The organism is Amycolatopsis sp. NPDC051373 (genome assembly GCF_040689465.1).
In the GTDB taxonomy this organism is placed as follows: Bacteria; Actinomycetota; Actinomycetes; order Mycobacteriales; family Pseudonocardiaceae; genus Amycolatopsis.
Window position 1 is genome coordinate 56,001 of the sequence record NZ_JBFBAE010000025.1, and the last position, 106,589, is coordinate 162,589.

93 protein-coding genes and 2 pseudogenes (1 of these 95 only partly in view) are annotated in these 106,589 nt (G+C 70.4%); 32 read left to right on the plus strand and 63 right to left on the minus strand.

Going from position 1 to position 106,589, the window contains the following annotated elements; all coding sequences use genetic code 11:
- Positions 1–572 carry the 3' end of an acyl-CoA dehydrogenase family protein gene (locus AB0383_RS36865; RefSeq protein ID WP_364179001.1) on the plus strand. Its footprint begins 619 nt before the window's first position, so 572 of the gene's 1,191 nt are visible here — the last part of the coding sequence; the start codon falls outside the window, past its left edge; the stop codon is at positions 570–572.
- 20 nt (positions 573–592) lie between these two features.
- On the opposite strand, the gene AB0383_RS36870 is transcribed toward AB0383_RS36865, so the two are convergent.
- Both AB0383_RS36870 and AB0383_RS36875 read right to left on the minus strand, forming a co-directional pair.
- Positions 593–1,831, minus strand: coding sequence for an LCP family protein (locus AB0383_RS36870; protein WP_364179003.1), 1,239 nt, complete (start codon positions 1,829–1,831; stop codon positions 593–595).
- Between the two features lie 196 nt (positions 1,832–2,027).
- Positions 2,028–2,771 carry an SDR family NAD(P)-dependent oxidoreductase gene (locus AB0383_RS36875; RefSeq protein WP_364179005.1) on the minus strand — a complete coding sequence of 248 codons (744 nt, stop codon included), beginning with the start codon at positions 2,769–2,771 and terminating at the stop codon, positions 2,028–2,030.
- Positions 2,772–2,872: 101 nt separating this feature from the next.
- On the opposite strand from AB0383_RS36875, the gene AB0383_RS36880 reads away from it, so the two are divergent.
- The 3 genes and pseudogenes from AB0383_RS36880 to AB0383_RS36890 all read left to right on the plus strand — a co-directional run bounded on the left by AB0383_RS36880 (position 2,873) and on the right by AB0383_RS36890 (position 6,462).
- Positions 2,873–3,481, plus strand: coding sequence for a TetR/AcrR family transcriptional regulator (locus tag AB0383_RS36880; protein ID WP_220242338.1), 609 nt, complete (start codon positions 2,873–2,875; stop codon positions 3,479–3,481).
- Positions 3,482–3,899: 418 nt separating this feature from the next.
- Positions 3,900–5,448: pseudogene (locus AB0383_RS36885) on the plus strand (MDR family MFS transporter).
- A 15-nt stretch (positions 5,449–5,463) separates the two neighbouring features.
- Positions 5,464–6,462: an RNA polymerase subunit sigma-70 gene (locus AB0383_RS36890; protein ID WP_364179007.1), complete on the plus strand. Its 999-nt coding sequence runs from the start codon at positions 5,464–5,466 to the stop codon at positions 6,460–6,462.
- Positions 6,463–6,590: 128 nt separating this feature from the next.
- On the opposite strand, the gene AB0383_RS36895 is transcribed toward AB0383_RS36890, so the two are convergent.
- The gene (locus tag AB0383_RS36895; RefSeq protein WP_285974314.1) at positions 6,591–6,860 is read right to left on the minus strand and encodes a WhiB family transcriptional regulator; all 270 of its coding nucleotides are present in this window, start codon (positions 6,858–6,860) and stop codon (positions 6,591–6,593) included.
- Between the two features lie 538 nt (positions 6,861–7,398).
- Here AB0383_RS36895 and AB0383_RS36900 point away from each other — a divergent pair.
- Together AB0383_RS36900 and shbA are read left to right on the plus strand one after the other, a co-directional pair.
- Positions 7,399–7,608, plus strand: a pseudogene (locus AB0383_RS36900) (sigma factor-like helix-turn-helix DNA-binding protein); the annotation flags it as partial.
- A 162-nt stretch (positions 7,609–7,770) separates the two neighbouring features.
- Positions 7,771–8,364 (plus strand): RNA polymerase sigma factor ShbA, encoded by a 594-nt coding sequence (gene shbA / locus AB0383_RS36905; RefSeq protein ID WP_364179282.1) that lies wholly within the window; start codon positions 7,771–7,773, stop codon positions 8,362–8,364.
- Between the two features lie 34 nt (positions 8,365–8,398).
- Here shbA and AB0383_RS36910 read toward each other — a convergent pair whose 3' ends face one another.
- Both AB0383_RS36910 and AB0383_RS36915 read right to left on the minus strand, forming a co-directional pair.
- Positions 8,399–9,769, minus strand: coding sequence for an SdrD B-like domain-containing protein (locus tag AB0383_RS36910; RefSeq protein ID WP_364179009.1), 1,371 nt, complete (start codon positions 9,767–9,769; stop codon positions 8,399–8,401).
- Between the two features lie 181 nt (positions 9,770–9,950).
- Positions 9,951–10,799 (minus strand): LysR substrate-binding domain-containing protein, encoded by an 849-nt coding sequence (locus tag AB0383_RS36915; RefSeq protein WP_364179011.1) that lies wholly within the window; start codon positions 10,797–10,799, stop codon positions 9,951–9,953.
- A gap of 98 nt (positions 10,800–10,897) precedes the next feature.
- Between AB0383_RS36915 and AB0383_RS36920 the strand changes: the two genes are divergently transcribed.
- Together AB0383_RS36920 and AB0383_RS36925 are read left to right on the plus strand one after the other, a co-directional pair.
- Positions 10,898–11,932: a bile acid:sodium symporter family protein gene (locus tag AB0383_RS36920; protein WP_364179013.1), complete on the plus strand. Its 1,035-nt coding sequence runs from the start codon at positions 10,898–10,900 to the stop codon at positions 11,930–11,932.
- 134 nt (positions 11,933–12,066) lie between these two features.
- Entirely contained in the window at positions 12,067–17,649 is a 5,583-nt protein-coding gene (locus AB0383_RS36925; protein ID WP_366189744.1) for an RHS repeat-associated core domain-containing protein, read from the plus strand.
- Positions 17,650–17,721: 72 nt separating this feature from the next.
- Here the strand turns inward: AB0383_RS36925 and AB0383_RS36930 are convergent, their stop codons facing one another.
- The 3 genes from AB0383_RS36930 to AB0383_RS36940 are packed head-to-tail and all read right to left on the minus strand — an operon-like array spanning position 17,722 to position 18,970.
- Positions 17,722–18,048, minus strand: coding sequence for an FAD-dependent oxidoreductase (locus tag AB0383_RS36930; protein WP_366189745.1), 327 nt, complete (start codon positions 18,046–18,048; stop codon positions 17,722–17,724).
- Entirely contained in the window at positions 17,967–18,689 is a 723-nt protein-coding gene (locus AB0383_RS36935) for an HMA2 domain-containing protein (protein WP_366189746.1), read from the minus strand. The genes AB0383_RS36930 and AB0383_RS36935 overlap by 82 nt, the downstream gene beginning before the upstream one ends.
- 5 nt (positions 18,690–18,694) lie before the next feature.
- Positions 18,695–18,970, minus strand: a complete 276-nt coding sequence (locus AB0383_RS36940) for a DUF1490 family protein (RefSeq protein WP_366189747.1) — start codon at positions 18,968–18,970, stop codon at positions 18,695–18,697.
- A gap of 320 nt (positions 18,971–19,290) precedes the next feature.
- Between AB0383_RS36940 and AB0383_RS36945 the strand changes: the two genes are divergently transcribed.
- Genes AB0383_RS36945 through AB0383_RS36965 form a run of 5 tightly spaced genes read left to right on the plus strand, consistent with a single transcriptional unit; the run spans position 19,291 to position 24,029 of the window.
- The gene (locus AB0383_RS36945; RefSeq protein ID WP_366189748.1) at positions 19,291–20,643 is read left to right on the plus strand and encodes an MFS transporter; all 1,353 of its coding nucleotides are present in this window, start codon (positions 19,291–19,293) and stop codon (positions 20,641–20,643) included.
- Positions 20,643–21,662, plus strand: coding sequence for an alcohol dehydrogenase catalytic domain-containing protein (locus tag AB0383_RS36950; protein ID WP_366189786.1), 1,020 nt, complete (start codon positions 20,643–20,645; stop codon positions 21,660–21,662). Before AB0383_RS36945 ends, AB0383_RS36950 begins: the two co-directional genes overlap by 1 nt.
- Positions 21,659–22,627, plus strand: coding sequence for a CoA transferase (locus AB0383_RS36955; protein ID WP_366189749.1), 969 nt, complete (start codon positions 21,659–21,661; stop codon positions 22,625–22,627). Before AB0383_RS36950 ends, AB0383_RS36955 begins: the two co-directional genes overlap by 4 nt.
- Position 22,628: 1 nt before the next feature.
- Positions 22,629–23,156 carry a type II 3-dehydroquinate dehydratase gene (locus tag AB0383_RS36960; protein ID WP_366189750.1) on the plus strand — a complete coding sequence of 176 codons (528 nt, stop codon included), beginning with the start codon at positions 22,629–22,631 and terminating at the stop codon, positions 23,154–23,156.
- 57 nt (positions 23,157–23,213) lie between these two features.
- The gene (locus AB0383_RS36965) at positions 23,214–24,029 is read left to right on the plus strand and encodes an IclR family transcriptional regulator (protein WP_366189751.1); all 816 of its coding nucleotides are present in this window, start codon (positions 23,214–23,216) and stop codon (positions 24,027–24,029) included.
- A 7-nt stretch (positions 24,030–24,036) separates the two neighbouring features.
- On the opposite strand, the gene AB0383_RS36970 is transcribed toward AB0383_RS36965, so the two are convergent.
- Positions 24,037–24,471 carry a VOC family protein gene (locus AB0383_RS36970; protein ID WP_364179028.1) on the minus strand — a complete coding sequence of 145 codons (435 nt, stop codon included), beginning with the start codon at positions 24,469–24,471 and terminating at the stop codon, positions 24,037–24,039.
- A 230-nt stretch (positions 24,472–24,701) separates the two neighbouring features.
- Between AB0383_RS36970 and AB0383_RS36975 the strand changes: the two genes are divergently transcribed.
- A complete protein-coding gene (locus tag AB0383_RS36975) occupies positions 24,702–25,235 on the plus strand; it encodes a DUF1062 domain-containing protein (protein ID WP_366189752.1) in 534 nt (177 codons plus the stop codon).
- Positions 25,236–25,269: 34 nt separating this feature from the next.
- Here AB0383_RS36975 and AB0383_RS36980 read toward each other — a convergent pair whose 3' ends face one another.
- From AB0383_RS36980 to AB0383_RS37015, 8 genes are all read right to left on the minus strand, one after another.
- A complete protein-coding gene (locus AB0383_RS36980; RefSeq protein WP_366189753.1) occupies positions 25,270–26,397 on the minus strand; it encodes a hypothetical protein in 1,128 nt (375 codons plus the stop codon).
- A gap of 10 nt (positions 26,398–26,407) precedes the next feature.
- Positions 26,408–26,806, minus strand: a complete 399-nt coding sequence (locus AB0383_RS36985; RefSeq protein ID WP_366189754.1) for a hypothetical protein — start codon at positions 26,804–26,806, stop codon at positions 26,408–26,410.
- Between the two features lies 1 nt (position 26,807).
- Positions 26,808–27,791 carry a phosphotransferase family protein gene (locus AB0383_RS36990; RefSeq protein WP_366189755.1) on the minus strand — a complete coding sequence of 328 codons (984 nt, stop codon included), beginning with the start codon at positions 27,789–27,791 and terminating at the stop codon, positions 26,808–26,810.
- Positions 27,788–29,002 carry an acetyl-CoA hydrolase/transferase C-terminal domain-containing protein gene (locus AB0383_RS36995; protein ID WP_366189756.1) on the minus strand — a complete coding sequence of 405 codons (1,215 nt, stop codon included), beginning with the start codon at positions 29,000–29,002 and terminating at the stop codon, positions 27,788–27,790. The genes AB0383_RS36990 and AB0383_RS36995 overlap by 4 nt, the downstream gene beginning before the upstream one ends.
- Positions 28,999–29,874, minus strand: a complete 876-nt coding sequence (locus AB0383_RS37000) for a cyclase family protein (protein ID WP_366189757.1) — start codon at positions 29,872–29,874, stop codon at positions 28,999–29,001. Before AB0383_RS37000 ends, AB0383_RS36995 begins: the two co-directional genes overlap by 4 nt.
- Positions 29,871–31,466 (minus strand): class I adenylate-forming enzyme family protein, encoded by a 1,596-nt coding sequence (locus tag AB0383_RS37005; RefSeq protein WP_366189758.1) that lies wholly within the window; start codon positions 31,464–31,466, stop codon positions 29,871–29,873. The genes AB0383_RS37000 and AB0383_RS37005 overlap by 4 nt, the downstream gene beginning before the upstream one ends.
- Before the next feature lie 198 nt (positions 31,467–31,664).
- Complete coding sequence (locus AB0383_RS37010; RefSeq protein WP_366189759.1) at positions 31,665–32,843, minus strand: CaiB/BaiF CoA-transferase family protein; 1,179 nt, start codon at positions 32,841–32,843, stop codon at positions 31,665–31,667.
- Positions 32,840–34,018, minus strand: a complete 1,179-nt coding sequence (locus tag AB0383_RS37015; protein WP_364179044.1) for an acyl-CoA dehydrogenase family protein — start codon at positions 34,016–34,018, stop codon at positions 32,840–32,842. The genes AB0383_RS37010 and AB0383_RS37015 overlap by 4 nt, the downstream gene beginning before the upstream one ends.
- A gap of 128 nt (positions 34,019–34,146) precedes the next feature.
- Here AB0383_RS37015 and AB0383_RS37020 point away from each other — a divergent pair, with 128 nt between their 5' ends.
- Positions 34,147–34,944, plus strand: coding sequence for a methyltransferase domain-containing protein (locus AB0383_RS37020; RefSeq protein WP_366189760.1), 798 nt, complete (start codon positions 34,147–34,149; stop codon positions 34,942–34,944).
- Positions 34,945–34,959: 15 nt separating this feature from the next.
- Here AB0383_RS37020 and AB0383_RS37025 read toward each other — a convergent pair whose 3' ends face one another.
- Together AB0383_RS37025 and AB0383_RS37030 are read right to left on the minus strand one after the other, a co-directional pair.
- Positions 34,960–35,289 (minus strand): hypothetical protein, encoded by a 330-nt coding sequence (locus AB0383_RS37025; RefSeq protein WP_366189761.1) that lies wholly within the window; start codon positions 35,287–35,289, stop codon positions 34,960–34,962.
- Positions 35,290–35,501: 212 nt separating this feature from the next.
- Entirely contained in the window at positions 35,502–35,894 is a 393-nt protein-coding gene (locus AB0383_RS37030; RefSeq protein WP_366189762.1) for a MerR family transcriptional regulator, read from the minus strand.
- 88 nt (positions 35,895–35,982) lie between these two features.
- Between AB0383_RS37030 and AB0383_RS37035 the strand changes: the two genes are divergently transcribed.
- Positions 35,983–36,915 carry an LLM class F420-dependent oxidoreductase gene (locus tag AB0383_RS37035; RefSeq protein ID WP_364179050.1) on the plus strand — a complete coding sequence of 311 codons (933 nt, stop codon included), beginning with the start codon at positions 35,983–35,985 and terminating at the stop codon, positions 36,913–36,915.
- A gap of 72 nt (positions 36,916–36,987) precedes the next feature.
- Here the strand turns inward: AB0383_RS37035 and AB0383_RS37040 are convergent, their stop codons facing one another.
- Genes AB0383_RS37040 through AB0383_RS37060 form a run of 5 tightly spaced genes read right to left on the minus strand, consistent with a single transcriptional unit; the run spans position 36,988 to position 42,122 of the window.
- Entirely contained in the window at positions 36,988–37,845 is an 858-nt protein-coding gene (locus tag AB0383_RS37040) for an NAD(P)-dependent oxidoreductase (protein WP_366189763.1), read from the minus strand.
- The gene (locus tag AB0383_RS37045; protein ID WP_366189764.1) at positions 37,842–38,894 is read right to left on the minus strand and encodes an alcohol dehydrogenase catalytic domain-containing protein; all 1,053 of its coding nucleotides are present in this window, start codon (positions 38,892–38,894) and stop codon (positions 37,842–37,844) included. Before AB0383_RS37045 ends, AB0383_RS37040 begins: the two co-directional genes overlap by 4 nt.
- An 8-nt stretch (positions 38,895–38,902) precedes the next feature.
- Positions 38,903–39,883: a zinc-binding dehydrogenase gene (locus tag AB0383_RS37050; RefSeq protein WP_366189765.1), complete on the minus strand. Its 981-nt coding sequence runs from the start codon at positions 39,881–39,883 to the stop codon at positions 38,903–38,905.
- 14 nt (positions 39,884–39,897) lie between these two features.
- Complete coding sequence (locus AB0383_RS37055) at positions 39,898–41,283, minus strand: Xaa-Pro peptidase family protein (protein WP_364179058.1); 1,386 nt, start codon at positions 41,281–41,283, stop codon at positions 39,898–39,900.
- Between the two features lie 59 nt (positions 41,284–41,342).
- Positions 41,343–42,122 (minus strand): glucose 1-dehydrogenase, encoded by a 780-nt coding sequence (locus AB0383_RS37060; protein ID WP_364179060.1) that lies wholly within the window; start codon positions 42,120–42,122, stop codon positions 41,343–41,345.
- A gap of 170 nt (positions 42,123–42,292) precedes the next feature.
- On the opposite strand from AB0383_RS37060, the gene AB0383_RS37065 reads away from it, so the two are divergent.
- Positions 42,293–42,991: a cupin domain-containing protein gene (locus AB0383_RS37065; protein WP_366189766.1), complete on the plus strand. Its 699-nt coding sequence runs from the start codon at positions 42,293–42,295 to the stop codon at positions 42,989–42,991.
- A gap of 55 nt (positions 42,992–43,046) precedes the next feature.
- On the opposite strand, the gene AB0383_RS37070 is transcribed toward AB0383_RS37065, so the two are convergent.
- From AB0383_RS37070 to AB0383_RS37090, 5 genes are all read right to left on the minus strand, one after another.
- Positions 43,047–44,171: an SDR family oxidoreductase gene (locus AB0383_RS37070; protein ID WP_366189767.1), complete on the minus strand. Its 1,125-nt coding sequence runs from the start codon at positions 44,169–44,171 to the stop codon at positions 43,047–43,049.
- A 32-nt stretch (positions 44,172–44,203) separates the two neighbouring features.
- The gene (locus tag AB0383_RS37075; protein WP_366189768.1) at positions 44,204–46,717 is read right to left on the minus strand and encodes an ATP-binding cassette domain-containing protein; all 2,514 of its coding nucleotides are present in this window, start codon (positions 46,715–46,717) and stop codon (positions 44,204–44,206) included.
- Positions 46,718–46,727: 10 nt separating this feature from the next.
- Positions 46,728–47,837, minus strand: coding sequence for a substrate-binding domain-containing protein (locus AB0383_RS37080; RefSeq protein WP_364179068.1), 1,110 nt, complete (start codon positions 47,835–47,837; stop codon positions 46,728–46,730).
- Positions 47,838–47,849: 12 nt separating this feature from the next.
- Positions 47,850–48,935, minus strand: a complete 1,086-nt coding sequence (locus AB0383_RS37085) for an ABC transporter permease (RefSeq protein ID WP_364179070.1) — start codon at positions 48,933–48,935, stop codon at positions 47,850–47,852.
- Between the two features lie 107 nt (positions 48,936–49,042).
- Entirely contained in the window at positions 49,043–50,104 is a 1,062-nt protein-coding gene (locus tag AB0383_RS37090) for a 2,3-butanediol dehydrogenase (RefSeq protein ID WP_366189769.1), read from the minus strand.
- Positions 50,105–50,396: 292 nt separating this feature from the next.
- Here AB0383_RS37090 and eboE point away from each other — a divergent pair, with 292 nt between their 5' ends.
- Together eboE and AB0383_RS37100 are read left to right on the plus strand one after the other, a co-directional pair.
- Positions 50,397–51,599 (plus strand): metabolite traffic protein EboE, encoded by a 1,203-nt coding sequence (gene eboE, locus AB0383_RS37095; protein WP_366189770.1) that lies wholly within the window; start codon positions 50,397–50,399, stop codon positions 51,597–51,599.
- A gap of 67 nt (positions 51,600–51,666) precedes the next feature.
- Positions 51,667–52,359 carry an XRE family transcriptional regulator gene (locus AB0383_RS37100; RefSeq protein WP_366189771.1) on the plus strand — a complete coding sequence of 231 codons (693 nt, stop codon included), beginning with the start codon at positions 51,667–51,669 and terminating at the stop codon, positions 52,357–52,359.
- Between the two features lie 30 nt (positions 52,360–52,389).
- Here AB0383_RS37100 and AB0383_RS37105 read toward each other — a convergent pair whose 3' ends face one another.
- Together AB0383_RS37105 and AB0383_RS37110 are read right to left on the minus strand one after the other, a co-directional pair.
- The gene (locus AB0383_RS37105) at positions 52,390–53,046 is read right to left on the minus strand and encodes a nuclear transport factor 2 family protein (RefSeq protein WP_366189772.1); all 657 of its coding nucleotides are present in this window, start codon (positions 53,044–53,046) and stop codon (positions 52,390–52,392) included.
- A gap of 71 nt (positions 53,047–53,117) precedes the next feature.
- Positions 53,118–53,876 (minus strand): arylamine N-acetyltransferase, encoded by a 759-nt coding sequence (locus tag AB0383_RS37110; protein ID WP_366189773.1) that lies wholly within the window; start codon positions 53,874–53,876, stop codon positions 53,118–53,120.
- A gap of 107 nt (positions 53,877–53,983) precedes the next feature.
- Here AB0383_RS37110 and AB0383_RS37115 point away from each other — a divergent pair, with 107 nt between their 5' ends.
- Complete coding sequence (locus AB0383_RS37115) at positions 53,984–54,658, plus strand: TetR/AcrR family transcriptional regulator (protein WP_364179081.1); 675 nt, start codon at positions 53,984–53,986, stop codon at positions 54,656–54,658.
- Here AB0383_RS37115 and AB0383_RS37120 read toward each other — a convergent pair.
- Positions 54,649–55,326, minus strand: coding sequence for a TetR/AcrR family transcriptional regulator (locus AB0383_RS37120; RefSeq protein WP_366189774.1), 678 nt, complete (start codon positions 55,324–55,326; stop codon positions 54,649–54,651). The genes AB0383_RS37115 and AB0383_RS37120 overlap by 10 nt on opposite strands.
- Positions 55,327–55,429: 103 nt before the next feature.
- Between AB0383_RS37120 and AB0383_RS37125 the strand changes: the two genes are divergently transcribed.
- Genes AB0383_RS37125 through AB0383_RS37135 form a run of 3 tightly spaced genes read left to right on the plus strand, consistent with a single transcriptional unit; the run spans position 55,430 to position 58,319 of the window.
- The gene (locus AB0383_RS37125; RefSeq protein WP_364179085.1) at positions 55,430–55,993 is read left to right on the plus strand and encodes a DUF4863 family protein; all 564 of its coding nucleotides are present in this window, start codon (positions 55,430–55,432) and stop codon (positions 55,991–55,993) included.
- Between the two features lie 18 nt (positions 55,994–56,011).
- Positions 56,012–56,761: a nitroreductase gene (locus AB0383_RS37130; RefSeq protein ID WP_366189775.1), complete on the plus strand. Its 750-nt coding sequence runs from the start codon at positions 56,012–56,014 to the stop codon at positions 56,759–56,761.
- A gap of 28 nt (positions 56,762–56,789) precedes the next feature.
- Positions 56,790–58,319 (plus strand): MFS transporter, encoded by a 1,530-nt coding sequence (locus AB0383_RS37135; RefSeq protein WP_366189776.1) that lies wholly within the window; start codon positions 56,790–56,792, stop codon positions 58,317–58,319.
- Positions 58,320–58,384: 65 nt separating this feature from the next.
- On the opposite strand, the gene AB0383_RS37140 is transcribed toward AB0383_RS37135, so the two are convergent.
- Together AB0383_RS37140 and wrbA are read right to left on the minus strand one after the other, a co-directional pair.
- Positions 58,385–59,194, minus strand: a complete 810-nt coding sequence (locus tag AB0383_RS37140) for an IclR family transcriptional regulator (protein ID WP_364179091.1) — start codon at positions 59,192–59,194, stop codon at positions 58,385–58,387.
- A gap of 60 nt (positions 59,195–59,254) precedes the next feature.
- Positions 59,255–59,866 carry an NAD(P)H:quinone oxidoreductase gene (wrbA, locus tag AB0383_RS37145; RefSeq protein ID WP_364179093.1) on the minus strand — a complete coding sequence of 204 codons (612 nt, stop codon included), beginning with the start codon at positions 59,864–59,866 and terminating at the stop codon, positions 59,255–59,257.
- A 318-nt stretch (positions 59,867–60,184) separates the two neighbouring features.
- Here wrbA and AB0383_RS37150 point away from each other — a divergent pair, with 318 nt between their 5' ends.
- Positions 60,185–60,910 (plus strand): PIG-L deacetylase family protein, encoded by a 726-nt coding sequence (locus AB0383_RS37150; RefSeq protein WP_364179094.1) that lies wholly within the window; start codon positions 60,185–60,187, stop codon positions 60,908–60,910.
- Positions 60,911–61,065: 155 nt separating this feature from the next.
- Here AB0383_RS37150 and AB0383_RS37155 read toward each other — a convergent pair whose 3' ends face one another.
- Entirely contained in the window at positions 61,066–62,052 is a 987-nt protein-coding gene (locus tag AB0383_RS37155) for a hypothetical protein (RefSeq protein ID WP_364179096.1), read from the minus strand.
- 114 nt (positions 62,053–62,166) lie between these two features.
- On the minus strand, positions 62,167–63,900 hold the full coding sequence (locus AB0383_RS37160) for a GAF domain-containing protein (protein WP_366189777.1): 1,734 nt from the start codon (positions 63,898–63,900) through the stop codon (positions 62,167–62,169).
- Positions 63,901–64,040: 140 nt separating this feature from the next.
- Here AB0383_RS37160 and AB0383_RS37165 point away from each other — a divergent pair, with 140 nt between their 5' ends.
- The gene (locus tag AB0383_RS37165) at positions 64,041–65,036 is read left to right on the plus strand and encodes a nitroreductase family protein (RefSeq protein ID WP_366189778.1); all 996 of its coding nucleotides are present in this window, start codon (positions 64,041–64,043) and stop codon (positions 65,034–65,036) included.
- Between the two features lie 20 nt (positions 65,037–65,056).
- Here AB0383_RS37165 and AB0383_RS37170 read toward each other — a convergent pair whose 3' ends face one another.
- The 12 genes from AB0383_RS37170 to AB0383_RS37225 all read right to left on the minus strand — a co-directional run bounded on the left by AB0383_RS37170 (position 65,057) and on the right by AB0383_RS37225 (position 80,467).
- Entirely contained in the window at positions 65,057–66,766 is a 1,710-nt protein-coding gene (locus tag AB0383_RS37170; RefSeq protein ID WP_366189779.1) for a GAF domain-containing protein, read from the minus strand.
- A 158-nt stretch (positions 66,767–66,924) separates the two neighbouring features.
- Positions 66,925–67,383, minus strand: a complete 459-nt coding sequence (locus tag AB0383_RS37175) for a DUF6292 family protein (RefSeq protein WP_366189780.1) — start codon at positions 67,381–67,383, stop codon at positions 66,925–66,927.
- Between the two features lie 259 nt (positions 67,384–67,642).
- Positions 67,643–68,281, minus strand: coding sequence for a response regulator transcription factor (locus tag AB0383_RS37180; protein WP_366189781.1), 639 nt, complete (start codon positions 68,279–68,281; stop codon positions 67,643–67,645).
- 160 nt (positions 68,282–68,441) lie between these two features.
- Positions 68,442–69,059, minus strand: a complete 618-nt coding sequence (locus AB0383_RS37185; protein ID WP_364179108.1) for a CBS domain-containing protein — start codon at positions 69,057–69,059, stop codon at positions 68,442–68,444.
- A gap of 29 nt (positions 69,060–69,088) precedes the next feature.
- The gene (locus AB0383_RS37190; protein ID WP_366189782.1) at positions 69,089–70,282 is read right to left on the minus strand and encodes a CHAD domain-containing protein; all 1,194 of its coding nucleotides are present in this window, start codon (positions 70,280–70,282) and stop codon (positions 69,089–69,091) included.
- On the minus strand, positions 70,279–71,169 hold the full coding sequence (locus AB0383_RS37195; RefSeq protein WP_364179112.1) for a universal stress protein: 891 nt from the start codon (positions 71,167–71,169) through the stop codon (positions 70,279–70,281). Before AB0383_RS37195 ends, AB0383_RS37190 begins: the two co-directional genes overlap by 4 nt.
- 400 nt (positions 71,170–71,569) lie before the next feature.
- Entirely contained in the window at positions 71,570–72,436 is an 867-nt protein-coding gene (locus tag AB0383_RS37200; RefSeq protein WP_366189787.1) for a universal stress protein, read from the minus strand.
- Positions 72,437–72,441: 5 nt separating this feature from the next.
- Positions 72,442–73,449: a nitroreductase gene (locus AB0383_RS37205; protein ID WP_364179114.1), complete on the minus strand. Its 1,008-nt coding sequence runs from the start codon at positions 73,447–73,449 to the stop codon at positions 72,442–72,444.
- Between the two features lie 253 nt (positions 73,450–73,702).
- On the minus strand, positions 73,703–74,428 hold the full coding sequence (locus AB0383_RS37210) for an alpha/beta hydrolase (protein ID WP_364179116.1): 726 nt from the start codon (positions 74,426–74,428) through the stop codon (positions 73,703–73,705).
- A 183-nt stretch (positions 74,429–74,611) separates the two neighbouring features.
- Entirely contained in the window at positions 74,612–77,461 is a 2,850-nt protein-coding gene (locus AB0383_RS37215; RefSeq protein WP_364179118.1) for an FAD-binding and (Fe-S)-binding domain-containing protein, read from the minus strand.
- A gap of 542 nt (positions 77,462–78,003) precedes the next feature.
- Positions 78,004–78,825: an alpha/beta hydrolase gene (locus AB0383_RS37220; RefSeq protein ID WP_364179120.1), complete on the minus strand. Its 822-nt coding sequence runs from the start codon at positions 78,823–78,825 to the stop codon at positions 78,004–78,006.
- 40 nt (positions 78,826–78,865) lie between these two features.
- On the minus strand, positions 78,866–80,467 hold the full coding sequence (locus tag AB0383_RS37225) for an FAD-dependent monooxygenase (protein ID WP_366189783.1): 1,602 nt from the start codon (positions 80,465–80,467) through the stop codon (positions 78,866–78,868).
- Between the two features lie 187 nt (positions 80,468–80,654).
- On the opposite strand from AB0383_RS37225, the gene AB0383_RS37230 reads away from it, so the two are divergent.
- Entirely contained in the window at positions 80,655–81,254 is a 600-nt protein-coding gene (locus AB0383_RS37230; protein ID WP_364179124.1) for a TetR/AcrR family transcriptional regulator, read from the plus strand.
- A 74-nt stretch (positions 81,255–81,328) separates the two neighbouring features.
- Here the strand turns inward: AB0383_RS37230 and AB0383_RS37235 are convergent, their stop codons facing one another.
- The 7 genes from AB0383_RS37235 to AB0383_RS37265 all read right to left on the minus strand — a co-directional run bounded on the left by AB0383_RS37235 (position 81,329) and on the right by AB0383_RS37265 (position 87,887).
- Positions 81,329–81,676, minus strand: coding sequence for a TraR/DksA C4-type zinc finger protein (locus AB0383_RS37235; protein WP_364179126.1), 348 nt, complete (start codon positions 81,674–81,676; stop codon positions 81,329–81,331).
- Positions 81,677–81,930: 254 nt separating this feature from the next.
- Positions 81,931–83,517, minus strand: a complete 1,587-nt coding sequence (locus AB0383_RS37240) for an MFS transporter (RefSeq protein ID WP_366189784.1) — start codon at positions 83,515–83,517, stop codon at positions 81,931–81,933.
- Between the two features lie 31 nt (positions 83,518–83,548).
- Positions 83,549–84,001 (minus strand): hypothetical protein, encoded by a 453-nt coding sequence (locus AB0383_RS37245; protein ID WP_364179287.1) that lies wholly within the window; start codon positions 83,999–84,001, stop codon positions 83,549–83,551.
- Positions 84,002–84,007: 6 nt separating this feature from the next.
- Positions 84,008–85,000, minus strand: coding sequence for a UbiD family decarboxylase (locus AB0383_RS37250; RefSeq protein WP_366189785.1), 993 nt, complete (start codon positions 84,998–85,000; stop codon positions 84,008–84,010).
- Between the two features lie 195 nt (positions 85,001–85,195).
- Positions 85,196–85,972 (minus strand): maleylpyruvate isomerase family mycothiol-dependent enzyme, encoded by a 777-nt coding sequence (locus AB0383_RS37255; RefSeq protein ID WP_364179131.1) that lies wholly within the window; start codon positions 85,970–85,972, stop codon positions 85,196–85,198.
- Positions 85,969–86,823 carry a fumarylacetoacetate hydrolase family protein gene (locus AB0383_RS37260; RefSeq protein WP_364179133.1) on the minus strand — a complete coding sequence of 285 codons (855 nt, stop codon included), beginning with the start codon at positions 86,821–86,823 and terminating at the stop codon, positions 85,969–85,971. Before AB0383_RS37260 ends, AB0383_RS37255 begins: the two co-directional genes overlap by 4 nt.
- On the minus strand, positions 86,820–87,887 hold the full coding sequence (locus AB0383_RS37265; RefSeq protein ID WP_364179288.1) for a cupin domain-containing protein: 1,068 nt from the start codon (positions 87,885–87,887) through the stop codon (positions 86,820–86,822). Before AB0383_RS37265 ends, AB0383_RS37260 begins: the two co-directional genes overlap by 4 nt.
- A gap of 145 nt (positions 87,888–88,032) precedes the next feature.
- Between AB0383_RS37265 and AB0383_RS37270 the strand changes: the two genes are divergently transcribed.
- A complete protein-coding gene (locus AB0383_RS37270; RefSeq protein WP_364179135.1) occupies positions 88,033–88,797 on the plus strand; it encodes an IclR family transcriptional regulator in 765 nt (254 codons plus the stop codon).
- A 4-nt stretch (positions 88,798–88,801) separates the two neighbouring features.
- On the opposite strand, the gene AB0383_RS37275 is transcribed toward AB0383_RS37270, so the two are convergent.
- The gene (locus AB0383_RS37275; protein ID WP_364179137.1) at positions 88,802–89,554 is read right to left on the minus strand and encodes an IclR family transcriptional regulator; all 753 of its coding nucleotides are present in this window, start codon (positions 89,552–89,554) and stop codon (positions 88,802–88,804) included.
- Positions 89,555–89,637: 83 nt separating this feature from the next.
- On the opposite strand from AB0383_RS37275, the gene AB0383_RS37280 reads away from it, so the two are divergent.
- From AB0383_RS37280 to AB0383_RS37290, 3 genes are all read left to right on the plus strand, one after another.
- Positions 89,638–90,990: an MFS transporter gene (locus AB0383_RS37280; RefSeq protein WP_364179139.1), complete on the plus strand. Its 1,353-nt coding sequence runs from the start codon at positions 89,638–89,640 to the stop codon at positions 90,988–90,990.
- Entirely contained in the window at positions 90,990–92,213 is a 1,224-nt protein-coding gene (locus AB0383_RS37285; protein WP_364179141.1) for a flavin-dependent oxidoreductase, read from the plus strand. The genes AB0383_RS37280 and AB0383_RS37285 overlap by 1 nt, the downstream gene beginning before the upstream one ends.
- Positions 92,214–93,096: 883 nt before the next feature.
- Positions 93,097–96,600, plus strand: a complete 3,504-nt coding sequence (locus tag AB0383_RS37290) for a glycosyl hydrolase (protein ID WP_364179143.1) — start codon at positions 93,097–93,099, stop codon at positions 96,598–96,600.
- A gap of 246 nt (positions 96,601–96,846) precedes the next feature.
- Here the strand turns inward: AB0383_RS37290 and AB0383_RS37295 are convergent, their stop codons facing one another.
- Complete coding sequence (locus tag AB0383_RS37295) at positions 96,847–98,010, minus strand: low temperature requirement protein A (protein WP_364179145.1); 1,164 nt, start codon at positions 98,008–98,010, stop codon at positions 96,847–96,849.
- A 418-nt stretch (positions 98,011–98,428) separates the two neighbouring features.
- Here AB0383_RS37295 and AB0383_RS37300 point away from each other — a divergent pair, with 418 nt between their 5' ends.
- Complete coding sequence (locus AB0383_RS37300) at positions 98,429–99,331, plus strand: LysR family transcriptional regulator (protein ID WP_364179147.1); 903 nt, start codon at positions 98,429–98,431, stop codon at positions 99,329–99,331.
- 30 nt (positions 99,332–99,361) lie between these two features.
- Here AB0383_RS37300 and AB0383_RS37305 read toward each other — a convergent pair whose 3' ends face one another.
- The 3 genes from AB0383_RS37305 to AB0383_RS37315 all read right to left on the minus strand — a co-directional run bounded on the left by AB0383_RS37305 (position 99,362) and on the right by AB0383_RS37315 (position 102,387).
- The gene (locus AB0383_RS37305) at positions 99,362–100,684 is read right to left on the minus strand and encodes an MFS transporter (protein ID WP_364179149.1); all 1,323 of its coding nucleotides are present in this window, start codon (positions 100,682–100,684) and stop codon (positions 99,362–99,364) included.
- 105 nt (positions 100,685–100,789) lie between these two features.
- A complete protein-coding gene (locus AB0383_RS37310) occupies positions 100,790–101,332 on the minus strand; it encodes a flavin reductase family protein (protein ID WP_364179151.1) in 543 nt (180 codons plus the stop codon).
- 128 nt (positions 101,333–101,460) lie between these two features.
- Positions 101,461–102,387: a LysR substrate-binding domain-containing protein gene (locus AB0383_RS37315; RefSeq protein ID WP_364179153.1), complete on the minus strand. Its 927-nt coding sequence runs from the start codon at positions 102,385–102,387 to the stop codon at positions 101,461–101,463.
- Positions 102,388–102,609: 222 nt separating this feature from the next.
- On the opposite strand from AB0383_RS37315, the gene AB0383_RS37320 reads away from it, so the two are divergent.
- The gene (locus AB0383_RS37320) at positions 102,610–103,383 is read left to right on the plus strand and encodes an SDR family oxidoreductase (RefSeq protein ID WP_364179155.1); all 774 of its coding nucleotides are present in this window, start codon (positions 102,610–102,612) and stop codon (positions 103,381–103,383) included.
- 163 nt (positions 103,384–103,546) lie between these two features.
- Here the strand turns inward: AB0383_RS37320 and AB0383_RS37325 are convergent, their stop codons facing one another.
- The 3 genes from AB0383_RS37325 to AB0383_RS37335 form a co-directional block, all read right to left on the minus strand.
- Complete coding sequence (locus AB0383_RS37325) at positions 103,547–104,680, minus strand: beta-propeller fold lactonase family protein (protein ID WP_364179157.1); 1,134 nt, start codon at positions 104,678–104,680, stop codon at positions 103,547–103,549.
- Between the two features lie 369 nt (positions 104,681–105,049).
- Entirely contained in the window at positions 105,050–105,997 is a 948-nt protein-coding gene (locus AB0383_RS37330) for an NADP-dependent oxidoreductase (protein WP_364179159.1), read from the minus strand.
- Positions 105,975–106,121, minus strand: coding sequence for a hypothetical protein (locus AB0383_RS37335; protein WP_364179161.1), 147 nt, complete (start codon positions 106,119–106,121; stop codon positions 105,975–105,977). The genes AB0383_RS37330 and AB0383_RS37335 overlap by 23 nt, the downstream gene beginning before the upstream one ends.
- Positions 106,122–106,589 lie beyond the last annotated feature (468 nt).

The window sequence follows — 106,589 nt, forward strand, 5'->3', positions numbered from 1 at the left end:
CGCCGGTGAAGATCGAGAACAAGATCGCGTTCCGCATCGTCGAGAACGCCGAGATCACCCTCACCGACGTGCGCGTGCCGGAGGCGAACCGCCTGCAGGGCATCGACTCCTTCCGCGACGTCGCGGAGATCCTGCGCGCCACCCGCGGTGGCGTCGCGTGGCAGGCGCTGGGCGTGATGATCGGCGCCTACGAGCTCGCGCTGGACTACGCGAAGGAGCGCAAGCAGTTCGGCCGTCCGATCGCGCGGTTCCAGCTGGTGCAGGACCTGCTGGTGAAGAGCCTCGGCAACATCACCGCGTCGTGGGGCATGCTCGTGCAGCTGGCCCGCCTGCAGGACGCCGGGATCTTCAAGGACGAGCACTCCTCGCTCGCCAAGGCGTTCGTCACCTCGCGGATGCGTGAGGTCGTAGCCTGGGGCCGGGAGATCTTCGGCGGCAACGGCATCGTGCTCGACCACGACATCGCGCGGTTCTTCGCCGACGCGGAGGCCATCTACTCCTTCGAGGGCACCCGCGAGATGAACACGCTCATCGTGGGCAAGGCGATCACGGGGCAGAGCGCCTTTGTCTGATGGCGCAAGGTGATCTCCGGTCAGTTCACGCAGCCGGTGGCGTTCGTCGCCACCGGCTGTTGTGGCGTTCCGCCGGCAGGCGTGTCCGAAGGCGGGTTCACGGACTTCGTGACGGCGATCGGCTTCACCCCGCCGCCGTGCGTGCCAGGCGGTGAGCTGGTCTCGCCGGATCCGCCGGAGGCCGACACCGACGACGAGCTCAGCTGGTGCTGCACGAACGTCTTGACCTGCTGCGGGCTGACCTTCACCGCGTCACCGTCGGCCGGCGTGGCCAGTGACAGGCTCTGCACGGGGATCGTGACGAACGCGATGGCGCCGGAGCTGATGCCGTGCAGCTGCTGCGCGAAGCTCAGCACGTCCCAGCCCTTGTCGAGCACGACCGAACCCTGCAGTGCGTCGATGAGGGCCGACAGCTTGTCCGGGCTGGTCAGCGTGCCCGCGCCGAGCACGTTCTTCGCCATGCCGGCCAGGAACGCCTGCTGGCGCGCGATGCGGTCGAGGTCGCCGTTGGGCAGGCCGTGGCGCTGCCGCACGAACGCGAGTGCCTGAGCACCGGACAGTGTCTGCGGGCCGGCCGGGAAGTTCGCGCCGGAGTAGGAGTCGTGCACCGGGTTGTTCAGGCACACCTGCACGCCGCCGACGGCCTGGCTCAGCGCCGCGAACCCGGCGAGGTTCACCGCCGCGTAGTGGTTGATCGTGAGCCCGGTGAGCTCCTCGACGGTGGCGATCGCGGATTTCGCGCCCTCGGCGTCGGCGGTCACCTCGAGCTGCGGACCGCTGAGGCCCTGACTCGACAGGTGCGAACGCGCGGACGCCCGCGCCCGGCTGTAGGCCGAGTTGATCTTGTGTTTGCCGTACCCCGGGACGTCCACATAGGAGTCACGCGGGATGGAGATCGCCGTGGCGGCCGCGCCGCCCGCCGGCACGTGGACCACGATCATGGTGTCGGTGGTGCTGCCGCCGTCGTCGCCGCTGCCGGCGTGCAACGAGTCGAGCACGTTCTGTGGCAACGGGTTCCCGTTGGCGTCGGTGCGCGAGTCGAGTCCGACCAGGAGGATGTTCTGCGCCACCTGCAGCGGTTGTCCGGTCGGTGTCTCGGGAACCTGCGCGGCAGGCGGGATGACGTCGGCCGTGACGATCCCGGTGTCGAGCCGGTGCAGCTGCGACCACGCGTACCCGGTGGCACCCAGCACCAGCGTCGACACCACCCCCAGCACGAGACGGCCGCCGATCCGGCGGCCCCGGGACGTGAGCAGCACGACAGAATCCCCTTGCTTCCCCGAAAGAGCCCGAGCGGGCCTGTGTTCGAGGATCACCGCGTTAGCTGGGAATAGCCTGAGAATCCTGTCGCAAAGATGTGATGATGCCCGTTCGGCCGACCCGCGCTGGGCCGAAAGTGAGCCACGCCACGGGGTTCCGCGACACCGCGTGGCGCGACGGACACGAGGAGTCCGCTCAGCGCGGCATGCGCCGCCACAGCGCGCGCGGCAACAGGCGCATCACCGCGAAGACCGGACGGAGCACCCCCGGCACCCAGACGACCGCGCGCCTGCGCCGCAGCGCCGCGACGGTCGCGTCGGCCACCTGGTCGGGCGTGCTGGAGAACGGCGCCGGCGACATGCCCTCGGTCATCCGGCCGATCACGAAACCGGGCCGCACGAGAAGCAGGTGCACGCCGGTGCCGTGCAGCGCGTCGGCCAGCCCGCAGGCGAAGCCGTCGAGCCCGGCCTTGGCCGAGCCGTAGACGTAGTTGGCGCGCCGCACGCGGACGCCGGCGACGGAGGAGAACACCACGAGGCTGCCCGATCCTTGCGCGCGTAGCAGTTCCGCCGTGTGAGTGAGGACGGCGACCTGGGCGACGTAGTCGGTGTGCACGATCGCCGTGGCGTGCTCGGCGTCGGTTTCCGCGCGGGCCTGGTCGCCGAGGATGCCGAAGGCGAGCACAACAACGTCGAGTGGACCGTGCTCGGCGACGACGCGGTCGAGGAACGGGCGGTGCCCGGCCAGGTCGTCGGCGTCGAAGCCGGCGGTCTCGACCAACTCGGCGCCGGCCGCGCGCAGCGTCGTGACCTGCTCCGCCAGGTCGGCGCCCGGGCGCGCGGCCAGCACGAACCGCTTCGCCCCGCCCGCGGCCAGCCGCTGCGCGACCGCCGTCCCGATCTCGCTGCGTCCGCCCAGCACCAGCACTGTTCCGCTCACGCGCGGCAGTCTGCCAGCCCCGCTCAAGGCCCGCCCGAGGTGGCCTGTTTCACAAACTGCAACTTTGCAGATTGTGAAAGTTTCGCGCTACGCTCGTCGGCGTGTCCTCCCCCGGCCTGCGCGAGCGCAAGAAGCTCGAAACCCACCGCACGCTCTCGACCGTCGCCGTGCGGCTCGTCGGCGAACGCGGTCTGGACCACGTGACGGTGGAGGACATCGCGGCGGAAGCGGGGGTTTCCGCGCGTACCTTCTTCAACTACTTCGCGTCCAAAGAGGACGCCGTGGTGATCGCGCACGCCGACCGGGCCGAGCGCAGCCGGCGCCTCATCGACCGGCTCGCCGAGCTGCCGCCGGAGCTGAGCACTCTCGAGGCCGTGGTCGCCGCCGCGCGCGAAGACCTCGCGGAGATCGACGAGAACCGCGACGAGTGGCTCACGCGGATCCGGATCATCAAGGAGAACCCGGGCCTGACGCTACGGGCGCTGTCCCTGAGCACCGACGTCGTCGAGCCCGCGATCGCCGCGGTCGCCCGGCGCAGCGGCACGGACCCGGCGAAGGACCTCTTCCCGTCGCTGTTGTTCTCCGCCGTCGGCGCCGCGATCAACGCCTCGCTCATGCTCTGGCGCGACCTCGGGGGTTCGCGCCCGCTGCTCGACCTCGTCGACGAGGCGGTGGCCGCGCTGGCCGCCGGGCTCGCCGATCCGCGCTGAACCGCCACGACCGCGACCGGAAGCACCCGACACACCACTGCACTCCGCTCCTGGTGCACTGCACGGCATGCCACCACACGCCCGCACCACCACTTCCCACGCCACACCCGACACCGCGCACCGCGCCTCACGACCCCGCTACACCGCACGCCCCCACCGCGCCTCACCACCGCACACCACTCCGCCGCACCCGCGCGACCTGCCACCGCACGCCCCACCCGACACCGCACGCCCCACCCGACACCGCCGCCCGCGCTTCACCACCCGCACGCCCAGCGACCCAGCCTGCTGAACCCGGACCGACCCGACCCGCGCTGAACCGCACTCCGCCGTTTCCACCGAACCCGCGCGCGGATCGAACCGGGCCGAGCCGAAGTCCCACCCCGCCCACCCGAGCACTCTCCGAGGGGATCTCTCCATGACCGTGTCCGAAACCGAGGCGCCCGCCGCCTCGGGCGCGATGGGCCGGCAGCAGGTGCTGCAGGCGATGTCGGGGCTGATGATGGGCATCTTCGTCGCCATCCTCGCCTCCACCGTGGTGGCCAACGCGCTGCCGCGGATCGTGTCCGAGCTGGGCGGCCCTACACCTGGGTGGTGACCACGGAGCTGCTCGCGATGACGGCGACGGTTCCGCCGCTGTAGGGCAAGCTTTCCGACCTCTACAACAAGAAGCTGCTGATCCAGCTGTCGCTCGGGCTGTTCGTGGTCGGCTCGCTGGTGGCCGGCTTCGCGCCGAACATCGAGCTGCTCATCGTGAGCCGCGTGGCGCAGGGCATCGGCGGCGGTGGCCTCACGGCGCTGGCGCAGGTGATCATGGCGGCGATCGTGTCGCCGCGTGAGCTCGGCAAGTTCTCCGGCATCCTCGGCGCCGTCTTCGCCGTGGGCACCGTGGCCGGGCCGCTGATCAGCGGCGTGCTCGTGGACACCTCGTGGCTCGGCTGGCGCTGGTGCTTCTTCCTCGGCGTGCCGTTCGCTCTCGCCGCGATCCTGCTGCTGCAGCGCACGCTGAAGCTGCCGACGATCCGCCGCGAGGCGCATGTGGACTGGCTCGGGGCGTTTCTGATCATGCTCGGGGTGTCCACTTTGCTCGTGTGGTCGTCGCTCGCCGGCTCGTCGTTCGCTTGGGGCTCCTGGCAGACGGGCGTGCTCGTGCCGGTCGGCGTCGTGGTGCTGGCGGTCGCGGTGTTCGTGGAGACCAAGGTGCGCGAGCCGATCATCCCGCTGCGGCTGTTCCGCAACCGGACGGTTTCGCTGACCACGATCGCGAGCTTCTTCGTGGGTGTCGCGATGTTCGGTGGCACGGTGTTCCTGTCGCAGTACTTCCAGCTCTCGCTCGGCAAGTCGCCGACGGTCGCCGGCCTGATGAGCCTGCCGATGATCTTCGGGCTGCTGGTGTCCTCGACCGTGTCGGGCCAGCTGATCAGCCGCGCCGGGCGGTGGAAGGGCCACCTGGTCCTGGGTGCCGTGCTGCTGACCGCGGGCCTCGGGCTGCTCGGGCTCATCGACGCGCACACCAGCGTGCTGGAACTGAGCCTGTTCATGCTCGTGCTGGGCGTCGGGGTCGGCATGCTGATGCAGAACCTCGTTCTGGTGACGAGAACGACGTGCCCGCCCACGACCTCGGCGCGGCGACCTCCACGCTGTCGTTCTTCCGCAGCCTCGGCGGCTCGATCGGGGTGAGCGCGCTGGGCGCGGTGCTGGCCAATCGGGTCACGACGCTGATCACCGAGGGCCTCGGCCCGATGCCGGGGATGAGCAGCGGCGGCAGCGAAAAGGTGCCGAACCTGGCCGACCTGCCCGCGCCGATCGCGAACATGATCCGCGAGGCCTACGGCACCGCGACGAGCGACCTGTTCCTCATCGCCGCGCCGATCGCGCTGCTCGTGGTGGTGGCGGTGGCGTTCCTCAAGCATCTGCCGCTGAAGACCCAGAGCGGTCTCGAGCGGCTCGCGGAGGAAGCCGCCTGAGCTACCGTTCTCCGCGTGGACGACGACTTCGGCACGCTCCTCGAACGGCACCGCCGGGAGATCCGGGTGCACTGCTACCGGATGAGCGGTTCGTTCGAGGAAGCCGAGGACCTCACGCAGGAGGCGTTCCTGCGGGCGTGGAAGGGCCGGGGCGGGTTCGAGGGCCGGGCGAGCGTGCGGACGTGGCTGTACCGCATCGCCACCAACGTGTGCCTCGACGCCCTGGCCCGCCGGCCCCGCCGCGTCCTGCCGGACGAACTGGGCGCGGCCGCCGACCCGGCCGGCACCCCGGCCGCGCTCGACGTGCCGTGGCTCGGCCCGATCCCCGACGCGGCTTTGATCGACACCGCTTCGATCGACACCGCGGCCCCGGACGACACCGGCGCCGCGGTGGTCGAGCGCGAGACGATCGAGCTCGCGTTCCTCGCCGCCGTCCAGCACCTGCCGCCTCGGCAGCGCGCGGCCCTGGTCCTGCGCGACGTCCTGGACTGGTCCGCCAAGGACACGGCGGCGGTGCTGGAGACGTCGGTGGCGTCGGCCAACAGCGCGTTGCAGCGCGCTCGCGAAACCCTGCGTACGCACTTGCCCGCGCGGCGTGCCGACTGGGCTTCCGCCGGGGCGACCACCGCGGAGGAGGCCGAGTTGCTGCGCCGGTTCATCGCCGCGTACGAAGCGGGCGATCCGAACGCGGTCGCGGAATTGCTGCGCGAGGACGCACGGGCCGTGATGCCGCCGTACTCGCTCTGGTTCGACAGCCGGGAGCGGATCATCGCCGCGCTGCGCACGAGTATGGACGCGGAGTCACCGTATTTCACGGGCTGGTTCCGGATGGTCGCGGTGCGTGCGAATCGGCAACCCGCTGTGGCCACCTGGGTGCGCCGACCCGGGGAGAGCGGCTTCCGCCGGTTCGGCATCAGCGTGCTCACGGTGGAGCACGGATTGGTCACGGCGATGGCAGCGTTCGAAACGGCGTCGTTCGCACCGTACGGATTACCGGAGACGCTCTCGGAATGAGCCACACCGGGCAATAAAGAGCCCGGGTGGGTGACCTTGATCAGGTCCCCCACCCGGGCAAGCCGGTCCCCGAGGGGATTTCCGGGAAAGTCTCGCCTTCGCCTCCGGGAATGGTCACCGGCACGCGGTCAGGCGGCTTGATGCCGTTCGGCGGCGGAGCGGGTGCGGACCAGCTTGCGGCGCTCCAGCTCGGTGGTTCCGCCGAAGATGCCGTTGTCCAGCCCGTTGTCCAGGGCGTAGGAAAGGCACGCTTCGCGAACCGGGCAGCGCGCGCAGACCGCCTTGGCCTCGCCGACCTGACGGGCTCCGGGGCCGACGTCCGAAATCGGGAAGAACAGTTCCGGATCCTCGTCCTGGCAGGCTGCGCGGGACAGCCAGCCGGTGCTCGTGAGTTCCATTGTTGCGTTTCACCTCCTGTCGAACATTGTCTTTTCTCGGTCAACCGACTTCTCCGGGCGCACGGCGCAGCACAACTCACAAGGAGCTGTACAGCTCGGTGACGCTCGGTGGGCTTTCGGCCGACCCCGCTAGACCACTGTGCCCCAGGTAAGGACAGCGGCCCGCGGACGACCGAAGTTCCAACTTACCACCGATGGCGGTTGTTCCTAAGAGTTACGGGCCCAGCTCACACTGATCTTCTGTTGTTCCAGGAGAGGTACCCGCGCGATCGCGTCGTCACACGTGGTGCCGAAATCGAATCGTTACACCTGGCGCCGCCGTCACCGCACCTGTTCCTACGGAAGAGCGGACAGGACGGGGGTGGGCGTGGACGGATTCGACGGGTTCTTCCGCGCCGAGTTCCCGCCCCTGGTGGCCTTCGGCTGCAAGCTGGGCCTGGACCCGGCGGCGGCGCGCGAGGCCGCCGCCGACGCGCTGCTGCAGGAGGCGCAGGTGTGGCCGCCGCCGGACGATCCGCGCGCGCGGGTGCGCCTGGGCGTGCGGGGGTTCGCCGGGGAGCACGTCCCGGCGGACGACGGTCTGAACGCGCTCGTCGAGCGGAACGCCCTGGGGGTCGAGCTGCTCGCGACGCTGCCGGACACGCAGCGCACTGTGCTGGCGTGGTCGCTCGACGGCTTCGCCCCGGCCGTCATCGGGACTGCCCTCGGGATGCCGGCCAGCACGGTGCGCTCGAACCTGCGCCACGCGCGGGAACGGCTCAACCGCCGGGTGTCGCCCTTGCCTGGCGTGCTGGATTTGCCTGTCTTGCCGGATGGGGAGGACGCCCTCGTGACCCTGCTGCTGGAAGCCGACGCGACGCTGACCGGAGCCCTTCGCCGGGGCCTCGATGTCGAAGCGACGCTCCGGCACGTGAAGTCCCGCACCGCACCGCGCTTCCCCGACCACTGGCACCACCTCGACGGCCCCGTCGCCGCCGCCACGGCCGGCGACCGCCTCGCGGCCGCGCAGCTGCTGGAAGCCGTCCGCCCCCTGGTCGTCCGCTACTGCCGCGGCCGCCTCGGCGGACCCGACCGCGCCTACGCCTCCGCCGACGACGTGGCCCAGGAGGTGTGCGTCGCGCTGCTCGCCGCCCTGCCGACCTACCGCGACCGGGGCCGCCCCTTCCTGGCCTTCGTGTACGGCATCGCGCAACACAAGGTCGCCGACGCCCACCGCGCGGCCGCCCGCAACCGCACCGACCCGGTCGCCGACCTTCCCGACCGCACCGACACCGCGGACGGCCCCGAGCAACTCGCCCTGCTCACCGAGCTCACCACCCGCTTGACGCGCCTGCTGGACGTCCTGCCGGACCGCCAGCGGGAGATCGTCCTGCTGCGCGTGGTGGTCGGCCTGACGGCGGAGGAGACGGCGGAAGCGGTGGGCTCCTCGCCGGGCGCGGTGCGGGTGTCACAGCACCGCGCCTTGCTGCGGTTGCGGAACCTGCTGAACGGCGGGCAGGAGTGACCTGCCCGCCGCAGCGGTGAACTACAGCGGTGAACTACTTGGGGACGACCTGGAACTCCCACGGGCCCAACCCGTACGGCGGCGCGACCACCGAGATCTCGCCGTATTCCGGTGCGATCCGCCAGGCACCGAGTGCGGAGACCCGGTACGTCCCGGCCGGCAGCGCGGCGAAGGTGACCTTGCCGGCGGTGTCGGTCGTCGCGAGGCGCAGCAGGGTCGTGCCCGGCTGGGTCAACGCGATCTGGACGTGCCCGACCTCTTCGCCGGTGTCGCGGTACCCGTTGTGGTTGCGATCGAAATAGGCGGTCCCCGGCCAGTCGGTGCTGCGGCCGGGCACCGAGCTCACGGCAAAGGCGGTCGGCGTCTGCCCGCCCTTGAGCGTGTAGAGGTAGCAGGACAGGCTGGTGGACCCGTAGTAGGAGGCCTCTTCCGGCACCGTTCCGGTGACCGTGATCGTCCTGGTCTCGCCGGGCGCGACGGTCGCGCCCGGGCCGCCGAACGCGAAATCACCCCACTGCGAATCCGGGATCGGCACGTCGTTGGCACCGCCGAACGGGTCGCAGTCGATCAGGAGACCGGTGGACGCGTACTGGCCGCGGTTGTGCACCGTCACGGTCGCCTTCGCCTGAGCACCGATCTGGTAGTCCGGCTTGTCGAAGGCGATCCGCAAGTCCAGCGATTCCTCGAGCGGACGGGCGCCGCCGAGCATCAGCGCGCCAGTCGCCCCGGTGCCGTCGACTCGCAGATCGCCCACCGGCAGCACCCAGCCGCCGGGCACGTTCGCGAACTCCAGCCGGTACAGGTGGGCCGGCACGGCAGGGATCCGGAACGTCCCGTCGGAACCGGTCGTCGCGCTGAAGACCGGGTCGAAGTGTTCCGAGTCGCGCAGCTCCACCACCACCCCGGAGAGCGCGTCGCCGGTACCGGGGTGCCCATCGCCATCAGGGTCCGCGAACACCTGGCCGCCGACCACATCGGTCACGTCCGGGGAGATCAGGTTCACCGCGGTCGTCACGGAGTTGTCGTCCTGGTTCGCGTCGGCGTCGTTGCGCACGCCGATCCGGTAGACCGGAGGACCGTTCCAGGTGAAGGTCGTCGCGTCGAACGTGAGATGGCGGCTTTCGCCGGGCGCGATCGTGGCGCCCTCGGGGCGCGTCGGGTCGAGGTCGCCCCATTGCGTCAGTGGCAGCGCGAGGTCAGTCCCGCTGACCCCACCCATGTCGCCGCGGGCTCCGACGGCGGGTGCGTCACCCACATTCGTGACCTCGACGGTGACTTTGAACTGCTCCCCGAGCACGAGGGGTCCCGCCGGGACCTGCACGCTCACGCGCAGATCCGAGCCGGTGGCGGCCGAGGCGGGCGTGGTGGCCGCCAGGCCGAGGAAAGCGAGCAGTGCGGTCAGCACGCAGGCAGCGCGAGCCGACCGGGCTCTGGAGCCCGTTGACATGGAAGTTCTCCCCTTGATCCGGTGCCCCGACGTGTGGTCGGCCCCCGACACCGCTCATCCGCCCGGCGGGCGTGAAAGTACAGCTCCCGAAATCTAGAGCGCGGCGGGATCGATCATCAGGCCCGTTCGGCCGAATCGATCACTCCTCCCCGAGCTTCGCCACCACGAAATCCGCCAGCGCCGCCGCGGGGCCTTCGGTCGCGTCGCGCAGCAGGAGCATGAACTCCACGTCGCCCGGGTCGGGGAGGCCGAGGTGGGCCGGGAGCTCGAGGAGGCCGTCCGGGACGAGGCTGCGGGCGTGGACCGTGATGCCGAGCCCGGCGGCTGCCGCGGCGCGCAGGCCGGTGAGGCTGGAGGTGAGGCACGCGGCGCGCCATTCGAGGCCCGCGCGTTCGAGCGCCTCGACGGCGAGCTGACGCGTGACCGACGGCATGGGGTACTGCACGAGCGGTACGGGCTGACCGGCCTCCAGCACGGTGGCCGTCGAGCCGATCCACACCAGGGGTTCGCGCCGCAGGACGCGGGCGGGGCCGGGGGCGCCGGGGCGGCGTTTGCCGAGCACCAGGTCGAGGCGACCCTCGGCGAGGCGGCGGGCGAGCACATCGGACAGTTCGACGTGGAGTTCCACGTCGACGAGCGGGTGGCTGCGCCGCAGCCGGCGCAGGATCTCGGGTACCTCTTCGAGCACGAAGTCCTCGGACACTCCGAAGCGGACGCGCCCCCGCACCTGGGTGCCGCGGAAGTGACGGGCGGCACGTTCTTCGGTGTCCACAATGGTCTGGGCGAAGCCCAGCATGGCCTGACCGCGCGCGGTGAGGTCGACCGCGTGGGTGTCGCGTTGGAACAGCAGCCCGCCGGCTTCCCTTTCGAGGCGCCGGATGTGCTGGCTGACTGTGGGCTGGCCCACACCCAGCCGCCGAGCCGCAGCCGTGAAGCTGCGGGTTTCGGCCACCGCGAGGAAGGAGCGGCACAGGCGGGAATCCAGCATGCGTCACATCTTATCGGCGGCCACAATGACAGTGAGTACGGTGATCGGGGTTCCGAATGACCGTGCCGCACCGGAGAATCGGGTGGGAAAGGAGTTCCATGACGACCGTGTTCGCCCCGCTGACCCGCCCCGTTTCCGCGCTGCTGGCCAAGCTGCGGATCGACCCCTTCATCGCCGCCATCCTGCTGACGGTGGGTGTCGCGTCGCTCCTGCCTGCCTCCGGCGGCACTGCCACCGGCTTCGGGATCGCGGCGAACATCGCGGTGGGACTGCTGTTCTTCCTCTACGGCGCAAGGCTTTCGAGCAAGGAAGCCGTCGACGGCCTGAAGCACTGGCGCCTGCACGTCACTGTGCTGTCGGCCACATTCGTGCTGTTCCCCTTGCTGGGCCTCGCCGCGTCGTTCCTCTCCCCCGGGCTGCTCACGTCGCCGCTCTACACCGGCGTGCTGTTCCTGTGCCTGCTGCCCTCCACGGTGCAGTCGTCGATCGCGTTCACGTCGATCGCCAAGGGCAACGTCGCGGCCGCCATCTGCAGCGCGTCGGTGTCGAACCTGCTCGGCATCGTGCTGACGCCGCTGCTCGTCGCGCTGCTGCTCTCGACCGACGGCCCGGGCGTGAGCGGTCAGGCGGTGCTGGACATCGTGCTGCAGCTGCTAGTGCCGTTCGTGGCCGGCCAGCTCGCGCGCCGCTGGATCGGCGGCTGGGTCAGCCGCCACTCGGCACCGCTGAAGCTCGTGGACCGCGGCTCGATCCTGCTCGTGGTCTACACCGCCTTCAGCGAGGGCATGACCGAAGGCATCTGGCACAAGCTCGACATCGGCCCGCTGTTCGTGCTGCTGGGCGTGTGCGTGGTGCTGCTCGCCGCCGTGCTCACCACCACGAGCATCGGCGCGCGGCTGCTCGGCTTCGACCGCGCCGACCGCATCACGATCGTGTTCTGCGGCTCCAAGAAGAGCTTGGCCAGCGGTCTGCCGATGGCCACCGTGCTCTTCGGCCACGGGCAGGTGGGCCTGATCGTGCTGCCGCTGATGCTGTTCCACCAGATCCAGCTGATCGTGTGCGCCGCGATGGCCCGCCGCTACGCCCGCGAGGCCCCGGCCGACGAGCCGGGTGAGCTGGTCCCGGCGAGCTGACCTTTCAGCCCGGAACGGTTCACCCGGCCGGGTCTTTTCGGACGATGTGCACGCTTGGTCCGGCCACACGGGACTATCAGGCAACGCCGCAGCTCGTGAGCACGAGGACGGCTCGCCGCTGCTAGCGTGCCAGGGTGAGCAATCCGTTGATCGCGCCGACGCAGGATTCGACGAAGGCCTACTCGGGTATTTCGCTGCTCGAATCCGCGAACGACCTGTCGACGGCCATCGAGTCGGGCGATTGGGCGTCGGTGGCGATGGGTGCGGTCGGGACGGCGCTGGACGCGTTGTCGATGGCGATGGATCCGTTCGGGGCGATCCTGGCGGCGGGCGTGTCGTGGTTGATGGAGCACGTCGGGCCGCTCAAGGACGCGCTCAACGGGTTGACCGGCAACGCGGATCAGATCAAGGCGCAGTCCGAGACCTGGGCGAACGTCGCCAAGGAACTCGGCAGCGTCTCCTCGGACCTGACCGACGCGATCAACGCGGACTTGCAGTCGTGGTCGGGTTCGGCCTCGGATGCCTACTGGCAGCGGGGGCAAGATCTGGCGACGTCGTTGCAGGCGGCGCAGAAGGGCTGCGAAGGCGCCTCCTCCGGCGTTAAGACCGCGGGTGAGGTCGTGGCCGCGGTCCGCACTTTGGTGCGCGACATCATCTCCGAGCTGATTGGTCACCTGATCAGCTGGGCGTTGCAGGTCGTGTTCACCCTGGGCATCGGGTTGGCCTGGGTGGTTCCGGAGGTCGTGAGCGCGGTGGCGAAGACGGCCTCGCAGATCACCGGTCTGGTGACCAAGCTCGTCAAGGCGCTCAAGGCCTTGGTGCCGTTGCTGAAGAAGGCCGGGACGCTGTTCGAGGACGCCGGGAAGGCGTTCAAGGGCCTCAAGGGCGGCAAGGTCACCCCGCCGCCGAAGACCAAGGACCTGAGCGGTACTCCGAAGGCGCCGCCGGTGAAGACCCCGGGTGGCGATGGCGGCGGGACTCCGAAGGGCGGCGGTTATGAGGGCACGCCCAAGGATTACACGCCGCCGCCGGGCAAGTCCGGTGCGGATGACTCCACGAAAAGCTCCGGTTACGAGGGCACCCCGAAGGACTACACCCCGCCGCCGGGTAAATCGAGCGGTGACGACAGCACCTCGGCCTCGGGCTACAGCGGCGACGCCAAGGACTACACCCCGCCGCCGGCGTCGAAGGGCGGCGACGATTCCACTCACGCGTCGAGTTCCGGCGGTGGTGGCTCCAGCGGTGGCGGTGGCACTCCGCCGCCGGTGAAGAGCGACCCGCCCCCGCTCAAGACCGACCCCGAACCGCCGCCGACCCAGACCCCGAAGGGGCTGGGGGACGACAAGACGGTCACTTCGAGCTCCGGTGGTTCCGGCAGCGGCGGCAAGAGTGTCAAGGACAGCAACGCGAATCCGCACGAGAACGGCACGCCGCCGCCGGATCGGTCGGTGTGTGGTGACCCGATCGACGTGGCGACCGGGTGGATGTTGCTGACGCAGACGGATCTCGAGATCCCTGGCGCGTTGCCGCTGGAGGTGTCGCGCACGCATATCTCGTCGTACCGTGCGGGCCGCTTCTTCGGCACGTCGTGGGCGTCCACTGTGGACCAGCGGCTGGAGGTCGAGGAGGACGGACTGCACGTCGCGCTGGCCGACGGCAGCCTGCAGAGCTACCCGGTGCCGGTGAGTTCGCCGGTGTTGCCGGTGGCGGGCCCGGCGCGGCCGCTGCGCCGCGTCGAAGACGGTTACCTGATCGAGGATCCCGAGCAGCAGCACACGCTGTTCTTCGAGGCGTCCGCCGACGGTGTGTACCCGCTGCGGACGATGATCGACGGCGACGGCAACCGCGTCGACGTGGTGTCCGGTGTGGACGGAGTACCGACGGAACTGGTCCACTCCTCGGGCGCTCGGGTGCTGTTCGACAGCGCGGACGGCCGGATCACCGCCCTGCGCGCTTCCGACGGCACCGTGGTCGCGAGCTACTCCTACGACGCTCGCGGCCGGCTCGCCGAGGTCGTCGACGCCGCCGGCACACCCACCCGCTTCACCTACGACGCCGACGGCCGGATCGTGCGCTGGGAGGACGTCAACGGCCGCTGGTACGGCTACGGCTTCGACGCGGCGGGCCGGGTCGTGCAGGCCCGCGGCACCGACGGTTACCTCGACTGCACGATCGACTACGACCGCGACAACCTCGTCACGAGCGTCACCGACTCACTCGGCGCGGTGCGCCGCTTCCACCTCGACGACCGGCTCAGGGTGATCGCCGAGACCGACGCTTTGGGCCACACCACCAGCCTCGCCTACGACGAGCACGGCCGGCTGCTCACGCGCACGGATCCGCTCGGCCGCCAGGTCCGCTACGAACGCGACGAAGCCGGCCGCGTCGTCGCGATCACCGCGCCCGACGGGACGCGGTCACTGACCGAGTACAACGAGCTGGGTCGCCCGGTCGCCGCGATCGGCCCGGACGGCGCGACGTGGCGTTACGAGTACGACGCGCGCGGCAAGGTCATCGGGGTCGTAGACCCGCTGGGCGCGCGGACGTCTTATGCCTACGACGAGCGCGGGAACGTCTCCGTGGTCACCGACGCTCTCGGTGGTACCACCCGGATCCAGTCGGACGCTGCGGGGCGGACGCTGACCGTCGAGGACGAGGACGGCGCCGTCACCCGCTACACCTACGACCAGCTCGGCCGCACCACGTCGATGACCGACGAACTGGGCGCGGTCACCCGCCTCACCTGGGCGGCGAGTGACCAGCTCGCCGAGCGGGTCGAACCGGACGGTGCGACGTGGCGGTGGCAGGACTCCGCCGTCGGCAACACCGACGAGAGCACCGACGCGCGCGGCAACACCACGCGCACCGAGTACGCGCAGTTCGACCTGCCGGTGGCCGAGATCGGCCCGGACGGCGACCGGCTGGTGTACGCGTACGACACCGAGCTGCGCCTGGTGGCGGTTACCAACGAGCAGGGCCTGGTCTGGCACTACCGCTACGACCCCGCCGGGAACCTGATCGGTGAGACCGACTTCAACGGCCGCGCGCTGCACTACCGCTACGACGCGGCGGGTCAGCTGGTCGGCCGCACCAACGGCGCCGGCGAGACAACGACGTTCGAGCGCGACGTGATGGGCCAGGTGGTCCGCCGCGTCACCGGCGAAGACGTTGCGACCTTCGCCTACGACGAGGCCGGCCGCATGGTGGCCGCGCGCAACGCAGACGCCGAAGTCACCTTCACCTATGACGCACTCGGCCGCGTCCTCGCCGAGACCGTGGACGGCCGCGTCGTGCGGTCGGAATACGACGAGCTCGGCCGGCGTCGCGTCCGCCACACGCCCTCGGGCGCCGCGTCCCAGTTCGACTACGGGCCGGCCGGCACACTCGCCGCGCTGCACGTCGGGAACCGCTCGCTGCGCTTCGAGCACGACTTGGCCGGCCACGAACGGGTCCGCCGCTTCGGCGCCGCCGAACTGCGCCAGAGCTGGGCCCCCGGCGACCGGCTGGTGGCCCAGACGGTCGTCGCCGGCACCCGAACCACTCAGCACCGCGAATACGGCTACCTCGCCGACGGTTACCTCGCGTCCGTGACCGACACGATCACCGGCCCCCGCAGCCTCGACGTGGACCGCGCGGGCCGCGTCCGGGCCGTGGTCGGGCAGGGCTGGCAGGAGAGCTACGCCTACCATCAGACCGGCGTCATCGCCCAAGCCCAGACCCCCGGTGCGCCCACGGCGGGGTCGCGCGCGTACCGCGGCACCCTGCTCACCGCCGCGGGCGTGGTCCGCTACGCCCACGACCCCGAAGGCCGCACCACCCTGCGCGGTGGCGGCCCGGCGGGGCCGCAGTGGCAGTTCCGGTGGAACGCCGAAAGCCGCCTGACCTCGGTGCTCACTCCGAACGGCGAGCACTGGCGCTACCGCTACGACGCCCTGGGCCGCCGCGTCGCCAAGCAGCGGCTCACCCCGGACGGGCGCGTGGCCGAACAGGTCCAGTTCGCCTGGGACGGCGACACCCTCGCCGAACAGGTGCGCACCGGGCCGGGACAGCCACAGGTCGCCACCGTGTGGGAGTGGGAGCCGGGCACCGGCCGCGCCCTCACCCAGACCGAACACGTCCTCGGCACACCCGACGAACGGTTCCACACCATCGTCACCGACCTCGTCGGCACACCCAGCGAACTGCTGGAGGAATCCGGCGACATCGCCTGGCACCGCCAGGCCACGCTGTGGGGCAAAGTCCTCGACGGACCGGGCCGCACGACCACACCGTTGCGGTTCCCCGGCCAGTACCACGACGCCGAGACCGGGCTGCACTACAACCTCAACCGCTACTACGACCCCGAAATCGGCCGTTACCTCTCCCACGACCCGCTCGGCCTCGACCCCGGCCCCGACTCCCAGGCCTACGTCCTCAACCCCACTGCCATGGCCGACCCGCTCGGCCTCGCCCCCACCGTCACCCCGTGCGCGGCCAAGAAGAAGCAGCAAGCGGCGGCGGCCGGGTCGTCGAAGTCCAAGGTGAGCAAGGCGAAGCAGCAGCTGACCGGTAACACTGCCGGGCCGAGCAAGAAGGCGCCCAAGGTGAAGACCAAGCCGGACGGCAACGCGGCCAAGTCCGACGGCAGCTACGGCACCACGAACCACGAGCAAGCCCGCACCTGGGACAAGTTCCAGAACGAGATCAAGAACGACTCGACCTGGAAAGACCCCAACAAGCTCGTCAGCGGCAAAACGCACGAATCGGAGCACCCGATCGGGTACAAGGCGATCGGCGGGGACGAGTTCCAGCGCGCCAACGCCCACGAAACGGATATCCGGAACCGCGTCAAGGCCGACCCGACCCAGCCGAAGACGCAGGATGAAGCGGACAACATCAAGGTGGCCAGGCGAATGGAGGACGACGCGCCCGCCTACCAGGAGTCGGCGCAGGCGCACCGTGACAACATCGGCACCGGCGTGCGAGGTGAGAAGGACGGCTCGGGGTTCAACGCCGACACCTACCGCGAATCCCTCGGCAACACCTTGAAGGAGGGCCGGCCGAGCGACGGTGTCCAGCTCAACCAGCTCACCTACGCCCACCAGCACACGAAGCCGACGATGGTGGACAACCCCGACTTCGTCAGCAAGGGCATGACCCCGGACGAGCCGAAGAAGATCAACGCCTGGGAGCCCAACCCGCACTACAAGAACGACATCGAGACGCCGAACGAGCCGAAACAGACCCACGCGATCCAGGCGGCTCCCGAGCGGGACAGCTTCCGACCGACCGCGGGCACGGTCCAGGGCAAGGTCGCCGACGATTCCTACCACCACATGGTGGACAAGATGGAGGGCAAGTCGGTCGAGTACAGCGACGGCACCGGCGGTATCGGCAGGCCGGGCGGCACCGCGCACACCCCGCCGGTCTCGCACGACGACGTCATCGAGATGCACACGGCGCGCGACGTCGTGCGGGACGGCGCGGGTGTGTCCAAAGAGGACATGGAGATGTTCATCCACGACAAGGAGATGGGCCACCGCGTCAAGCCGCCGACCGACGAGCAGCTCAAGGAGGCGGCCGACTACGTCAAGGACGACCCCAAGGTCGACATGTCCGACCAGGCAATCAAGGACCGGATCCGGGAGCAGCAGGAACGCATGCAGCAGATGATCAACCGGCAGCGCGCCAACCGCGACTGGGCCGACGACCCGGACGCCATGGACGTGGACGGGTGACCGGCGTGCCGACGAGGGTGGTGTACTGAGCACTTGCTCGGACCGGGCCGCACGGCTCGGTCCGAGCGCGGCTCACAGCCGGCGCGAGATCACCAGCCGCATGATGTCGGACGTGCCTTCTTCGAGCTTCGCGTCGCGCATCCACTGCTCGACGGCGAACTCGCGGGAGTAGCCCAGCCGCCGAGGGTTTGCACGGCGGCCCAGGTGCAGAACATCGCGGTCTCCGGCGCCTGGAGCTTCGCCATGGCCGCACTCCAACACCGTGGGCGGCACGGCGACCACGACGCGGGCCGCACGCAGAACGGTGCGGCCGGTGGTCACTTCGACCCCGTCCGGGGTCTGCCGGATCGAGAGCACGGGTTCGCCGAGCCGGACGCGGTCACCGAGCGACCCGGCCATCGCTGCGTGCCGGTGAGCAGCTCCGAGATCGCCCGCCTGCTGCGCCGCAACGTCAGGTCCTGCAGGTACTCGCCGATGTTCAGCAACCACAGCACGGTGAGCGCGACGACGTTCTCCCGCAGCACGAGACTCGCCACGGTCGCCGCCGACACCAGTGCGTCGGTGCCGGCGCCCCGCCCGCCGGACAACGACCGCAGCGCGCCCCGCAGGAACGGGTACCCGGTGAAGATCGTGACCGCGGTCGCCACCGTACGGCTCGCCGGGCCGAGCATCGGCGGCCTGCGCAGGCCGTAGCGCCGCACGCCGAGCAGTACCAGTGCCACGCCACCGGCGACCATCCGCAGCATGTCGCCGGTGCGCACGTCCGCGGAGCGCGGCGCCCGCGTGACCGGTGCCGCCGCATCCGTGCGCAGCGCGGCTTCGACAGCCGCCACCAGCTCGCCGTGGTCGCACCGCCGGTGGTCGTACCAGACCACCACGCTGCCGGTGCGCGGATAGGCGTGCACCTGCCGTACCCCGGGAACGTGGTCGACCGCGTCCTCGACCGCGACCGCGCGCGCCCGGCTGCCCCGCAGGGCGGCCGCGACGAAGCGGACCCGGCCGGCCGCGTCCGAGACGAGGTTCAGCGCTGTGTCCGGCACGGCACTCAGTGTTCGTGTCCGTGCCCGGCCGAACCGGCTACGGGTGCCTGTTCGCCGATCCGTTCACGCGCCTCGCTGACCACATCGGCCGTCGCCAGCCGGGCATTCTCCGCGCCGGTCTCGGCCGCGCGCGCACCCTTGAGGCCCCAAGCCGTCACCGCAACGGTCGCCGACCGGAATGCACTCGACCGGGCGACCTTCTTGGCGCCGTCGTAAACCGCCGCCCCGGCGACGCCGGTCACCACCACACCGACCGCTTTCGCGGCGAACCGGCTCAGCAACACCAAGCCTCCTCAGACATCCGGCCCGTCGCCACCCGCCCGAGCTGCGACGGCACCGCATCGGCGACGAGAAAGGCGCGAGCTTAACCCCGCCGACGATCACTGTCCTGCCCAGACATAGTATCCGATAACGATTTTCGTTGTCACTAAGGTCGAAACGTTCTCACGGGAGAGACAAGGCGCCCGCGCAAGGGGCAGCGCTCGCCACAGCCTGAGCCTTGTGGCGAGGCTCCCAACGAAGTACCGTCGCCTCATTCGAGTTTAAGAAAGATCTTTCGGTATTTCGAATCGAAGGGACTCGGGGGTCAATGGCGACAACGATGAGGACCACCACGGCGATGGGCAGACGGCGGGTCGCCGTCGCGTGCATCATCGGGAACTTCCTGGAGTACTTCGACTTCGGCGTGTACGGGTTCCTCGCCGTGGCCATCGGGCACGAGTTCTTCCCCGGCGGGTCCAGCGCGGTGGGGCTGCTGAAGTCCCTGGCGGTGTTCGGGGTGGCGTTCGCGGTGCGGCCGCTGGGTGGCGTCGTGTTCGGGCTCATCGGGGACCGGGCCGGGCGGAAGGTGTCGTTGTCGGCGAGTGTGGCGCTGATGGGCGTCGCGACGACGTTGATCGGGGTGCTGCCGTCGTACGCGACGATCGGGATCGCGGCGCCGGTGCTGCTGGTGTTGCTGCGGTGCCTGCAGGGGCTGGCCGTGGGCGGCGAGTGGGGTGCGAGCTCGGCCTACCTGATCGAGACGGCGCCGGCCGACCGGCGCGGGATCCCGGGCAGCTTCCCGTCCATGGCGGCGGCGCTGGGGCTCATCTTCGGCGCCCTGCTGTCGCTCACCTTCCAGCTCTCTCTCAGCGCCGCTGCCCTCGACAGCTGGGGCTGGCGCGTGCCGTTCTTCGTCGCGGCGCCGCTGGCCGCCGTCGGCCTCTACGTCCGCCAGCGGCTGGAGGACACGCCGGTCTTCGAAGAGCTCGCGAAGAGCGACGCGCCGCGGGCCCGGCTGAAGGACGCGCTGCGCCGCGACCAGGCGAAGGCGATCTTCGTGACCTTCGGGTTCTCCTGGATCTGCGGGGTGGGCCTGTACTTCCTCGGCACCTACGTCGTGAACTACCTGACCGCGACCGCGCACGTCGGCAGCACCCGCGCGACCGTGCTGACCTCGATCGGACTCGCCGTCTACTGCGCGCTGTGCCCGCTCGCGGGCCGGCTGTCCGACCGGCTGGGCCGGCGCCGCACGCTGCTGTTCGGCTGCCTCGGCCACGTCGTGTTCGGCATCCCGGTGTTCATGGCGCTCGGGACCGGGTCGACACCGGTCGTGATCGTCGCGCTGATCGTGTTCGCGATCTTCCAGGCACCGATCAACGCCAACACCTCGCTGGTGCTCATCGAGATGTTCCCGGCCTCGACGCGGCTCACCAGCGGGGCGCTCGGCTTCAACCTCGGCGTCGGCGCGCCGTCGGGCTTCGCGCCGCTGGTCGCCGCGGCGCTGGTGGTGTCGACCGGGCTGAGCTACGCACCCGGCATCCTGCTGGTCGGCGTCGCGCTGATCTGCGGGCTGATCCTGCTGTTCTGGCTGCCGGAGACGGCCGGGCGCGACCTCACGCTCGACGTCGACGCGACCAAGTCCGGCCACGCCCCGACGATCGCGGGCAAGGTGACCGAGGTCGTGTCGCCGTGATGCGAGCCGCGGTGCTGACGGCGCCGGACCGCTTCGAGGTGCACGACCGCCCGGTCCCCGAACCCACGGCCGACCAGCTGCTCGTGCGGGTGGCCGCGTGCGGGATCTGCGGCCACGACGTGCTGGCGCGCAAGGGTTTGCTGGCCGCCAAACCCGGCCAGGTGCTCGGGCACGAGATCGCCGGACGCGTCGAGGCCGTCGGTCCCGCCGGCGACACGTCGTGGCTGGGCCGCCGGGTCGCGCTCGTGCAGCGGTTCCCGTGCGGCACGTGCGCCGAGTGCGTGGCCGGGCACACCAACACCTGCCGCAGCGGCCCGGGCTTCTACGGGGAGGACCTTTCCGGCGGTTACGCCGAGTACGTCCTCGCCGGGCCGGTCAACGCGGTCGGCCTTCCCGACACCATCGACGACGTCTCAGGCGCGATCCTCTCCTGCGCGCTGGGCACCGGACTGCATGCGCTGCGCCGCACCCGGGCCGCGGCAGGCGACGTCGTGCTCGTGACCGGCGCGAGCGGCGGCGTCGGTGTCCACACGGTACGGATCGCCGCCGCACTCGGCGCCACCGTGATCGCCCTGACGAGCAGTGACAGCAAAAGGCAAGCGCTACTGGATTCCGGCGCCCAAGCCGTGGTGACCGTCGCGGAAGGCGCATCGGCCGTGCGCGCGGCCGCCGCGGACCTCGGCCGCCCGCGCGGAGCCGACGTCGCGATCGAGACCACCGGCACCCCGACCTTCGCGCTGTCGCTGAAATCCCTGGCGCCACACGGAAGGCTGGCCGTCGTCGGCAACACCGACCCCGGGGCCGTCGAAGTCCACTTGGGACTCATGATCCTCAAGGAGCTCGAGATCGTCGGCTCGGCCCACGCGAACCGCCGGGAGCTGCTCGACGTCGTCGACCTCGTCTCCAGCGGCAAGGTGGCCCCGGTGCCACCGCGGGTCTGGTCGCTCGGCGACATCGCCGCCGCTCACGCCGCCGTCGACTCCGGCGTGCTCGTCGGCCGGGCGGTGGTCCGGCCGTGACCGCCCCGCTGCACGGCATGACCGTGCTCGATCTGAGCCAGCAGCTGCCGGGACCGTACGCGACCTTTTTGCTGGCGTCACTCGGCGCTGACGTCCTCAAGGTCGAGCCGCCCGCCGGCGACCCGGCCCGCCGCTTCGATCCGCCGATGTTCGAGCGCGTCAACGCCGGCAAGCGCGGCGTTTTCCTCGATTTGAAGTCGCCGGCCGACCGCGAACGGCTGCTGGAGCTGGCAGCCGGCTGCGCGGTGTTCGTCGAGGGCTTCCGCCCCGGCGTCACCGCCCGCCTCGGCTGCGACGAGAAGGCCGTGCGCGAGGCGCGCCCGGACGTCGTCTATTGCTCGATCAGCGGAATGGGCCAGACCGGACCGCTGGCGGGCCATCCCACGCACGACCTGTCGCTGCAGGCCATGGCCGGAATCCTCGGCGACGCGGGAGAGTCCGACCGCATCGGCGTGCCGTGGGTCGACCTCGGCACCGCCACCACGGCCGCGCTCGCGATCACCGCGGCGTGGCACGCGGGCGGCGGCGCCTTCCTCGACCTGGCGATGCTCGACGTCGCGACGGCCTGGAACTCCGTCAAACCCCTCGCCGTCACCGAGCCGGAGGCGACCTACGGCGTCGTCGCGGCCAAGGACGGCTCCGTCGCCCTCGCGCTGCTCGAAGACCACATGTGGCTCCGCCTGTGTACGGCGCTGGCCTGGCCCGCCGACCCGGCCCTGGCCACCTACGCCGACCGGCGCGGCCACGCGGCGGAGATCCGCGTCCGGCTGGAAACCGCGTTCGCGCAGTACACCGTCGCGGAGCTGATCGCGCTGGCCCACGAGCACGACCTGCCGCTCGGGCCCACCGACGCCACGGGCGATCCGGACACCGTCGCCCAGCTGCGCGCCCGGGGCCGCGACCACAGCCCGGCCGCGCGCCACACCCCGTTGCCGCTCAACCTGATCGCCCCGCAGGAGTCCTGACATGTCCCTCTCGCGCTTCCGCGGACCGGACGCGACGCCGTGGCGCATCGGCGTGATCGACGGCCCGAACATGCCCAACCTCGGCCACCGCTCCGAAACCATCTACGGCCCGATCAAGTCCCTGGCCGACCTCCAAACGCTCGTGGCCGAGATGGCCGACGAGCTCGGCGTGTCCGTCGTCCCGTTCGCCTCCAACCACGAGGGCGAGATCCTCGACTTCATCCACCGCACCGCGCGCGAGGTCGACGGCTACGTCATCAACCCCGCCGGCCTCACCACCTACGGCGAAGCCACGCGCCACGCCCTTGACGACACGACCAAACCCGTCGTCGAATGCCATTTCGCCAACACCGCCCGGCACTTCGCCGAGGTGACGCCGCCACAGCTCGTGCAGCAGTCGCGGTTCACCTACACCGCGACCGGCCTGGTCATGGGCCTGCGCCAGTACAGCTACCTCGGCGCGCTGCTGGCCCTGACCCTGGCGCTGGACGACGCGGACTTCCTTGCCGGCGGGACCCGCCGGAACTGATCACCCTTGCCGTCTCGCCACCGGGGACGGCCGGGGATCCGCTAGGCTTTTTGGCGGATGACCAGCGACGAAAGGCAGGGGTGCGTGGCAGCCGACGCAGGAGCGGAACGGTTCTCGCGGGTGTTCGACACGCTCGAACTGCTCGTCGGGCACCCGGAGGGCATGACGCTCACCGAGATCGTGAAGCGGCTCGGGATGCCGGCGAGCAGCGCCCACAACCTGCTGCAGCGGATGGCCGCAACCGACGTCATCGTGGTCTCCGACGACCTGCGCTACTCGCTCGGCTCGCGCGCGGTGCGCCTGGGCATCCGCATCGTCGACGGGCTGGAGGTGCGCGACGTCGCCCGCCGCCCCCTGCAGGAGCTGACCCGCGCGACCGGCGAGGACGTCTACCTCGCGGTGCGCCTGGGCACGCGGGTGTCCTACATCGACCGGTTCCCCGGCACGCGCCCGATCGCGGTCGACATCCGGCTGGGCCAGTCGCTGTTCCTGCACGCCACGGCCGTCGGCAAGCTGTTCGCCGCGTTCCACCCGCCGCTGCACCGGCGGCTGATGGGCGAACCGCGGCCGCAGCTGACCGAGCACACGCTCACCGAAGAGGCCGATCTCGAGCGCGAGCTGGAGACGATCCGGCGCGCCGGCTACTCCGTGAGCCGCGAGGAAGCCATCCCCGGCGTCGTCGGCTACGGGTTCCCGATCCGCGACGCGTACGGCGAGATCACGGCCGCCATCCACATCTCGGTACCGCTCGCGCAGATCGACGAGACGCACGAGAAGCTGTTGCTGGACAAGGCTTTCGAGGCGGCCGCCGCGATCGAAGCCGACCTGGGCCGCAGCGGTGCGGACCTGTCGCGGCGCGGGCGCCGGGCCTAGCACCGCCTCAGTCGAGGCAGAACTCGTTGCCCTCGACGTCCTGCATCACCAGGCACGACTCGTTCTCCTCGTCGGCGACCAGGAGTTGCTGGCGAACCGCGCCGAGCGCGACCAGGCGGGCGCACTCGGCTTCGAGGACGGCGACACGCTCCGCACCCACGAGCCCGGTGCCGACCCGCACGTCGAGGTGCACCCGGTTCTTGACGACCTTGCCCTCGGGCACGCGCTGGAAGTACATCCGCGGGCCCGCTCCGGTCGGGTCGCTGCAGACGAACCCCGCGTCCTGCTTCTCCGGCGGCAGAGAGCGGGTGAACTCGTCCCAGGTCGCGAACCCGTCCGGCGGCGGCGGGACGACGTAGCCGAGCACCTCGCACCAGAACCGCGCGACGCGCTCCGGCGACGCGCAGTCGAAGGTGATCTGGACCTGCCTGACTGACCCCATCGGCCCACCCTAGCCCGACGTCGTCTTCTCCCGCATGCGAAAACCGGTGGAGCGATGCCACGTGCGCCATTACCGTGCTGTCGAACCACGTTGCCCAGGAAAGGGCGTGCCGTTGTACACGCTGTGAGACCTCCCGAGAGCTGATTCGTCGCGCGTCGCGCCTGTGCGCCGCGCTGACTTTGCTGCGGACTTCTCACAGAAACCGGTGTACTTCTGTGCTCACCCATTGGGTGGTCGAACCCACCCGTTTTCCCGTCCTTTTCCGTCGCTGCACGGCCTGCGGTCACGACCGTTTCCGGGCCAGTGGCAAATTCCGCGTCAACGCCCATCACAAGCTCCTCGAAGCCTGGCTCCTCGTGCTCTGCACCTCGTGCGGGGACACGGTGAAGCTCTCGGTCCTGGAGCGGGTGAACGTGCGGTCCATTCGTCCCGATGTGCTGGAACGCTTGCACACCAACGACCTTGGCCTGGTCGCAGAGCTGCTCCAGGACCCTCTTGTGCTGCACCGCAACCGGGTCGCTCTCGGCTGGGACGGTGCGTGGCGGCTCGACACCGGCGGCTCGGATCATCTCGACCAGGAGGTGCTCGACGTTTCAGTGCACTTCGCCGCCCGCGTTCCGGTGCGTCCGGTGCGCCTGATCGCCGAAGGCTGCGCACTTTCCCGCGCCGAAGTCGAAAGACTGCTCACCGAAGGAAAACTCGTTTCGGCGACCCGGCTGAGCACCAAGCTCTCCGGCGACTTCACCTTCACGCTCAAACGCTGAACACTGCGGCGGCCGGGGCCTGCCCCGGCCGCCGTCAGAGAAAGTCCCAGCCTGGGCGGCCGGACTTGCAGGTCTCGTAGGCCACGGGGTCGATGGTCTGGTAGATGCCGATCACCGTCTCGCCTTCGCAGGTGACGCGGCACAGGTGTTCGTCCAGACCACGCAGGCTGATGCGGGTGCGGGGGTTCGTCAGGTCGTAGGTCTCGCCCTCGGTCAGCTCCGGGCCGTCGTAGGAGCCCTGGTGGATGCCGCTTTCCGGGGTACCGCCGTACATGCCGCAGCGCAGGAAAGCCGTCTGCAGGCCGAGGTGCTCGTAGTGCAGCTGCTTGACCTCGCCGGTGCCCAGGCGGTAGTCGACGATGCCCTCGGCGAAGATGTCGGTGTCGGGGTCGAAGCGCAGCCGCCGCGTCGGCTTGGCCACGCGCGTCGCGCCCGGACGGCTGTCGCCGAACGGGTAGTACACGCGGTCGCCCCACAGCGTCCAGTCGGAGAACGGCACGAACGCGTTGCCCGACACGCCCACGTGGAGCCGTCCGCCGAGCGACATCGCGGGCCCGCCCACGCCGCGGCCCGTGCCCCAGTGCCGATCGCGGGTGCCCGCGGAGCCGGGGCCGAGTTCGACGCGGGTGCCGTCGGCCTCGACCCAGCCCTCGACCGTACCGAAGCCCTCGAACCCGGCGGTGACGTCGTTGCGCCGGCCCGGCGGCGTGCCGTGGGCCGAGTCGGACAGCGGCTCGCGGAACACCTGCCGGGTGGTGTCCCGGAACGTCAGGTCGTAGCTGATGCCCTGCTCGTTGGGCTCGAGCACGTAGCGCCATTCCCGCAGGCCGCGGATGATCTCCGGGGCGATCGGGCCGATGCGCAGATCGGCGCGGTCCACGCCGAGCGCGCGGAAGCTGCGCACGGAGGTGTGCCGGCCGCGGAAGTTGACGATGGCGTAGGCCTCGGCGCGGTCGAGGTTCGGGTAGAAGCTGCCGCCGGTCGCGACCATGACCTCGCCGGTCAGATCGTGGCAGATCATCCAGTACCGCTCGTAGGCGCGCGGGTCGCCGGTCGCCATCACGCGGATCGGGTCCGGCGTCTGGTGGATGAGGTAATCGTCCAACGGGGACAGGGGGAACTGCTCGGCGAAGTGCTCGTCGCCGACGGTCAGGTCGCTCATCGCCACCTCCTCAGCTCGGGTCGGCTTCGATCCGACGGACCAGGTACTCGGTGATCTCCCGCCGGGCGGCGGTGCCGTCCGGGGTGTCGGGCAGGTTCGTGATGACGCGGGACAGCAGGGCTCGCAGCTCGGCGTTGCGCTGTGCGGCTTGAGCGACGTCGTAGCCGGCGGGTTCGGCCGCCGCCGGGATCCCGAGGTCGTGCGCGTGGCGGGTCAGCAACTGCGCCATGGTGGCGTTGTCGTTGATGTAGAAGGGAAGCAGCTCGGACCACGAACGGCCGATCTGCTTCAGCAGCCGCCGCACGTTGGCCAGGTTCTCGTGGGAGTCCCGGCTCAGCTCGGGGTCGCCTGCGACGTCGTCCAGCAGGCGCTGCGCACCGTGCAGCTGGTCTTCGATGGTCGGGCGCACGTCAGCTCCTTTCGGCGATCGCGGTCAGGAGGGTCCGCAGCACGCGTCGGGTCGGGCGGTACGGTTCGTCGCTGCGCTCGTCGAGGAAGGCCCGGAGCCCGCTGACCTGCATGACCACGGTTTTGAAGGTCGAGAAGACCACCCACCACTCCAGCGCCGTCTCGTCGACGTCGAGGCCGGTGGTCTCGCGGTAGTGGCGGACGAGATCGGCGCGTTCCCACACGCCCTCGATGAGGTGCTCGCGGCGACGCAGGGGCTGCACGACCCAGCCGAGATCTTCCAGCGGGTCGCCGAGGTGCGCGAGCTCCCAGTCGAGCAGCGCGGAAATGCTGTTGCCTTGCAGCAGGATGTTGCCGGGCTTGAAATCCGCGTGCACGAGCACGGTTCGCGACGACGCGGGAGCGTGCTCGCGCAGCCACGCGAGAGCAAGGTCCACTTCGGGCAGTGCTTCGAGCTGGTCCTGGCGCAGCACGGCCTCCCAGCGGTTCACCTCGGCCAGCGCCGCATGCTCGCCGGGATCTTCGAGCACGGCGCCGAGGCCGGTCGAGCGCCAGTCGACGGAGTGGACCTGGGCCAGCAGTTCGCAGAACCGTCGCGCCAGGTCGGTGCGTTCGGCGAGCGGGCGGTCACCGTTGACCACGCGGTAGTCGCAGTCGCCGGGCTCGCGGCGCATGATCAGCGACGGTTTGCCGAGCCACCGGCCGTCCGAGTCCAGCCAGCGGGCCCGCGGCGCCGGGAGCCCACTCGGTTCCAGGGCGCGCAGGACGGCGAACTCCGTGCTGCGGTCGGTGTCGACCAGGCCGCCTTCGGGGTCGCGGCGCAGGATCAGCGGCTCGCGTTCGTCCGTGGCGGGATCGACGAGGTCGAACACCCAGTTCTCCCGCGAGCGGCCGAGCCCGGCGCGGGTCAGGTCGACGATCTTCGGGGCCGAGCCGAGCTGCGCCGAGAGGAACTCGTGCAGCTGCTCGTCGAGCGTGCTGGTCATGGCGTCTCCCGCAGTGAGGAACGGTGGCCGGGGGCCGCGATGGCGATGAGGGCGGCGGCTCGTTCGGTGAGGCTTTTGCCGCGCAGATCGGCGATCCCGTGTTCGGTGACGACGACGTCGACATGGGACCGTGGTGTGGTGACGGCGCCGGCGTGCAAGCCGCGCACGATGCGGGACCGGGTGCCGTCGCCCGTCGTGGCGGGGAGCATCACGACCGAACAGCCGTCCCGCGACTGCTGGGCCGCGCGCAGGTAGTCGGGCTGGCCGCCGATCCCGCCGACGTAGCCGGAGCCGAGCTCCTCCGCGTTGACCTGACCGGTGAGATCCACCTGCAGCGCGGAGTTCATCGCCACGAAGTGGTCGACGTCGGCGAACGCGCCCGGCCGTGACAGGTCCGAGACGGGTCGCACGAGCACCCCGGATTCGACCACCCACTCGTAGAGTTCCGCGGAGCCGGCGGCCTCGCAGATCGTCACGGTGCCCGGCTCGTCGCTCAGCGCGCCGGAGCGGGCGAGATCGAGCAGCCAGGAACCGGCGAGCGTCGAGTGCACGCGCAGGTTGCGACGGGACTCCAGCGCCCGGCCGATCGCCGACGGCAGCGTGCCGACGCCGAGCTGGATCGTCGCGCCGTCGGGCACCAGGCCGGTGACGTGCCGCGCGATCGTTTCGTGCACCGGCCCGGTCGCGCCGGCCGTGATCGTCGGCATCGGCCGGGAGCTGGGCACGGTCGCCGTCAGCTGCGAGGAGTGCACGCGGGGCGCGCTTGTGTGCGGCAGACGGTCGTTGACCTCTGCGACGACGGCGCGGGCGCGGCCGAGCAGGTCGTAGGTGTAGTCGACGGACAGACCGAGGCTGTGGTGCCCGGTTTCGTCGGCGCTCGACACCTGCAGCGCCACCACGATCTGCTCGGGGTTGCGGCTCGCGAGGGCGCGCGGGACGTCGCGGAAGTGACACGGGATCACGGAGACGGTGCCGTTCGCGGCGAGCCGGCCGAGCGGGCCCAGTGCCCCGAACGACACCAGCCGCAGCTCACGGGCGGCCGCGCCGGTGAGCGCGCTGCTGTGGCTGAGCCCGACGAACACCTCGACGTCGGGCGGGGCCGCCCGCACCAGCTGTTCGAGCAGGGGTGTCGGCTCGCCGGTGCCCTGCGCGACCACGACGAGATCGCCGGGTTTCAGGACGCCGGTGAGCCAGCTGTCGTCCGCGGTCACAGGACGACCACCGGCGTGACCGGGGTGGCCGTCGAGCCGACGAGCGGGATCGGGGCGAAGACGAACAGGAACGTCGACCGCGAATCGGCCGCCAGCGCGTCACCGAGCCCGGCCAGCTCGAGGTTTTCCAGCAGCGGCACGCCGTGCTGGTGCAGGAGCAGCAGGTGCGCGGGGAACCCGCTGGTCGCCGACTGCTGCTCCACGGCGTAGTTGTCCGCACCGACGAGCGCGACGTCGCGGTCGGCCAGCCAGCGCGCGGCTTCCTCGGTGATCCCGGGCTCGTCCGCGAAGTAGTCACCGCCGCGGCCCTGCGTTTCCAGCCAGCCGGTGCGGATCAGCACGGCATCGCCGGTTTCGGGCGTGACACCGGTCTCCGCCATGCCCCGGCGCAGCTCGTCGACCCCGACGGGGGCGCTCGGCTCCAGCGGGCCGCCGGTCGCGGCCACCAGGTCCACGAGCACCCCGCGCGTCACGACCGGGAGCAGCTTTTCGGCACCGCAGCGCTGGGCGCCGCGCGTGGTCCGCGTCGAGGCCTGCGAGTGTCCATTGTAGATCTCCTCGCCCGTCCACGCGTGGGACAGCGAGTCGACGTGGGTGCCGCTGTGCGTCGGGAACTGCACGGTGTCCTCGGCGAACCGGAAGCCGCCCGGCGTGCGCGCACCCAGGGCGTAGTCGCCGGCGTCGCGGTTCATGAACCGCATCGGCCCCGGCCGGTGACGCGGCGACGCGGTGGCCGGGCCGAGCGGCTGGGCGAGGCCGATCGTGCGGCCCGACCGCACGAGCCCGGCCGCGCGGAGGGTGACGTCGGGGGTGACGAGGTTGAGCGCGCCGGCCTCGTCGCCGGTGCCCCAGCGGCCCCAGTTGCCCGTCATGGCGTGCCTGCTTTCAGCTTGTCCTGCACGAGTTTCTCCGCCTCGTCGCGCAACGTCCGGCGGACGAGCTTGCCGGTGCCGGTCTTCGGCAGCCGGTCGACGATCGCCACCGCCCACGGCACCTTGTAGCCCGCGATGCGCTCCTTGCAGTGGGCGATCACCTCCTGCGCGGTGAGCTTTCCGCCGCGCGCCACGACGAACGCCACCACGACCTCGTCGCGGCTCGGGTGCGGCGCACCGAGCACCACGGCCTCGGCCACGTCCGGATGGCCCGACAGGAAGCTCTCGACCTCGGCCGGGGAGACGTTGATGCCCGAGGTCTTGATCATGTCGGTGATCCGGCCGATGAACGAGACCGTGCCCTCGGCGTTGACCACTCCGCGGTCGCCGGTGCGAAACCAGCCGTCGCCGGTGAAGGCGTCCGCGTTGGCCTCGTCGTCGTTGAGGTAGCCCGGCGTCAGGCGGCCGCGCACCTGAAGTTCCCCCGGCTGGCCCGCGGGCAGCAGCGCGCCGGTTTCCTGGTCGGCCACCCGGATCTCGACGCCGGTCAGCGGCTCGCCCTGCGTGCTCAGGCGCGTCCCGAGCGGCATGCGGTGGTCGGTGACGCAGCAGTTGCCGTAGGTCTCGGTCGAGCCGTAGACGTTGCACATCTCGCTGATGCCCAGCTGCGTGATCGCGCGCTCGACTTCTTCGGGGCGGCCGATGGTCAGCCCGGTGCGCAGCGACTCCACCGCCCGCACGTGCTCCGCCGGTCCGTTGGCGAGCGCGTCGACCATGGCGGGCAACAGGTACGCGGCCGTCACGCGCTCCGCCGCCATCAGCTCGGCCGCGGTTCGGGGTTCGAACTGCTCCTGCAGCACGAAGCACGCCTGGTGCGTCATCGTGGCCATGAGCGCGTTGGCGCAGCCGAAACTCCAGAACAGCGGGGAGCCGAACCACACGCGGTCGTCGGCGGACAGACCCATGCGCTCGCCGATGTGGAAGCCGTTGAGGATCAGGTCGCGGTGGCACAGCGGGACGGCCTTGGGGTTCTTCGTCGAACCCGAGGTGTAGAGCACGAACGCGGGTTCACCGGGCTCGGGTTTCGCCGGGGTGGCCGGCGGCTTCGGCAGATCGGCCCACGCCAGCGCCCCGTCCGGCACGTCGTCGCCGAGCACGACGACGTGCCTCAGCTCCGGGAACACCTCCCCCGGCTTCCCCAGGTCCGGTACCAGTTTCCGCAGCTCGCCGACGAGGTCGTTGCCCCGTACCCGGTCCACCATCACCAGCACCGACGCTTTCGAGCTGGTCAGCAGGTACTCGATGTCGTAGGCCTTGACCCACGTGTTGAACGCGTCGACCCGCGCCCCGGCCGCCATCGCCCCGAACGCCACCGGCACCCACGCGGTATCGTTCGGCGCCAGCAACGCGACGACGTCCCCTTCGCCGACGCCGATCCCCTGCAACGCCCTGCGCGCGTCGTCCATTCGCTCGTTCAGCTGCGCGTACGTCAGCCGCACGCCGCCGACCACGAACGCCTCCCGCCCCGGCACGGCCGCGGCACCCGCGCGCAGCAGGTCGGGCAGGGTCTCGGCAGCAGGCGTCGTGGTCATCGCGACATCATCGTCACTTTCGTAATCTCGAATCGAAATTCGTATATCCGTAAGCTACCGGCCGCGCGCCGAGAGAGTCAAGACGATCGGCAGCTGCGGCGAGAGCCTGCCGCGGGCACGACGACGCCGGCCCTGGAACCACCGCTGGGTACCAACGGGTTCGCAGGGCCACGACGAAGTCCGGCGACAGCCGGCACCTCACGCCCGGGGCGGGCCTGCGATTCCGCGGGCGATGACGTCGTCGGCGTCCACACCGGACTCCGCGAGCAGGGCGCGCGTGTGCTGGCCCAGCGCGGGAACGTCGCCCATGCGGGCTTCGACGTCGGCGAAGGTCGCGGGTGGCAGCAGGGCGTCGATCTCGGCGAACTCGGTGCCGACCTTGCGCCAGCGGTCGCGGGCGCGCAGCTGGGGGTGGTCGACGACCTGGCCGACTTCCTTGAGCTGGGCGGCGGGAACGCCGGCCGCGGCGAGGCGCTCGTCGAGCTCGGCGTTGGTCCAGCGGGCGGTGTGGGCGGCGACCGCGGCGTCGCAGGCGGCGCGGTGGGCGACGCGGTCGACGTTGGTGGTGAACCGCGGGTCGTCGGCGAGTTCGGGCGCGTCGAGTACCGCGGTGACCAGGGTGCGCCAGCCGCTGTCGTTCTGGACGCCGATCAGCATCTGGCCGTCGCTGGTCGGGAAAGCGTCGTACGGGGCGATCGAGCTGTGGCTCAGCCCCATGCGGGCGGGCTGGGTGCCGGCGTACATCTGCGTGTACAGCGCGTAGCCCATCCACTCGACGGTGGCCTCCAGCATCGAGACCTCGATGGTGGCGCCCTCGCCGGTGCGCCAGCGGCGCAGCAGCGCGGCCAGCACGGCCTGCGAGCAGTACATGCCCGACGCGATGTCGGCGGTCGGGATGCCGGTCTTCGCCGGCGTCTCGGGCGTGCCGGTGATGGCGATGAGCCCGGCCTCGGCCTGGATGAGCATGTCGTAGGCCTTGCGCTGCTCCATCGGCCCGCCGGCGCCGAAGCCGGACACGTTCACCACGACCAGTTCCGGGTGCTCGGCGCGCAGATCACCGAACCCGAGGCGGTCGGCGGCACCAGGGGCGAGGTTCTGCACGAACACGTCCGCGCCGGCGACGAGCCGGCGCGCGATGTCGCGGCCCTCCGGCACTTTCAGGTCGAGCGCGATCGACTCCTTGCCCCGGTTGAGCCACACGAAATGCGCCCCGGTGCCGTGGACGACGTGGTCGTAGCCGCGCGCGAAGTCGCCACCGTCGATGCGCTCGATCTTGATCACGCGGGCACCGAGGTCGGCGAGGTTGCGGGTGGCCAGAGGAGCGGCGACGGCCTGCTCGACGGCGACGACGGTGACCCCTTCGAGCGGGCGCGTCACGACTGCTTCTTCTTCTCGGCGCGCACGAGCCCGCCGCCGACGATGAGCCGCTGGATTTCGCTGGTCCCCTCGTAGAGCCGCATGAGCCGCACGTCGCGGTAGATGCGCTCGACCGGGATCTCGCGCAGGTAGCCGCTGCCGCCGTGGATCTGCACCGCCAGGTCGGCGGTCTTGCCGGCCATCTCGGTGCAGAACAGCTTCGCCGCCGACGGCGCGATCCGGCGGTCCTCCCCCGTCACGTACAGGCGCGCGGCCTCACGGGCCAGCGCCCGGCCGGCGAGCACGCCCGTCTGCTGGTCGGCGATCATCGCCTGCACCAGCTGGAAGTCCCCGATCACCGTGCCGCCCTGGGTCGCGGTGGCGGCATAGGAGACCGACTCGTCGAGCGCCCGTTGCGCGGCCCCGACGGCCAGCCCGGCCATGTGGACGCGGCCGCGGGCCAGCGACGTCATCGCGGCCTTGTACCCGACCTCGCCGTCTCCGCCGACCAGGGCCTCAGGGCCGACGCGGACCCCCGTGAAGGTGACTTCCGCGGTGCGCGAGCCCTCCTGCCCCATCTTGGCGTCCTTCGGGCCGACCGTGATTCCCGGCGCGTCGGCCGGCACGAGGAAGACGGCGATGCCCGTGCCGGACTCCGACGCCGGCCGCGTGCGGGCGAACACGACGAACAGGCCGGCCTCGGTGGCGTTGGTGATGAACTGCTTGCCGCCGTCGATGACCCACCCGTCGCCGTCCGGCTCGGCGGCGGTGCGCAGGCCCGCCGGGTTCGACCCGGCGCCGGGTTCGGTGAGCGCGAACGAGGCGACGATCTCGCCGGAGGCGATGCCCGGCAACCACCGCGCGCGCTGCTCCTCGGTGCCGAACCCGACCAGGACCTGGCCCGCGATGCCGTTGTTCGTGCCGAACATCGAGCGCAGGGACAGCGACGTGTACCCCAGCGCCATGGCGACCTCGACGTCCTGCACGAGATCGAGGCCGAGCCCGCCCCACTCCTGCGGGATCGCGTACCCGAACAACCCCATCTCGGCGGCTTGGGCCCGAAGATCGGCGGGAATGGCGTCCGTGGTCATGATCTCGGCCTCGCGGGGCATCACGCGGGTGCGCACGAAGTCGTTGATCTGACCGAGGACGGCCGCGAACACGTCGTCGGGGACGTCGGGGTTGCCCAGGTACATGGCGATCAGTATCCGCCGAGCGGCCGCACATCGCCCAGCCCCGCCCAGCCGCACGATTCCGTTTCGCCGATCGTCCACATGACGAGAACGGCGTCCCGCTCACTGAGAAGCTGAGCTAAGCTCACGATGTGACGTCCTACACCCATGGTCACCAGGAATCCGTGCTCCGCTCACACCGCTGGCGGACCGCCGAAAACTCGTGCGCGTACCTCCTGCCCCGGCTCGCGCCCGGGCAGGCGCTGCTCGACATCGGCAGCGGACCCGGGACGATCACCGCCGACCTCGCCGCACTGGTCGCTCCGGGCCGGGTCACCGGCGTCGAGATCACCGAGGCGGCCCGCCGGCTCGGTGAAGCAGAGGCCACCCGGCGCGGCCTGGGCAACGTCGAGTTCGTGGTCGGCGACGTCCACGCGCTCGACTTCCCCGACGACAGCTTCGACGTCGTCCACGCCCACCAGGTGCTGCAGCACGTCGCCGACCCGGTGCGGGCCCTGCGCGAAATGCGCCGCGTGTGCCGCCCCGGCGGTCTCGTCGCCGCGCGCGACGCCGACTACCAGGCCTTCACCTGGCACCCCGCGGACGCGACGCTCGACCGCTGGCTCGAGCTCTACCGCCGAGCCTTCCGCGCCAACGGCAGCGAGCCCGACGCCGGCCGGCGGCTGCTCACCTGGGCCCACGCCGCGGGCTTCACCGACGTTGTCCCGTCGTCCGCCACGTGGTGCTTCGCCACACCCGAAGACCGCGCCTACTGGGGCGGCATGTGGGCGGACCGCGTCCTGAACTCCGACACCACCACCCAGATCCTCCGCGACGGCCTCGCGCAGCCGGCCGAACTGGAGGAGATCTCCACGGCGTGGCGCCGCTGGGTCGACGACCCCGACGGCTGGTTTTCCGTGCTGCACGGCGAAATCGTGGCCGTCGCGTAAAGTCCGCGCGAGAAATCAGATTTCGTCGACCTGATACGCGACCACACTCGCGGGCACGAGCAGCGCGCCGTTGCATTCCGCGGTCGCCGGGCCGAATCCATACGGGACGAAATCACCCGCCGCTAACCAGAACGCGTTTCCGCTCGCACAGTGGGCGATCACGCGGTAACCGTGACGTTCACCGGGCAGGCACGCGACGCTGATGCCCTGTCCGAAAAAAATGCTGTACCGCTCCCCGAAACAGCTCGCCGGCGCGAACTGGTCACCGCTCGCCGCCGCGGGAACGGCGGACAGACCGAGTAAAGAAAACAACACCGCGGCAAGAACAAGCAACTTCCGACGCACAATTCCTCCCAGGCACGAGGATCTCGACCTTTTCCAGCGTAGAAGCGCGGGAGAATTACCGGCAATTCATCGGGCGAGTGAGCGAAAGCCAGCGGAACGTCACAGCGCTGCTCCATTGGAGCCGGCCCGGGCACCCACCGGACACGTCCGCGCGACGGCCCGGCACACCGCGCAGAACTCAGGACCGCTTCGCCGCCGGCGCCCGGGGAGGCTCAGGACGTGGCCCTGCTCCCGGCGTTCGCCGCCTTGACACTGACGACGGCGTCGAGGTAATCGGCGATCGCGTCCCGGTTGCGGGTCAGGAACTCGATGCGTTCGGTCAGCCGGTCCTGCTCGCGGCGCAGGGTGGTGATCATCTCGGGGGTCACGTCGGGGACGTAGATGGTCTGCGGCTTGTCCAGGCACGGCAGGAGCTGTTCGATGATGCGGGTCGGCAGCCCCGCGTCGAGCAGCCCCTTGATCTGCCGGACGACGTCGACGTGCGACTCGGTGTACTCGCGGTACCCATTGTCGCCGCGGCTGGGCGCGAGCAGGCCCTGTTCCTCGTAGTAGCGCAGCAGCCGGGTGGAGACGCCCGTGCGCTCCGCGAGCTCACCGATCCTCATGTGTCCGAGACTACATTGACCTTCACACCGATGTGAAAGTTCAGACTCGGTCCTGTCAGGACAATCACGACTCGCTCGGAGAACTGCCATGAAGCTCGGACTCCGCCTGCCCCAACGACTGGGTGTGGACCTGCGGCACGACGTGGTCGAAGCGGCCCGCACGGCGGAAGCGGCCGGTTACGCCGGCTTGTGGACCTACGAACGGCTGCTCTTCCCGGAGAAGCCCCTCGAACCGTACGCGGTGCCGAACACGCCGTGGCCCGCCGCGTCGCGGCAGGCCGCCGACCCCCTGGCCGTGCTCACCGCCGCCGCGGTGGTGACCAGCACGGTGCGCCTCGGCACGTCCGTCCTGGTCGCCCCGCTCCACCTGCCCATCCAGCTGGCGAAGGAGCTGGCCACGGTCGACCAGCTCAGCGGCGGCCGCGTGATCGCGGGCCTGAGCACCGGCTGGTCCACCGACGAGCTCCAGGCCGCCGGCACCACCCGCGCCGACCGCGGCCGCATCCTCGACGAGACCCTCGACGTCTTCGACGCCGCGTGGGGCCCCGACCCGGTGACTTTCCGCGGCGCTCGCACGGTCATCGACAACGCGGCGGTCCTGCCCAAACCCGTGTCGAAGATCCCCGTCATGCTGGGCGGCGGTGGCGACTCCCGCGCCCTGCGGCGCATCGCCGAGCGCGCCGACGGCTGGCTGCCGCTGCTCACCACTCCCGGCCCGGCCGGCGCCGCCGAACTGCGCACCGGCTGGGACCGCATCCGGGAACTGGCCACCGACCACGGCCGCGACGCGAGCCGGATGGAGATGGTCGTGGTCGGCAACGTCACCTTCACCGACCGCCCGGCCGGCCCCGACCGCACCGCGTTCGTCGGCACCCTCGACCAGATCCTGGAAGACGTCCACACGGCCGCCGAGGCGGGCGCGGACGAGCTCATCGTGGATCTGAACCTGCAGGACTGGTTCACCAGCACCCGGCAGATGCTCGAGACCGCCGTGGAAATCCGCGACCGGGCCGACGTCTGACCGACGTCTGACCGGCGTCTGACCGGCGTCGCAACCGGTTCCGCGGCCAACGCCTGACCAGCGCCGGAGCCCTCAGCTCACGTTGTACAGCCGCGCGAGCGTCGCCATGTCCTCCTGTCCGAGTCCGGCCGACTGGGCCCGGTGCACGACCTCGACGGCGGTCCGCACCGTCGGGCTCTGCCGCGCCGGGTCGGGAACCGCGTCGAGGAACAGCTCGAGGTCCTTGCGCACCAGGTCCACCGCGAAGGCCACCGGGGGGTTGGTCTCGGACAGGAAGGCGTCGCGCTTGTAGCGCACGAACGGGGCGGCGATGGCGGACTCGCCGATCGTGTCGTAGGCCGTGCGCAGGTCGATGCCCGCGCGCGTCGCGGTGCCGAGGACCTCGCCGAGGGTGGCGTTGAAGGTGTGCAGCAGGGCGTTGACGCACAGCTTCAACGTCGAGGCGGTGCCGACCGGTCCGATGTGGATGGTCCGCCCGCCCAGGAACCGCAGCACCGGTGCGGCCGCGGACAAGTCCTCTGCCGCACCGCCGAACATGATCGTCAACGACCCGGCGCGGGCCGCGCCGACCGACCCGGAAACCGGGGCCTCGCCGAACCGGATCCCGTGTCCGGCCAGGGTTTCCGCCACTTCGCGCGCGATCGTCGGCCCGGAGGTGCCCATGTCCAGCACCAGCGCGTTCTCGGCGAGCGCGTCGACGACTCCGGTGAGCACGGCCCGCAAGGCCGGCCCGTCGGCGAGCATGGCGATCACCACGTCGGCCCCGGTCACGGCGTCGGCCGCGGAGGGCGCGACCCGGTCCGGCGCGATCCCGGCTCGCCGCGCGCGTTCCGGATCGCGGTTCCAGCCGACGACGTCGACGCCGCTGTCGACCAGCCGCAGGAGCAGCTGCGAGCCCATCGCGCCCAGGCCCAGCACCGCGACCTTCACGAGCGCCTCCCCGGGTCGATGAGGACCTTTCCGTCCACGCCCCCGGCGGCCAGCCGCTTGAGGCCGCGATCGGTGAGGTCGTCGAGCCCGATCACCGAGTCGAGCAGCTCGGCGCCGAGCACGCCGGCGGAAAGGATCGCCAACGCCGGCACCAGATCCGCTCCGCACACGTGCGCCACCGTCGACTCGACGGTGATCTCGCGCAGCACCAGGCCGAACAAGTCCACCGCGGGCGCCTGCTTGGGCAGGCCGACGGCGAGGATCCGCCCGCCGTCGGTGACCATCCGCAGCGCGTTCTCGAACTGCCCCGGCGCGCCGCTGGCCTCGATGACCACGTCGGCGCCACGCCCACCGGTCAGCTCCCGCACCGCCTCGACGACGTCGCCCGCCGCGTCCACGGTCCGGGTGGCGCCGAGCCGCGCGGCCCGCTCCAGCTTGTCGCCGGCGAAGTCGACGACGGTGACGTCGGCGTCGTCCAGGTGCCGCAGCCCGGCCAGGACGAAGGAGCCGATGGCACCGGCCCCGATGATCACCACGGAGTCACCCGGGCGGACGCCCGCCCGCCGCGCGGCGTGCAGGCCGACGGCCAGCGGCTGCGCCAGCCCGGCGTGGTCGAGGGGAACCCCGGCCGGGATCGGCCGGAGCATGCCGGCGGGAGCGGCGACGTACTCCGCGAGCCCGCCGGGGGCGTTGAGCCCGAGCGTGTAATACCGGCGGCACAGGTTGGTGCGGCCCTCACCGCAGCGATCGCACTGTCCACAAGAGACACCGGCGCCGGCGGCCACCAGATCGCCCGCGGCGAACCCCTCGCCGGCGTCCACGACCTCGCCGACGAACTCGTGGCCGATGATCATCGGACCGAGGTGCCCGCTGCCGGGGTGGCGCCGGGTGAGCGGCACCATCTTCGGGCCGGCCGCCCACTCCGTGGCGTCCGAACCGCAGATCCCGCTGCGCCGCACGGCGACGAGCACCTCGCCGTCGCGAAGCCGGGGCAACGGCACCTCTTCGATCCGGACGTCCTGGCGGCCGTGGTAGACGGCTGCCCGCATGGTCGGAGTCACCGCGCGGCCCCGAACTCGAGGTGCACCTTGATGTTCTTCGCCGTGTCGCGCGAGGCGGCGATCGCCGCCGCGGCCCGCTCCAGGGGGAACCGGCCGGTCACCAGGTCGGACAGGTCGAGCCCGGCGCGGGCGAGGAACCGCAGCGTCTCCGGCCACACCCCCGGCGAACCGATGATGCCGCGGATGCTCAGCTCCTTCGACTGGATGAGACCCAGCGCGGCCGGCGCGCTGCCGCCCACGTCGATGCCGACGTACACGACCCGCGCGCCGTGCGCGGCGACCTCCAGCACGTCGGCCATCACCGACGGCCGCCCCGTCGCCTCGATCACCACGGTGCCACCGACGCCGCCGGTCGCCTCGGCCACCTGCTCCGCGATCGGCCCGGCCGTCGGGTCGAGCACGACCTCGGCGCCGAGCTTGCGCGCCGCCTCCGCGCGCCCGGGCGCGGGCTCGACGGTGATGGTGCGAGCGCCCAGCGCCGCGGCACCGGCGGTGACGCCGAGCCCGATCGGACCGGCGCCGAACACCACCACCGTGTCGCTGGCGTTGACATTGCCCGCCTTCATCAGCGCGTGGTAACCGCAGCTGAACGGCTCCACGAGCGCGCCGTCGGTGAACGACAGCGAATCCGGCAGCCGGTGCAGCCACGCGGGCTTGGCGACGAAGAACTCCGCCGCCGCGCCGCTGATCGAGAAGCCGAAGTGGTCGTCGCCGATCACGCACTCGCCCACCACGCGGTCACCGGGCGCGAACTCCGTGACGTCGGCGCCGGTTTCGACGATCTCGCCGGACCACTCGTGGCCCGGGATCACCGGGTAGGAGAACGGGATGATGTACCGGCCTTCGAGCAGCTCGATGTCGGAGTGGCAGATGCCGACCGAGCGGGCCGCGACGAGCACCTCGTCGGCGGCGATCCGCGGCACCTCCAACTCGTCGACGGACACCGTGTCCGCCGCGGTGAACCTCAGGGCTTTCATGATCTCGCTCCTTCTCAGGCGGTGGCTTCGCCGCGGCCAGCGGGGGTGTTGAGGTGCGACTGGGACTCGCGCGCGGTCGACAGCGGGCCGTTCACGGCGATGTACCGGGGTCCCGCGACCAGCAGGTCCTCGGCCGGGAACTTGGTGATCACCTCGCAGCCCTCGGGCGTCACCACGAGCTCCTCCTCGATCCGGGCCGCACCGATGCCGTCGGCCGAGGGCCAGTAGGTCTCGAGCGCGAACACGTTGCCGACCTCCAGCACCTCGGGGTGATCGAGCGAGACCAGGCGCGAGAAGATCGGCTTCTCCCAGATGGACAGCCCGACGCCGTGCCCGTACTGCAGCGCGAACGCGGCTTCCTCGTCGGCGAACCCGAATTCCTGCGCGGTGGGCCACACCGACACGATGTCCGCCGTCGTGGCACCCGGGCGCACCAGCGCGATGGCGTGGTCCATGTACTCGCGGGCCCGCACGTAGGCGTCACGCTGCGCCCGGCTGGCCGAACCGACCGCGAACGTGCGGTAATAGCAGGTGCGGTAGCCCTGGTGGCTGTGCAGGATGTCGAAGAACGCGGGGTCACCGGGCCGGATCAGCCGGTCGGAGAACACGTGCGGGTGCGGCGAGCAGCGCTCGCCGGAGATCGCGTTGACGCCCTCCACATACTCCGAACCGAGGTCGTAGAGCGACTTCGAGACCAGCCCCACGCACTCGTTCTCCCGCACGCCCGGGCGCAGGAACTGGTACAGGTCGTCGTAGGCCGCATCGACCATCGAGGCCGCCTGGGTCAGCAACGAGATCTCGTCGGCGGTCTTCACGCGCCGGGCCTCCATGAAGACCTGCTGCCCGTCGGTGACCGTGACACCCGCTCGCTGCAGGGCGGCGAGGATCGGCAGCTCGATCACGTCGACGCCGAGCGGTTCGCCGAGCAGCCCGAACTTCTCCAGCTCGCGCTTGATCTTCGCGGCGACCTCGTCGGCGATGCCCGCGTCCGGGTGGAACGCGCCGCGCAGCGTGGAGATCCCGGCGCGGGCCCCGGACTCGGCGCGCGGCCGGACCGCGCCGTGGTGTGGCGCGTGCGGGTCGGCGTCGGCCTCGGCGGTCGTGGTGGCGAGCCACGGGTTGTAGAGCTCGTGATGCTTGGCCGCGGACCCGAAGTCCCACACGATCGGGTCAGTGGTGCGGGTCAGCAGGGAGAACCGGATGAGCTTGTCCATGGCCCACGTGCCGATGTGGGTGGCGGACATGTAGCGGATGTTGGCGAAGTCGAACGCGAGGACGGCGCCGAGGCTCGACTTGTCCAGCTGCTCGCGCAGGCGCTGCAGGCGTTGCGTGCGCAGGCGTTCGTGGTCGATCCGGGTCTCCCAGTCGACGGCGTTGGGCCCGAACGTGGCGATCGGCATGAGTTTTCCTTTCCCCCGCGGCGGTGGACCGCCGGGAACGTGTGACGAGCGGAGCGGCCTCAGACGAGGACCATCCCGCCCTCGATCGGGATCACCTGCCCGGTGATGTAGTCGGAGTCGGGGCCGGCGAGGAACACGGCCGTGGGCACGAGGTCCTCGGGTTCGGCCGGGCGGCCGAGGAGGATGTCCCCGGCCATCGCGGCGAACCCCGAGTCGCCCTCCCCGATGCGCTCGAGGTCGCGGTCGAGCTTGTCCCACAACGGGGTCCGCACCACGCCGGGCGCGAACGCGTTGACGGTGATGCCGTGGCCGGCCAGCGCCCGCGCGCCGGACTGGGTCAGCGAGATCACGGCGGCCTTGCTCGCGCAGTAGGGCGCGAAGCTCGCGAAGCCCTGGCGCCCGGCGATCGAGGCGGTGTTCACGATCTTGCCGCCACCGCCCTGCCGGATGAACTGGCGGGCCGCCTCCTGGCTGCCGAGCACGACGCCGAACGCGTTGACGCGGAAGATGCGCTCCCACACGGCTTCGGTGATGTCGAGGAACTTCTCGGGCTCGTTGAACCCCGCGTTGTTGAAGTACGCGTCGAGCCGGCCGAACTCGCTCACGGCGAGGTCGATCGCGGCGCGGACGTCTTCGCGGTCGACGACGTCGACGCGCCGGTGCACGGCGCGCCCGCCACTGTCGCGAATGGACTGCGCCACCGCGGCGGCTTCGGGCTCGTCGCGGTCGGTGACGACCAGCGCCGCACCCTCGGCCGCCATCCCCCGGGCGAGGGCGGCTCCGATCCCCCGGCCCGCGCCGGTCACCACCACGGTCCTGTCGGTCAGCCGAGCCGGCATGGCCACGCTCCTCTCGTCGAGACGCTCGACGTTCGCTCCCGCTGAACGAAACGCCGCCGATCTGGGATGTTGCGCAGGTCGCACCCAGGCGTGTGTACAGCCACAACGCACGAACGTATGATCGAGTGAACAGTCGGCGATGGCGCCGTGAACGGAACGGGAGCGGCACCGTGGACGACCGGATCGGCCCTGCCCTGCGCGAAGCGCGGATCAGGCAGAAGCGCACCCTGCGCGGGGTGGCCCTGGCCACGGGGCTCTCGGCGAGCCTGCTGTCGCAGGTCGAGACCGGCAAGTCGCAACCGTCCGTGAGCACCCTTTACACGCTGGTCAGCCACCTGGGCCTGTCGCTGGACGAAGTGCTCGGCCTCGAGGTCGCCGGCCGCCGCACGACGACGGAGCCCGGTAGCCGCCCGGTCGTCCTCGAGCCCGGCGAGGCCGGCACCACCATCCAGCGCGCGGCCGACAACCCGGTGCTGGACATGGACAACGGCGTGCGCTGGGAACGCCTGGCGATCGACGGCTCGCGGTCGGTCGAACCGCTGCTGGTGGCTTACGAGCCCGGCGCGAGCAGCTCCGTCGACGGCGGGCTGATGCGCCACCCGGGCAGGGAGCACGCTTACCTCCTCGACGGCGAGCTCACGCTGCGGTTCGAGTCCGACGAGCACGTGCTGCGCGCCGGCGACTCGTTCTCCTTCCACTCCGAGCGCCCGCACCTCTATGTCAACCACACCGACGCGCTCGCGCGGGGGCTGTGGTTCGTCGTCGGCCGCACCGGCTCCGGCCGCCCGCGCGACTGGCTCGCCGAGCCGCCGGCCGAACTGTTCGAGCTGCTCGGCCAACCGCTCCCGGCGACGAGCGACGAGCGCTGACCGAGCCGGAGCGCGTGTCCCGCGCATTGCGTCCACTGTGGTCATTCCGCTGTGCTCATTCCGCGGCGTTTGATTCCGCTGTGCTTGATTCGACTGTGCTTGATTCGGGCGTGGCGGGCGGGATGATCCGCTCCGCGCGCAAGGTCTCGAAGAGCCGGGCGAAGGAGTCCAGTGTGCTGGTGTAGCCCGTGAACCCGGCCTTGCGGCTCTTGCTCATGTCGGTGAGGCATTCGATGGGCCGACCCAGGTCGCTGTCGGTGTGCCACCACGAGGCGACGCGGGTGAGGTCCGCTTCGCGCAGCCCGTGGCGCTCGGCGATCCGGCGCCAGACTCCGGCGGCGTCGGCCATCTGCTCCTCCAGCGGAGCGGGCTTGCCGTCGAACCCGGCCGGCGTGACGCCGAGCAGCTTCGCGAGGCGCGGCCACATCCAGCGCCAGCGGAACACGTCGCCGTTGGCGATGTTGAACGCCTCGTCGCGCCCGTTCTCGTCGGTGGCCGCCCACACCATCTGGTCGGCCAGCAGCCCGGCGTCGGTCATGTCGGTGACGCCGTTCCACTGGACCTCCGAGCCGGGGAAGCGGAAGTCCCGCCCGGTCTCGCGGCAGACGGCCGCGTAGACCGCCAGCGTCATCCCCATGTTCATGGCGTTGCCGACGGCGTGGCCGATGACGGTGTGCGCCCGGTGCACGCTCCAGGTGAAGCCGTGGCGCTCGGCGGCCGCGAAGAGCTCGTCCTCTTGCGCGTAGTAGAAGTTCGGCACGTCGAGCCGAGCCTCGTCCTCGTGGAACGGCGTGTCGGGCGTGACCCCGGCGGCGTACGCCTCGAACGGCCCGAGATAGTGCTTCAGCCCCGTCATCAGGGCGACGTGGCGCACGGCGCCGCCCGCGGTGGCCGCCGCGAGCACGTTGCGCACGATGCCCGCGTTGACGTCGATGTTCTCCGCTTCGGTCGGCTGGCGCGACCACGCGGTGAGGAAGACGTGCGTCGGTTTCGTGTCCGCGAGCGCGGCGCTCAGCGCGGCCGCATCCTCCAGGTCGGCACGGACCGAGCGGACTCCGGCGATGCCGCATTCGCTGCGGCGGGACACCCCGGTCACCGCCCAGCCGCGTTCGACCAGCCGGGTGGCCACCGCGGCCCCGGCGATGCCGGTGACCCCGACGACAAGTGCTGTTTCGGTCACTGTCTCCTCTTTCTGCTGGGGGTGGTGCGAGTTCAGACCAGGGCCGGGGTCCGGCGGCGCACCCGGGTGTAGATCGCCGCCGCGACGAGGATCAGGATTCCCTGGAAGAAGTACTGCCAGCTCTGGCTCAGGTTCAGGAACGTCGTCGCGTTGAGCACTTCCTGGATCAGCGCGGCACCCAGCAGGGTCCCGATGAACGACCCGCGCCCGCCGGCGAGGCTCGCGCCGCCCAGCACGACCGCGGTGATGCTGGAGAGCGTGTAGCTCACGCCCTGGGTCGGGTCGCCGACGCCGATCTGGGCCATCAGCAGCAGCGCGCCGAATAACGTCAGGACGGCGCAGCCGATGTAGGCCAGCACGTGGACCCGGTTCACCTTCACGCCCAGGCGCCGCGCGGACCCCTCGTTCGAGCCGGCCGCCCGCAGGCCGCGGCCCCAGGCGGTGAACCGCAGCGCCAGCTCCAGCCCGACGGCGACGAGGACCGCCACGAGAAACGCGATCGGCACGAACCCGACCGTCGCGGTGATCGCGTCGGTGACCGACGTGCTGATGAACCCGCCCTGGAACGGCCGCAGCAGCAGGGAGACGCCCTGCAGTCCGATGTAGAGGGTCAGGGTCGCGGCCACCGCGGTGAACCCGCCGAAGCGGATCAGCACCCCGTTGAGCACCCCGGACCCGACGGCCACCACGAGCATGATCACGAACGCGAGCGCCACGAGGAGTGGCGAGTGGCCATCGGTGACGAAGAACGACGCGATCACCACGAGCAGCCCGGCGAGTGGACCGACCGACAGGTCGATCCCACCGGTCATGATCACGATCGTCTGGCCCAGGCTGATGAACGCGAGCGCGGTGAGCAGGGTCAGCAGGGAGGTGACGTTGAACGGCGCGAGGAACCGCACGTTGTGGGCGAAGGTGTAGCCGCCGAGCGCGACGATGACCAGCGCGAGCACGAGGCTCGGTGCGTAGTCGCCCTTGGCCAGGTCGCGCAGGCGCTCGGCCATCGGGGTCCGCCCGGTCGACGGAGCCGGTTTGGCCGGCGCGGCCTTCTTCGCCGAGGGCTCGTCCCTGCGCAGCGTGGTGGCGTTGACGACCGAGCCGGTGATCTTCTCCTCGGTCACGTCCTCGCCGGTGAGCTCGGCGACCACGTGGCCGCGGGAGAACACCACGACCCGATCGCAGAGCCCTTCCAGCTCCTTGGCGTCGGACGACACCACGACCACCGGCACCCCGGACGCCGCGATGTCGCGCATGATCGTGTAGATCTCCGACCGGGCGCCGACGTCGACGCCCTGGGTCGGCTCGTCGGCCAGCAGCAGCCGCGGGGCGGCGAGCAGGGCGCGCGCCATCACCACCTTCTGCTGGTTGCCGCCCGAGAGCGCCATCACGTTCGTCTCGCGCGAGGCGGTCTTGACCGAGAGCTTGGCCAGCTCGGCGTCCACTCCTGCTCGTTCGCGCTCGCCGGAGACCACTCCCCCGCTGGCGAACGAGGGCAACGCGCTCACGGCCGCGTTCTCCCGCACCGACATCGCCGGCAGCAGGCTCTCCCGGTGGCGGTCAGCCGGCATGTACGCGGTCGAGCTCACGAGGGCCCGGCCCCGCAGGGGTACGCCGTCGAGCACGATCCGCCCGGTCGACGGGCGCAGCCCGGCCAGCGCGCGCAGGAACTCGCTCTGGCCGTTGCCGACGATGCCGGCGAGCCCGACGATCTCCCCGTGGTGCGCGACGAGCCGCGCGTCGTGGAAACCCTCGCCGGACAGGCCTTCGACCTCCAGCGCGATCTTCGCGTCGGCCAGATTCGTGCCCTTCTCCGGGAACGCCGAGGCGAGCTCGCGCCCGACGATCAACCGCAGCATCTCGTCGTCGGTGAGGTCGGCCACGGCGGAGTGCCCGCGCGCCCGGCCGTCGCGCAGCACCGTGACCTCGTCGGCGATCTCGCGCACCTCGGCGAGCCGGTGGGTGATGTAGACGACCGCCGTGCCGCGTGCGGTGGCCTGACGCACCTGGTCGAAGAGGATCTCGGTCTGCTCCGCGCCCAGCGGCGCGGTCGGCTCGTCGAGGATCAGCACCTTCGGCTCCAGCGCGATGGCCTTCGCCAGCTCCAGCAGCTGCTTCTGCGCGACGCCGAGGTCGGCCACCCGGTCCTGCAGCCGCAGGTCCGAACCGACCCGGCGCAGCAGTTCCACCATCCACACGCGCGGGGTGCCGGCCGGCATCCGCTCGGCGGGCACGGCGAGGCGGATGTTCTCCGCGACCGTCATGTCGGCCAGCACCGCGGGGTGCTGGTGCACGATCGCGATACCGAGCCGGCTCGCCCGATCGGTCGTCAGGGCCGCGATCGGCTCCCCGGCCACCGTGATCGTGCCCTCGTCGGGCCGGGTCGAGCCCGACGCGACGCCCATCAGCGTGGACTTGCCCGCGCCGTTCTCACCCAGCAGCGCGTGCACCCGGCCGCCGAAGACGTCGAGCGATACCTCCGACAGTGCCCGCACGGGCCCGTAGCTCTTCGACACCCCGGAGAGGCTCAGTGCCGCAACTTCGGTCATGGTTCCTCTCCTACTTCAGGGCCGCGGTCTGGTCCGCTTTGGACAGCGAGCTGGACACGAACGCGTCGCTCGGGAGCTCCTTGTCGCACGTGACGGGGTGCGGCTGCCCGGAGATCGAGTCCTCGAACGCGGACTGCGGGTACACCAGGTCCTTCGGCACCACACCGCCGGTCGCCTTGGCCACCGCGACGTCGATCGCGAGGCGCGACATCGCGTTCTGCGAGGAGACGGTGAACAGCTTGAACGGGTTGCCGGCGTCCTTCTGCTGCTGCCAGTTGCAGGCGAGCTGGTTGGCGTCCTCGGTCGCGATCGCCGGGATCTTGCGCCCGGCCGAGGTGAACGCGGAGAACGAACTCGCCAGCGCGGCACCGAAGTCGGTGGTGATCGCGTCGATCTCCGGGTTCTTGGCCAGCGCCGCGGTGATCACGCGCTGGGTCTGCGCGGCGTCCCAGTTGGTCACCTCGTACGGCGTGGTGCCGACGAACTGGATCCCCGGGTGGTCCTTGAGCACGCTCTGCATGCCCTTGTACTCGTCGAGGCTCTGCGAGTTCGCGGCCGGGCCGCCGAGGTTGAGGACCTTGCCCTTGCCGTTGAGCGCTTTCACGAGCCACTGGCCCCACAGCACCCCGGCCTGCTCGAAGTTCGTGCTCACGAACGCGTCGTAGTCCTGGCCGGGCGTCCCGCCCGGGTTGACCCGGTAGGGCACGGTGACCACGCCCGCCTTGTACGCGCTGCGCAGGGCGGGCAGCACCGCCTGGCCCGCGTCCGGGAAGACCACGATCGCCTGCGTGCCCTTGGCGACGAGGCCCTGGATGTCCGAAATGGCCTTCTGGGTGTTGCCTTGCCCGTCGGTGTAGGTGAACGACGTGACGCTGGGGCACTTCGCGACCTCGGCCTTGGCTTCGGCCGTGGTGACCTTGCGCCAGTTGTTGTCGCCGAAGCCGTCGGCCAGGCCGAGGGTGACCTGCTTCGAACCGCACCAGGCCGGCGCGTTCGCGTTGGCGGGTTTGCCGCCCTCGGCGCTGGTCGAGCCGCCGTCGTCCACCGTGCAGGCGGTGGTGACGAGGGCGAGGGAGGCCAAGCCGGCGAGCAACGACCGGCGAAGGGGCTGGGGAGACATGGAAAACCCTTCCTACTGCTGGGTCCGGGGAGCGGGGACACGGCGGAACCAGCCGCGCACGGCGGCCCAGTTCACGGTGTAGACGGCGACACCCGCGGCGAGCGCGAGCGCCTGGACGATGTTGTTCGTCGCCGCGCTGACGCCGAGCGTCAGCACGAACTGGTCGAGCTGGGACAGGAACAAGGCGGCGATGGCACTGGCGACCGGGCTGCCCTTGCCGCCGAGCAGGGACGTGCCGCCCAGCACGACGGCCGCGACCGATGGCAGCAGCAGCGTGTCGCCCTGGAACGCGCCCGGCGTGGTGACGATGCCGGCCAGGAGGATGCCCGCGGTGCCGTAGAGCAGCGACGCCCAGACGTAGGCGGCGAGTTGGTGGCGTCGCACGCGCAGGCCCGCCAGCCCCGCTGCCTCCGGGTTGTCGCCCACGGCCTCGAACCGGCGGCCCGGCACGGTGCGCTTCATCGCGAAGCCGGTCACCGCGACGAGGACGACGGCGATGTAGACCGCGTAGGGCAGGCCGAGGAAGCGGCCGGTGACAAGCGAGTGCAGCGTGTCCGTGGTCGTCACCGGCGAGCCGCCCGAGATCCCGAGCACCACCGCGTACAGCAACGCGTTGGTGCCCAGGGACGTGACGATCGCCGACATCCCCAGCCGGCTCACGACGAGGCCGTTGAGCAGCCCCGCCGCCAGCGCGGCGCCGTAGGCGAGCAGCACCGCGGGGAGCAGCTTCCCGTTGTCACCGGCGGGGTAGTGCGTCACGATGATCACGCTCAAGGACACGGTGCCAGGCACCGACAGGTCGATTCCCGCCTGCTGCACGACCAGCGTCTGCCCGAGCGCGACCACGGCGAGCACCGCGGCGAAGGGCAGCATCCCCTGCAGCGAGCTGCGACCCAGGCTCTCGGGCTGCAGCAGCAGGCTCACGAGGAACAGCAGCGCGGTCGCGACGAGGATCGTCACGAGGCCACGCGAGGCACGCTGCGCCGTCGTCTGCCGCCAGAGGCTCGGCCGGCCGGGCGGGCGGTCGGTCCCCGAAGCCGGGGCGGGCGACGGGGCCGACTGTGTGACGACCACGGAACCCCTTGTCGTGTCGCTCATCGGATCGCTCCTCGGGTGCAGCGCACCGGGTCGCAGGGCAGGACGAAGTGTGTCCACAAAGGTCTTGCGGACAGTGGGAAACGGTTGTGGTGCACAGGTGGTCCGAGTCAGCCGACCTGGACGAGCAGCTTCTGCGCGTCGCCTTCGGGGTCGAGCAGGCGGTCGAACCCGCCGGCGACGACGTCGTCGACCGCGATCACCTCGGTGAGCACGCGCTCCACCGGGAAGCGGCCGGTCGCGACGAGCGAGATGATGCGCGGGAAGTCGAACACGGGGTAGCACCACGTGCCGACCAGGCTCAGATCGCGCTGCGACAGCGCCATCGGGTCGATCGTGGCGGGCCGGACGTGCAGGCCCACCTGCGTCGCGGTGCCGTGGGAGCGCAGGCTGCCCAGCGCCGTGGCGAGACCGGCCTCCGAGCCGGAGCACTCGGCGGCGACGTCGGCCCCGATCCCGCCGGTGAGCGCGCGGACCACCTCCGGCACGTCCTCGGCCAGCGGGTCGAGCACGGTCGCGACCCCGAGCGCTTCGAGCAGGGCCCGGCGGCGCGCGTTCGGCTCGCTCACGAAGATCTGTGCCGCTCCGGACGCGTGGGCGTACAGCGCGGCGAGTGCGCCGATCGGCCCGGCGCCGGTGATCAGGACGCTGTCGCCGGAGGTGAAGCCGGTGCGGTCGACGCCGTACGCGGCGACCGCGGCCGGCTCGACGAGCGCGCCCTGCACGTCCGACACCGATTCCGGCAGCACCGAGATCTGGTGCTCCGGAACCACCACCTGCTCGCTGATCCCGCCGCCGTCCCAGCTCAGTCCCGTGCAGGCCATCCTCGGGCACAGATGGTTGAGCCCGCGGCGGCAGTAGTAGCAGTGTCCACAGTAGATCAGCGGCATCACCGAAACCCGGTCGCCGACGCGGACGCCGGTGACCTCGGTACCGATTTCCAGCACCTGCCCGGAGAACTCGTGCCCGAGCACCTGCGGCGCCGCGGCGTGCGAGAGCGGGTGCGGGCTGGTCGGGATGACGATCGGCCCGGTGGCGTACTCGTGCAGGTCGGTGCCACAGATCCCGCACAGGTAGGGACGGACGCGCACTTGCCGCGCGCCGACCCCGGCCGGCTCCGGGATGTCCTCGACCCGGATGTCGTGCTTGTCGTGGAAGACCGCGGCGCGCATGCTGAACTCCTCGTAGGTTCTCCGGAAACCCGCGCAGCCGGGATCCGGGCGTGGACACGGCGTCGATACTCGCCGGGTTCACTCCCGTTCGACGACGCTGTACAGCGGTAGTGAACAATGAACCGGCCAGTGAGTCAAGAGTCAACGAACAACTTTGGCAGATACGCAGGTCAAAGGCGACAGTCCTTGACAGCACTGGGTTTCGGACTGTTCACTTGGAGCAAACGTCTGCTGCAGCGCGTCACCGCAGCACTTCCGGCACTCCCTCTGCCGCCTTCCCCGGAGGAACCTCATGGACCTCGGCACGCGTCTGGGCCACCTGTCCTATTCGACCCTCGTGCACCCGGGTGACACCTGGGACGAGATGAGCGCCAGCCTCGAGACCTACGTCCCCGAAGTGAAGCGCCGGGTCTCGCCCGACGCGCCGTTCGGGGTGTCACTGCGGATCTCGGGCGCGTCGGCCGACCGGCTCGCAGATGACGGCCCCGAGCGTGACCGGCTGAAGAAGTACCTGGCCGACAACGATCTCTACGTCTACACCGTCAACGCGTTTCCGCACGGGCCGTTCAAGGGCCGTTCGGTGATGGAGAACGTGTACGAACCGGACTGGAGCACCGAAGAGCGCGTCGCCTACACCACGCGCGTGGCCGACGTGCTCGCCGACATCGCCGCGGCCGGGGTCGAGCCGACCATCCAGACCGTGCCGCTCGCCTACCGGCCCAAGGTCACCGGCGAGGCGTACGTGGAGCTGTTCACCCGCAACGTCCTGCGCGTCGTCGCCCACCTCGTTGCCCTCGAACGCCGTACCGGCCGGCGGGTGAAGCTCGCGATCGAGCCGGAACCGTTCTGCTACCTGGAAACCATCGAGGAGACCGTCCGCTACTTCAGCTCACGGCTGTACTCCCGGGCCGCGGCCGAAACCCTTTCGGGCCTCGCCGACCTGCCGCTCGCGGAAGCCTTCGGCGCCCTGCGCCGCCACGTCGGGATCGTGTTCGACATCGGGCACCAGGCCGTGGAGTTCGACGACATCCCCGCCTCGCTCGACCTGCTCGCCGGCGCCGGCGTGCCCGTGTTCAAGCTGCAGCAGGCCGCCGCGCTGTGGGTGCCCGAGGTGACCGACGAGGTGGTGCGCGAGCTGGAGCGGTTCACCCGCACCATCTACCTGAGCCAGACATCCGAGCTGCGCGAGGGCACCGTCACCCGCCACCTCAACCTCTCCGACGCGATCGCCGCCTGGCGCCGCGACCCCGGCGGCGCGCGCGAATGGCGCACCCACTTCCACGTGCCGGTCTTCCTCGACGACCTCGGCCCGTTCCGCACCACCCGGTTCGCCTTGGAACAGGCCCTGGACCGCCATCGCGCGCAGCCGCAGTCGTCGCACCTGGAGATCGAGACTTACACCTGGGACGTCCTGCCCGAGCACCTCAAGAGCGGCGACATCACCGACTACGTCGTGCGGGAGCTGGAGTTCGTGCGCGACCGGCTCACCGCTTGAGCCGCTCTCGCGGCGAGAGCGTCAAGCTATAGTGAACACTGACAAACGACGGCGCGAGGAGCGAGACGTGGCAGCGAAGCACGAGCCGGCGGCGGAGCACTCCGAGTCCGCGAACCTCGGAGAGCAGCTGCGGGCGCGCCGGCAGGCGTCCGGGCTGTCGTTGCGCCAGTTCGCGCGCGATCTCGGGTACTCGGCCGCGTTCGTGTCGCAGATCGAGAACAACAAGTCCCAGCCCTCGGTCGCGACCCTGTACGCGATCTGCAGCGCCCTCAACGTCTCCATCGACGAGTTGTTCAGCAGCGCCGCCGGTGCGGGGGCGGAGGAACCGCCCGCGCCCGCACCGGAGGCGGGCGTCGAGAAGCACAGCTTCCACGGCGCGCTGGCGAAGCTCAACGAAAGTCCCGAGGAGCAGCAGAGCCCCCTGCTCCGCCCCGGCGAACGGCGCCAGCTCGTCCTCGACTCCGGCGTCACGTGGGAGCAGCTGTCTTCCATCCACGACAGCACGGTGGACTTCCTGCACGTCCGCTACGAAGTCGACGGCAGCTCCGTCCCCGACGACAAGCTCACCCGCCACTCGGGCATCGAATACGGCTACATCATCAGCGGCACGCTGGAAGTCGCCCTGGCCTTCGACACCTACCAGCTCCACGCCGGCGACTCCATCGCCTTCGACTCGACGACCCCCCACCGCCTCACCAACCGCGGCGACGGCCCGGCCGAGGCGATCTGGTTCGTCCACGGCCGGAAACCGGCTCGCTGAACCCACCCGCAAGCGCCGGACCCGGCAGCGTCACGAAGCGCCGCCGCGGTCGTCGCTGCGGACGACGCCCGGGCTCGCCGAGCCGTCGAGCCAGCCCAAGCCCTCGGCGTAGAGCACCTCGACCGCCGGTCCGCGCAGCCCGGGGAGGTCACGCATGACCCGGTAGCCGTTGTCCTCCTGCAGGTAGCCGAGGTGGCGGTAGCCGGCCGGGAAACTCGCCAGCACGGCCGAGTCGAGGTCGAGAGTCGTGGCCGGGTCGACGACGTCCATCCGGTCGGACTCGTAGATCGGCTGTCGGCGAACGATTCCCCAGCGCCCGTCACGGCGTTCGAAGAAGTCGAAGAACCGCCCGGTGCACGTCACATCGACGAGCGTCTCGTCGACCCGCGCCCGCTGCTCGATCTTCATCTTCGTCTGGGCGATCGCCCGGTCACCGGCGACCTCGCACGTGAAGCCGCCGAGGAAGTGCAGGATCTGGCCGCCCCGGTCGAAGGCCGCTCGGCTCACCTCGATGAACTCGGTGAACGGGCCTTGGAACCACGTCGCGGTCATCCAGCCGTCGGTGTGCCAGACCGTCGCGAACTTGTCCCACTGCGCGGAGTCGCGGTACAGGGCCCAGTCCTCGACGACCTTCCGGATCTGCTCGTTCGCCGAACCGTCGGTGTCGTGCTCGTTGTGGAGAGGCATGCGCCCCACCATTTCCCGCCCTGCGCGGAATGTCGACGGCCGGCTTCCACCGACCGGAAACCGTGACGAAATCATCCCGCGGCGGGCACGGAATCGAGCACGACGCCGAAGTGCTCGCGATAGGCCGCGAGGACCGCGTCGTCGTCTTCGAGCACGCTCTCGGTGCGCGTCTCCCCCACGGTTTCGATCAGCCGGGCGCCCGCGATCGTCACCCGGCCGCCGGGCCTCACGAGCGAACACGTCGGCCCGTGCGCGAAGGGCGAAGCCGGCGAGTTCGCGTGCCACCAGGCCATCGCTTGGAAGTCTTCGAGCTCTCGTGGCCTCGCTTCGAGGCGGTAGACCACGTTTCCGTCGCACAGCACGTCGACATCCCCGTGCGGCGCGGGCAGCACGGCGAACCCGCCCGCGGGATCCGGCTGCTCCTCGGTGGTCGCGAGCCGCAGCGGCCGGATGCTGAACCGGCCGAACCCGACGTCGACCAGCCACGGCTCATCGAGGTCCACCCGCAGCGCCAGGTGGTCGAGCGGCGGGCCGAACCCGCCGCCCCGCCGCATCACGCGGCCGGCCAGCAGCCGCACGTCGAACCCGACGCCGCGCAGCAGCAAGCCGAACGCCCCGTTGAGCTCGTAGCAAAGGCCGCCACGACGCCGCCGCACCACTTTGTCGAGCAATGCGTTCTCGTCGAGGTCGACCTGCTCGCCCAGGTAGCGGCCGAGGTTCTCGAACGGCACCCGCTCCAAGTGCCGCCGTTGCAGCTCGCACAGTGCTTCGAGGCCGGGCACTCCGGGGTGAACCAGTTCGAGTCTGCGCAGGTAGTCCTCGACGTCCACGATCGCGTTCCTCCGGTGGCGGCTAGTTACGTTACAGCTATAGTGTGTAACTTCGAGGTTAACAGAGGATCCGTACCGTGGATCGACTTTCCCAGCGAGGTGGAACCGTGGCGCGAGCACGCCGAGCGACGGCGATCGAACCCGCCGGCACCGAAGACGGTCCGCGTCCGGTCGGCCGGCCCCGCGATGCCGCGCTCGACGAGGCGATCATCCTCGCCACCCGGCGACGCCTCGTCCTGGACGGCTACTCCCGGATGACGATCCGCGACATCGCCGCCGACGCCGAGGTCGGCCGCCCGACGTTGTACCGGCGCTGGGCCACCAAGTTCGAGCTCGTCGTCGACGCCCTCGACTACGGCTTCCGCAAGCAGCACGACATGTTCGAGATGGACCTCGACGAACTCGCCCCGAGGGAAGCGCTCGTGGAGGTCGTCCGGCGCCTCGATCCCACGTACTTCAACCCGGACGCGATGGTCCTGATGGGCACGTTCGCCGGGGAGGCGGTCCACACCCCCGAACTGCTCGGAATCCTCCGTGAGCACGCGGTCGAACCCCGCGTGCGCCTGGTCGAAAGCGTGCTGACCCGGCTGCAGGACCGCGGGGCCGTGCGCGACGACATCGACAAGCACACGATCGCGACGATGTGCTTCGGCAGTTATCTGGCCGCCTTCTTCCGCGGCGAGTCCGACCTGGACATCGCCGAGGCGGTCGTCTCCGTGCTGTGGCCCGCCATCGGGAAAAAGCCCGCCCGACGGCGCGCCACAGTGGACCGTCAGCACTGAACGGCGATCCCCGGCCACAGGACGGCGACGACCTGCTCGGCGAGCCCCTTGCGGTCGGGTTCAGCACGAAGGAATGCGGCGAAGTAGCTGCCGAAGCACAAGGTGGCGATCGTGTGCCGATCGATGTCCGGCCGCACCTCGCCGCGCTCCTGCAGTTCGGCCAGCACGCTTTCGAACTGCCGTAACCGGGGCTCGACGGCGTGCTCCAGGACGATCGCGAGCAGCTCCGGCGTCCGCATCGTCTCGCTCATGAAGTTGCCCATGAGCACCATCGCGTCCGGGTTGAAGTAGCACGGATCCAGCCGCCGGACGGCCTCGGTCAGCGCCTCGAGAGCGGGAAGTTCCTCCAGCCTCAGATCGGGATAGGTGTCTCGTTGCGCCCGGAGCCCGTAGTCGATCGCCTCGATGGTGAGCTGGAGCTTGCCCGGCCAGCGCCGGTAGATCGTCGGCCGGGACACACCGGCGTCGGAGGCGATGTCCCCGATGGTCATCTTCGAATAGCCGTCGAGAACCAGCCTCCGGCGCGCGGCCGTAATGATCGCTTCGTCGCGCCCGGGATCCAATGGCCGGCCACCGCGTGACACGGCCACCGCTTCGCCCGCAACCGAATCCGCCTTGCGTGAGTCCGTCATGGCCTGATTATCGGGTACGCCGCGGGCGGTCTTCACCGACCTCGAACGTTACAGCTATTGACTGTAACGTTCGGAGTGTCTTACCTTCGTTGAGCGCGGGGCACCCCGCTCCGGCAACGACGCCAGGAGAAGACAGCGCATGAGCGCGACACCCGAAGATCTGATCGAGCGCAGCATCCCGTTCATCAACGAGATCAAGAACCGCACAGCCGGAGTCGAGCTGGAAACCTGGCTCAACGAGAACCGGGGGCCGGGCTCCGAACTGTGGGACGACCTCGCCCGGATGATCAAGGAAGGCGTGACCGAGGGCTGGGCCGCCAACATCGAGGTGGACGGCCCCCACTACCGCCGCAGCAGGATCATCGAGCCGTCCGAGCGGTTGAACTGGTTCAGCATCACCGCGGTCTACCTCAACAGCGTCCCGCTGTTCTGCGGTGAATACCACCAGCACCCCTACGGCGAGATCAACATGGTCATCCCCCTGGATCCCGGTGCCCTGCTGCGCGGGCCGCGCGGCTGGCAGGGACCGGGATGGACCTCGCCCGAGCCGGGCAGCCACCACTACCCCGAGGTCGTGGGCGGCGGCCTGATCGCCTTGTTCTACCTGCCCGCGGGGCGGATCTCCTACGACATCACGGTGCCCGACGACTACGAGGTCACCGTGCCCGAGGGTTACGAGATCTCCGCGTCCGACGGGCGCTGACCCGAGGCCGACCAGCTGATGAACGACACCACCACCACCACTAAACTCGCCGCGCCGGCCGCCCCGGCCAACGGCGCGGCGACCGTCGTCGAGGCGCTGCTGACCCGGCGCAGCGTGCGCGCGTTCCTGCCCACCCCCGTCCCGAGAGCGGAAGTGGAGCGCCTGCTGGCGCTCGCCTCCCGCTCGGCCAGCAATTCCAACAGTCAGCCGTGGCACGTCCACGTCCTGACCGGCGAGCCGAAGCTACGCCTGACCGAGGCGCTCTGGCAGGCGCTGGACGGCGAGGGCCGCGTCGCCGAGACCGAGTACCCGTTCCAGCCTCCGCCGGAGGAGTGGGAAGAACCGTTCCGGAGCCGGCGACAGACCTTCGGCGAAGGCCTCTACCGGGACACTCTCGGCATCGAGGCGCACGACGCCGAGGGACGGCTGGCTCATCACCGCCGCAACTACGACTTCTTCGGCGCCCCGGTCGGCCTGGTTCTCACGGTCAGCCGGAGTCCGCTCGCCGGCGCGCTCATCGACGCCGGGCTGTTCCTGCAAGCGTTGATGCTGCTGGCCCGGCAAGCGGGGCTCGACACCTGCCCGCAAGCCTCGTTCATCGACTTCTACCCGGTTCTGAGGCAGCACCTGAAGATTCCGGACGACCAGATCATCGTGTGCGGGCTCGCGCTCGGCCACGCCGATCCCGACCACCGCCTCAGCCGGCACCGGACAGCACGAGAACCGGTCGACACCTTCACGACCTTCCACAGCGGCGAAACCGTCTGATCGTGGACGGCACATTCGCTGCCGCTCGATGATTTTCCCCGATCCCCGGGCTTTCTCCCTCCCCTCGTATCGACACCGAATCTTCGGTGGATCGTGCCCCCACCCGAAAGGCGATATCGCCGTGCCTTCTCGAATATCGGAACCAGGCCGCACCGTGCACCTGGACGACCTGATCGACGGCCGACCAGTAGGCAGATTCCACTTCCTGGTCCTGGCTTTGACCGGCTTGGTCATGTTCCTCGACGGTCTCGACACGCAAGCGATCAGCTTCGTCGCCCCGGCGGTCGCCCGGGAATGGTCCCTGCCCGTCGCCGCACTGGGCCCGATCTTCTCGGCTTCGATCGTCGGGCTGATGATCGGTTATCTGGTGCTCTCGCCCTTGGCCCACCGGATCGGGCACCGGAAGCTCGTCATCGCCGCCACGGCCTTGTTCGGGGTGTTCACAGTGCTGTGCGCGGTCGCCGGGAACGAGACGCAGCTGATCGCGCTGCGGCTGTTGACCGGCGCGGGCCTCGGTGCGGCCATCCCGAGCGCCGTCGCGCTGGCCAGCGAGTTCGCGCCGGCCCGGCGCCGCTCGACGTTCGTCATGTTGATCTACTGCTGGCTGGCCCTCGGCTTCGTCGCGGCGAGCTTGATCTCCGGAGCGGTCATCCCGGCCTGGGGATGGCGGCCGCTGTTCGTGCTCGGCGGCATCCTGCCGTTGCTCCTCGCGCTGGTTCTGCTGAGATTGCTGCCCGATTCCCCGAGCTACCTCCTGCCCCGCGACGCCGTTCGAGCTCGCGCGACCCTGTGCCGCCTCGACCCAGACCTGGCTCCGACGACGCTCGTGCTGCCCGCCGAGCGCGCCTCCGGAGCCGCCGGGGCATCGGTGCGACACCGTTCTCCGCTGATCGAGCTGTTCCGGCGGCACTGGCTGGTGAGCACCGCGTTGCTGTGGATCGCGTTCATGCTCAACCTGGGTGTGTTCTACGCCGTTCAGAGCTGGTTGCCCACGATCCTGGGCCGGCTCGGGCACTCCCCCTCGACGGCGGTCCTCGCGACGGCACTCACGACGATCGGCGGGATCGTCGCGGCGCTCGTGATCGGGCCCTCGATGGACCGGCGCGGGCCGTTCGGGACGCTCGGTGTCGTCTATCTTCTCGGCGCGGTGTTCGTGTCGATGCTCGCGTTCGCGGTCGCGGGGCAGAACTGGATGGTGCTCGGCGCGGCGTTCCTCGCCGGCACCTGCGTGACCGGTGGGCAGATGAGCGTCGTCGCGCTGGCCACGGTGCTCTACCCGCCTCGGATCCGGCCGACCGGCGTCGGCTGGGCCCTGGGCATCGGCCGGATCGGCGGCATCCTGGGGCCGCTGCTCGTCGGGTTCGCCCTGGGCGGCGGGACGGCTCCCCGAACCGTGTTCGTGGTGATGGGTGCGGTCCTCCTGGTGGCCAGCGGTGCGGTCATGGCGCTGGCCAGGGTTTCGCGCACCGTTCGGACCGACGCCCGGCGGGCTGACGCCGCCGGCTCGTCCGCGGCCGGCTCGGATGCGACGCGATCAGTGGCGGTCACCGGCGACTGACGACCCTCGGCCGCCGGGAACCGAGCGGGCCACACCACGGCCCGTGCGGTTCCCGGCGGCCGGGTTCAGGGCACGTCCGTCGCATGTGGACGGTTGCCGGCCGGACGGGAGGGCCGGCCCGCCGGCGCATCCGGCTGGACGTGGCGGGAGATCTCCCTTGCCACGTCACGGATCACGGATGCGTAGCGCGACACGTCGACGTGGGAATGCGCGACGATGCCCACAGCCGCCCGCACGTCTCCCCTGCCGTCGGTCACCGGCGCCGCGACCGAAGAGGTACCGAGCGTCATCTCCTGGTGCACGGTGCCGATTCCGGTGTCGCGCGTCGCGAAGATCGCGGCGGCGAGCCGACCGGGTTCAGTCAGGGTGTAGCGAGTGCAGCGTGCGAGACCTCGCTGCTGCACCTGGGAAACGACGTGGGCGGGAGCGGACGCGAGCAGCACCTTTCCGACGCCGGTCGCGTGCAACGGCAGCCGCCCGCCGACCTCCGTGACGGTGCGGACGGCCCGCGGTCCGGTGAGCCGCTCGATGACCAGCGCGTCGTGCCCGGTACGGAGGGCGAGCTGCACGTTCTCGTGCGTGGACTCGTAGAGGTTCTGCATGAGCGGCAGGGCCGTCTCGCGCAGACCCGACGGGATCGTCGCACGGGTTCCGAGCTCCCAAAGCCGCAGGCCCACGCGATACCGGCCGCTGGGCGCGCGTTCGATCCCGCCCCACCGCTCGAGTGCGCCCAGCATCCGATGGGTCGTGGACAGCGGCAGGCCGGATCGCCCGGCGATCTCGACGAGGGTCAGGTCGGCCCCGTCGAAGACGTCGAGCAGGGTCAGCAGCCGATCGACCGTGGACCGACCGGGCTCACGCGCGTTACCGGACACGACACGTATTCCTTCCCGCCGCTGCCGCGGCCGCACTCGACGGCACCCGCCGGCAACCGATCACCCGCAGGTTTTGACGCCGGTGGCGATCCGGGCGACACGCTCTCCCTGGTGCCGGGCCGCCGCCCGGGCGGTCTCGTCGACGGGCGCCTCGCCTCGCCGCCCGACATGGCTGCTGCCGTAGGGGTTTCCGTCGGCGAACTTGACGGGATCGGTGTATCCCGGCGCGACGACGATGCCGCCGAAGTGGTGGAACGTGGTGTACAGGGCGAGCAACGTCGATTCCTGGCCGCCGTGGTCGGTGTCGGTCGTCGTGAACCCGGAGTACACCTTGTCCGCGAGCTGCCCCTGCGCCCACTGGGGACCCAGCGTGTCGAGGAACTGCTTGAGCTGGCTGGCGATGTTGCCGAAGCGAGTGGGTGACCCCATCACGATGCCGTCCGCCCACAGCAGGTCGTCGGGAGTGGCGACCGGCAGGTCGCGGGTCGCGGCGACGTGCTCGGCCCACGCCAGCCGCGACGCGATCGCCGCCTCCGGCGCGAGTTCGGGGACCTTGCGCAGGCGAACCTCGGCGCCGGCCTTCTCGGCCCCGATCACGATCTCCCGGGCGAGTTCGTGCGTGGTGCCGGTGGACGAGTAGTAGACGACGGTCACCCTGGTCGGCTCGGGCATGGGATCCTCTCGGTTCACGGCGGTCGGCCGTTCGAACGTTACAGTGAGGATGTGTAACTTATCAGGAGCCGGCACCCGGCGGGTCACGATGTGGCCAACCCGACGTGCGGCTTCCGGCGCCGGCACGACAGGGACAGTTTCGGAAAACTCACCGGATCCACAGCGTGAATACCCGATGTGAACACGGAGAGAACACCCGCAATCGGGTCACTTTTTGTCGAGATCGACTCACCGCCACTGCCCGGAAACGCTGCCGCCGCATTCGAGTAGGGTGACTCGAGTTCAAACTGCGGGGTTTCGAGAAAGGCTGATCCGAGGGTGACCGGACCACTGGTGCCGCTGGATGAATCGTGGTCGACGGCGCTGGCGTTCGCCGCGCATCCGGACGACCTGGAGTACGGCACGGCCTCGGCCGTCGCCCGCTGGACCTCGCAGGGCAAGAAGGTCGTCTACTGCCTGGCCACGAGTGGCGAGGCCGGCATCGACGCCATCGACCCCGCGGTCGCCGGACCGCTGCGCGAGGCCGAGGAGCGCGCCGGTGCGGCGGCCGTCGGCGTCGGCCTCGTGGAGTTTTTCGGTTACCCGGACGGCGTTCTCGAATACGGGCTCCCGCTGCGGCGCGACATCGCCCGGGCCATCCGCCGGCACCGCCCCGACGTGGTCGTGACCGGCAACTACCACGACCGCTGGGGTCCGGGTGCGCCCAACCAGGCCGACCACATCGCGCTGGGCCGCGCCGTCCTGGACGGGGCCCGGGACGCGGGCAACCGCTGGATCTTCCGCGAGCTGCTCGACGAAGGTCTCGACCCGTGGCAGGTGCGGCGGATCATCGTCACCCACAGCCCCGAATCCACCCACGGCGTGGACACCACGGAGTTCCTCGACCAGGGCGTCGCCTCCCTCGAAGCCCACGCCGAGTACCTGCGCGGCATCGGCCCGGGCGACATGGCCTCGCCCCGGGAGTTCCTCGAATCCACCGGAGCCGAGACGGGCGCGCGGCTGGGTGTGCGGTTCGCCGTCCCCGCCGAGGTGATCGTGCTCTGACCCGGTCGCGCGCGATGGTCCGTTGGTGATGGATAGTGACCATCCGTTGATCGGAACCCGCCGGGTGCGACGCGATCAACGACACTTTCCGATAGGGCGAGAAATCAAAACCTTCGGTATTGATCCCCGTCCCGGAACCGTCCTGACCTGAGACGTCAGAAGGCCGGCACGTCGGGTTCGGCCCGCTGTGTCGTCACCTCGGCGGCCGGTCGTCGCGACGTCATCCGGGTCGGGTGGCCGTACCCGATCCGCAGCAGCGCGTGCACCTGGCCCAGGCCGCGGAACAGCTCCAGGAACTGTCCCCGAGTGCTGCGGACCTCCAGTGGCTGCGAGAGGAACGAGGTGGCGAGGCCCTCCGCCGTGGCGGTGAGGAGGACGCGCTGCATGGCCATGCCGGCCCGGACGTCGGCGGCCGCGCCGTGGTCGCGCGTCAGCACGACCGCCAGCAACGGATCCTGCTCGAACACCCGCGAGGGAACGGCCGGGTTCGTGTGCGAGGCGCGGTTGCACACGACACCGGGGATCTCGTGCGGCGGCCCGAAAGCGGCCGTCGGCACCCCGTCCGGGCTCTCCGCCGCGCGCGCGGTCCAGAACGCCGACTCCGCCCGGAAGGCCGGATCCTCGGACTGCAACGACTCCGCTCGCCGGACGAGCGCGGCGACCTTCGGGTAGCGCCCCGAGGCGTCCAGGAACTCGAGCTGCCCGCCTTCGGTCAGCGCCGCCGACTTCAGCCGGGCGCGGGCGACCGCCGGCACCGCGCGGTCGACGAACGGGCGGCGGTTCGTGTGCCTGCGGTGCACCGCCTCGGCGAGCCTGCGGTCCTGTTCCGTCGAACGCCGGGTGCCGTCGAGACCGATCACGGCGAGCAGGTCCGGCGACGCGGGGTCCGGCAGGATCCGCACCCGCGCGCCGAGCCCGTTGAGCCGCAGGGTGATCACGAGGTTCAGCACGGCGGCGCCACAGGACAGCCTCGCCTCGCGCGCCGCGGGATCCGCGACCGCGAGGACCCGCTCGCGGTCGAGCCACACCTCGACCGCGGCAGCGTCCACCACGAACCGCCACGGCTGGGTGTTGTGCGGAGACGGCGCTCGCACCGCCGCCGCGAGGGCCTGGTCGAACGCGGTGGGGAGCTGGTCGTTCATCGTGGTCTCCGGGGGACGACACCTTGGGGCACCGTCGAGCCTGGTCCGCGCGGCCGGCCCGGTGTACGGGCGGCGGTCACGAGGTCGAGGGACCTAAGACCCCCGGTGACCGGCTCAAGGCAGGGGCACAGTCCACTCGACCCGCGTTCCACCGCCCGGGCGCGACTCGATCGTGAAGGTCCCGCCCGCCGATTCGGCCCGGTCGCGCAGGTTGCCCAGCCCGCTCGGCGAGACCTCGGCGGGCAGCCCGGCGCCGTCGTCCGCGACCGACACCCGGAGCACTTCGTCCTTGACCGACACCGCGATGGTCACCGACGTGGCATCGGCGTGCCGGACGGCGTTGCTGACGGCCTCGCGGACCACGGCCTCCACGTGTTCCCCCAGCTGCGCGGGCACCGCGTCGACGGTTCCGGACATGCTCACCGTGGGATGCACGGGCGCTTCGTCGGTGAGCTCGGCGATCGCGTCGTAGAGGCGGTGCCGCAGGGTCAGCCCGGTCGCCCCCGCCGCGCCACCGTGCAGGTCGAAGATCGCGGTGCGGATCTCGTGGACAATCTCGTGCATCTGGTCGACGCTGTCCTGAAGCCGCCGCTTCAGCTCCGGCTCCTTCAGCCGGCGGCGCGTGCCCTGCATCGCCAGCCCGACCGCGAAGAGCCGCTGGATCACGTGGTCGTGCAGGTCGCGGGCGATCCGGTCGCGGTCGGACAGCACGTCCAGCTCGCGGGCGGCGCGTTGCTGGGCCGCCAGCTGGAGGGCGAGCGCGGCTTGGTCGGCGAACGACGCGAGGACCGGCAGCTGCGTCGCCTCGAACGCGGCGGCGCCCGGCTCACGGACCGCGATCAGGACTCCCGACGTGCGGTCCCCCGTGCGCAGGGGCACCACGAGCGTCGGGCCGAACCGCCGGCCCCCGCCGAGATCCAGGCCCGGGATGCTGCGCGGGGTCCGGTCCCGGTAGACCGCGCCCGGAACGGTCGAGGCGGTGTCGATCCGCAGGCCGGTGAGCTCGACCGCGCTCACGCTCGCGCAGACGGTGATCGTCAGGTCGGTGGCCTCGTCGTCCCAGTCCTCGTCGACGTCCAGCCGACCGGAGTTGGGCAGCGCCAGCATCGTCACGTCCGAGCCGGTCAGCTCCAGGGCCCGTTCGGCGATCAGGTTCAGCGCGTCGGCCGGGTCCGTGCCGCCGAGCAGCTCGGTCGTGACCTCACTCGTCGCACCGAGCCACCGCTGTCGCACCTGCGCCTGCTCGTACAGGTGCGAGTTCTCGATCGCGATCCCGGCCGCGGCAGCGAGCGCTTGCACCATCACCTCGTCGTCGTCGGTGAAAGCGCCACCGCCCTGCTTCTCAGTGAGGTAGAGGTTGCCGAAGACTTCTTCACGCACCCGGACGGGAACGCCGAGGAAGGAGTGCATGGGCGGGTGGTGCGCCGGAAACCCGACGGACGCGGGATGCTCCGAGATCTTTTCCAGCCGCAGTGGCTTCGCCTCGTCGATGACCAGGCCCAGCAGCCCGTGGCCCTCGGGCAGGTGACCGATGCGCTCCCGCGTCGCCGAATCGATGCCGAGGTACACGAACTCCGCGAGCGAACCGTCGTCGGCGAGCACCCCGAGCGCCCCGTACCGCGCCTCGCCGAGGTCGGTCGCGGCTTGGACGATGCGGCGCAGCGTCGTGTCCAGTTCCAGTCCCGACGCCACCGCGAGCACCGCGTCGAGCAGGCCGTCCATCTTGTCGCGCGTACCGATCAGCTGCTCGACGCGCTCTTGGAGATCTCGCAGCGTCTCCCGCAGGCGCAGCTGTCCCAGGGTGCCCGAAAGCCTGCGGGCGCTCTCCCCGGACCCGGTTGCCGGCATCGGTCCGCTCGCCTCCCTCATCCCACGGCGTCGCCGCCTGTGATGACTTTCGCCTCTGTCCGCCGCCGCTGCGGTCGACCAGCCTGGCAGGGCAAGGCTCGACTCCGACCAGCACTCGTCTTCCCACGGCCAGGAGACCGATGACACTACAAGTGGCTGCGACCGGGCGGCTCACCTCCGAACAGGTGAGATCGGCTCTGCGCGCCGCGACGCTCGCGCCGTCGACGCACAACACCCAGCCCTGGCTGTTCGCCAGCGGACCAGGAGGGATCGAGGTCCGCGCGGACCCCGACCGGATCCTGCCCGTCGCCGACCCGGACCGGCGTGAGCTCCTGCTGTCCTGCGGCGCGTCACTGTTCAACCTCCGCGCCGCGATCCACGCCTGCGGCGTGCACCCGGTCGTGTCCCTGTTCCCGCGCCGCCCGGAGCCGGACCTGCTGGCCGTGGTGCGGCCGGTGGGCGCCAACTCGATCGACGACCGCCTCGCCCGGCTCGCGCGGGAGATCCCGCGCCGCCACACGAACCGATCGCCGTTCAGCGCCGAGGTCGTGCCCCCGTCGGTCGTCGGCCTGCTGCGCCACGCCGCGGAGCTCGAACAGGCCTGGCTGCCCCGCCTCGATCACGGCCAGGTGGCGGAGCTGAAGAAGCTGGTGCGGTCGAGCCACCGGATCCAGAGGACCGATCCCGCGTTCCTCGCCGAGTGGCAGCGCTGGACCGCGCGCGAGGGGTCCGCCCGCGACGGCGTGCCGATGTCCGCCGGGGGGATCCTGCCGGCCGACGACGCCTGGGTCCTCCGAGATTCCGGAACCAGGACCACCGGCGTGCCCCGGCTGGGTACGGCGCCCGAACCGCTGGTCGTGGTGATCGGCTCGTTCGGCGACGACCCGGTCGACCGGCTGAGGACCGGCCAGGCCATGCAACGCGTGTTGCTGACCGCGACGGCGCTGGGGCTCGACGCGTCCTTCATCTCGCAACCGGTCGAAGTCGCGCGCGTCCGCGAACGGCTCCGCGTGGTGCTCGGCGGTGGCATCTGGCCCCAGATCATCCTGCGCCTGGGCCACGGTTCACCGGCCTCGCCGACGCCGAGACGGGAGCTGGAGGAGGTGGTGGTGGCTCCGACCCTGCTCACCGCCTGACGACCGCGCCGGCTCCTGTCCTACCTCGTCGGCACCGTCCAGCGCACGGAGCCGGGCTCGGCACCGTGGCCCACCTCGCAGGTCCCGCCGCGCAGCCGCGCGGCTTCCGCCAGCTCCGCGAGGTCTTCGGCGGCCGGTTCTTCGAGGTCACCCGTGCCGTCGTGCCGGATCACCGCGGTGAGCCGGCCCGGCTCGGACCGGATCTCCACCTGGACCCAGGCCGCGGCCGCGTGGTGCGCGATCAGCCGCAGGCCCCGCTCGAGGAAAGGCACCAGATCGGCGGCCACCAGCGTGTCCAGCTTGCCGGAGAACTGGGTCGAGACGGCGAACCCGAGCACGGGGGTGGCCTCGGAGAGCACCCGAAGGATCTCGTCGCGCTCCGGTGACGGGCCGGTGTCGGCCGGGTCGTCGACGGAGAACACGGTGGCCTGGATCTGGTCGATGACGTCGTCGAGGTCGGCGATCGTCTCGCGGACCCGGCGCGCGACAATCGCCGACCGGGCGAGACCGGCCGTCGTCTGCAACGCCAGGCCGGCGGAGTACAGCCGCCGGACCACCTGGCTGTGCAGATCGGCGGCGATCCGCTCACGTTCGTCGTACAGGGCGTTGCGCTGCTGTTCGGCCCGCGCCTCGGCCAGCTCGATCGCCACGGACGCCTGGTTGGCGAACCCCGCCGCCATCTCCAGATCGTCCACGGTGAACGGCGGGCGGCCCGCGGCGCGCGCCGCGGTGAGCACGCCGTTGACCCGCCCGCTGCCGGTGAGGGGCACGACGAGAACGGCGTCCACGTCCATCTCGATCGGCGGCCGGATCGGCAGCCGCTCCCGCTGTTCGAGCCACGAGCCCATCATCGGCTCACCGGTGCCGAAGACCGAACCGGAGATCGACGAGCCGACGGGCAACACCAGGCCCTCCAGCTTCTCCGCGCCGGCCCCGACCGCCAGGTCCACGCGCAGGGTGCCCTCGGCACCGGCCGGCCTGACGACCGTCACCAGCTCGGCGTCGGCGAGCTCCCGGGTGTGCCGCGCGATGAGCGCGAGCGGGTTCTCCGACTCCGTCGAGAGGAGCTCTCGGGTGATCGCGGCGGACGCGCGCAGCCACTCCTGCTGGACCCTCGCCGTCTGGTACAGGCGCGCGTTGTCGATCGCAGTGCCCGCGGCGGCGGCCAGGGCCAGCGCGAGCTCCTCGTCCTCGGCGCTGAACCCGCCGCTGACGCTGTCGGTGAGGTAGAGGTTGCCGAACACGGCGTCACGCACCCGGATCGGGACGCCCAGGAAGCTCGCCATCGGCGGATGGCCGGCCGGGAATCCGGTGGAGCGCGGATCGTCCTGCAGGCGGGCGAGCCGGATGGGCCGGGGATCCTCGACCAGGGCACCGAGCAGGCCCTTGCCCTCGGGCAGGTGGCCCAGTCTCGCCAACGTCTCCGCGGGCATGCCCACGTGCACGAACTCGGCGAGCTGTCCGTCCGGGCCGATCACGCCCAGTGCCGCGTAGTGCGCCCCGACCAGCTCGCGAGCCGCCTCGACGATGCGCGTGAGCAGCGCGGGCAAGGCGAGGTCACTCGTGATCATCGTGGTCGCGCGCAGCAGGCCGCGCAGCCGGCCTTGGGTTCCCATGACCTCCTGGGCGCGTTCGACCAGCTGCGCGAGCAACTGGTCGAGCTCCAGCCGCGGCAGGTCGGGGAAGGTCAGCCTGCCCGGGTCTGGCCGGTCGTCCTGAGCACCGCTCACAGCCGTTCCTGTCTTCGCCGCGGTCCTCGCACACCGCGCAGGTCGCCGCTCCGGACACCCAGTCTCCCATCCTCGCGAGCACCGTCAAGCCGGTGAAAACCCGACCGGCGGTCCAGGGCCGCACGGGGTTCACCCACATGTCCACTGTGGACGAAAGGTCAACCGGCCCAGCGCAAGATCAGGACACCGGCGGAAGAGTTGTCGAGGCGGTACCGCAGCAACCGGGCGACCAGCTCGCCCCGGTCACCACCGGCCTCAGGCGGGACCGGTGCCGGGACCGTGTCGGCGCACCGGACGCCGGCCACGAAGCGGCGCACGGCAACCGGATCGGGCACGACCTCGTCGCCGAAGTAGGCGAGCACCAGCAAATCCTCACCGGAATGCGTTTCCATGGCGAACGACCAGCCGTACCGCTCATCCCACACCAGGGCCGTGTCCCGCCCCGGCCGCCGGCGCAAGCGCACGTCCAGCGCCACGTACGCCGAGACGGGGTCGTCGAGGTCCACGGTGCACGATTCCACCCCCACGCCCACCGCGGCACTCACCGCGGACAGGTAGCCGCTCAGGCCGCACCGCAGGCGGTGGTCGTCGTCGATGACGGTCTGCAGCGGAATCACCCTCAAACGTGGTCGGCACCCACCGGCCGCTACCGGCCGTGGCCTCTCCCGCCGCGACGTTACGACGGCGCGGTGGCGGCCCGATGGCGGCGTTCGGCCTCTGCCGCAAGGACTTTCGTCCCCGGCTCACGCCGGTGGCCGCCGCGCCTCCCGAAGCTCGGCGACGACGAGGCCCCCAGTCCATTGAGGACGATCGCTCGAAGTGAGGCGACCCCGGAAACCCTTGTGACATCACCACGAGGGAGCGCCACGCGCCGGTTCAGTGTTCCTGTCTGCGCAGCTCCGTGGCCAGGACAGCGGCTTGGGTCCGGCGCTCCAGGCCCAGCTTGGCCAGCAGCCGCGAGACGTAGTTCTTGACGGTCTTCTCGGCCAGGAACATCCGTTCCGCGATCTGCCGGTTGGTCAGGCCTTCGCCGATCAGCTCCAGCAGCTTGCGTTCCTGGTCCGACAGGTCGGACAACGGGCCTTTCTTGGTCTGGCTCTCGCGCAGCCTGGCCATCAAGGCCGCCGCCGCGTGCGCGTCGAGCAGGGACTTGCCCGCGCCGACCTCCCGGACCGCCGAAACCAGGTCCATGCCCTTGATGTCCTTGATCACGAACCCGGCGGCGCCGGCCATCACCGCGTCGAGCATCGCCTGCTCGTCGGTGTAGGAGGTGAGCATCAGGCACTTGAGCTCAGGCAGCTTCGAACGCAGCTCGCGCGCCAGCTCGATGCCGTTGCCGTCGGGCATCCGCACGTCCAGCACGGCGACATCGGGCCGGAGCGCGGGGATCCGGGCCAGCGCCTGCGACACGTTGCCGGCCTGCCCGACGACGGTGATCTCCTCGTCCTCGTCCAGCAGGTCGGCCACGCCACGGCGCACGACCTCGTGGTCGTCCACGAGAAAAACGCGGAGCATCGGCGACCTCCCCCTGCCGAGAAGGGATGACGCGGAGCAGCCTACGACCGCCCGGCCCCGGGGCCGGGATGACCAAAGTCCCGGGTCTCGAGCCGGAGGTCACGACCGGCCGAGCCGGCGAGACCGGAAACCCGGCCGAGCACGGTGGTGCCGCGCCCGGTCACGACCACGGACCCTCGCCGGACGAGACGGCGTCCGCGGCGACCACGCCCGGCACCGCGAGCGCGAGCAGCGTGACGACGTGGCGGTCGGTCTCGTCGTCGTCGCGGTCGGCGATCCGCACCACCCCCTCGCTGACCTCGACCTCCCACCGGCCGGTGCCACCGTAGATCTCGAGCCGGTGCCGCACGTCGGCGGCGATCGCCCTGTCCTCCCGCGCGAGCACGCGGACGACGTCGCCGCGGGTGACGATCCCGACCAGGCGGCTGCCGTCGGCGATCGGCATCGCCCGGATCCTCGCGTCGACCAGGGCCTGGCACAGGTCGGCCACGTCCGTACCCGGCGACATCGCCGTGACCGGCGTGGTCATCACGTCTTCCACCGTCCGGCCGGCCGCTGCCGCGGGGGCGCCCGGAAGCCGGTGCCCGGACCGGATGTCCGCGGGTATCCGGTGCCGGATCAAGTCGCCCTCGGTGACGATGCCGATCAGCCGTTCGTCGTCGTCGACCACCGGGAGCGCGGTGAACCCGTGCTCCGTGAGCACTTCCGCCGCCTGTTTGGCCGACGCCGACGGCGTCACCGCCACCACCGGCGCGGACATCAGGTCGCGTGCACGCATCGAGTTCTCCTCCTTGTCCTTCTGCGGCGTCAGCCCCGCATCGGCTCGAGCCCCCGGCGCAGGGTTTCCCACGCCGCGGGCAAGGCGGCGAGGCACTCCTGCGCGGCGAGCGCCTCGGTCGTGATCAGCAGTTCGTAGGTCGCCGCCGGATCGCCGGCCTCCGTCGCCGCCGACGCGAGTGCGTGCAGCTCCCCGCGGGCGACCGTCGCGTCCCGGTGCTCCCCCAGCAAGTCCTGCACCGCACGGCAGTCCGCCAGCACGCGGTCCGGGACGAAGGGCAGGGCGTCCGCGGCCGCTTCGAGCGCGTACCGGAGCCGCTTCGCGCTCTTGCGCACCGCGTGGACGGCGTTCGGAGCCGAACCGGCGAACGCCGCTTCCAGCCGCTCGTCGGTCTCGGTCACGACCGTCCACACGAGACCCGGCAGGACGGCGCCGGCCGGTTTGAGCGCCGCCTTGCGCTGGTCGGCCCGAGGCTGCTCCCGCAGCACGACCCCGAGCACTTCGAACGCGTTGAGCAGCTGGAGGTAGCGGTGCGAATCGAGCGCCTCGGCGCATTCGACGGCGGATTCCTCGGCCGCCACGCCGAAGTGCCGCTGGGCGTCGGCCCGGACCGGCCCCAGGATCGCCTCGTCCGGCAGCTCGCCGAGGCGGCGCAGGAACCTGCGCCGCTGCACCTCGGTGTCCCACGCGGGCCCGACGCTCGCGCCGAGCCGGAGCAGCGCTGCGCACAGGCCCCGCACCATCCGCCGTCCACCGAGGACGGGGGCGAACGTCCACAGTGCCGCCCTGAGGCGACGCGCCGCCGCTCTCAGGTCGTGCACCCCCTCGGGCTCGCCCAGCCGCACGGCCAGATCGGCGCGGGCAAGCGCCTCGATCTGCGTCTCCAGGTAGCCGAGCACCGTGGCCCGGGCGGTGTCCCGCGGTAACGCGTCCCGGGTCAGGCGTCCGGTGCACGGGCCGGTCACCGGGGTGAGCTCGAGGTCCCGGCTGTAGGCGCGGACGAGCCGGCGCAGTTCGTGCGGCACCTGGTCCGACTCGGGCGCCTCCACCCGGCACCCTCTGCCGTCGCCGCGGTCCAGCTGCCAGCTCGTGCCGACCCGGCTGAGCGTCAGGCCGTGCCGCCGCAGCCGCAGGTCGGCGGTGTCGTAGTAGTGGATGCCGTAGTGCAGGAGCGTGTACTCGGGCGCGGGACGCGGGCTCGTCGCCGGTGTCGTCACGGTCATGGCCGGTTCCCCGGGCGGACCACCGCGACGGGGCACGGGGAGTGGACCAGCAGCGCGTGGCTCGTGGAGCCGAGCAGCATGCCGGTGAACCCGCCCCGGCCGCGGGTACCGACCACCACGAGCTGGGCGCCGGCACCGAGTTCCAGCAGGGTCCGGGCCGGCCGGCCGTGCGCGACGACCACGTCGACCGGCAGTTCGGGGAACTTCTCCCGCCAGGGCGCGAGCTGCTCGTCGATCAGCCGCCGTTCCCCGGCGGCCATGCCCTCGGGGCGGCAGTCCGCTTTCCGCGGCGAGCTCCCCGACGTGATCTCGTTCCAGGCGCGCACCGCGACGAGCCCGGTACTGCGAGCAGTGGCTTCTTCGCACGCGTAGCCGAGCGCGTCGTTGCTGTCCGGCGATCCGTCGAGCCCGACGAGGACCGGTCCGGTGGTGGGCGGCGCGTCGTCCGGCTTTCGCCCGCGCACGACCACGACCGGGCAAGGCGCGCGGCCGGCGAGCGCGGCCGCGGTCGAACCGAGCAGGAGCCCGGTGAACCCGCCGAGCCCGCGGGAGCCCAGCGCCACCACCTCGGCACCGGCGCTCTCCCGCAGGAGCACGCCCACGACACTGCCCTCGACGGCGCTGCGCTCGACCGGCAGCGACGGCCACCGCGCGAGCACGTCCCCCTCGGCCTCGGCGAGCCCCGTCTCGGCCACGGCCCGGAACCCCTCCCGGACGGCGGCGACCGCCATGCCGGACACGCCCCGCCCAGGAACCGTGTACGCCTGCACCAGCCTCAGCACCGCGCCCCGGCGGGCCGCCACCGCCGCGGCCCAGACCGCGGCGTGGCAGGAGGAAGGCGACCCGTCGACTCCGGCAAGCACCACCCGGTCATCACGCTCGGGCACTGCGCACACCCCCTCCGCTGCGCCGAAGGGGATGGGTCCGTTGCTGCTTCGCGCGACCCTGCTCGTCGCGGACGGTGATCTCCGCCTCGGTGCCGGCGATGGCATCCGGCCCGGGAAACACCGCGGACCCGCGATCGGCGGCGGGCCGGCGGCCTCCGGGTTGTGCGTGCATCGGTTCTCCTCGTTGTCGACTTCGCCGGTACCTCCCACCGTCGCGCGGCCGCGCCCCGTCCGGTCAGGGGACGAAGTCCCTTTTCCCGAGGACGAAAGCGCAGGTCCCTCCGGCGGAGCCGGGGCCGCGCCCGGAAGCGGGCGCCGACTCGTTGATTCGCTGTGGACGGATTTCGGCGGCATGGCGGATCCCCGGCCAGGGCACTTCGGGAATCAGGTCTTTCGGAAATCAGGTCTGCTGCTCGCCGCCGACCACCATCACGGGGCAGTCGGCGCGGTGGAGCAACGCGTGGGTCGTGGAACCGAGGACCATCCCCGTGAACCCGCCGCGGCCCCGGCTGCCCATGACCACGAGCGCCGCCTCGGCGCTGCGTTCGAGCAGGCTGTCGCGGGGAAGATCGCGCTCGACAACCGGTTCGACGTCGACGTCCGGGTACCGCTCGCGCCAGCCGGCCAGGCGCTGGGCGAGCAGCCGCCGCTCGACGTCGCCGATGTCGATCAGCGGGCTTCCGCGGATGTGCGCGAACGGCCCGCCGCTCTCGCTGTCGTTCCACGCGTGCACCGCGACCAGCCTCGTGCTCCGGCGCGACGCCTCCTCGAACGCCCACGCCACGGCGGCCTCGCTCAACGGGCTGCCGTCGACGCCGACGACGACCGGACCGCCCGCGCGCGTCGCACCGGTTCCGCGCACGATCACCACCGGGCAGTTCGCTCTCGCGATGAGGTCGGCGTCCGGGGACCCGGCCAGCAGCCCGGAAAGTGTCCCGGTCGGCGGGCCGAGCACCAGCACGAGCGCGCCGGCCGAGGCCTGCCGCAAGGCGGCTTCGGCGCCGGCCGCACTGGTCTTGGTCATCACCGGCACACCCGGCTCGGCTGCCACGAGTTCGTCACGCGTCGCCCGCGCCACCTCCTGCGCGAGCACGGCCTTGGTTTCGAGCCACGCCGACGCCATGGCGCCCGAAGCCGGGTCCTCCACCGCGCTCGCCGTGAGCACGGTCAGCGAGGTGTGCCACAGCGCCGCTTCGCGCACCTCCCACCGTGCGGCCGACGCCGCCTGCGGGCTCCCGTCCACACCCACGACGACCGGCCCGGACATCCCCTTCACGACTTGCTCCGGCCTGCTCCGACCAGGACCTCGCCCACCCCGCGACGCACGCTCGCGGGCGCGCTTCCGGCCGGCCGGCCGAGCCGCATCAACGCTTGCGGAAACCCTGCGAGACCCCGGTCCTCGCACAGGGCCGAGCGCACCTCCGGCACGTGCAGCGGCTGCGTCAGCACCGCAGCCGACAGCCCCAGCGTGACCGCTTCGAGCCAGCCGCGTTCGAGCGCATAGCCGGCGCGGACGTGGTCGGCACGGCTGTCGTCGGCGGTCAGGAACGTCTCGGCCGCCGGCCGGGACCGCAGCACCCGCGGCTCGGGAACCTCGGTGGCGCGCCGGACCAGCCCGGCCCCCGGCAGCTCACCCGGCGGCACCACGGTGCGCCCCAGCCCCGCGCCGTGGCGGCGCCCGACCTCGTCGCGGATCGTCCAGAGAGCGAGCTCGCGCTGGTAGGCATCGTCGTCACGGGCCGCGCGGGCGGCGTGGTCGAACAGCTCCGCGAGCTCGCCGGCATCGGTCAACGGCACAGCTTCGGCTCCGGTCGTCACCGCCGCCCGCACCACCCGCTCGACCTGCCGCCGGGCGACCGGTGGCCCGCCGAAGCGGCCGCGATGGCTGCGCCGCGCCGCGATCGCCGCGAACCGCGCCAAGTCCTGCGCCGACGGCGCGCACCACGTTGCCGCATCGACGCGCGCCACCACGTCCGGGCGGGCCGGATCGGGCAGGATTTCCACGTCGGCCCGCCGGCCGAGCACCCGCACCGCGAGCTCGAGGTTCGCCAGTGCCGTCCCGCACGACATCGCGAGGTCGCGCCGCCCGGGATCGTGCTGTGGCAACGCCACATCTGTCCGCTCCCGCAGCAGCACCGCACCGGCCTTCGGTTCGACGGCCCACGGCTGGGTGTTGTGCACCGACGGGGCCCTCAGCACCGCGCGCCCCAGAACCTCCACCTCGGCGCTCGTCCACCCACCGGCCCCCGGTGCCGGGGCGGGAACAGCTTCGTGGGACACGGCATCTCCTGGTGGCCTCGTCGGATCGGACCGGCTCAGCCAACCCCGAACCGCCGAGACCACGCGCCGGCCACAAGACACCGTCGCGAAGGACCAACGTCACCGGGTCCGGGTCGATGTCCACAACGGACCCGGATCCGCCGCTGCTCGCCTTTCCCCGCCGTGGCAACGGATCTCGGGCCGCGGGCCGGCACACGGTGACGTGGTGGCCGGGGTTCCCGCGGCCGCCGCAAGGAGGGCGGTCGCACTAGCCTCACTTCAGGTGCCGGGCGAAGAACCGGTTCCCGTCGTCCCCTTCGAACTGCGGGACGCCGGTGTGCCCGCCCATGTTGGCGTGCAGCGTCTTCTCCTTCGAGCCGAAGGCGTCGAACAGGTCCAGGGCCAGCTGCCGGTCGTTTCCTTCGTCATCCCACTGCAGCAGGACGTGCAGCGGGATGGTGACCTGCCGCGCCTCCTCGAACATGCTGCGGGGCACGAAACTCCCGGCGAACAGGAGGGCGGCCGCGATGCGGGGTTCGACCACCGCCAGCCGGACGCCGATGGCGATCACCCCTCCCGCGAGCCCGACCGGCCCGCCGATCTCGGGCAGCGCAAGAAGGGCGTCCAAGGCGGCCTGCCATTCCGGGACCGCCTTCTCGACCAGCGGCCGGATGAGCCGCTCGACGATCTCTTCGACCGGCTCCCCGGTCTGCAACGCCCGGCGCAGGTCGGCGCGGGCCTGCTCGGCGGCGGAGCGGGGCCGGTCACCGCTTCCGGGGAGCTCGATCGTGGCCGCGGCGTAGCCTTCCGCCGCGGAGTGCCGGGCCCGGGCCACCAGCCGGGGGTACATCTTGCGCAGTCCGCCGGGGTGACCGAGCAGGAGCAGCGGGGCCGGCTCGGATGCCGATCCTGGGGTCCACAGGATGCCGGGGATCTCGCCGAGGGTGAACTCGCGCTCGAGGACGCCGTCGTCGAGGCGCTGTTCGGCGGTGAATCGCATCGTCGTGCCTTTCGGGAGTGCTCGTGAACGGCGCTCCCGGACGACCTACCGCCCGACCGTGACCCCTGAGGAGAGCACCCATGTCATCGCGTTCACGGGTACCACCTCCTCGGTCTCTCGCACGGCCCCCGGGAAACTAACAGCGGCCTGCTCGGTCCGCCACCGGGTTTTCGCGGACATCGCTCAGGGTTTTCCCTCCGCGGGCCTGGTGGCCCGTTCGACGAGCTCCAGGACGTGTTCGTAGCGGTGCCCGGTCGCCCGGGTCATGCCGAGCTCGCACGTGCGGTTGCAGGAGACGTGGGCGTCGAAGGGACCGGCGGCGGAAAGCTCTCGGGCCTGGCGCGCGGTGGCCGACGCCGTCAGCTCGGGGTGCAACAGACCGCGGTCGCCGGCGAAGCCGCAGCATCCCCACTCGTCGGGCACGGTCACGGCGCCGGCCACGGCCGCGGTGACCTCGCGCAGCGCGCCTGAAAGCCCCATCCGCGTGGCCGAGCACGTCGGGTGCAGGGCCACGACCGCGACCGGGGCGCTGATCGTGAGGCGGCCGAGCACCTCGTCGCGCACGAACTCGACGGCGTCGACCACCCGGATCTCCCGGAACCGCTCCGGCCCCCGCTCGATCATGTGCCGCAGCCCCTCGGTGCACGAGGACGCGTCGCCGATCACCGGGATCCGGCCGCTCCCCGTGGCGGCCCACAGCGCGGGGAGCACGCGCCGCGACATCTCGTCGTGTCCCCGGTCCATGCCCTTGGACTTCCACGGGGTGCCGCAGCACAGCGAAGCCGGCCCGTCCGGGGTCGTGAGGCGGATCCCGGCGCGCTCGCACAGGGTGCGCAGCGCCGCCGCGGCTCCGGGCTTCTCGCCGCCGAACATGGTGCCCGTGCACGAGGCGAACAGCACCGCGTCGGCGTTGCCGGTCACGGACTCGGTGCGGCGCCGGCCGCCACTCGGGAGCTCGGGCGACCACAGCGGGACCGAGTCGGCGCCCCCGGCCTTGCGGGCCAACTCGTTCGCGCCGAGGACCAGGCGCTCCGGCAGCTTGGCGGCGGTGGTGAGCGCGGTCGCGGCCGCCCGCGTCGCGCCGTCCCAATGCCGCGCGGCGCCGGCCCAGATCGCCGACGTGGCCCGTCCGGCCTCTTCGGCCCGGAGCCGTTTCATCAGGTCCCCGGTGTTGATCGTCACCGGGCAGGCGGTCTGGCACATCCCGTCGACGGCGCAGGTCTGCACGGCGTCGTACTCGTACTCGGCCCGCAGCTGCGCGAGCGCGGCCGTGTCCCCGGCTTCGCGGGCGCGCTCGATCTCCCGGCGCAGCACGATGCGCTGGCGCGGCGTGGTGGTCAGGTCGCGGCTCGGGCAGACGGGTTCGCAGAAGCCGCATTCCACGCAGCGGTCGACTTCTTCCTCAACCTGCGGCGAAGCCTTGAGGTTACGCAGGTGCCCGGCGGGGTCCTCGGCGATGAGCACACCCGGGTTGAGCAGGCTCCGGGGGTCGCACAGGCGCTTGATCTCGCGCATGACCTCGTACAGCTCGTCGCCGTACTGGCGGCGCACGAACGGGGCCATCATCCGGCCGGTGCCGTGCTCGGCCTTCAGCGAGCCGCCGTGGCCCAGCACGAGGTCGACCATGTCGTCGGTGAAGGCCGCGAACCGATCGAGCGGCCGGCCGTCGCCGAGCCGTTCGGTGAGCATGAAGTGGATGTTGCCGTCCTTGGCGTGGCCGAAGATCACACTGTCGCGGTAGCCGTGGCGGTCGAACAGGCCCGTGAGCGACTCGCACGTCGGCAGCAGTTCGGGCACCGGCACGACGATGTCCTCCAGCAGCGCCGTGGTGCCGGCCGGCCGGGCGCCGGCGATCATGGCGTACAGGCCCTTGCGGACGTGCCAGTGGCCGGCCCGGGTCGCCGGGTCCGCGGACAGCACCACCGGCGCGGTGGTGGGCAGCGCCGACAGGACCGCACCGGCACCCGCGGCCAGCTCGTTCACCTCTTCGGCGGTGCCGGCCTGGTACTCGACGAGCAACGCCGCGTGCCGGTCGACCGCGAGGTCGCGCAGCACCGCGGTCGCCTGGGCGTCGCGCTGGCCCACGCGGATCGAAGTCGCGTCGAGGAGCTCGATCGTCGCCGGGCCGGTCGCGACCAGCGCCGGCAACGCTCCGGCGGCCCCGGCGAGGTCGTCGAAGACGAGCAGGCCGGTGCGCGCGTGCCCGTGCAACGGCACCGTGCGAAGCACCACCGAGGCGATGAACGCCAGCGTGCCCTCGCTGCCGACCGCCAAGTGGGCCAGGATGTCCGCCGGCTCGGTGTGGTCGAGCAGCGAATTGAGGCCGTAGCCCATGGTGTTCTTCATCGAAAACTGCTGCTCGACCCGCTTGCGCAGTGACGCATCGCCCCGCACCCGGTCCCGCAGCCGGCACAGGCCGGCGTGCAGCTCGGGTTCGGCGGCGCGCAGGCGGCGGTCCGCATCGGCTTCGCCGGTGTCGACGACCGTGCCGGACGGCAGGACGAGCACGATCGACTCGAGCGTCGCGTAGCTGTTGGCCCAGGTACCGCACGCCATGCCGCTGGAGTTGTTCGCGACCACGCCCCCGACGGTGCACGCGACCTCGCTCGCCGGGTCAGGCCCGAGCTTGCGGCCCGACCGCGCGAGGCGAGCGTTGACCTGCCGGATCGTGGCCCCGGGCCCGACTCGCACGCGCGCCCCGTCGTCGAGCACCTCGATGTCGCGGAAGTGGCGCCGGGTGTCGACGAGCACACCGTCCGTGCCGCCCTGCCCGGACAGGCTCGTCCCCCCGGACCGGAACCCCAGCGGCACTCCGGCCGACCCCGCGGCGGCGAACAACCTCCCGACCTCGTCCGCACTGCTCGCCCTCACCACCGCCCGCGGCGTCAACATGAAGTGCGACGCGTCGTGCGCGTGAGCCAGCCGATCGGTCAGCCGCCGCCCGACCCTCCCCGGGTCCCCGGTCGCGGCGGCCAGCAGGTCGAGCAGGTCGGCTTCGCCGCCCGCGGTGGCGGCGTGCTCGGTGACGGTCATCGGCTGATCCTCGTCGATCGTGGCGTATCGTGGCGCGTTCAGCGTGCCCGAGATCACTCGGCCCGCCACTCCAGGTTCACGGTTGGCGCCGGCTGGGGCAAGCGTCGGTTGCGGAGATGTCCGGCACCACCTGGGCTTCCGTGCCGACGCAAACGCGCCGATCCGGCGCCAGGGAGGCCGCTCGCGGGCCCTGGACGGGGAAGCATGCCGCGCGGATCGAAGTAGGCAAACACGGCAAGCCCGGACACTTCGTCCCGTACCGCCCAGCCTGGCGGAGAGGAGGCCACCCGAGAGAACGCCTCGACCTGTCCGAACTCGCCGAGGGCCGCGCGGGCGTCGGCACGGTTCGAACCGATCGACACCGACCCAACCGCTCCGGTGGCAGAAGATCGATCACCAGCATGCCGACTCGGCCTCCTCGTTTCTTTTCGGAGATACCGGAGAAACCTCCGTCGGCAACGTCCGTATCCCCCAGCGGAAACGGCCGAGCCGGGCACCGACACGATACGTTCGGTGTCCGGCCCGGCGAACGCCGTCCGCGCTCAGTTCTGCTCAGCGGCGGTGAGAATTTCCCGCGCCACCGCGTCCGGTGCCGTTTCCGGGACCCAGTGCGTGATCCCCTCGAGTTCGACGAACCGGTAGGGCCCGGTGACGTGCCGCCGGCAGCGTTCGGCGCCGGTGCGGCCCAGGGCCGTGTCGGCGGTGCTCCACAGGTATGTGGTCGGGACCGTCGACGGGCCCAGCGCCCGGAAGCTGCCCATCGCCCGGTACCAGTTGAGGGCGGGGGTGGCGGCCCCGCCGGACATGAGTGCCTGGTGCGGGGCGAACTGTTCGTCGGACAGCGGTGGCACCATGAGCGCGCGCAGCTTGCCGCCGGCCGCGATCACCTCGTCGATCTCGCCCTCACGCCTGAATTCGGCGAGGTAGCGCGAGCTGTGCTGCTGATCGGGATCGTTTTCCCGAGCCCACTCCCACGCGGCCGGGTGCGGCATCGACACGGCCACGAGTGATCGGGCGCGCTCGGGGTGCTGCACGGCGAGGTGCCAGGCCAGGATCCCGCCCCAGTCGTGTCCTGCGATGTGCGCTTGCGCCACACCGAGGGAATCGAGGATGCCGAGCGCGTCGGCCACGAGGGCCGGCACCCCGTAGTCGGACACCGACAGCGGACGCGCGCCCGCCGAGTAACCACGCTGGTTCGGTGCGATCGTGCGGTATCCCTGCGAGTTGAGCCGCTGGGCGACCCCGTCCCAGCAGTGAAAGCTCTGGGGGAAGCCGTGCAGCAGCAAAACGGCCGGGGCTTCTTCGGGTCCGGTGTCGGAGACGTCGAACGAGAGCCCGCCCAGGGTGATCTTTCTGAGTGCCATAGCCGAATTCCGTCCTTCCGCAGGCGTTCAGCGCGCCGGGTCAGCGGGCCAGAACCGCGGTGAGCGCCTCGTCGAGCTCGTGTTCCGGATCGCCGGCGGCCGTCTTGCTGCGCCACGCGATGACCCCGTCGGGCCGGACGAGCACCGCGCCGCCGGGGCTGATCCCGTACCGCGAGTGCCACGCGTCCTCGGTGTCGACCAGTTCGGCACCGATCGTGTACGAGGCGATGTCGAGGCCGAGGCTTTCCGACACCTTGTCCGCGGCGCCGAGCCAGCTCGTGCCGTGCGGATCCGTGAGCAGCACGAACCCCGGCCCGAACAGTTCCTGTGTGGACAGCTCGGGCTCCTCCCGCCGCAGCCGGACGTGCGGCGCGCGGGTGCCCGGGAACCCGGACGGGTTCATGGGATCTTCCTGCAGGCTGAGATCGTCGTCCGGTTCCGTGCGGACCGTGCTCGAGTGGTACCGGAAGCCGAGCATCTCCTTCGCCGTGGGAATCGGTTGCGACGGGTCACTCGTCGCGAGCACCCGACCCTCGGCGATCTTCAGCAGCTCGACCTCGCGTTCGAGGGTGATGTTGACGATCGGCCGTCGTTCGACCTCCCAGGCGTCCAGCAGTCCGGACCCGGCCTGGCCGCCGGTCACCAGGGCCAGCCGCCACGCGAGCTCGTACCCGTCCTGCAGGGCGAGGCTCCCGCCCTGGCCCCCGACCGGCGGGCAGGAGTGCGCGGCATCGCCCGCGAGGATGACCCGGCCGACCTTGAACTGCCGGGCGAGGTGGTGGTTGAGCGCGAAGGAACGGGTGTTGACGATCCGGCAGTCCAGATCGGGAATGCCCACCGCCCGGCGCACCCGCTCGACGCACCGGTCTTCGGTGAAGTCGGCGTCGCTCTCACCCTTCTCCGGGAAGTAGTCGACCCACAGCGTCAGAACGTTGCCGTCGAAGATGATGCTCATGCCCTGACCGCGCACCGTCACGACGAACGGCTGCTTGTCCTGCGTGTACTGCGGCAGATCGGCTTCGAAGGTGACCACGTAGATGTGGCCGACCTGCCCGCCCCCGTCGAGGGGGACGCCGAGCCGCTCGCGGATCGGGCTGGCGTGACCGTCCGCGGCGACGAGATATTCCGCGTGCACAGTGCCTTCCTGCCCCGAAGCCACGTCGCGAAGGGTGGCGGTGACGCCGTCCTCGGCCTGCGTCCACGAGACCAGCTCGGTTCCGTACCGCAGATCCGCGCCGAGCCGCTCCGCCTGCTCTCGCAGCGCCTTTTCGATGGTGGACTGCGGAAGCACCTGGGGCAACGTCGACGTCACGCGGCGCCGCAGGGCGAGGATCTGCTCGGTGTCCGACGCCACCACCTCCGACGCGACGAGGCTCGCGCCGACCCTGTGCTGGACCAGCTTGCCGGTGATCTCCGCGGCAGTGAGCGAAGCGTCGACCCCCGGGATGTTCCTCAGCAGCTCCGTCGTCCGCATGTTGAGACCCCACGCTTTCGGCAGCGTGGCGGTCGTGGGCCGGCGCTCTACCAGCAGCGATCGCACGCCGCGCCACGCCAGTCCCAGCGCGGTGCTGAGTCCGGTGTACGCGCCGCCGACGATGAGAACCCCGACCTTGTCGCCCGACACAGTGTTCATTTCGGTCATCTCCAACCCCTCAGGCCGTTGCGTTGACCCGCCAAGTGGCAGTCAGTGCCACATGGCTCATTGTGCCGCTCGGCCGTCACTGCCAAAAGGCAAACAAGGTGTGACCTGAACCTCACCGTGCGTCGAGCCAGTCGGCACTGACTGCCAAGTGGCAGGATGACGTCCGACGGTCTGCCGAGGAGGAGCAATGTCGCTGCGCGACATCAAGATGGAGCGAACCCGCGAGTCGATCGCCGACGTCGCCTTCACCCTGTTCGAGTCCAACGGCTTCACCGCGACGACGGTGGGCGAAATCGCCGCCGAGGCCGAGGTGGGCAGCCGCACCGTGTACCGCTACTTCCCCACGAAAGAAGAGCTGGTCCTCAGCGGTTTCAAGAAGGTCTTCGACACCGCCTTGGCCGACGTCCGCGAGTGCCCGGCCGAAACGCCGATCCCGGACGTCTTGCGCGTCGTCCTCGAAAGCGTCGTGCAGTCCAACCTCGAACTGCCGAAGCAGCTCCGAGGCGCGTACGAGATCATCACCACCACGCCGTCCGTCCGGGCGCATTTCGCCCAGTCCATCCGGGCCTGGGAAGCGGCTCTCCGGCGCGAGGTTGCCAATCGGCTCGGCGGCAAGTCGGCCGAGGTCATCGCAGGACTCGCCGTCGCGCAGACCGCCGCCGTGTTCATCCTGGCGTTCGAGGACTGGTACGCAAGCGGCGGCCGGGCCGATCTGCGCAAGCTCACGCGCACGGCGCTGGAGCTGCTGCGCGCGGAGAAGGTGCCCGTCCCCGCGCGAATGCCGTGAACGTCAGGAATCGCGCAGCGCGCGTCAACGTCTTTGCGCCCATCGAGGGCCGACGTTGCCGTGGAGTGGTCAGGTCACATTCGGTTCGCGCAGGCGATGCAGGTCCGCGTCGCCGGCAGAGCGGCGAGCCGGCCTTCGGAGATCGGGCCGCCGCAGTGTTCACAGACCTCGTAGACGCCGGCACGCACCCGCTCGGCGGCTTGTCCGAGCGCCGCGAGTTCGTCTTGGGCCTGACGCAGCAGTGCCTGGACCTGCGCTCGCTCGAAGGCGATGGTGGCGCCTTCCGGGTCGTGTTCGTCGTCGCCACTGGTGAACTCCGACGCCGCCACGATCTCGTCCCAGCGCCGCGCCAGTGCCGAGGCCCGTCGCGAGGTCTCGGCGTGCGCCCTCTCGATCAGCTCCATCGCGCCGCGCTCATCCATGACGCAGGACCATTCTCCCCGTCACCTCACCATCGATGAGTCGCCGATGAACCTTGGGGACGATTTGGCCAGGTACGTCCGGGACGATACCGCCCTCGCCCGGCCACGCGCAGCTTGTCGCCCGCCCCTCGGTGGGTGCCGATGTCAGGTTCATAGCGGGGTTCCGCCGGGTTGACGGAACTCCGCTGTTCGAAGAATCCGGGCAGACGGCCGGGCGGGATCACCGCTCGGCTGTCCAGCCGGACGATGTGTGCCTACTCCCCCGGTTCCTCCACCGGCCTGACCGTGCGGCCCAAGGTCGCCGCTGCGAGCAGGGCGGCGACGACGGCCGCGATACCGCTGATGAGGTAGCCGAGCGAGTAGCCGTGTCCGAGGGCGTCCACGGCGAGCGGAACGGCTCCGGCGTGGGGCGCCGTCGGCGGGGCCGAGTTCACTGCCAGCGGACCACCCGCTTTCGCCACGGCCGCCGCGGCTGCCTTGGCGTGCTCGGGCAGTGCGCTGGCCGCGAGCGAGGTGGTGAAGTCCCCCGCTGCCCGGCTCAGCGCCACCGCGCTGATCACGGCCGGGCCCAGGGTGAAGCCGAAGTCCCGCAGCAGGCTGGTCGCCCCGCTCGCCATGCCCGCGAGCCGCACCGGCACGGTGTTGACCGCGACCGCGCTGATCGACGTCACCGTCAGCGCGAACCCGAGCCCCACCGCCAGCAGCGGCCCCACCAGGGAGCCCAGGCTTCGGTCCGTGATGGACACCGTCGATGCCCAGAGGTCGCCGACTCCGGTGAGCAGCAAGCCGCCGCTGAGGATCCAGCATGGGCTGACGTGCTCGATCAGCCGGGAGGTCAGCGGGGCGACGACGAGCGTCACCCCGTTGAGGACCACGAACGCGGCCGCGGCGAGCAGCGGGCTCTGGTGCTGGACCGGACCGAGCCGGATGCTGGTGCTGTAGGCCGTGGCCACGAAGCTGAACATGCCGACCACGGTCACGAAAGCCGACACCGTGAACGCCCGGTTGCGGAAGACGTCGAGCCGGAGCAAGGGGGCCGGCGAACGCAGTTCGACGACCACGAACAGCGCGAGGAACACCGCCGCGATCACGAACGCCAGCACCACGGCCGTGCTGCCCCAGCCGTCCGTACCGCCCTGGATGACCGCGTACATCAGCGCGAACAACCCGATCGCGATCGTGATCTGGCCCGGCCAGTCGAGCGACCGGCCTTCGGGAGCACGCGAATCCGCCGCGAACAGGCTCACGACGCCGCTCAGCGCGGACAGCGCGATCACGACGACGAACGCCCATTTCCAGGATCCGTTGTCGGCGGAGATCCCCGAGATCACCGGGGCCAGTGCGGCGCCCGCGGCCAGCGATGCGGCCCACAGCGTGACACCGCGCGCGCGTTCATGGCCGGTGCGAGTCCCGATGGCGACAACCGCCAGGGAGGTGGGGAACAGAGCGGCCGCACCGAGTCCCGCGATCGCCCTGCCGGTCCACAGCTGGGCCGTTCCGGCGGCGGTGGCCGTGACGAGGTGCCCGGCGATCAGCGCCACGGCACCCAGCACCAGGAGCCGTTTGCGGCCGAACTTGTCGCCCAGCACACCGAATGTGAGGGCGAGCGCGGTGACCGGGAGCAGGGAGGCGTCGGTGATCCAGGCGATCTCGCTGCCGTCGGCGTGCAGCCGGCTCTGGAAGAGTCCGTTGAGGACGGTCGGCATCGCGATGGTGATCTCGGCGACGCATACCGCCAGGCACGCCGCGAACAACGTCGCGAAGCCCAGTTTCTGCTCAGGTCTTGACTTCGGAACGGCGACCACGCTGGCGCCGTCCTGTTCGTAGGTCGAGGAACTCATCTCCGCTGTCCTTTCAGCGTCGGTCCCAGGATCAGGAAGTGGGCAGCCGGTCGAGCAGCTCGGCGAACTTGGCCGCGACCCGGTCGCGCAGCTCGGGTGAAGCCTCCGCGACAGCGGGGAAATCGCGGCCGAACGGGCGGACCGCGGTGATCAGCGCGCGCGAGTTCGTGGTGGTCGCGCGATCGAGGCGCGGATCGAGCGGGCCGCTCCACGTCCCGCGGATCAGGTCGATGTCCTGGGCCGGATCGCAGCGCGTGGACATGGCCCACAGCACGTCGAAGGTGTTGGTGGGGTCGATGTCGTCATCGACGACGACCACGAAACGGCCCAGGTACGAGCTGGATTGACACGACGCGGCGAGCAGTGCGGCTTGCTTCGCGTGCCCCGCGTAGGCCTGCTTGATCGAGACGACGGTGAACATCCGGGCCGCGCCGGCCTCGTGACACCACACGCCTTGCACCCCGGACAGGCCCGCCCGCTCGATCTCGTCTCACACCATGCCGGCCTTCATCACGCACTTGCTGTAGGAGAAGTTCGACGGTGGACGGATCGGCGACGCGACGGTGAGGATCGGGTTGTCCCGGTGGTAGACGCGGCGAACGCGGACCACCGGCTGCTCGCTGCGGCCACCGGCGTAGTAGCCGGTGAACTCGCCGAACGGGCCTTCGGGCGCCGTCTCGCCGGGATGCAGCTCACCTTCGATCACGAACTCCGCGGCAGCCGGCATCGGCAGTCCGTACAGTTCGGAACGGACCACCTCGATCGGGGCGCCTCGATGCCCGCCCGCGTAGTCGTACTCGGACAGTCCCCAGCGCAGCTCGTTGCCGGAAGCGAGGAACAGCAACGGGTCGTGGCCGCAGGAGATCAGCACCGGGCAGGGCTTGCCCTGGGCGAAGTACTTCTCCCGGATCTGGCGGCCCTGCTTGCCCGGCGAGATCCACAGCCCGGTCCGATCCGGGCCCTGGACCATCGCCCGGTACGTGCCGATGTTGACCCAGCCGTCGTCGGGATCCTGCATGATGATCAGGTCGTCGGTGCCCAGGTAGCGCCCGCCGTCGAGCTCGTGCAGCCGAGGCGCCGGGATCGCGGTCAGATCGATCTCGCCCTCGCGCAGGATGTTCTGCAGCACCGGACCACTGTCTACTTCGGACGGCGGAATCGGCTGGTGGGTCTGCATCCGTTCGCGGTAGGAGTTCACCGCGGCCAACGGGTGGCCCGGCCGCGGGAAGCCCATCGTCAACGCCAGGCGCTGGGCGGAGTTGGTCGCGCCGGAGAGCACGCGAAAACCTTTGCTGTCGCCGGTGAGCTTATCGAACAGCAGCGCGGGAGCGCCCTCGCCGCCGCGATGGGCGACCAGCTCGATCAACGTGCCCAGTTCCAGGTCCGGATCAGCCTCGGGGACCCGGACGAGCTGGCCGAGCTTGTCGATCCGGTCGACCAGCTCTCGCAAGTCCTCGTGGGGTTGGGGATAGTCGTTGTACACGCCTCACTCCTTTTGGACCCGACGGTAGGCTGAACCCGTCCGGTCCCGGAATCTTGCCGTCCCACAATTCTTCTGTGCGGGACGGCGTGATTCACTTCGGAGGTGGACCGCCTCGAAGAGGAAAAATTCCCACGAAGTCCACAGTAGACCGGCACGGAATCCGCGCCGGAGGCTTCCCGCGTTCCACGCAGAGGGTCAGAACCAGCGCGGAAGCTCCGGCAACTCGCCACTTTCCGCGACCACACCGACGGTTCCGCGGCCGGTCACCCAGCGCACGAGATCGGGCAGACCACCTGAAACGGTCGAACCGCCCTCGCCCAGGACGCTCGGCGCCCGACCCGTCGGGGCGAGCACCAGGTGTACCGCTTCCTGCCGCCGTCGCCACCCCCGCAGCACATCGGCGAGCAGCTCGTCGAGCAGATCGCCGGGGAACTCCCGGGTGGTCGCGCCGTTGTCCAGGTCGAGGGTGTGCACCCACACTTCGCGGGTGCGCATCCACGCCGTCTCCCGAACGGGCACCAATCGGCCCAACGCGGTGCGGACCTGCGCGTCCCAGGAGGTGTCCGGCAGGTCGCGCCACTCGGTGTCGAGGTGTGCGGCGGCGTGGGCGACCAGGCTCCGCAACGCGCGAGCCGGCAGCGTGGCCCCCGCGCGGATCTCCGCCTGCCGTTGCTCCGCTGAGGCGTACATCGGGGTCTCGCCACCGGTCCGCGCCCAGGTGAGCAACCGGGTCAGCGCCCGGGCGTTGTAGCCGACGTGGGCGAGCACGTGCCGACGGGACCAGCCCGGCAGCAGGCTTGGTTCGTCGAGCTCGGCGTCTGACAGTTCGCCGAGCTTCCGGGCGAAGTAGGCCGTGCCCCGCCGGGCCCAGAGCAGTTCGCGCGCCGGCGCGTGGGGCGAGTCGTAGCGGGCTCCAGGCCCTTGCCGTTCCCGCAGGGCCGCGCGCGCCGCGTCCTCGGAGGTGACGCTCATGCGCCGGCCGCGGCTCGTTCCGGCCCACCGCTCACCTTTTCCGCCACCGCGACGTTGACCAGCTCACCGATTCCGTCGATGCGTGTGGTCAGCGTCTGCCCTGGTGCGAGGTAGCGCGGGGGCTTGCGCGCGTGCCCCACGCCGCCGGGGGTTCCGGTGGCGATGACGTCACCCGGCTGCAAGGTGACGATCGTGGAGATGTAGCGCACCAGTTCCCCGGCGCCGAACACGAGGTCGTCGAGCGTGGTCCGCTGCAGCTCGTCGCCGTCGACGGACGTGACCAGCTGGGCGCCGGCGGGCAGCTCGTCCGGTGTCACGAGCACCGGCCCGAGTGGCGTGCTGTTCTCCCACGTCTTGCCCTGGAACCACTGAGCCGTGCGGTACTGGTAGTCGCGCATGGTGACGTCGTTGAGCACCGAGTACCCGGCGATGGCCGCCACCGCTTCCTCGGCCGAGGCCCGGCGCACACTCGTGCCGATGACGACGGCGAGCTCACCTTCCCAGTCGACCCGGTCGGATTCCGGCGGCAGCAGGATCTCGTCGCGCGGCCCGATCAGGGCTTCGGGGTACTTGGCGAACAAGGTGGGAAATTCGGGTAGCTCGCGACCCATTTCGAGGATGTGGTTGCGGTAGTTGAGCCCCACGCACACGATTTTGCCGGGCCACGGCACGACCGGCGCGAGGTCCGCGGTGGCGTAGTCGTGCCGCGCACCGTCCGCGGCTGCGGCCACGTCCAGGCCACCCGCCCGCAGGAGGGCGCCGACGTCGGTGAATCCGGTTTCGATCGCCGTGGTGCCGTCTACCCGCACGGCGGCGGTCGTCCCGCCGACCCGGATCGTCGCCAGTCTCATCGGTCTTCTCCTTCGACATGGGTGCGGTGGAAGTGCAGGTGCTCCATGATCGGAGCGTCCGAGAAGCGGAAGAGGTCGAACGCGCTCTCGGCGCGCAGGGACCAGGGCACCCAGGAAGGCACGACGAACAGGTCGCCCTTTTCCAGCCGGTGTTCGACGCCGTCCAGGACCACCTCACCGCGGCCCTCGAAAACCTGGAACACGCTGGAGCCGACCTCGCGCCGCGCCCGCGTCTCGACGCCCGCTCGCAACCGGTGGAACTCGGCCCGGATCGTCGGCATGACGTCGCCGCCGGTGGTGGGGTTGACGTAGCGCACCGCGGCGTGGCCCGGCCCGACGGTCGCGGGCTGGCCCTCGTCCTCGAGCAGGAGCTGCTCGGTCAGCGCCGCGTCGGTGTGTGCCCAGCGGTAGGCCGCGATCGGTGAGGACACCGTGTCCTGCAGCCCGGAGAGCGGACGCAGTCCCGGATGCCCCCACAACCGCTCGCTGCGGGAGAAGTTCGGCGTCGCGTCGTCGGTGACCCGATCCGCGCCGAACTCGAAGAAGCCGACGTCGGTGTAGTGCGTGAACGGGATGTCCAGGCCGTCGATCCAGGCCATCGGCTGGTCGGTTTCGTTGTGGTGGCCATGAAAACGCCAGCCGGGGGTGAGCAGGAAATCACCGCGGGACATGCGCACCGGATCTCCGTCCACGACCGTCCACACGCCCTCCCCCTCCACGACGAAGCGGAACGCGTTCTGGGAATGCCGGTGCTCCGGCGCCACCTCCTTCGGGCCGAGGTACTGGATCGCCGCCCACAGGGTCGGGCTCGCGTAGGCGAGACCGGGCAGGCCCGGATTGGCCAGCGCGATGGCGCGGCGCTCACCGCCACGCCCGACCGGCACCAGCTCACCGGCGCGCTGCGCCAGGGGGTAGAGCGTCGACCACCGCCACACGTGGGGCACGGCCTTCGGTTTCGGGTGCATCGGCATGAGGTCGTCGATCTGCGTCCACAGTGGAATGAGGTGCTCGGACTCGAAGTCCTGGTACAGCTCGGCCAGCTCCGGACTTTCCCCACTGGTCATCTCGTTCGCGGCCGGGCCACGGCCGATCACCTGCTCCGTCTCCGGGGACATGCGCGCTCCTCTGGTGTTCGGCGACGTACGACCGGTCTTCCCGGAGCGTAGGCAGAGTCTTCCGGACAACGCAAAGACGACGTATGGTTTTTCTGTGGAGCAGAATTCCGGACCGTATCGCATCGAAGCGGTCGACCGGGCGCTCACGCTGCTGACCCTGCTGTCCGAACACGGCCACGTCACCGTGACCGAGGCGAGCCGGGAACTGGGTGTGGCCCCCTCGAGTGCGCATCGGCTGTTGTCGACGCTGTGCCACCGCGGGTTCGCGGCGCGCGGGGACAAGCGGCAATACCGGCCAGGACCGGAGCTGCTCGCGCTGGCCACCTCCGGCTGGGCGCCGCCGCTGGCCGACCGGGTTCGGCCGTACCTCGAGCGCCTTCACGCGGACGTCGGCGAGACCGTGCACCTGATGGTCCGCGCCGCGGCCGACATCCGGTTCGTCGACGGCATCGAGAGTCACCATCCGCTGAGGGTGGGCCTGCGGACCGGCGCACGAATGCCGGCGTATTGCACGTCCGGCGGCAAAGCGATGCTGGCCGACCTCGACCCGGCGGAGGTCGCCGCGCTGCACGCCGCCGGGCTACCCCCTTGGCCCGGCGAGAAGATTCACGACGTCGCGGCGCTGCACGACGAGCTCGCTGCGGTGCGCCGCAACCACTTCGGGCTCAACCACGACGAAAGCGAACCCGGCGTCACGGCGATCGGCGCGTCCATCGGTGTCATCGACGGCCAGCCGGCCGCACTGGCGATCGCCGTGCCCACGGCGCGGTTCGCCTCGGCCGATCCGGAGGCGATGGCCGCGCACCTGCTCCGGACCTGCGGCGACGTGAGGGAAGCACTGACCGCACGAGCCCGGTGACTCGTCATAGATCGGCCGAGGCCCGCCGGCAGTGTTCCTCGATGGCCTTGGCCAGTTCCGGGATCCGGGACCGGGGGCACCGTGGGCTCGGCAACGCGACGGCGAACGCCGCCAGCGCCCGCCCACTGCCGTCCCGCACGCAGGCACCGATCGCGACGATGCCGCGGTCACTCTCGCCGTAGTTGGTCGCGTACCCGCGGCGGCGGATCCCGGTCAGCTGCTGCAACAGGGCCGCCCGGTTCACGGTGCCGCTGCCCGGCAGTGCGGGCAGGTCCCGCGGGTACAACGCGGTGAACTGCTCCTTGGACAGCTCGGCCAGCAACGCCTTGCCGCCCGAAGTGACGTGTGCGGGCAGCAGCATCCCGGTCCGCGCCCCGACCCGCAGTATCTGCGTGCTTTCCACGCAGTCGAGGAATCGGGCGCCGTTGCCCTCCAGCACCATCAGGTGACACGTCTCCCCCAGCCCCTGGCTCAGCTCCGCCAGGTGGATGTGCAGCGCCGCGCGCAGATCCAGCGGTGAGGGGCCGGGCCGCACCATCCGCTCGAACGCCGGCCCCGGCCGGTACACCTTGTGCGAGTCCTGCACCGCGAACCCGCGGTGCCGCAACGTGATCAGCAACCGGTGCGCGGTGGACCGGGCGACACCCAGCTCGTCGGACGCCTCGCTCACCCGAAGCCGCCCTCGTTGGGCCAGCAGTTCCAGCAGCCGAAGCACGTTGTCGGCCGACTCGACCAGGTACCCCGACTCGTCCCGCATAGCAGAATTCTACAACCTGCGGATTCCGATGGCTGGTCGCGCGAACTTAAGGTCCAGGCACAGCCCTCAAGGAGGAGGTCGCTTTGTCCGCTGACACCATCGACATCCGCACGGAACTGCGGACCGCTCCACTCCGGACCTTCCACTGGTTGCTGGTTCTGCTCGTCGCCCTGGCGACCCTGTTCGACGGTTACGACACCTTCATCCCGTCGTACATGATCCACTTCGTGGTGAAGCCCTGGCATCTGTCCGGTGGGGCAACCGGTTTCCTGGTGTCGTCCGCGTTGATCGGGTTCGCCGTCGGCTCGCTGGTCCACGGCGTCGTCGCCGACCGGATCGGCCGCCGTCCCACCCTGATCGCCGGCCTGCTGATCGCCGGGGTGTTCAGCGTGCTGACCGGCATCTTCGGCACCACGTTCCCGGCCTTCGTCACGCTGCGCGCGGTGACCGGGCTGGGCCTGGGCGTGCTGCTGCCGCTGGGCACGGCGTACGTGAACGAATACCTGCCCGAGCGGGTGCACAACCGGCTCACGGTGCTCGGTGGCACCGGCTTCGCACTCGGCGGCGTGCTGGCCGCGGTCCTCGGCGTCGCGCTCACCGAAGGCGGCCACTGGGAGTCGCTGTTCTACGTGGGCGGTGCCGCCGCGGTGCTGGGCGTGATCTACCTCGCCGTGTTCCCCGAATCGGTGGAATTCCTGGTGGCCGGCGGAAAGCAGGAGCAGGCGGTGCGCCTGCTGTCCCGGCTGCGGCCGGACCGCGCCCAGTCCTACCGCGAACACGGGCTGTCCGTCGACCGGCAACCCCGGGACTGGCGGCTTGTGCTCGCGCCCCGCTACCGGACGCGAACCGTGGCGCTGTGGGTGTCGTCGTTCTTGCTGCTCTTCGGCGTCTACGGGCTGTCCACCTGGACACCGCAGCTGATGATCGCGCGCGGCGAGACCTTCGCGACCGGCTACACCTTCGGCGCCGTACTGCAAGGGATGTCCATCGTCGGTGCCCTGCTCGGCGGCCTCGTCGCCGACCGCTATCTCGGCGCCCGGCGCAGCTTGATGCTCTGGTGCGGCCTGGGCGCGGTGGCCACGCTCGTCCTCGCCGTCGGCGGTTCGACGGCGGTGAACATCGTCGCGGTCGGGTTCGCGGGGTTGTTCATCATCGGTGGCCAGTTCCTGCTCAACAACATCTGCGCGGCCACCTACCCGGTTCAGGCCCGCGCGACGGGCGAAGGCGCGATGCTCGGCGTCGGCCGGGTCGGCGGCATCCTCGGCCCCTCGATCGGCGGCGCGTTGCTGAGCGCGTTCGGTGGCAGCGCCGTGCTGTTCGTCGCGGTCGCGGTGGCGGCCGTGCTCGCCGTGGTCAGTACGTCCTTTGTGCTCGTTCGCACTCACGCACCTCGCCGGGTCTCCCCGGCGGCACCCCGAGAAGAAATGGAGCACTGATGTCGGAAGTCGTCATCATCGGTGGAGGCATCGGCGGCCTGACCCTGGCCCTCGAACTGCACGCCGCCGGCGTCGACTGCACGGTCCACGAAGCGGTCGACGAGCTCTCGGCCGTCGGTGTCGGGATCAACCTGCTGCCGCACGCCACCCGGGAACTGACGCGGCTCGGCCTGGCGGACGAGCTGTCCGCCGTCGCGATCGAAACCGAGAGCTCGCTCTACTTCAACAGGTTCGGCCAGCGGATCTACACGGAGCAGACCGGCCGGACCGCGGGATACCCGTGGCCCCAGTTCTCCATCCACCGCGGCGACCTGCACGACATCCTGGTGCGCGCGGTCCGCGACCGGCTCGGTCCCGACCGGCTGGTCACCGGCCGACGCTGCGTGGCGGTCTCCCAGGACGCCACCGGGGCCACGGCGGAGTTCGAGCAGGGCAGCGTGCGCGGCGCCCTCGTCGTGGGCTGCGACGGCGTGAACTCCGTCGTCCGCCGGCAACTGCACCCGGACCAGAGCGGACCGGTGTACTCCGGCTACAACATGTGGCGCGGCGTCACCCCGTGGCCCGCCATCCTCGGCGGCGCCAGCATGATCCGCGCCGGCTGGCTCGCCACCGGCAAGCTCGTCGTCTACCCCATCCGCAACGACGTCGACCACGAGGGCCGCCAGCTCGTCAACTGGGTGGTGGAAATCGAGACGCCCCAGCACTCCGACCGTGACTGGAACCGCACCGGACGGCTCGAGGACTTCCTGCCCGCCTTCGCCGACTGGCAATTCGACTGGCTGGACGTCCCGGCGCTGCTGTCCTCGTCCACGACGATCCTGGAATACCCGATGGTCGACCAGGAACCACTGCCCTGGTGGGGCACCGGCCGCATCACCCTCCTCGGCGACGCCGCCCACCCCATGGTGCCGCGTGGTTCCAACGGCGCCGGACAGTCCATTTTGGACGCCCACACCCTGGCCGCCAAACTCACCGCGACGACCGACGTGGTCGCCGCCCTGGCCGCCTACGAGGCCGAACGCCTCCCTGCCACCGCCGCCGTGGTCCGTGCCAACCGCACCACCCCACCCGACGCGATCCTGCGCGAGGTCTACGAACGCACCGGCGACCGCCCCTTCGACCGGCTCGAGAACGTCGTCGACCCACGGGAACTGGAGGCGATCCTGACCAGTTACAAGGAGATCGCCGGGTACTCGCTGACAGTGCTGTCAGCCCAGCGCTAAAGGGGCCTGGCGCGGCGCTCTGGTCACGGGTCTCGGCCTGGATCCGGAGAGCAAGTCCGGCCGCCGCCCGGCGACGTCTCCCCGTCCCGGGCGAGCTTCGCGACCTCCAGCGCGCCGCGCGGGACTGCGCCACGGCCTCCTTGTTCTCGGGCAGTGGCGAGCAGCGACGCCCGCAGGCGCCTTCGGTCCGGCGGAGCCCGCCGATCACGCGGTCCCGATCCGCGACGGGGCAGACGACAATGAGGTCGTCCCCGTCGCCGAAGGACGCGGTGGTCGCGGTGGTCGCGAGCAGGGTGGCAGTCGAGCACGCCGACTGGGCTGCCGAGCTGAGCTACTCGCGTGAAACCTTTCAAGCGGCACCCTAACCAGGGTTCCCGGGGAATGTCAACGCCGGGCAATTCCGAGGTTGCCGGGAGACTCGCGGTGGCCAGCGATTCCGTTGTCCGTGGCGGGAACGCCAATTCCCGGATTCGTCTGGTGTCGCGGCTCTCGCAGCCAAGAATTCCGCGTTTCCCCTCGGCATCCTGAACCGATTCCGCCGTACGAAGGCGATGTTTGACGCTTGACAACGGCCGCGCAGGAGCTGGAAACTAGAGTGACTCGACTTGAAACGTTTTAATAAGTTCGATCCTCAACGGAGAGGCCACTGAGTGCGTACGGCACCATCGCGGGTGTACCGCACCGGCCGAAGGCGCGCCGGCCCGCTGTCGCGGACGCCTGGTCGCAAACGCCGCCGGGTAACGGCATCAGGTCCGCTGGACGACGCCTTCCCTCCCCACCCCTGTGTCGTCGATGGACGATCAATGTCCGAACAACGGTGCGGGCGTATTGCGCGGCAGGGCCGGCGACGCACTGCCGGCGCCGGATCCGCGCACGCCGGCGCTTGAGGGTTCGCCGCCCTCGCCTGCGACTGCTTCCGGCCGCACGGCATCGCAACGCTTCAAGATCCATTCATCACAGCAAGAACCGTTCCCTGCCTGCCCCAGGAGGACCGATGGAAGACAGCAAGCCCGGCTTCGACCGTAGAGATTTTCTCAAGATCAGCGGCGGTGTCGGCATGGCAGTGGCGCTCTCAGGCTTGGTCGGCGCCGGCTCCGCCGAGGCTTCGTCGACGAGTATCGCCGACAAGTTCATCAAGGCCCAGCACGCGCTCCTGGACAACCCGGAAGGCAAGTACCGGCCGGGCACAAGGTGGTGGCTGGCCGAAGGGCTGCACACCGACGCGACCATCAAGGCCGACATGAAAACCCTCCACGACATGGGCATCGGCTCGGTCGAGATCGTCTGCATGCCCGAGCCCAATGTGGACAGCGACCTGAGCGGCACGGTCTTCGTCAGCAACACCACGGGAAAGACCCCCCAGCAGATCTACAGCTGGGGATCGGATGAGTGGAAGAACGACACGAAGCTCATCATCCAAGAGGCCAACAAGTACGGCATGGGCTTCTCCATGACCAGCGGCACCCACTGGGCGAACGCGAACCTGCCGATCGCGAACCTGAAGTTCGATGACGACGGAGCCGGCAAGGCGCTGGGCTACGCCATCCAGACCACGACCGGCGGCACCGCGTTCACCGGCGCCCTGAAGCGCTCGGTGATGACCGTGGCCGGAACCGTGCGGCAGGACCTGATCGCCGTGGTCGCGGTCCGACGAGCAGCCGGCAACACCGGCTCGGTCACCGCCGACGGCAGCATCTCCGGCACCATGAGCTACACCGACACGTCGGTCGTGTTGACCGGCAAGGTCACCCTCAACGGCACCCCGGTGACTCCGAGCACGATGAAGGACCCCACGGGCAAGGCGGGTTATTCCCTGACCTGGACGCCGCCGGCGGGGACCGGAACCTGGGACATCTACGCGTTCTGGATGCAGGCGACCGGCCAGTCACCGACACCCTCGGCCACACAGAACGTGACCATCAACTACATCGACCCAGCCGGCATGCAGGACTTCATCGACTACTACAAGAATCACGTGTTCAACGACCGTGAGCTGAAATCGGCCATCATCGACAACGGCCGCGGCGAGATGTACATGGACTCGCTGGAGATCTCGACCAGCAACTCCAACGGCGGCGAATTCTGGGGCTCCACGCTCATGAGCGAGTTCCAGAAGCGCCGCGGGTACAGCCTCGAGCCATACCTGCCCTACGTCATCAGGAAGGACGGCCGGGCGGGCCTCACCTCATTCCTGGTCGCCGGAGCCGACCAGGTCGCGGTGAACAAGATTCGCAACGACTTCTTCGAGACGATCACCGACATGTACACCGACAATGTTCTCAAGCCGCTTCGGGCCTACCTGAACGATGAGATGAACATGAAGCTGCGGGCCGAGATTTCGTACAACGTGGGTTATGAGATCACCACGCCGGCCCAAGGTGTGGACTACGTGGAAACCGAATCGCTTGATTTCGGGAACCAGTTGGATTCGCAGCGGACGTTGTCGGGTGCGGCCCACACTCACGGGCTGCGGTACTCCAGTGAGACCGGCGCGATCAGTGGCGAGAACTACACCTGGCCGCAGGACCGGTTCATGCAGATCATCAACACCCAGTTCGCCTCCGGCGTCAGCCACACCGTATTCCACGGCTACTCGAGCATTTCCGGCGCTGACTCCAGCGACCCGTCGAACCCCTGGGACGGTACGTACTGGCCGGGCCACGAAGGCATGTACGCGCGATACTCGGAGCGGTGGGGTCCGCGCCAGCCGGAGTCCACGCAGTACGGCGACTACCTGCCGATGATCGCCCGCACCCAAGCCGTGCTGCAGCAGGGCAAGCCGCAAATGGACCTGGCGGTGCTGCGCACCGACTACGCCTTCAACAGCGACCACCCCCACCCCGACTTCATGCGGCACCGGAGGGCCAACTACTTCAAGGATCTCGAACTGCAGGACAACGGGTACACCTACGAATACTTCGCACCCGAGATCCTGGAGAACAAGCGCGTCAAATACAGCAAGACCGACGGTCTGATGCCCGAAAACGTGGGATACCAGGCGATCGTCATCTACCAGGACTCCATCCGGCTGAAAAGCGCCCAGGCAATCTACGCTCTTGCCCGGCAGGGCCTGCCCGTTGTCGTCGTCAACGGCCTGACCGAGACGTTGAGTGCGACCAGGAACTACCTGAACACCAAGGCGGCAATCCGCACCCTCGGCAACGAGGGCACCGACTCCGACTTGGCGAAGGTGATGGCACGGCTGAAGAAGCTCCCGAACGTCAACGAGGTCAACGCGAACGTCCCCCAGAGCGCGACCACCCCCGACCCCGCAGCCGAGGACTACGAAGAGAAGTACTACTACGGCAAGACCGGCGTGTACAGCGCGCTGAAGCGGCTCGGAGTGCGGCCCCGCGCCGAATACGCCGAACCGAATCAGACCGTCCTCACCGCCATGCGCAGGACCAAAGAGACCGTGTACCTGTGGGCCTACAACTACATGGAAAAGCGCGGCGACTACTTCAACAACCCGATCGACGCCGAAACCGTCACGACGACCATCAGCGTCGACGCGATCGGCAAGCCGTACCGCATCGACACCTGGTCAAGCGGCATCGAGGCGCTTGCCCTGTACAACTCTTCCGGTGGCCGCACCTCGTTCGAGGTGACTCTGGCGCCTGGACAGACCACGGTGATCGCCATCGACCTGAAAACCAAGACCGCCGCGCCCCTGCGAAGCACCAACGCGCCCCAGGGCAGAGTGACCGCCGACGGCGCGGCCATCCTCGCCACCGAGTCGGGCACCTATACCGCCAGGCTGGCCGATGGCTCCACTGTGACCAAGAAGATCTCCGTACCGGACAACGTCAACCTGACGAACGCGCCGTGGAACCTGGTCCTCACCAGCTGGACACCCGGCGAGAAGAAGATCTTGACCGAGGCACGCCAGGGCTACACCACCAAAGAGGTGTACTTCACCACGAAGAAGTCCGACATCAACGTGGGCACGACCAAGCTCATCCCCTGGAAGGACATGACCTTCACGGCGCAGAATCCGGCGTCGGTATCAGGTGTCGGCACATACAGCACCACATTCCGCCTGCCCGACACGTGGAATGACTCAAACGGTGCCTACCTCGACATCTCCTCCACCGGCGGCGCCCTGGCCCAAGTCTGGGTCAACGGCAAGAAGATCACCGGCTACGACTTCATCGCCGGACGCATCGACGTCAGCTCCGCGCTGAAAGCCGGCAGCAACACGATCAAGGTCGAAGTATCGAGCTCGCTGCGCAACCAAATGAGGGCGCTGGGCTACCCCAACCTGCCCGCCGCCGACACCGTCGCCGGCGCCGTCGCATCCTACGGCCTCCAAGGCAACATCTCACTGGACACCTTCACCGTCGCAGTGGTCGAACGCCCGGGCCACTCCAACCAGCCCGGGAAGTGATCTTCCCACCGCGCTGATCGCCGCAACCACGAAGATGGTCCCGCCGCTCATGAACGGCGGGACCATCTTTGCACCGGTGACATCTCGATCGTGGAGTCAGCGCGGTGGGCACGTCCGGTCGGTTCTGTGGTCAGTTGCGTCCGCCTCGTCGCCCATCGGATTGCCCGTGGTGAACAGTGAGGTGGTTGGCGACCAGGACGCCTGTCCGGGGTGTGGTGCGGCAGCCTGTCGGACACGCGTGCGGGCTCAGGCGTCGTGGCCATCGGTCTGCCGTCGCCAGACCAGCACGGTGACGGTGCCGGCGAGGATCGCCGCGGTGAGGGCGAAAGGGATCGGGATGAGGGGGTCGACGAGGACGAGGAGCCCGGCCAGAGGCAGGGCGGTGTTGACGACGCGGTCGGCGTGGGGCCTGATCGCGAGGGCCCAGATGCCGAGGACGAAGACGGCGAGCGGGATTGTGTAGGCGAAGGACGCGTAGGGCTGGTGCAGCGTGGTGTGCCCGGTGAGGACGTCGATCTCGACCTCGATGCCGGCGGAGAACGCGCCTGCGGCGGCGAAGATGAAGAAGTGCCCGTAGACGTAGGCCAGGGAGCTCACGACGTCTTTGATGGCGTGGTGGTGCGGGGGCCAGAAGTAGATCCACCACAAGGCCGCCGTGGCGATGAGCGTGAGCGCGGCGATACCGATGAGCCGGCCGGGCGACTCGGCGTCCCGCAGTGCCTCGATGATCGCGTTGGCGGAGGCGAGCAGGCTCTCGCCGAGGAGGATGAGGGTGAACAGGCCGTAGCGCTCGGTGATGTGGTGCGGGTGCCAGGGCGTGGTCCCGGTGCGCTCGGCGAGGATCGGCACGACGATTTCCGCGGTGACGAGCACGATCAGCGCGACGGTGAACATCCCGGTGGGAAGGAGCAGGGAGGCGAGCCACAGGGCTTGGACCAGTGAGATGCCGGCCGCGTACCTGAGCGTGGCCCGGCGGGTGGGGCCCGACGACCGGGACGCGCGGAGCCACTGGGCGACGAGTGCCGCGCGCATGACGACGTAGGCGATGATGAGCACCGAGTAGTCGTGTTCCTCGAAGGCGGGCCCGATGCCGGAGGCGAAGACGAGCACGCCACCCATCTGCACGATGGTGGTCACCCGGTACAGCCAGTCGTCGGTGTCGAAGGACGTGGCGAACCAGGTGAAGTTCATCCAGGCCCACCAGATCCCGAAGAACACGAAGCAGTAGTTGAAGATCCCGTCGAGTACGTGCCCCTCGGTGAGCCCGTGGTGCAGTTGCGCGGCGGCGATGCTCACGGCGACGACGAAGACGAGGTCGAAGAACAGCTCCAGCGTGGACGCGGCCCGTCCGGCCTCGTTCGGGTCGCGCGGCCTCATCGGGACGAGCCGGAATCGGGAATCGAGTGTCATGACGTGGGTCTCTCCGCGTGCGAGCGCCCCGGACGCCTGGGGGAGCGTCCGGGGCAGGTGGTCGGCAACTCGGTGCGTGGTGCGTCTGTCGACATCAGACGGAACCGGCTGCTTCGCACAATTCCACAGTGGATCGTGGGCGGCCACTTCGGCCGTTGATTCCGGGATTAACGATGACGGGCAGAATTGCCATTAATTCATCAGATTCGTCTTCGCAGTGGTGTTCAGCGACTTCGGCGAATGTGCTCCCGTTTCGGACTTCGACATGCCGGCGAAGAGAGAACCCGGCCCGACGGCGGAGAGTTCGTCGATGGCGGTGTCGTAGTGCCTGAAGTCCCCCTGCGTCCAGCGTCGACCAGGACTCCGGATCAGCACGAGCGATGATCCCCTTCTCGATCGATAAGCTATCCTTGACTTCATGTCCTGGCTGTTCGATCCGCGGCATCTGGTTACCCTCGAGGCGGTCGTGCGGCTCGGTTCGTTCGCCGCTGCCGCCGACGAACTGGGCTACACCCAGTCCGCGGTCTCGCAGCAGGTCGCGGAACTGGAACGACGGGTCGGCGCGCGGGTGGTGGTCCGGCGGCCCGTCCGTGCGACCGAAGCCGGGCAGGTACTGCTCGACACCGAGGCCGCGATCAGCACATCGATGAGTCGCGCTGCCACCGAGCTCGCGGCGCTCGCGGACGGAACCGGCGGCGAGGTGCGGCTCGGCGCGTTCATCTCGGCGGCAGCCTCCATCGTCCCTCCCGCGCTCGCACGCCTGCGGGCGACCCATCCGGGAGTCCACATCACGCTGCGCGAACTCGAGCAGCGCGAAACGCACGCGCTGCTGGTCAGGGGCGAGGTCGACCTGGCCATCACGTTCGACTACGAACACGCTCCCGAGCCGGCGCCGGCCGGGCTCAGGCAACAGCACCTCATGGACGATCCGATCATGGTCGTCCTTCCCGCCGGCCATCCCCTGGCGGGAGCCGACAGTGTCACCCCGGCCGACCTGCCGTCGGACGCGTGGATCAACACCGCGGTCGACGTCCGCGACTTGGCCGCGTCACCCGTCGGCGGCGACCGGGGAAGCGGACATCGGCTGGACTTCGACGGCATGGACTTCCGCACCGCGCTCAACCTCGTCGCGGCAGGACTCGGCGTCGCACTGCTGCCGCGGCTGTTGCTGCTGGACGCTCCCCCGAGCGTCGTGGTTCTGCCCATGCGGCAGCCCACGATCGTCCGTCGTCTCCACACCTGCCGGCTCGACACGAGAGGCGTGGCCGCGTCGATCAGGCGGCTGGAAATGTCCCTGCGGGAAGCGGTGGCGGAACTCTGAAACGACTCCGGATGGCCGACGAGACCGACTTCAGTCCACTCCGGCCACGGTGACCTCAGGATGTGCGGCCGTCCTCTTGCGCCGGACGGATTCAGTCACCAGCAACACCGAGCCGAACGACACGGCAGCCATCAGGGCCAGGTACAGAGCGATCGCGTTGGCCGTGTGGAACTCGGCGAACAGCGAGGTGGCGATGATCGGCGCGAGCGCACCGCCGGCGACGGCGCCGATCTGGTAGCCCACGGAAACGCCCGAATACCGCACGCCGGCGCCGAACATCTCGGAGAACAACGCCGGGCACGGGCCGTAGGTGAGGCTGAAGACGACCTGCGCCACCACGAGTGCCAGCGTGATCAGCACGGGCGAACCCGTGTTCACGAGCCAGAACATCGGAAAGCCCCACACTGCGAGCAGCACCGCGCCGGTGAGGAACACGCGCCGCCGGCCGATGCGATCGGACAGCGCGGCGGCCGCGGGGATCGTGAGTCCCGACGCGACAGCCGACACGAGCACCGCCACGAGGATCGTGCCGCGCGGTAGTGAAAGCGCTTGCGTGGCATAGGAGAGGATGTACACGGTCAGCAGGTAGTAGGCGCCGCCGTTGATCACGGTCGCGCCCGCGGCCAGCAGGATCTGCTTCGGGTGCGAGCGCAGGAGTTCCAGCAGCGGCGCGCGGCGCCGGGCCGGCTCTTCCGGTGCGGGGTGGGTTTCTTCGGCCCGCGACTGCGCGTAGAGCCCCACGCCGATCAGCACGATGCTCAGCAGGAATGGGATCCGCCAGCCCCAGGTGAGGAAGGCGGCCGGTGACACGGTGGCCGAGAGCACGAGGAACATCACGTTGGAGAAGATCAGCGCGATCGGCACCCCGAGCTGCGCGAAGCTGCCGTAGAAGCCGCGTTTGCCCTCCGGCGCGCACTCCGTGACGAGCAATACCGCACCGCCCCATTGACCGCCCAGTGCGAGGCCTTGGATCAACCGCAGCACCACGAGCAGGATCGGCGCGGCCACGCCGAGCGTGGCATACGACGGCAGCAAACCGATCGCGGTGGTCGCCGCGCCCATGATCATCATGGCGGTCACCAGCGCCGGCTTGCGGCCGAACTGGTCACCGAAGTGCCCGAACACGGCGGCCCCCACGGGCCGGATCAGGAAACCGACGGCGAACGTGCTGAACGCGAGCAGCGTGCCCGCGACCGAATCGACCGAGGGGAAGAAAAGCTTGTTCAGCACCAGCGCCGAAGCCGACGCGTAGATGAAGAAGTCGTACCACTCGATGGCCGAACCGGCGACGCTGACGAGGATGTTCTTTCTCATCTGCCGCGCCGTGCGGGCCGGTGGGGACAGCTGGCTCATGGGGTGAACTCCGTTGTTCGGTGGGGACTTGCGGACCTTCGCGATCAGCGGGCGACCGAGACGGCCGCGCGGCGGTGTTCGACCGTGGTCAACGCGCGGACCACTTCAGAACCCGCCTTCACTCCCCCGCGGGATGTTTTCACCCAGCTCGAAATACTTCGAATGGTGAAAGATCAACGGAGAAACATCGCCCACCTCCTTCGCCCCCAGGTCGACAACCTCGCCCACGAAGATCGAGTGGTCTCCTCCGTTGTAGACACCCCATTTACGGCACAGGAACCAGGCCAACGAGTCGCCGACCACCGGGCAGCCGTCACGCACGTCCATCTTTACCTCGGCCGAGACGGCCCACGGGCTGCGAGCGTAGAAGTCGGCGATCGCGCCTTGTCGATTCCCGAGCACGCTGAGCCCGTAGTAGCCGTCGGTCGCCTGCAGCAGCTCGTGCATGCGGCCGGGCTTGTTGACGCTGACCGCGCAGAGCCGGGGCTTCAGCGAAACCGGTGAGAACGAGCTGGCCGTCATCCCGTGCACGCCGTCGCCGTCAGGGATCGTGACCACGCTGACACCCGTCGGGAAATGCCGCAACGCGTGCCGGAAAGCCAAGGCATCACGTCCGTCGGGAACGAACGTGCTGGTGGGGACGGTCACTGCCGATCACTCCTCCTCGTGAGGCCGTCTGTCCGGCCGCCGGTAGGTCTGGCGAGCAGCATCCATCAGCGATCGCGGACCGCGCCAATGCGCGTTCTGCCGCCCGACATACCAGGAGTGGCATACCGCTACGACGCGACAAGCTCCCGGAGAATGCCGATCATCGCGCTGGCCGCGGGCGTGACTTCCCGGCCGGCGGCCAACGTGATCCCGACGCTGTGACTGGCCAGCTCGAACTCCGGCCCCAAACTCACCACACCCGCCAGTCCTTCGTGGATGGAGACGGACAGCGCGGCGATCGAGTCCGTGGCGAGGAGCAGATGCCTCACCGCGAGGTACGCCGTGGTCTCGACCCGGTTGACCGGCAGCGGAATACCACGAGCGCTGAAAAACTGGTCCAGCTCGCCGCGCAAACGAGCCTCCGCGTCGGGAAAGATCCACGGATAACCGGAAAGCTCCGACGCATCGATCCCTTCGCGGCCGGCCAGCGGATGCTCCGCGCGGACCACGAGCGACACGGCCTCCTCGTGCAGTGGGAGCCGGATGAAGTGTTCGTCCGTCGGCTGCGTCAGCCGGCCCACCACGAGGTCGAGGCGTCCCGACCCCAGTTCCGACAGCAGCCTGCGGGGCAAGGCCTCGGTCAGCTCGACGGTCAAGAGCGGGTGCCGGGCCTTCAAGACCTCCACCGCCCGCGGGACCAGAGCATTCGACCCCGTGAGGTGGATACCGATCGCGACCGTCCCGCGGTCGGCGTCCCGTAGCTGCGCCATGTGCTTCCCAGCCTGGCGAATCTGGGACACGACAGCCCGAGCATGCGCCGCGAACGCCTCACTGAACGGCGTCGGCAACAACCCCCTCGGGTTCCGGTCGTACAACGCCACCCCGAGGATTTCCTCGAGTTCGCGCAGCGTGCGGGTCGCGGCGGGCTGGGTGATGTTCAAATCATCGGCGGCCGCCACCAAGGTGCCGCGGCGCGCGATCGCGTCGACCAGCAGCAGATGCCGGATCTTCAACCGCCCGTCGAGAAGATTGGGCGTCATCACGGTGCTCGACATACCGATACACACAGAACTCCAGCCCACATTGGCATCGTGGCAACATACCGCAATCCGGCTCCGACGGAGCGCGTACGAGGCAGGAGCGCACGTTGCGCGCGAGCCTTCCCCGGCGGTCGCCACGACCGTCGGTAAGAACCGCCGGCCGCGCGCCACGAACGTCCTGTAGCCCGATCCGGGAATCACCCGGAGTCCGGATTTCGCGTGAAGGAGCAAACGGTCATGAACGAGAGTTTCGAGGGCCAGAAGGTCGTCGTGGTCGGCGGCAGCAGCGGTATGGGGCTGGCCACGGCCCACCAGGTGGTCGCCGCGGGTGGCACCGCCGTGATCACGGGCCGGAATCCCGAGCGAGTCCAGGCGGCAGTCGAAGCTTTGTCGCAGAAGGGAAAGGCCTGGGGCATCACGACGGAGCTGACCGACCGTGACCAGGTACCCGAGGTCCGCAAGCAGCTCGCTGCCGAACACGCCGATGCCAACCTGCTCGTCAACGCGGCGGGATTCTTCATCCCGAGGCCGTTCAGCGAATACGACGAAGCCTTCTACGACTCGTACAACGAACTGAACCGAGCGCTGTTCTTCATCACGCAGACGGTCGTCGCGGGCATGGTCGCGGGTGGCAAGGGCGGCGCCATCGTGAACGTCGGCTCGATGTGGGCGCACCAGGGCATCGCGGCGACCCCGCACACCGGTTACTCCGTGCAGAAGGGCGGTATCCACTCGTTCACCAAGGCACTCGCGATCGAGCTCGCCCCGCACGGGATCCGGGTCAACGCGGTCGCTCCCGCGGTCGTCAAAACGCCCCTGTACTTGGGCTTCGTGCCCGAGGACAAGCTCGACGAAACAGTCGACAGCTTCGCCGGCGTTCACCCGCTGGGGCGGGTGGGCACACCGGAGGACATCGCGAACGCCGTGTCGTTCCTGCTGTCGGACAAGTCGAGCTGGATGACCGGCGCCATCGTCGACGTCGACGGCGGCGTGATGGCCGGCCGCAACTGACCCGGGATCGGCAAAGCCTGGACAACCGAAGCCCGTCGGCGCTGAGCGCGAGCCAGCCCCGCCGGGCGTCCGGAACCGGTCACGGACCCACGGTTCCCGAATTCGTTGCGCCTCGGCGACCACGGCGGGTGGGCGCCGGTGCCGGCACCCGCCCGCCGGTCCGTCAGGAGGCGACGATCCCCTCACCGCCGACGGCGTCCGGCACCGCGATCGTGCCGACTGCCGTGAGGCTGCCGTCGCGCCCGATGCGGAAGGCGTCGACTTCGCCGTCCTTTCCGGCCTGGGCGTAGAGGAACTTGCCGTCACCGGACGCGGTGAGGTCGATCGTGCCGGCCGAAGCAGGCGTGTGGCCGATCAGCTCGAGCCGGCCGTGGCCCACGGAGTAGGTCGTGATGGTCCCGCTGCCGGCGTTGGCGGCGTAGGCGTAGTCGCCCGCGACCGTGATCCAGCAGGTCGCCGCCTGGCCGGTGGCCACGGTCTGGGCGACGGTCGCGCGTCCGGCCTTGTCGAGGTGGACCGAGGCGACCGCGTTCGGGCCCGCTTCCGTGAGCAGGACCCGGCCGCCGCGGTCGAAGGCGAAGCCGAAGGGAACCGAGCCGGCGCCGGTCGACGTGACCGTCGGCTGGGCGGACAGTCCGAGCAGAGTGTTGACCGAGTAGACCATCAGGCTGTCGCCGACGGCCTTGGTCGCCACGACGAGGTGCGATCCGTCGGGCGTGAACTCGACCTGGGCGGGGGTGTGCGTGAACTGAGGTTCGGCGTTGGGGTCGAGCCCCAGCGCCCGGTGCTGGCCCGGCAGCGGGATCAGGTGACCGCCGAGGTTCCAGTAGCCCTGGAGCGACCCGCCGTCCAGAGCGTTGAGGACGTAGACCCGGTCACCGTGGACGGCGACACTCACGGGGAATCGGCCGCCGGAGGCGAGAGTCTGGATGCGGACCAGCCGGCTGCCACGGACGGCGAACACGGTCACGGTGTTGCTGCCGGCGTTCGTCGCGATCAGCACTTGATGGCGTACGTCGTAGGCGAGCGAGCCCTGTGAAGCCTGGTGGTCGACGACCGACCCGTCCAGCACACCGCCGAGGCCACCGGTCTGGTACACAGCCGTTTGCGTCAGCGTCCCGTCGGTGGACCGGCGGTAGGCGACGACAGCGTTGCCCTTCGGGCTGTCGGTCTGCACGAACACCGCACCACTGTGGTCCTGTACCCCGGACGCCGAGGCCTCCGGAGCCGCGATCGTGATGGTCGCCAGAACAGCGGCAGCCCCGAGCGCGGCGCGGGTGATGATGTGTCTTGCCATTCTTTTGTCGGTTCCTTTTCTGTGGTCTCGCCGTTCGTTGTGAGACGGCGAGTCAGCGGCGCAGTTCAGTCGCGGCCGGGCACCGCGAAAGTGCGCGAGTAACGAGCACCGAAGCAGGCCGGCACACCTGGACCGAACGGCGCGCCACGCGACCCGTCGAGCGACAGGACGCGACCATCGGTTCCTCGTACGGGTGACTAGGTGTCGCTCGACCGCGCCGTCTTACCGACAGCGCCGCGATCATCCCTCGACGGACTTTCCCGGGGTACGAACGGGCAAATACGTGCGATCTCGCTCGACAAACGGGCCGGCGCCGGCGCGCTGTGGTGCGCGCCGGCGCCGGTAGCGAGGCAACGGGAGAGAACGGGCTCAGTTTCCGGCAGGCTCCGGTGCGACTCGAAGGACGACCGGACCACCGTTGGCGCCGGAAACAGCGCGCTGGAGGGCCGTCGCCGCCTCGGCCAGTGGCAGTGTGGCACCCACCGACAAGGTCAGCCTGCCATCACCCAGGAGCAGACAAAGCTCCTCGAGCTGGGCCGAATCCGGGCGCACGTAGACGTCAGCAACGCTGATGCCACGCTCGGCCGCCGGCGGGTCGCCGGTGATCGTCGCCATCCGACCGCCCGCTCGCAAAGCCAGGACGGCGTCGGCGCTGCCTCCGGAAACAGCGTTGACGGCGGCGTCGACGCCGACGCCGCCGGTCAGTTCACAGACGCGATCCGGCCAGCTGCTGTCGTGGTAGTCGACGACCTCGGTCGCCCCGGCCCGGACCACTCGAGCGGTGCTCGACGGTCCGGAAGTGGCGATCACCCGGACCCCACGCAGTGCGGCGAGCTGCACAGCCAACCCGCCGGTTGTCGTACCGGCACCGTGGACGAGCAGCGTCTCGTTCTCGGCGACTTTGAGCGCTTCGGAGAGCACCTGCTCCGCAGTGAGCGCAGGCACCGGGAACGCCGCCGCCGTGTCCCACGGCACGCCGAGAGGCTTCGGCACGAGCAGATCGGCGTCCACGACCAAGCGCTCGGCCCAGCAACCCTGGTGACGCAGCGGAACCGGATGGCCGAGAACTTCGTCGCCCGGCCGAAGGTTCGCGACCTTCGAACCGACCGCGACCACCGTGCCGGCGACTTCCACGCCGAGGGCCATCGGCGGTGTCAACCCGACGTTCCAGGCCCCGTCTCGGACAATGCCGTCCCAGTTGCCGACGCCGGCCGCCGCAACCTCGACCAACACTTCCCCGGGACCGGGACCAGCAGGCTCGGGGAGGTCGAGCACCTCGACTCGGCCACCGATCTCACGCACTCCAGCGGCACGCATCAATTCTCCCTTTCACTTTGATCGATTTGGTATTTTTTGACCGCTCGGCGATGGGGCCGACTTCATCCGCGCCGGCAAAGGTGCACGCGGGCGGCGCAATCGGTTGGCCGCGATCGACCTGCATCAAGACAGCCTCAGGTACGGGATGAACCGGCAACGAACGTGCCCCGATATCGGGTGCTTTTCGCCACCGAGTCGCGGCGGCTCCAGCCAGGTCGGCAGTGTCGGATCACATACGCGCCAACAGAGCTGCAACCTGATCGGCATCCGGGTGTTCGGGCTCACGGATCTCCAGCGCCGGGGTATCCGCGCGCCGTAATTCCTCCCACACAACCACACTAGTCACCCTTTGGACCCGTGATAGAGTCCAAATCCTCGAAAGAAATGGGTACCAATTCCGGGATGGAACTCTTACTGCCGATCGAACCGCCGACGCCCGGACAACCACGCCGGGTTCAGCTCGAAAGCGCCCTGCGCGAGGCGGTGCGGAGTGGCCGGCTAGTGGTCTGTGTTTGAAGTGGTCTGACGGTTGGACTTCTTGAGGATCTCGTCGGCGGTTTTGGTCCAGATGAAGGGGTGGCAGCGTTCGTTC

Coding starts and splice junctions, on each gene's coding strand:
- AB0383_RS36950 (WP_366189786.1), top strand. CDS start 20,643: ATGCGAGCCGCGGTGCTGACGGCGCCGGACCGCTTCGAGGTGCACGAC.
- AB0383_RS37125 (WP_364179085.1), top strand. CDS start 55,430: ATGAGCGCGACACCCGAAGATCTGATCGAGCGCAGCATCCCGTTCATC.
- AB0383_RS37215 (WP_364179118.1), bottom strand. CDS start 77,461: ATGACCGTCACCGAGCACGCCGCCACCGCGGGCGGCGAAGCCGACCTG.
- AB0383_RS37130 (WP_366189775.1), top strand. CDS start 56,012: ATGAACGACACCACCACCACCACTAAACTCGCCGCGCCGGCCGCCCCG.
- AB0383_RS37200 (WP_366189787.1), bottom strand. CDS start 72,436: ATGTCCGGGCCGGTCGTCGTGGGTGTGGACGGGAGCCCGCAGGCGGCG.
- AB0383_RS37335 (WP_364179161.1), bottom strand. CDS start 106,121: ATGCAGGTCGATCGCGGCCAACCGATTGCGCCGCCCGCGTGCACCTTT.
- AB0383_RS36970 (WP_364179028.1), bottom strand. CDS start 24,471: ATGGGGTCAGTCAGGCAGGTCCAGATCACCTTCGACTGCGCGTCGCCG.
- AB0383_RS37275 (WP_364179137.1), bottom strand. CDS start 89,554: ATGCGGGACGAGTCGGGGTACCTGGTCGAGTCGGCCGACAACGTGCTT.
- AB0383_RS37255 (WP_364179131.1), bottom strand. CDS start 85,972: ATGAGCGTCACCTCCGAGGACGCGGCGCGCGCGGCCCTGCGGGAACGG.
- AB0383_RS37135 (WP_366189776.1), top strand. CDS start 56,790: ATGATTTTCCCCGATCCCCGGGCTTTCTCCCTCCCCTCGTATCGACAC.
- AB0383_RS37000 (WP_366189757.1), bottom strand. CDS start 29,874: ATGACGGGCAACTGGGGCCGCTGGGGCACCGGCGACGAGGCCGGCGCG.
- AB0383_RS37330 (WP_364179159.1), bottom strand. CDS start 105,997: ATGCGTGCCGCTGGAGTGCGTGAGATCGGTGGCCGAGTCGAGGTGCTC.
- AB0383_RS37240 (WP_366189784.1), bottom strand. CDS start 83,517: ATGAGTTCCTCGACCTACGAACAGGACGGCGCCAGCGTGGTCGCCGTT.
- AB0383_RS36945 (WP_366189748.1), top strand. CDS start 19,291: ATGAGGACCACCACGGCGATGGGCAGACGGCGGGTCGCCGTCGCGTGC.
- AB0383_RS36915 (WP_364179011.1), bottom strand. CDS start 10,799: ATGCTGGATTCCCGCCTGTGCCGCTCCTTCCTCGCGGTGGCCGAAACC.
- AB0383_RS37285 (WP_364179141.1), top strand. CDS start 90,990: ATGTCGGAAGTCGTCATCATCGGTGGAGGCATCGGCGGCCTGACCCTG.
- AB0383_RS37090 (WP_366189769.1), bottom strand. CDS start 50,104: ATGCGCGCCGCGGTCTTCCACGACAAGCACGACATCCGGGTCGAGGAC.
- AB0383_RS37305 (WP_364179149.1), bottom strand. CDS start 100,684: ATGAGCCAGCTGTCCCCACCGGCCCGCACGGCGCGGCAGATGAGAAAG.
- AB0383_RS37185 (WP_364179108.1), bottom strand. CDS start 69,059: ATGCGTGCACGCGACCTGATGTCCGCGCCGGTGGTGGCGGTGACGCCG.
- AB0383_RS37300 (WP_364179147.1), top strand. CDS start 98,429: ATGTCCTGGCTGTTCGATCCGCGGCATCTGGTTACCCTCGAGGCGGTC.
- AB0383_RS37230 (WP_364179124.1), top strand. CDS start 80,655: ATGTCGCTGCGCGACATCAAGATGGAGCGAACCCGCGAGTCGATCGCC.
- AB0383_RS36960 (WP_366189750.1), top strand. CDS start 22,629: ATGTCCCTCTCGCGCTTCCGCGGACCGGACGCGACGCCGTGGCGCATC.
- eboE (WP_366189770.1), top strand. CDS start 50,397: ATGGACCTCGGCACGCGTCTGGGCCACCTGTCCTATTCGACCCTCGTG.
- AB0383_RS37325 (WP_364179157.1), bottom strand. CDS start 104,680: ATGGCAAGACACATCATCACCCGCGCCGCGCTCGGGGCTGCCGCTGTT.
- AB0383_RS37190 (WP_366189782.1), bottom strand. CDS start 70,282: ATGACCGTGACGACACCGGCGACGAGCCCGCGTCCCGCGCCCGAGTAC.
- AB0383_RS37045 (WP_366189764.1), bottom strand. CDS start 38,894: ATGCGGGCAGCCGTCTACCACGGCCGCCAGGACGTCCGGATCGAAGAG.
- AB0383_RS37160 (WP_366189777.1), bottom strand. CDS start 63,900: ATGCCGGCAACCGGGTCCGGGGAGAGCGCCCGCAGGCTTTCGGGCACC.
- AB0383_RS36895 (WP_285974314.1), bottom strand. CDS start 6,860: ATGGAACTCACGAGCACCGGCTGGCTGTCCCGCGCAGCCTGCCAGGAC.
- AB0383_RS36990 (WP_366189755.1), bottom strand. CDS start 27,791: ATGACCAGCACGCTCGACGAGCAGCTGCACGAGTTCCTCTCGGCGCAG.
- AB0383_RS37080 (WP_364179068.1), bottom strand. CDS start 47,837: ATGTCTCCCCAGCCCCTTCGCCGGTCGTTGCTCGCCGGCTTGGCCTCC.
- AB0383_RS37225 (WP_366189783.1), bottom strand. CDS start 80,467: ATGACCGAAATGAACACTGTGTCGGGCGACAAGGTCGGGGTTCTCATC.
- AB0383_RS37075 (WP_366189768.1), bottom strand. CDS start 46,717: ATGACCGAAGTTGCGGCACTGAGCCTCTCCGGGGTGTCGAAGAGCTAC.
- AB0383_RS37050 (WP_366189765.1), bottom strand. CDS start 39,883: ATGAAAGCCCTGAGGTTCACCGCGGCGGACACGGTGTCCGTCGACGAG.
- AB0383_RS37085 (WP_364179070.1), bottom strand. CDS start 48,935: ATGAGCGACACGACAAGGGGTTCCGTGGTCGTCACACAGTCGGCCCCG.
- AB0383_RS36965 (WP_366189751.1), top strand. CDS start 23,214: ATGACCAGCGACGAAAGGCAGGGGTGCGTGGCAGCCGACGCAGGAGCG.
- AB0383_RS37055 (WP_364179058.1), bottom strand. CDS start 41,283: ATGCCGATCGCCACGTTCGGGCCCAACGCCGTCGACTGGGAGACCCGG.
- AB0383_RS36930 (WP_366189745.1), bottom strand. CDS start 18,048: ATGGCCGGGTCGCTCGGTGACCGCGTCCGGCTCGGCGAACCCGTGCTC.
- AB0383_RS37235 (WP_364179126.1), bottom strand. CDS start 81,676: ATGGATGAGCGCGGCGCGATGGAGCTGATCGAGAGGGCGCACGCCGAG.
- AB0383_RS37005 (WP_366189758.1), bottom strand. CDS start 31,466: ATGACCACGACGCCTGCTGCCGAGACCCTGCCCGACCTGCTGCGCGCG.
- AB0383_RS37035 (WP_364179050.1), top strand. CDS start 35,983: ATGAAGCTCGGACTCCGCCTGCCCCAACGACTGGGTGTGGACCTGCGG.
- AB0383_RS37260 (WP_364179133.1), bottom strand. CDS start 86,823: ATGAGACTGGCGACGATCCGGGTCGGCGGGACGACCGCCGCCGTGCGG.
- AB0383_RS37220 (WP_364179120.1), bottom strand. CDS start 78,825: ATGGCACTCAGAAAGATCACCCTGGGCGGGCTCTCGTTCGACGTCTCC.
- AB0383_RS37030 (WP_366189762.1), bottom strand. CDS start 35,894: ATGAGGATCGGTGAGCTCGCGGAGCGCACGGGCGTCTCCACCCGGCTG.
- AB0383_RS37295 (WP_364179145.1), bottom strand. CDS start 98,010: ATGACACTCGATTCCCGATTCCGGCTCGTCCCGATGAGGCCGCGCGAC.
- AB0383_RS37265 (WP_364179288.1), bottom strand. CDS start 87,887: ATGACCAGTGGGGAAAGTCCGGAGCTGGCCGAGCTGTACCAGGACTTC.
- AB0383_RS37060 (WP_364179060.1), bottom strand. CDS start 42,122: ATGCCGGCTCGGCTGACCGACAGGACCGTGGTGGTGACCGGCGCGGGC.
- AB0383_RS37165 (WP_366189778.1), top strand. CDS start 64,041: ATGACACTACAAGTGGCTGCGACCGGGCGGCTCACCTCCGAACAGGTG.
- AB0383_RS37180 (WP_366189781.1), bottom strand. CDS start 68,281: ATGCTCCGCGTTTTTCTCGTGGACGACCACGAGGTCGTGCGCCGTGGC.
- AB0383_RS37320 (WP_364179155.1), top strand. CDS start 102,610: ATGAACGAGAGTTTCGAGGGCCAGAAGGTCGTCGTGGTCGGCGGCAGC.
- AB0383_RS37315 (WP_364179153.1), bottom strand. CDS start 102,387: ATGTCGAGCACCGTGATGACGCCCAATCTTCTCGACGGGCGGTTGAAG.
- AB0383_RS37210 (WP_364179116.1), bottom strand. CDS start 74,428: ATGCGATTCACCGCCGAACAGCGCCTCGACGACGGCGTCCTCGAGCGC.
- AB0383_RS37105 (WP_366189772.1), bottom strand. CDS start 53,046: ATGCCTCTCCACAACGAGCACGACACCGACGGTTCGGCGAACGAGCAG.
- AB0383_RS36980 (WP_366189753.1), bottom strand. CDS start 26,397: ATGAGCGACCTGACCGTCGGCGACGAGCACTTCGCCGAGCAGTTCCCC.
- AB0383_RS37015 (WP_364179044.1), bottom strand. CDS start 34,018: ATGTACCTGGGCAACCCCGACGTCCCCGACGACGTGTTCGCGGCCGTC.
- AB0383_RS36920 (WP_364179013.1), top strand. CDS start 10,898: ATGACGACCGTGTTCGCCCCGCTGACCCGCCCCGTTTCCGCGCTGCTG.
- AB0383_RS37155 (WP_364179096.1), bottom strand. CDS start 62,052: ATGAACGACCAGCTCCCCACCGCGTTCGACCAGGCCCTCGCGGCGGCG.
- wrbA (WP_364179093.1), bottom strand. CDS start 59,866: ATGCCCGAGCCGACCAGGGTGACCGTCGTCTACTACTCGTCCACCGGC.